Raw genomic sequence first — 111,808 nt, forward strand, 5'->3', positions numbered from 1 at the left:
GTTCACGCGTCTTGCCATCGGCGTGAGCGGCGGACATGCCGACCAGGGTAGCGGTAACCATAAGTGCGGTTGCTAGGGCTTTCATTGAGATGACTCCATCCTAAACGTTGCACATCGTCTTGCGCCGGGTTGGCGGCATTCGATATGACAATTTGATTGCTGGGACGAAGTATCTGGTTATTAAGCCCTAGTAAAAACCCTTAATTTGGTGAACATATTTGCACGGATGGGACAATTGCAAGTCGTATCCGTGCGGGACACGGTAGGTGAACCTGCTCGCCAGACTGATGCACCATGCGCGCTGGCGTTGACTTCATTCAGTTCTTCATTCAGTTTCGCGCAAGCTAGGTAACGCAATCTGAACGCAGCGCCGATGGAACTGTTGTGCAATCCGGAGAAATAGACATTTCTACTGGCGGGACAATAATTCCATTTATCATACGAATCTGCCAGAAATGGAAATTTGAGTCTCGAGGGCATTCATGGACATCCAGCTTAACGACATCGCGCTATTCGTCGAGGTCGCCAAGCGCAAGAACTTCAGCCACGCCGCCGAAGCCCTGAATATCCCGACTTCCACGCTGTCGCGCCGGGTCAGCGAACTCGAACGCAGCGTCGGCATGCGGCTGCTCAATCGCAGCACCCGCAAGATCGACCTGACCGAAGCGGGCGCAATCTACTTTGAACGCTGCCGGCACATCGTCGAAGAGGCGCGCATCGCGCACGATCAGTTGCTGGACATGGCAGTGCAGCCCAAGGGGCGCCTGCGGATCTCGCTGCCCACCAGCCTTGCGCAGTTGTTCCTGCCCGCCGTGATCCGCGAGTTCCGCGAACAGCATCCCGATATCGAGTGCGACTTCGACTTGAGCATGCGCCCGATCGATCCCATCAGCAATCCGTTCGACCTGATCCTGCGCTTTGGGCAGCAGCCCGATTCCAGCCTCATCTCGCGCAAGATCGTGCTGATGGCGCACCAGCTCTATGCGTCGCCCGAATACCTGGCGCGCCATGGAGAACCGCGTGTGCCGGCAGACCTGACGCACCACGAATGCCTGCGCCCGACCATGCGCGAGGAGTCGTCCTTCTGGATGCTCCATTCGGGCGACAAGGTGGAACGCGTTCAGGTGTCTGGTCGCCTGTCGGCCAATAACGTGGGGATGCTGGGGCGATTGGCCGGCCAGGGGTTGGGCATCACGCCGCTGCTGGTGTTTGATGCGATGGAGCGCGCCATCAAGCAGACGGGCCTGGTGCGCGTATTGCCGGAATGGAGTCTGACTCCCCTTCCCTTGTTTGCGCTGCTGCCTTCGCGCATGCTGCCCGCCAAGACGAAGGCGTTCCTGGACTTCATCCAGCCCCGCTTGTCGGAGGCGTAACTAGCAAACGGTGCTGAAGGACGGTGCAGAAGGGCAGCACCGAAGGACGGCGCCGAGCTGCGGCGCCATCACGACGACACGGACTACGGCGTCGTGTCCGCGCCGTACTGACAGACCGTGTAAAGCGGCGTGCCGGTCGCGGCCACCTTGGCCGAGCCGCCCAGATCCGGCAGGTCGATGATGGCGGCGGCTTCCACCACGTTGGCGCCCAGGCGCTGCAGCAGCTTGATGGCCGCGAGCATGGTGCCCCCGGTGGCGATCAGATCGTCCACCAGCAGGACGCGCTGGCCCGTGCGGACCGAATCGGTATGCATCTCGACGGCGGCATTGCCGTATTCCAGCGAATATTCCTCGGCCACCGTGCGATAGGGCAGCTTGCCCTTCTTGCGCACGGGCACGAACCCCAGGTTCAGTTCATAAGCCAGCACGCTGCCCACGATGAAACCGCGCGCGTCCACGCCCGCCACCAGATCCAGGCGCTGGCGCATGTAGCGATAGACGAAGAGATCGATCAGGACACGGAACGCACGAGGGTCCTGCAGCACCGGCGTGATGTCGCGGAACGTGACACCGGGTTGGGGCCAGTCCGGAACGCTGCGGATGGTGCGCCGGATGAACTCGGCGTTGTCGGTCTGCATGGAATCGGCCCTGAAGAATTGAAGCAAGGCGAACTATAACCGCGCCGCTGCGCTTAAGCCAGGATTGCCGCGCGCGATGACATGTCATGCAATTGCCCATCGCGCAACACATGGCAACGATGCACCGCACCCTCGGGCAATGCCGCATGCGTGGCCAGCACCACGGTGCGCCCGCGTACCGCCTGTGCCAGATCCGCGAAGAACGCGGTTTCGGCCGCGGCGTCCAATCCCGCGGTCGGTTCGTCCAGCACGATGACGGCGGCAGGCGCCAGCAAGGCTCTGGCCAGACACAGGCGCCGTGCCTGCCCGGCCGACAGTTGCGAACCCGTCTCGCCGGCCCACGTGTCCAGGCCATCGGGCAGGCCGCGCACGAAATCGCCAAGCCGTGCCGCATCCAGGGCGCGCCACAACGCGGCATCGTCGGCATCGGGATAGCCGATCAACAGATTGGTGCGAAGCGTACCCAGAAACACCGGCGCGTCCTGCGACAGCAGGACGATCCGCCGATGCCAGTCCGCCTGTGCGCATTCGCGCGCATCGCGACCGCCGAACCGGACCTGCCCGCCCTGCGGATCCTCGAGCCTGAGGATCAGATGCAGCAGCGTGGACTTGCCCGCGCCGCTTGCGCCCACGATCGCCACGCGTTCGCCCGGCTCGATCCGCAGGTTGACGTCCTGCAGCACCGGCGCACTGTCGCCTGCTGCGCGGGCCGGGTACGCAAAGCGCACACCCGCCAGCTCCAACGCACCGTTTGTGGGCAGCGGGCGCGGCATCGCCGGATCCTGCATGTCGGGTTCGCTTTGCGTGATCTCGCGGATGCGCGCCGCCGCCGACATCGCGGAACCCATCCGGGATGCGCCCCGCATGATCGGGCCGGCAACCTCGAAGATGCCGATGACGGCCAGCAGCAGACCGGCCAGGAGAGGGCCTTCGATCTGTCCCGACTCAAGCCCGGCCAGACCGAACCACAGCAGCGCCAACACCGCCACACCTGCGGCCACCTGCAGGAACCATTGTCCGCGCACCGCCACCCGTGCCTGGCTGCGTCGCGCCAGAGCGCTTGCCTCGCACAGACGCTCGAAGTGCGCCAGCGTCTGCTCCTGCGCATGCAGGGCAACCATGTCCGCGTGCCCCTCCACGGCGTCCAGCGTGGCCGCGCGCAATCCTGCCGCACTTTCCTGCGCCGACACGCCCGGTTTGCGCGCCGCGCGCAATAGCCACAAGGGCACCACCACGCACGCGGTCAACAGGGCCAATGCAAAAATCAGCGCCGCGGCCGGTACCCATTGCCCCAGCACGGCGGTGAGCACCGCCCCGGCAAGTATTGCGGTGGCCAGCGGCGCCAGCACAAACAGAAATACCGTATCCAGCGCATCGACGTCGTTCGTCATGCGGGCGACCAGATCGCCGCTGCGATAACGCGAAAGCTGGCGCGGCGTCAGCCGGGTCAGCGCCGCAAACACCATGGCGCGCAGGTCCGCCAGCAGACGCAAGGTGGCGGCATGCCCGACCACGCGGTCGGCGTAGCGCGACACGATGCGCAGGAACGACAGCCCGCGCACCAGCGCGGAGGGCGCGAACAGGTTGAATACGCTGCCGGCGCCGGCCAGGAACGCGCCGGTCAGAAACCACCCCGATACGCCCAGCAACCCGACGCCGGCCGCGACGGTCGCCAGCGCACAGAACAATGCGAGTAAAAGCCCGCCTTTGCGGCGCGCGTACAAGGGCAGGAGCAACAACAGATTCTTCATGCGTCTTTCACCGTGCCGTTGGCGACATGCGCCACCCGGCCAAATCGCGCGGCCACCGCAGGCGAATGCGTCGCCAGCACCAGGGTGCGGCCAGCGGAGAACTGCAGGATCTCGTCCAGCACCCGAGCCTGCGTCGCTTCATCCAGATGCGCGGTAGGTTCGTCCAGCAGGATCAGGCCAGGGTCCCGCAGGAACAGACGGGCCAGCGCCACGCGCTGCGCCTGTCCGCCGGACAAGCCATGGCCGCGGTTGCCCAGCGCGGTGTCCAGGCCGTGCGGCAGGTCTTGCGTGAATTCCAGCATGCAGGCGCGGCGCGCGGCGTCCTGCACCTGTGCATCCGTGGCACCGGGCTGGCCCAGCCGGATGTTGTCGGCGATCGATCCGGCCAGCAACTGCGGCCGCTGGCCGATCAGCGCCACGCGTTGACGCAAGGCGGCTTCATCCCATTGCGCCAGCGGCAAGCCATCGATGCGGATTTCGCCACTGGCCGGCCGCAGACGGGCGACGGCCTCGATGAGCGTGGATTTGCCGACGCCGCTCGGTCCCATCAGCGCCACGTGCTCACCCGGCGCCAGGACCAGGGCAGCATTTGCGAGCACCGGCTGGCCACGGCCCGGCGCCTCGGCGCGCAGACCTTCCACGGTAACCACCGCGCCCTTGCCCGCATGCGCGGGTTGGCCGCGCAGTGCGGACGTGTCTTCGGCATCGGCTTGCGGCAGGCCATCGAACAGGACGGCGATCTGCGTCACGGCAGCCAGCGCCGTCGCGCGGTCGTGATAGTGGGCGGCAAACTGGCGCAGCGGCGCATAGACCTCGGGCGCCATCAACAGGCAGAACAGTCCGGCCTGCAGCGTCAGCGGGGACCAGCGAACGTCCAGGAATCCCAGGTAAGTCAGGCCGATGTACACCGCAACACCCGCCACGCCCAGCGCGGCGAAGAATTCCAGTACGGCCGACGACAGGAACGCGATGCGCAGCACCGACATCGTCCGCTGGCGCAGCGCATCGCTGGCCGCCACGACGGACTGCGCCTCGGCCTGCGCGCGCCCATACAGTTTCAGGGTGGACAGCCCGCGCAGGCGGTCCGCGAAAAAGCCCGACAGGCGGGCGAAGGCACGCAGGTGACGGCGGCTGGCGCCTTGCGCCCCCCACCCCACCAGCGCCATGAACAGCGGAATGAGCGGCGCGGTAATCAACAGCACCAGACCGGCGATCACATCCACCGGCAACAGAACCACCGAGAAGGCCACCGGCAGCATTGCCGCCGCGGCCATCGCGGGCAGGTACTTGGCAAAGAAGCCATCCAGCGCCTCTACCTGGTCGACCACGGCGCTCGCCAGTTCACCCGACGCCTTGCCGCGGCTCCAGTAAGGGCCCTTCTGCACCAGGCGTTGGAACAGGGACTGGCGCACGTGGCGCTTGATGCGTTCGGACGCATCCGCGCCAGCGCGCTCGCCCGCCCACGTAATGCATGCGCGCACCAGCATCAACCCTGCGATGGCGGCGATGCCGCCAATCAGTTCATGCCGGGGCACATGTCCCACGATGGCCGAATCGAGCACCCTGGCCAGCAGCCAGGCCTGCACGACCAGGAAAGCGCCGCTCACCAGCGGCGCGGCGGCCGCCAGCATCAGCGGAAACCGTGCCGACCGGGCCAGTCCCATCAGCCACCGCGACTGCTCGCGCGGCGGCTTCTGCAGGGACGCCGACGGGTCGTGCTCGAGGCTGCTTGCGCCGCCGCTCACTCGACGTCGCGGCTGGCGCGCGGGTCATGGGTCTGACCTTCGCGCAGCTCGAACCACATCGCATTGAGAATGGCGAATGCGCACGCCAGGCCAAGGCCGAGAATCCACGAGAAATACCACATGGACGGGGCTCCTTTATCAGTACGAGTTGGGCGTGCCGCCCACCGAATCATGGGTGACCTTGCCGCGCATGACGCGGTACACCCAGCCGGTGTAGACGGTCACGATCGGCAGGAAGATGGCCACGGCAATCACCATGATCCACAGCGTCAGGTGGCTGGACGAGCCGTCCCAGATGGTCAGGCCGGCCTTCGGATTGGTCGAGGACGGCATGATGAACGGAAAGAGCGAGAAGCCCACCGTCAGGATCACGCCGGCGATCGATGCCGAGGACGACAGGAATGCCAGCATGTTGGCGCGCACGGTCAGCAGCAGCGCCGCCAGCACCGCGCCCGCCACGCCCAGCGCGGGCGCGATCCACATCCACGGCCACTTCGCGTAATTGGCCATCCAGGCGCCGGTCTGCACCGACACGGTCTTGAGCATCGGATCGGACGGCGCGGACATATCGACCGCGCTGGTGATTGCATGACCCGGCACGCCGCCCGCGACCCAGAAGCCGCCGGCCACGAACAGCACCGCCGTCAGCACCGCGCACAGACGGCCCCAGTTGCGAGCGCGCGAGGACACGGGGTCATCCGTGCGCCAGGCCAGCAGCACCGCGCCGTGCATGGCCAGCATCACCACGCTTAGCACGCCCGCAAGCAGGGCGAACGGCATGAACAGCTGGAAGAAGTGCCCTTCGTAGATCGGGCGCAGCGTCACGGCGTCGAACGTGAACGGCACGCCCAGCACGATGTTGCCCATCGCCACGCCGAACACCAGCGATGCCACGACGCCCGAGAAGCACAGCACGGCGTCCCAGCGATTGCGCCAGCGCGTGCCTTCCATCTTGCTGCGGTACTTGAAGCCCACCGGCCGCAGGATCAGCGCCAGCAGGACCAGCATCATCGCCAGATAAAAGCCGGAGAACGATGCGGCATAGAGCAAGGGCCACGCGGCAAAGATGGCGCCGCCCGCCGTGATGAGCCAGACCTGATTGCCTTCCCAGACCGGTCCCACCACGTTGATGACGATGCGGCGCTCGGCGTCGGTCTTGGCGACCACCGGCAACAGCGCCGCCACGCCCAGGTCAAAGCCGTCCATGACGGCAAAGCCGATGAGTAAGGCGCCCAGCAGCACCCACCACACCACGCGCAGCGTGCCGTAGTCAAAAGGAATTAGGGTATCCATTTGCGTTTCTCCCCTCAGGCGCGCACGGCGGCGTGGACGGGATCGGCGGCGGCATCACCCGGCGCCGGCCCGTCGGATTTCGGTCCGGCCTTGATGGCGTGCAGCATGACCTTCACGCCGATGATGAGCAGGATCGTGTACAGCACCAGGAAGATCGACAGGCTGATGACGAGGTCGGTCATGGTCAGACCCGACGCCGCGTAGTACGTGGGCAGCACGCCTTCGATCACCCAGGGCTGGCGGCCGTACTCGGCGACGAACCAGCCGCTTTCGATCGCGACCCACGGCAGCGGCAGGCTCCACAACGCCACCTTGAGCAGCGCCGGACGCTTGTCCAGGCGGCCGCGCGAGGCAAGCCAGAACGCCACGCCGAAGAACAGGATCAGGTACATGCCCACCGCGACCATGATGCGGAACGCCCAGAACAGCGGCGCCACCGTCGGCACGGTATCGATCGCGGCCTGCTTGATGTCCGCCTCGGTGACCTTGCTGACGTCTGGTTGATAGCGCTTGACCAGCAGCGCATAGCCCAGGTCCGGCCAGGTCTTGTCGAACACCATGCGGGCATCGACGTCCTTGGGATTGGCGCGGATCTTCTGCAAGGCCTCATACGCCACGAGGCCGTCGCGGATGCGGTTCTCGGCGCGCAGGATCAGGTCGTTGATGCCCAGCAGCGGCGTGGTCAGCGACCGCGTGCCGATGATGCCCATGACATAGGGAATCTCGATCGCGAAATCGTTGCGGCGCTCGGCCTGGTTCGGGATGGCGAACAGGTTGAACGAAGCAGGCGCGGGCTCGGTGTGCCACATGGACTCCATGGCCGCGATCTTCATCTTCTGGTGTTCGGTGGTGAGATAGCCGCTTTCGTCGCCCAGCACGACCACCGACAGTGCGCCGGCCAGGCCGAAGCTGGCAGCTACCGCCATCGAGCGCTTGGCCAGGTCGATATGACGGCCGCGCAGCAGATACCACGCGCTGATCGACATGACGAACATGGCGCCCGCCACGTACCCGGCGCTGACGGTATGCACGAACTTGGCTTGCGCGACCGGGTTGAAGATGACCGCGGCGAAGTCGGTCATTTCCATGCGCATCGTGTCCGGATTGAAGACCGCGCCGACCGGGTTCTGCATCCAGCCGTTGGCGATCAGGATCCACAGGGCCGAGAAGTTCGTGCCGAAGGCCACCAGCCAGGTCACGGCCAGGTGGCTGACCTTGGACATGCGGTTCCAGCCGAAGAAGAACAGGCCGACGAAGGTGGCTTCCAGGAAGAACGCCATCAGCCCTTCAAGCGCCAGCGGCGCGCCGAAGACGTCGCCCACGTAGTGGCTGTAGTAGGACCAGTTCATGCCGAACTGGAACTCCATCACCACGCCCGTGGCCACGCCCAGCGCGAAGTTGATGCCGAACAGCGTGCCCCAGAACATCGTCATCTTCTTCCAGATGGCGCGTCCGGTCATGACGTACACGCTTTCCATGATGGCCAGCATGAACGACAGGCCAAGGGTGAGCGGGACAAAGATGAAATGGTAGAGCGCAGTCGCGGCGAACTGGAACCGCGAGAGATTCACGACATCGAGATCAATCATGAGGCTGCTCCCAAGGCGTCGACGCGCTGCGGCAACCGGCATGGTTCCCAGGCCGTCTACCGCGCCATGTTAGGGGCGTTGCATACAACTTCATAGAGGTTTCCTGAAAAATCGGGGCGTGATGGGTCAGCCCTTGCCCCGCAATTTGCCGGCGAATCCCAACACCTTCTGAACCTTGGAACCAAGTTTCATGAGGCTTTGGAGGGTTTCGGGCGGCAGCCGTTGAACCTCATCGAACCACCCCGTGGATAGTTCGATGAGCTCCAGCATTTCGGTCATTCGTTGTTGCGCGTAGGCCTCGTCCGCGCCGGACGGCGACTCCAGCAGCGTGTCGCGCAGGAGCGTGAGGGTGGGATCGACTTCGCGCTTGCGCTTTTCTTCCATGAGGATGCGGAAGATTTCCCAGACATCCTTGGGAGTCTCGAAGTAGTCGCGGCGGTCGCCCACCTGATGGATCAGCTTGACCAGGCGCCAGGACTGCAGCTCTTTCAGGCCCAGGCTGACGTTCGAGCGCGAAAAGCCCAGGGCTTCGGCGATGTCGTCGGCATTGAGCGGCTGCGGCGCGAGAAAAAGCAGGGCATAGATCTGGCCGACCGTGCGATTCACGCCCCAGCGGCTGCCCATTTCACCGAAGTGCAGGACAAAACGTTCAATCTGGGGGGAAAGCGCCATGAGGATCAGCCGGTAACACAACGACGCGCTGCACGACATATGCAGTTACGTTGATTTCAGAAATTTCTGAAATTATCGAACAAACGATGAGAAAGCGCAAACCACACTTGCCGCAGGGGCAAGGGCGCAAACCCACGTCATTCAGAGGACGCGCAGGGCAAATTAGCTGCCGAACGTGACAGCCATACAACACATGGCGGGCGGCGGCGGACAACAAAAAAGCCACCGGCCGGGTGGCGGGTGGCTTTCTTCGGGGGAAAAAGCGGCGGGAACGGCGGGCGCTATTCCGTTAGCAACGTTGGGGCGAAGCGGTCAGCCGGCCTTGACGGTCACGGCGGCCGACACGCGCTTGGCCTTGGCGCGGGCGGCGGCAACGTCCTCGGCCACGGCCAGCCCCACGCCCATGCGGCGCTTGACGAAGGATTCGGGCTTGCCGAAGAGTCGGATGTCCGTGCCGGGCTCGGCCAGCGCCTCGGCCACGCCGTGGAAAGTCACGGCCTTGGCTTCCACGCCGCCATAGATGACGCTGCTGGCGCCCGGCTGGCGCAAGCTGGGGTCGACAGGCAGCCCCAGGAGCGCGCGGGCGTGCAGTTCGAATTCGTTCTGCACCTGCGTAATCATGGTGACCATCCCGGTGTCGTGCGGACGCGGACTGACTTCCGAGAACCAGACCTGATCGCCCGCCACGAAGAGCTCGACGCCGAAGATACCCAGCCCGCCCAGTTCGGACGTGACGGCCAGCGCGATGTCGCGGGCGCGCTGGAGCGCCGCGGGCGACATGGGGTGCGGCTGCCAGCTTTCGACGTAGTCGCCGTCGACCTGCTTGTGGCCGATGGGCTCGCAGTACCGGGTCTCGACCTGGCCGTCGGCGCCGCGGGCACGCACGGTCAGAAGCGTGATTTCGTAGTCGAAGCGGATGAACCCCTCGACGATGGCGCGGCCGCCCCCGACCCGGCCCCCTTCCTGGGCATAGCGCCAGGCGGAAGCGACGTCGTCGGCGCTCTTGATGACCGACTGGCCCTTGCCCGAGGACGACATGACCGGCTTGATGACGCACGGATAGCCGATGCCCCCGTCGATGGCCTGGCGCAGTTCTTCCTCGGTGTCGACGAAGCTGTACGGCGAGGTGGGCAAACCCAGGGTCTCGGCCGCCAGGCGGCGGATACCCTCGCGATTCATGGTGAGCTGGGCCGCGCGGGCCGTCGGGGTGACCCGCGCCACGCCGGCCGCTTCCAGTTCCACCAGCAGGCTGGTGGCAATGGCCTCGATTTCGGGGACAATAACGTGCGGCTGCTCCTGCTCGATGACCTGCCGCAGGGCTTGCGGGTCTGTCATCGAGACCACATGCGCCCGGTGCGCCACCTGATGGCCCGGGGCGTCCGCATACCGATCCACCGCAATGACTTCGACGCCCAGACGCTGCAGGGCGATGATGACCTCTTTGCCCAGCTCACCGGAACCCAGCAGCATGACGCGGGTGGCCAAGGGGGACAGTGGCGTGCCAAGGACGGGACTGGAAATGCTGGACATGGAGCGGGCCTGGAAGGAAAGTTTGAAAGCCGTTGAAAGACTCGCCAGCATGCCATACGCCCCTGCGCGGGGCAAACTAGCATACTGCGATTAAAATCCGCCCATGACCGACCATCCCACCTCATCGTCCGGCACCGCGCTGGCATCCGCGCGCAGAACGCTACAGATCGAAAGCCAGGGCCTGCTGGACCTGTCCGCCCGGCTGGATGACAGCTTCACGCGGGTCGTCGACCTGCTGCTTGCCTGCCGCGGCCGAGTGGTCGTCAGCGGCATCGGAAAAACGGGACACATTGCCCGCAAGATCGCCGCGACGCTGGCCTCGACCGGCACGCCTGCCTTCTTCGTGCATGCCGCCGAGGCCGTCCATGGTGACCTGGGCATGATCACCCGCGACGACGTCCTCATCGCCATATCCTATTCGGGCTCGGGCGAGGAACTGCTGACCATCCTCCCCGTGGTGCGCCGCATGGGCGCCGGCCTGGTGGCGATCACCGGCAACCCGCAATCCGAACTGGCCCGCCAGGCCGACATCCACCTGGATGCCAGCGTGGCGCAAGAGGCCTGCCCGCTGAACCTGGCGCCCACCGCCAGCACCACGGCCGCGCTGGCACTGGGCGATGCCCTGGCCGTCGCCTGCCTGGAAGCGCGCGGATTCGGGCCGCAGGATTTTGCCCGCTCGCATCCGGGCGGCGCGCTGGGCCGCCGGCTGCTCACCCATGTGCGCGACGTCATGCGCGAGGGAACGGCCCTGCCCATCGTCACTGCGGGCACCTCGGTGTCGCAGGCCCTGGAGGTCATGTCGGCCAAGGGCATGGGCATGACGGTCGTGACCGACACGCAGCACCGCCCGCTGGGCATCTTTACTGACGGCGACTTGCGCCGTCTCATCGCGCGGCACGGCGACATCCGCAGCCTGACCGTCGAGGCCGGGATGACGCGATCGCCGCGCAGCATCAACCCTGAGGCGCTGGCCGTCGAGGCCGCCCGGCAGATGGACGAACAACGGCTCAATCACATGCTGGTGATGGACAATGACGGCGCGCTGGTCGGCGCATTGCACATGCACGATCTGATGGCCGCTAAAGTGGTATGACTATGAACCTCTCTGCTTCCCTGAATCACCCGGCCGAAGCGCTGGTGCTTGCCCGTATCCCCGCCATCGTGCGCGAACGCGCCGCGGCTGTGCGCCTGATGGTCTTCGACGTGGACGGCGTGCTGACCGACGGCAGCCTTTATTACGGCGAAGGCGGCGAACTGCAAAAGCGCTTCCATGCGCTGGACGGCCACGGGCTGCGGCTGCTGATGGAAGGCGGACTGAAAGTCGCGCTGATCACGGGCCGTTCCGGCCCCATCGTCGCGCGCCGCGCGGCCGAACTCGGTATCGCCGAAGTCATCCAGGGCGTACGCGACAAGGGCGCCGCCCTGACCGAACTTGCGCAGCGCTGCGGTGTCCAACTGAATCAAACCGGCTACATGGGCGATGACATCATCGACCTGCCGGCCTTGCAGCGCGCGGGCTTTGCCGCCAGCGTGCCCAACGCCCCCGGCTACGTCAGCCAGGCCGCGCATTGGGTTTCGACCCTGCCCGGCGGAAGCGGGGCCGTGCGCGAATGCTGCGATCTCCTGTTGGCCTCGCAAGGCCGCCTGGGCGCCTTCCTGGCTGCGCCGGGCCTGCTTGGCCCCGGGGCAATCCAGTGATTCCGCCCGTAACGAATACGCCCTCGCGGCGCACCCGATGAAAGAACGCTTTCCCTCACTGATCGCGCTGTTCCTGCTGCTGGTGCTGGTCACCAGTTCTTGGTGGGCGGCCGATTACGCGCAACGCGCCATCCAGGTGGACCCGCCGCGCCGCGTCACCCATGAAATGGACGCGTGGTCGCGCAATTTCGTGATGTTGCGCACAGATCCCACGGGCAAGCCCATCAACCGCCTGGAAGGCGAGTACATGGAACACTTCCCCGACGACGACTCGTATCACGTCACGGCGCCCCGCGCCGTGGGCCAGCGCGAGACCAATCCGATCACGGTGGCGGTGTCCAAGACGGCCGTGATGGAACAAGGCGGCAAGCGCATCGTCATGCAGGGCGATGCCCATGTGCTGCGGCAGCCGGACCCCGAGAACGACATGCTGGACGTGCGCAGCCAGCAGCTCATCATCCTGCCCGATGAAGACGTGGTCTTCACCGACCTGCCTGCCACGGTCCTCAAGGGCCGCTCGCGCATGCAGGGCACGGGCATGCACTACAACAACAAGACTCGCCAATTGCAGGTTTCGGCATCGACCGACGTGGAAATTGCCGGTTCGGAAGGCAGACAGCAACGCCGCACCGAAATTCCAGCCAACAACACTGACCAGAAAAAACCATGACCGACCTTCGGACCCTCCTCGCCCCGACGACCCGCCTGATGGGCGCCGTGCTGTTGACGGCCTGCGCGCTTGCGCCGGCCCACGCGGCGGAACCGAAAGCGGCCGCGCCGGCCGAAGAGCCCAGCACGCTGATCCTGTCGGACACGCTGCACTACGACGACGTGAAGAAGCAAAGCGTGTTCACCGGCAACGTCAACATGACGCGCGGCCTGATGACGCTGACCTCCGACACCTTGCAGATGAACGAGGATGCCAAGGGCAACCAGTACGGTACGGCCACGGCCAACAAGGGCAAGGTCGTCACCATCCGCCAGGAACGCCCCGAAAACTTCGAACTCATCGAAGGCAAGGGCCTGCGCGCCGAATACGACGGCACCAATAGCACGTTCGACCTGATCGGCCAGGCCATCGTGACCCGCTACGTCTGTGGGAAACCGTTCGATACCATTCGCGGCGACCGGGTACGCTACAACGAGAAGTCCGGCACTTACGAAGCGCAAGGCGGCCCGAACTCCGCCGCAGCCGGTGGACGCGTGCGTTCCTTGGCCGAACCGCGCGCCAAGCTGGACGCCGCCGTCGCCGAATGCCGCAAGCAGCAGGCAGCCAAGAAAGGGCGCTGAAGCGCTTCTCCCGCAACACCAATCGCAGCCACGATGAATCAACCTTCAGTGCCGACCCCCGTGACCTCCGCCCCTTCGGGCGTCAAGCAGGGCAGCCTGCGCGCAACCGGACTGCGCAAGACCTACAACGGCCGCACCGTCGTGCAGGACGTGTCCCTGTCAGTGGTCAGCGGCGAAGTCGTCGGCCTGCTGGGCCCCAATGGCGCAGGCAAGACCACCAGCTTCTACATGATCGTCGGCCTGGTGCCGGCGGACGCCGGTCGCATTGAAATCGACGGCTCCGTCATCACCGCGATGCCCATCCACAAGCGCGCGCGTATGGGCCTGTCGTACCTGCCGCAGGACGCCTCCGTGTTCCGCCGCCTGACGGTGGAGCAGAACATCCGCGCGGTGCTTGAACTGCAAGTGGGTGCGGATGGCCGTCCGCTGTCGACCCCCAAGATCAACGAACAGATGGAATCGCTGCTCGAAGAACTGCAGATCGGGCACATCCGCAGCAACGCCGCCATCTCGCTGTCGGGCGGTGAACGCCGCCGCGTGGAAATCGCACGCGCGCTGGCCACCAGTCCGCGTTTCATCCTGCTGGACGAACCGTTCGCCGGCGTGGATCCCATTGCGGTCATCGAAATCCAGCGCATCGTGCGCTTCCTGAAGGGCCGGGGGATCGGCGTGCTGATCACCGACCACAACGTGCGGGAAACCCTGGGCATCTGCGACCGCGCCTACATCATCAGCGAAGGCAAGGTGCTGACCGACGGCCACCCCGACGAAATCGTGGGCGACCCCGCTGTTCGCCGGGTGTACCTGGGCGAACACTTCCGTATGTAACCACTGCCTGAAAGACCCCGTAACGCATAAAAATAGACCGCCATACGCCCTCGGGCTCAGCCATAAAAATGCCATGAAGTTGCGGTAGGTCAGCTTGTTTTATCGGCCCGAGTCTATACACTAGAGCTAAACGAACCCTGCTTATTGAAGGAGAACGCCTACGACCCCACCGCGCCTTTTGCGCAATTTTTTCCTCTTTTAGAAGGAGAGCACACTATGAACCTGAGCATCTGCGGTCGTCACCTCGACGTCACCCCGGCCATCCGGGAATATGTCATGAACAAATTGGCGCGAGTGCTGCGGCATTTCGATCACGTCATCGATACCCAGGTCATGCTCTCAGTAGAGCCCCTGCGGCATAGAGCCGAAATCACCATGCGTCTGAGCGGCAAGGACATTCATTGTGAAGCAACCGATGAAAACCTCTATGCAGCCATAGACCTTCTTGCTGACAAAGTCGACCGTCAGGTCATCAAGCACAAGGACAAGGTAAGGAGTCATTCAGCAGAGTCCGTGAAGCGGCAAGCGGCGACACTCTCGCCACCCCAGCAGTAACGCGCTTCATGACCGCTCACCTGAGCGACTAGCAGTACAGCGATCCCCGGATCCTGCCTAAGTCCCGGTGTCCCGCTAGACCTTGCGTCCAGCCGGGGCATCGGCAAACTCCCCTCCTGCACTACCCAATCCCTCTTGTTTCATCCGCTGCCGCCTGACGGCCTCTTCGCGTTTTCCCTGGCTTTGTCCGATACGTGCCTCTGCGGGAACCCTCCGAGGCCCAGGAATGTCCACAAGGTATCGCGATCAGACTATGCTGTCGCTCTTGTGGTCCCGCTGGCATCTCGGTCTTCCGAGGCCCGGGTCGGTTGATTGTTGCAGTGCGTCATATAACCCTATAATGCCCCGATGAATCATTTGTCGCGCATCCTCCCCGCCGGCAACGTCGTGCTCGATATGCTCGCCACGAGCAAGAAACGTGCGTTCGAACAGGCCGGTCTGCTTTTTGAAAACAACAACGGCTTGGCACGCGCCCTCGTGTTCGACAGCCTTTTTGCCCGCGAGCGCCTGGGGTCCACTGCCCTGGGTCAGGGCGTGGCCGTACCGCATGGCCGTGTGAAGGGTCTGGAGCAGGCACTGGCGGCGTTCATCCGCCTTGCCCAGCCCATCACCTTCGACGCGCCCGACGGACAGCCCGTGTCGATGCTGCTGTGCCTGCTGGTGCCTGAAAACGCCACGCAGCAGCACCTGGACATCCTGGCCGAACTTGCCCAGCTGATGTCCAACAAGGCATTGCGCGAGGCCCTGGCCACCGAGCCCGATCCGGCCATCGTCCACAAAATGCTCACGACCGGCCAACTCTGATCCCACGCGGAATCGCTGCCATGCTCACGGTGCAGGAACTCGTCGACGACAACGCCGACAAAATCCCCTTTAACTGGATCTCGGGCCAGGGCGCCGCAGACCGCGCGATTCCCGACGACGGCATGGCAGCCGCCGACCTCGTCGGCCACTTGAACCTGATCCACCCGTCGCGCATCCAGGTGTTCGGCCAGGAAGAGCTGGCGTACTACACGCGATTCGACCTGCGCCGCCGCATGCATCACATGGACGAGCTGCTGATCGGCGGCGTGCCGGCGATTCTGCTGGCCGATGGCCTGACGCCGCCGCAAGATCTGGTCGACCAGTGCGACCAGCACCAGGTGCCGCTGCTGTCCACGCCGGTGGCCGCCGCGCAGCTCATCGACCTGTTGCGCATCTATCTCGGCAAGAAGCTCGCGCCCACCACCACGGTGCACGGCGTGTTCCTCGACGTGCTGGGACTGGGCGTGCTGATCACCGGCGAATCGGGTCTGGGCAAGAGCGAACTGGCCCTTGAACTGATTTCGCGCGGCCACGGGCTGGTCGCCGATGACGCGGTCGAGTTCTCGCGCACCGCGCCCAACATGATCGAAGGCCACTGTCCGCAACTGCTGCAGAACCTGCTCGAAGTCCGCGGCCTGGGCCTGCTCGACATCCGCACGATCTTTGGCGAAACGTCGGTGCGCCGCAAGATGCGGCTCAAGCTCATCGTGCACCTGGTGCGCGCCACGGCGCAGGACAAGTTCGAGCGCCTGCCGCTGCAGGACATCACCCAGGACATGCTGGGACTGCCCGTGCGCAAGGTGATGCTGCAAGTGGCCGCGGGCCGCAACCTGGCCGTGCTGGTCGAGGCGGCGGTGCGCAACACTATCCTCAAACTGCGCGGCATCGACACGCTGGGCGAGTTCATGGAACGCCAGGCCATGGCGATCCTCCAAAGCAGCAAATGAGCCCGCAACGTCGCCCTGCGGCATCGTGAGCCTTTACGAAACCCTGGCCGACGAGATCGCCGCGTCGATTGCAAGCGGCGTCCTGCGTGCCGGCGACAAGCTGCCTTCGGTGCGCGACGCGTGCGCCGCGCGCAGCGTCAGCCCTTCCACCGTCTTCCAAGCCTATTACCTGCTAGAAGCGCGCGGCCTGATTCGCGCGCAGCCGCGCTCGGGCTACTACGTCAACGCCCCCGCCGAATCGCTGCCGCCCGAACCGGGCACCTCGTGTCCCGACGGCGAGTCCACCGAACTGGCGATCAGCGAGCGGATATTCGACATCCTCGGCTCGGTGCGCAACCGTGACGTTACGCCGCTCGGTTCGGCCTTCCCCTCTCCGCTTCTGTTTCCGTTGCCGCGATTGGCGCAGGCCATGGCCGCGCATCTGAAGCGCCAGGATCCGCGCGACACCGTCGAAGACCTGGCGCCCGGCAATCCGCGCCTGCGCCGGCAGATCGCGCTGCGCTACCTGATCGGCGGCATCAACCTGCCTGCCACCGATATCGTCGTCACCAACGGCGCCCTGGAGGCGTTGAACCTCTGTCTGCAAGCGGTCACGCAGCCGGGCGACACCGTCATGGTCGAGGCGCCCACCTTTTACGGTGCGCTGCAGGCGCTGGAACGACTTGGCTTGAAAGCGCTGGAAGTCCCTACCCATCCGCGCACGGGCATCGACCTGGACGCGATGCAGGCTGCCATCCTGCGTCACGCACCGCGCGCCTGCTGGCTGATGACGCAATTCCAGAATCCGCTGGGCTGCCTGATGCCCGACGACCGAAAGCGGCAACTGGTCGAACTGCTTGCGCGGCACGACATTCCGCTGATCGAAGACGACGTCTATGGCGAGCTGTACTTCGGCACGACGCGGCCCGTGCCCGCAAAGGCGTACGACACGCGCGGACTGGTGCTGCATTGCTCGTCGTTTTCGAAATGCCTGGCGCCCGGCTATCGCATCGGGTGGGCCAGCGCCGGACGCTATGCCCAGCAGGTGCAGCGCCTGAAATTGTCATCGACACTGTCGGCATCGGGCCCCGCGCAAGGCGCGATTGCCGAATACCTGGAGCAAGGCGGCTACGACCGCCACCTGCGTCGCCTGCGCCAGACCTTGCAGGCGCAGCAGGAGCGCATGGCCGACGCCATCGCACAGGCCTTTCCCGCCGGCACGCGCGTGACGCGGCCACAGGGCGGATTCTTCCTGTGGCTGGAACTGCCCGCCGCCGTGGATGCGTTGTCGCTGCACCGCCAGGCGCTGGCGCGCGGCATTAGCGTGGCGCCTGGCCCGATCTTCTCGGCCAGCGGCCAGTTTGGAAGCGCGCTGCGTCTGAACTACGGACATCCCTGGGAAGCCGGCATCGAGGCCGCGATCCGCACGCTGGGCGATCTGGCGCACGAAGCCTGCCGCGCGGCGACCGCCGCACGCTAGCGCGCCTGTCCGGCCGCGCGCGGGACATCCGCCCGCGGCCTTCATCAGCGCTAATTCAACGTCGACGACGCCCGCGCGCGCTTGACCTCCAGCGCGCTGACCCCGCCCGCCTCGTTGCCCCAGCTATTGCGGATGTACGTCACGAGCATCGCAATGTCGTTGTCGTTCAGCACCTGGCCAAATGGCGGCATGCCGTGAGGACGCGGGTTTGCTGCAGTGGCGGGCGCGTACCCGCCGTCCAGCACCATGCGGATGGCATTGACGGGCGACGGCGCAGTCACCGTCGGATTGCCGGCCAGCGCGGGCCACGCCGTGCCGCTGCCCTTGCCGTCCGCCTGGTGGCATTTCGCGCATTGCTGGCTGTACAGCTTGCCGCCCAGCTCCATGGCCGCAGGCGCAGGCGCGGCGGCACGCGCATCGGTTGCGGGCGGCGTGGCGGGCAGCGATTTCAGATACACGCCGATGGCCAGCGCGTCATCCTCTGTCAGGTGCTGCGTGCTTCCCAGCACGACTTCCGCCATCGGCCCGCTAACCGTCGAATGCGCCGCAATGCCGGTCTTGAGCAGCGTGGCGATGTCCTGCGCCGACCAGCGCCCCATGCCGGTCTGCATGTCGTTCGTCAGCGGCGGCGCGTACCAGTCCAGCACGGGAATCACGCCACCGGCCAGCGCGTCGCCGCTGCGCGTGGCGCCCAGGCTGTTGCGCGGTGTGTGGCAGGCCGCGCAATGGCCCAGCCCTTCGACCAGATAGCGGCCGCGATTCCATTGGACCGATTGACCGGGATCGGCGTCTTGCACTCCCGGCTTGAAATACAACGCGCGCCATGCCGCCAGCAGCATCCGCTGGTCGTACGGAAAGGCCATCTCGGGCGGTCGGTTGGCCTGCCTGACGGGCGAAATGCTGCGCAGATAGGCATACAGCGCATCCGAATCGCTGCGCGTGACGCGTGTGTATTCGGTGTAGGGGAACGCCGGATACAGCAGCGTGCCGTCCTTCGACTTGCCGTTGTGCAGCGCCCGCCAGAAGTCGTCGGCCGTCCAGGCGCCAATGCCGGTCTCCGCGTCGGGCGTGATGTTCGGGCCGTACACCGTGCCGAACGGCGTAGGCACAGGCGTGCCGCCGGCAAACGCCTTGCCCCCTCGGCTGGTGTGGCAGGCCATGCAGTTGCCAGCCAGCGCCAAGTAGCGGCCACGCTCGATCTGCGCCGCGCCGTCGGCGGCCGCCACGGCGGGGCCGGTGCTGGCATCGTCACGCGTGCCGAGCCAATACAACGTGCCTGCGGCCACTACGACCACCAGCAGCAGAACAACCAGGATTCTTTTCATCAGCGTCATTCGCGGCCCCGTTCAGCGTTGCGTCTGGCTGCCGCATTCCGCGGGGAGCCGGACCGAATTCGCGGCGTCGGGCACGTAGGGCTCGACGACGGGCTGCGACGACAGCCACGCCGCCAGGGCGCCGATGTCGTTGGGGGTGAGCTTGTTGGAGATGTCGGCCATGCAATCCGGCGCGGCGGCGCGGCGCAGGCCGTTCTTCCAGCCGCCGATCTGCGCGCCGATGTAGTCGCGCGGCAGACCCAGCAGGCCTGGGATCGCGGGCAGCATGCCGGACAGGGCCGCGCCGTGACAGGAGGCACAGGCCGGCAGACCGCGCGCCGCATCGCCCTCCTTGGCAAGCCGGCGACCGGCCTCCAGCGTGGCGGCGGACACGTCCGCGCGAACAGGCGCCGGATACGGCACATGCTGCTCGGAAAAGTACGCGGCCATCTCGCGCAGGTAGTCGTCGGGCAAGCCGGCCAGCAGGTGCGTCATGGGCCGGTACTGCCGCCGCCCGTCGCGAAAGTTCAGAAGCTGGTGATAGAGGTAGTCCTGCGGCTTGCCGGCCAGCCGCGGATAGTAGCCGTCGGCGCCCGCCCGGCCCTGTGCGCCGTGACAGGCGGTACAGGCCGCGACCCGGGCCGCCATGGTGTCGGGCTGCAGCGTAGGCGGCGCCGTCTGCTGCGCCAGGGTCGGCGCGGACATAAACACAACAGCCGCAGCCGCCAAAGCGCTGCGGAAGGCCCAAAACCGCGGCAGTGAAACACTACAAGAGGAAATGAGGGCTAACATCTAGGTCAAATTCCAACCCCCCGAATCGTGATGGCGGGGCGCGTAAAAGTGGAACTGCGATGGAACTGCGGCGTCTGCGGCCCCTAGCTTACGTCAGGGCATGCAGCGGGGAACAGGCGCAGATCCTGAGTTTATGGCCATATCAGATGCTATCCCGCCGGCATCGTCCTGGAAAAGCGTGCCACAATCATGTCCATGTTGAAAGTCGTCCTCGTCACCGGCATTTCCGGTTCCGGCAAATCCGTCGCGCTGCGCATGCTCGAGGACGCGAGCTACACCTGTGTCGACAATCTTCCCGTCCGTTTCCTGACCGAATTCATTGCGCAGGCGCGCGATGACGGCATGGAACGCGTCGCCGTCGCAATCGACGTGCGCTCACCCGGTGAACTGGCCGAGCTGCCCGACGTGGTCACCGCGCTGCGCGCCATGGGCACCAGCCTGCGCGTGGTCTTCCTGGATGCCAATACGGCCACCCTGGTGCAGCGCTATTCCGAATCGCGCCGCCGCCATCCGCTGACCGACCGCCTGCAACGCGGCGGCACGGCGCCGTCGCTGACCGAATGCATCGCGCTGGAAAGAGAGCTGCTGGCGCCGCTGCGCGAGCAGGAACACGTCATCGACACGTCAGAACTGACGCCCGGCCAGCTTCGTGCCTGGATCCGCGACCTGATCAAGGCGGACCGCGCGCCGCTGGTGCTGACGTTCGAATCCTTCGCCTACAAGCGCGGCGTGCCGGGCGACGCGGACCTGGTGTTCGACGTGCGCTGCTTGCCCAATCCCCATTACGACCGCAACCTGCGTCCGCTGACCGGCCGCGACGAACCCGTGGCCACGTGGCTCGCCGGGTACGAGCAGGTGGGCCTGATGATCGACGACATCGCGGGCTTCCTGAAACGCTGGCTGCCGCTGTACACGCAGGACACCCGCAACTATCTGACCGTGGCCATCGGCTGCACCGGCGGCCAGCACCGTTCGGTGTATGTCGTGGAGCAACTGGCGCTGCGCTTTGCCGACCACGACCCGCTGCTGGTGCGCCACCGCACGCAACTGCCCGACGAAACCGCATGACGCTTTCCCGCCCGCTACATTTCCTTTTCATGCTGCTGCTGGCGATCGCCGTGGCAGGCTGCTCCACCAGCGGCGGACGCAAGAAGGGCGGCTACTACAAGGACGACGGGCCGGACGCCAATCCGCCGTCGAACCTGGACCAGATCCCCGACGCGGTGCCCAAGCTGGAACCTTACGCCAGCGGCGCGAACCGGCCCTATGTCGTGTTCGGCCAGCGCTACGTACCCGACACCAGCGGCCAGGCCTACAAGAAGCGCGGCATCGCCTCGTGGTACGGCAAGAAATTCCATGGCAACTCCACGTCGATCGGCGAGACCTACGACATGTATGCCATGACCGCCGCGCACACGACGCTGCCGATCCCCAGCTACGCGCGGGTGACCAGCATGGTCAACGGCAAGACGATCATCGTGCGGGTGAACGACCGCGGCCCCTTCCATAGCGACCGCATCATGGACTTGTCCTACGTCGCGGCCTACAAGCTGGGCATCATCGGCCCGGGCAGCGGACAAGTGGTCGTGGAAGCCATCCAGCCCGAAGAGATCCGTCGTCTGGCCTCGCAAGGCGCGCCTGCGGCCCCCGCGCCGGAACCGGAATCGGCCACGGGCTCCACGCCGGTCATGGCGCCGGTGACGTCCACCCCCGTGCCGTTGGCGCCCGAGCCCCTGGCGCCTGCCGCGCCCAGCCCCGCCCCGATGCGTCCGGCTGCCGGCGCCGCCACGGGCAGCGTCTACCTGCAGGTGGGCGCGTTCAGCCAGCCCGGCAACGCGCAGTCGCTGGTCAGCCGCATCAATACGCAGCTCGGCGCCGAAGGCGCGCCGCCGGCGTCGGTGGAACAGGCCAATAATCTGTACCGCGTGCGGATCGGTCCGTATCCCGATCGCCAAAGCGCGCTCAATGCCGTGCCGCTGGTGTCCGACCGGATCGGCATCCTGCCGACGATCGCGTCGCAGTAAGCGGAACGACGGCTACCAGGGCAGCTCTGCCTGCCCGTCGCACACCCGGCGCGCGTGCGCGCTGCGGCTCACATAGCGGTTGCCTTCATGCGCCAGCAGCGCCTGCTTGCGTGGCAATCCACCGCCAAAGCCCGTCAGCGAGGTGTCCGCGCCGATCACGCGGTGACAAGGAATGATGATGCTGATGGGATTGCGGCCGACCGCGCCGCCGACTGCCTGCGCGCCCTTGGGCCGGTTCACCGTGCGGGCCAGTTCGCCGTAGCTGGTGAGCGTGCCGAATTCCAGCGCGCACAGCGCATGCCAGACCTGGTGCTGAAAGGTCGTCCCCACCGGGTCGAGCGTCACGTCGAACAGGCGGCGCTCGCCGGCAAACCATTCGTCAAGTTCGCGCCGCGCCTGCTCCAGGAACGGATCGCTATCGGTCAGCGTCCATCCATCCGGCGACGGCAGCAGCGCCTGATCGGTGAACCACGCGCCGCGCAATCCCTTCGGGCTGGCCACCAGGCGCAGATCACCGAGCGGCGTGGGCATGTCGCGATAGGTCAGCCGCTCTTGCGGGTCGGCAGGCTTGTTGGACACGACGGTCGAATACACCATGGCTTACTCCTGCCCCTTCTTGCGGGTCAGGGCCCGGTTGTAGAGCACGTCGCGCGGCTGGCCGGTGACTTTGGCCGCGACCCGCGCGGCGTCGCGCACGGACAGCGACTCCAGCAAGGCGTCCAGCAGGACGTCGTGGGCGGGATCGACGTCGTCAGACTCAGGCGCGTCCGCCTCGGCATGGACGATCAGCACGAACTCGCCCTGCTCGCGATGCGCATCGGCGGCCAGCCATGCCGCGGCCTCGCCCAGCTTGACGGTGCCGATCTCTTCGAAGCGTTTGGTCAGTTCGCGCGCGACGGTCAGTTCACGTTCCGGACCGCAGACCTCGAGCAGGTCCGCAAAGGTGGCCGCCAGCCGGTGCGGCGATTCGAACATCACGACGGGCGCAGGCAACGCGCACCATTGGCGCAGCCAGCGCTGCCGGGCCACTGCCTTGGACGGCGCAAAGCCCGCGAAGGCGTAGGCAGGATTCTCGTCCGTGGTGACACCGCTGCCCATGAGGGCGGCGATCACGGCGCTGGGGCCGGGTACAGGCACCACCGCATAGCCGGCGGCGCGCACGGCGCGGACCACGCGGGCGCCGGGGTCGCTGACCGCGGGCGCGCCGGCATCGGACACCAAGGCCACGCGCTGGCCTTGCGCCAGTCGCTCGCAAATGGCTTGCGCCGCGGCGGCCTCGTTGTGGCGATGCGCCGCCATGAGCGGCGTGCTGACGCCCCAGGCATCCAGCAGCGTGCGGCTGGCGCGCGTGTCCTCGGCAGCGATCACATCAGCCCGTTGCAGGGCGTGCCAGGCGCGCAGGCCCAGATCGCCGAGATTGCCGATGGGCGTGGCCACGACATACAGCGTCGAGGCGGGCCAATGCTGGCCCGCCACGCGTTCCGACACGCGGGACCAGGCATCGCCGGCAATGGGAGGTGAGACGTTTTGATTCATTGCTGCCTGCTGACACGAAAAACCATGTCAGTGTAGCCGCCTATGCCCGCTGCTTTCGGAATCCCATGACGGACGACACCCTGCGCCTGGCCTGCGAACTTGCGCTGGCGGCACGCCGCCGCGCCGCAAAACGCCGGCGGCGCACCGGGCGCACGCCTGCCGACCGCCCGCCCCCGCGCCGCTCGCCCACCCAGCGGCGCGGCGACCATCATGAAGCGGCGGCGTTGCGCCTGCTGGCGGCCCAGGGTCTGACGCTGCTGGCGCGCAACCTGGCCTGCCGCGCCGGGGAAATCGACCTCGTCATGCGCGAGGGCGACACGCTGGTCTTCGTCGAGGTCCGGGCGCGCGCCGCCAGCCGCTTCGGCGGCGCCGCCGCCAGCATCGGCCCCGAAAAACAGACGCGCCTTGCCCGCGCGGCGGCGTATTGGCTGCCCGAACTGGCCCGCCGGCACTGGGGCGGCCTGGTCCCGCCCGCCCGCTTCGACGCCGTGGTTTTCGACAGCGGCGACCCCGCCTGGCTGCGCGGCGCATTCTGGCTGCCATGACCCGGCAAGTCTGGCGTGACATCCCCCCTCGCCCACGTTGCGCATGGACAGAACCGCGGCCTTGCCCCGTGAGATAATCGCGCCCATGGATATGACCTCTCGTATGACGTCGCACTTTCGCGACGCCATGGCCGCTCACGAACAAAGCATGAACGTCCTGGCCGAACCGCTGGCCGTGGCCGTGGACGTGCTGTTCGGCGCCCTGGCGAACAACGGCAAGATTCTGGCTTGCGGCAATGGCGGCTCGGCTGCCGACGCGCAGCATTTCATCGCGGAACTGGTGGGCCGCTTCGAACGCGAACGCCTGCCGCTCGCGGGCATTGCGCTCAACACCGACACCTCGATTCTCACGGCAGTCGGCAACGACTACGGCTTTGACGAAATCTACGAACGGCAGGTCAACGCCTTCGGACAGGCCGGCGACGTGCTCGTGGCCATCTCGACCAGCGGCAATTCGCCCAACGTGGTCCGCGCCATGGAAGCCGCCAGCGCGCGCGAGATGCACGTCCTGGCCCTGACCGGCAAGGGCGGCGGCGTCATGGGGGAACTCATTACCCCGATGGACGTCCATCTATGTGTTCCCAGCGATCGCACCATGCGCATCCAGGAAGTCCATATTCTGCTGCTGCACGCGCTGTGCGACGGCATCGACGCTCTTCTGCTTGGAGACACCGAATGATTCTTGACGTCCGACCCGCAGTCCGCCCGCTGATGCTTGCCGCCGCGCTATCGACCGCGGCGCTTTCGCTGACGGCCTGCGCGCCCTTGATCGTGGGCGGCGCCGCCGCCACCACGGCGGTCGTGGTCACCGACCGCCGCACGTCCGGCGTCCAGCTCGAAGACCAGAACATGGCGTTCAAGGCGCAGAGCCAGATCGCCCAGAAGCTGGGCGACACGGCCCGCGTCAACGCCATGGCCTACGGCGGCCACCTGCTGCTGACCGGCGACGTGCCCTCCGAAGAAGCCAAGAACCAGGCCACGGCCATCGCGCAAAGCGTCGAAAACGTGAAGCAGGTCATCAACCAGCTCAACGTCGGCCCCATCGCCTCGTTCGGCCAGCGCTCCAACGACACCTGGCTGACCTCCAAGGTCAAGACCGCGCTGCTCAACACCAAGTACGTGCCCTCGGGCACCATCGCGGTCACCACCGATCGCGGCGTCGTCTACCTGATGGGCAAAGTCACCCAGGCAGAAGGCGAATACGCCGCCAATGCCACCGCCGATGTCGGCGGCGTGACCAAAGTCGTCAAGCTCTTTGAAATCATCAGCCGCGAAGAAGCCATCCGTCTGTCTGGCAGCGGCTCCAAACCCGCCACCACCGAAAGCAAGGCGCCCATCGAAACCGGAACCGGTCCGGCCACCGACAACGCGGCTGGCACCGGCGGCACGAGCAGCGGCGTTGAAGCAATGCCCATCAAATGAAAAAAGCCATCGTAGCCCTCGCAGTTCTCGTGGCGGTCGGCATCGGCGCCTGGTTCGCCATGCGCCCGGCCCAGACCGCCCCCGACGTCACCTTCACCACGCTGGAAGGCAAGACCTTCTCCATGCAGGACCTGCGAGGCAAGGTCGTGCTGGTCAAATTCTGGGCAACCAGCTGTGTGACTTGCGTGAAGCAGATGCCCGACACCATCTCCGCCTACAACGAGTATGCGGACAAGGGATATGAAGCCATCGCGGTCGCCATGAACTACGACCCGCCAAACTTCGTGCTCAACTTCGCCGAAACCCGCAAGCTGCCGTTCCCGGTCGCGCTGGACACCAAGGGCGAGATCGCGCGCGCCTTCGGCGACATCCGCCTGACGCCCACGGCGTTCCTCATCGACAAAGAGGGACATATCATCAAGCGGTACCTGGGCGAATACGACAAGGCCGAGTTCCACGCCACCGTCGAAAAGGCCCTGGCCGCCGGCTGATCCGCCGCATCGGCGCAGCCCCAAGGAATCGCCCGCTGCAAGCGGGCGATTTTTTTTTGGGCTTGAAGAAGGCTGAAGGTGTCTGACACCCATCGGGCAAGATCGCCCAATGGATGAACCGCCACAAGGGTGTCTGGCACCTTCCAATAAAAAGCCGCCCGTTGTTGAACGGGCGGCCAGTTTCTTACATGAAGCGCACGGATCGCAGGGTGCGGGCGGTTGCAGCCGCCCGCGCGCCGCGCATCAGAAGGCGGGAACCACTGCGCCCTTGTACTTTTCCTGGATGAAGGTCTTGACCTCCGGCGAGTGCAGCGCGTCGACCAGCTTCTTGATGCCGGGCGCGTCCTTGTTGTCGCTGCGGGTGACCAGCACGTTGGCGTACGGCGAATCGGCGCCTTCGATGAACAGGGCATCCTTGGTCGGCACCAGACTGGCTTCCAGCGCGTAGTTGGTGTTGATCAGCGCCAGATCCACGTCGTCCAGCGCGCGCGGCAGCATGGCGGCTTCGAGTTCGCGGAACTTCAGCTTCTTGGGGTTCTCGACGACATCGGCGGCGGTCGCCAGGATGTTGGCCGGATCCTTGAGTTTGATGACGCCCTGCTTCTGCAGCAGCACCAGGGCGCGGCCGCCGTTGGACGGGTCATTGGGGATGGCGACCGTGGCGCCGTCCTTCAGGTCGGACAGGCTCTTGATCTTCTTGGAATAGCCGCCGAAGGGCTCGACGTGGACCAGCGCCACCGGCACGAGCGTCGCCTTGCGATCCTTGTTGAAGCTTTCCAGGTACGGCTTGTGCTGGAAGAAGTTGGCGTCCAGTTGCTTGTCCGCCAGTTGCAGGTTGGGCTGCACGTAGTCGCTGAACACCTTGATGTCGAGCTCCACGCCTTCCTTGGCCAGCTTGGGCTTGACCACTTCCAGGATCTCGGCGTGCGGCACCTGCGTGGCGCCCACGACCACCTTTTCGGCGTGAGCCGCGTTGGCGGCAACCAGGAGGACCGACGCCGCCAGGGCGGAACGGACGAAGTTCAAACGCATGTGTTGCCTCTTTTATGGTGAAAACCGGGATCGATGTCCCGCAGGTTCGGGCAGGCCCCCTTTTGCGGGGCGTGCCGTTGTGAAAACGCCCCCAATTTACCTGAATGCCGGTTATTTGTCGGGCATATGAACATGGGTTTGCAGCATAAGAAACCTGTGGGGACTACAATCCGTCGTATGCTTGCGCTAGGCGCGTTCCAACCGCGTTCTTGTGCAGGCATTTTTTTAACGCACATCAACTTTTTTGTTATTTATCTGCCGACTTAGCTGCCATGACCGACACCCCCGACCCTGCTGCCGTTTCGTCTCCCGCCGTCAAAGCCGCCGTGCTGTCCGAGGCTCTGCCGTATATCCGACGATTTCACGGCAAGACCATCGTGGTCAAGTACGGCGGCAACGCCATGACGGAAGAGCGATTGCAGCGCAGCTTCGCGCACGATGTCGTGCTGCTCAAGCTGGTGGGTCTGAACCCGGTGGTGGTCCACGGTGGTGGTCCGCAGATCGATGACGCCCTGCGCCGCATCGGCAAGCAAGGCACCTTCATCCAGGGCATGCGCGTCACCGACGCCGAGACCATGGAAGTCGTGGAATGGGTGCTGGGCGGCCAGGTCCAGCAGGACATCGTCATGATGATCAACGAGGTCGGCGGCAAGGCCGTCGGCCTGACCGGCAAAGACGGTGGTCTGATCCAGGCCCAGAAGAAGCTGATGGCCAACAAGGACAACCCGTCCGAGCCCATCGACATCGGTTTCGTCGGCGACATCACGATGGTCGAGCCGGCCGTCGTGAAGGCGCTGCAGGACGACCAGTTCATCCCCGTCATTTCGCCCATCGGCTATGGCGAGGACGGCACGGCCTACAACATCAATGCCGACGTCGTCGCCGGCAAGATGGCCGAAGTGCTGGGCGCCGAAAAGCTGCTCATGCTGACCAACACTCCGGGCGTACTGGACAAGGGCGGCAAGCTGCTGCGCAGCCTGTCGGCCCAGACTATCGACGAGCTCTTTGCCGATGGCACGATCTCCGGCGGCATGCTGCCCAAGATCTCGTCCGCGCTGGACGCCGCCAAGAACGGCGTCAATTCGGTGCACATCGTCGACGGCCGCGTGCCGCACTGCCTGCTGCTCGAAATCCTGACCGACCAGGGCGTCGGCACGATGATCAGCTCGCACTGATGACGCACACCCCCGCAGCACGGCGCGCCGCGCGATCGTCATGATGCAAGTGCGACGCCAGTTGCTGCGGCCCGCGGTGCGGATGCGCCGCTCCCGCGGGATTGCCACAGGCGCGCCCGAGCGCCTGTGGCTGTTCGATCTGGACAATACGCTCCACGACACCTCGCACGCCATCTTCTCCAAGATCGACCACGGCATGACCATGGCGGTGGCCGAGGCGCTAAACGTGGACGTGGATGCCGCCAACCTCGTGCGCAAGCAGTACTGGAAACGCTACGGCGCCACCATGATCGGCATGGTGCGCCACCACGGCGTCGACGCCCACGAATTCCTGCATCGCAGCCACGACTTCGACGTCGCGCCGTTGATGCGCTCGGAAAAGGCGCTTGCCTACAAGCTGCGCCGCCTGCCCGGGCGCAAGGTCCTGCTGACCAACGCGCCGCTCCACTATGCGCGCTCCGTCCTGTCGCAACTGGGCATACTGCGCCAGTTCGACAGCCTGTGGGCCATCGAGCACATGCGGTTGCATGGCGAGTTCCGGCCCAAGCCCTCCGCGGCGCTGCTGCGCTACGTGCTGGCGCGCGAAGGCGTTCCCGCCCACCGCGCCGTGCTGGTCGAAGACACGCTGGCCAACCTGCGGGGCGCCCGTCTGGCCGGCCTGAAGACGGTCCACGTGTATCACCCCGGCACGCCCTTCGGCCGCGGACGCTCGCACCGCCCGGCCTACGTCGACTTGCGGGTAAACTGCGTCAGTGATTTATTGTTACGCCGACGCCCCCTGCGGGGCTGACGGCTCGCAGCATCCCCTCCACCCGTCATCCTGCGCGAAGCAGTCCCTCCCATGGCGAGCAAACCCGGCGAGCGCAAGACCCAGATTCTGCAGACTCTGGCCGAAATGCTGGAACAGCCGCACGCGTCCCGCATCACCACGGCCGCTCTGGCCGCGCGTCTGGAGGTCTCCGAAGCCGCCCTCTACCGGCACTTCGCAAGCAAGGCGCAGATGTTCGAAGGACTGATCGAGTTCATCGAAACCAGCATCTTCACGCTGGTGAACCAGATCGCCACCGCCGAGCCCTACGGATTGCCTCAAGCCCACAAGACGGTCTCCATGCTGCTGACGTTCTCGGAGCGCAACAAGGGCATGACCCGCGTGCTGACCGGCGATGCACTGGTCACGGAAGACAACCGGCTGCAGGAGCGTATCAACCACATCAACGACCGCATCGAGGCGTCGTTGAAGCAATCGCTGCGCATCGCCATCACCGACGGCGGCCTGCCGCAGGAAGCCAACATTGCCGCGCATGCCAGCCTGCTGACGCATTTGGTGCTGGGCCGCTGGCTGCGCTACGCGCAAAGCGGATGGCGCGTCACGCCCACGCTGCATCTGGACGAACAGCTGCGCCTGGCCTTGGGCTGATGCGCCCGAATTAGCGCCATTTCACGTACCAATCCCGGTTCTTTTCGTGGGTCGACCGCACGCATCGTGATCCGATTGGTTCGCGCCGATGCAACACTCACATGCTTGCCCCGCGCGGGGGGCGACGAGCATAATGCCCAGGACGAGTTTTCCACAAGCGCTGTTCTCCACCTTCTTGACGTTCATCAATACGGGTTTTCCACAATGCCGTCACGATCATCCTGTAGCGTCGACACACCGATTTGATTGACCCCGTGCTCGCGGGCGGTGTTTCGTCAGTTTGACCTCAACCGGAGAAGGATATGGCCGCGGAAACCGCAGTCCCCGCCTCGCAAGCCCCCAAGAAAACCAAGATTCCAATCGGGCTCATCGCCGGCATCCTCGTGATGATCGGCGTTTTAATGATGCCCCTGCCCGCGGACCTGCCCGTTGCAGGCCACCGCATGCTGGCAATCCTCGCGTTCGCCGTGGTCGTGTGGATCACCGAAGCCGTGTCGTATGAAGCCAGCGCGATCATGATCACGACGCTGATGGCTTTCCTTCTGGGCACCGCGCCCACCATCAAAGACCCCAACGTTCTCTACGGCACGTCCGCCGCCATCAGCATGGCGCTGACGGGCTTTGCGAACTCGGCGCTGGCGCTCGTCACCGGCGCCTTGTTCATTGCCGCCGCCATGACATTCACCGGACTGGACCGGCGCATCGCGCTGGTAACACTGTCCAAGGTTGGCACCAGCACGCGCCGCATCCTCATCGGATGTATCGCCGTGACGATCGTGCTGAGCCTGGTCGTGCCCAGCGCCACCGCGCGCAGCGCCGCCGTGGTGCCGATCATGATGGGCGTCATCGCTGCCTTCGGCGTGGACAAGCGCTCGAACATCGCGGCCGGCATCATGATCATCGTGGCCCAGGCCACCAGCATCTGGAACGTCGGCATCCAGACCGCCGCCGCGCAGAACCTGCTGACGGTCGGCTTCATGGAAAAGATGCTGGGCGAACGCGTGGCGTGGTCGGACTGGCTGATCGCCGGCGCCCCCTGGTCGCTGATCATGTCGGCCGTGCTGATCGTCATCGTGCTCAAGCTGCTGCCGCCTGAAAGCAACAGCATCGCCGGCGGCAAGGAAGCCGTCGAGAAATCGCTGCTCGACCTGGGTCCCATGACCGGTGCGCAAAAGCGCCTGATGGCCGTGTCGGTCATGCTGCTGCTGTTCTGGTCCACCGAAGGCAAGCTGCACAAGTTCGACACCACCTCGACCACCTACTTCGGCCTCGTGCTGCTGATGCTGCCGCGCTTTGGCGTGATGACGTGGAAAGACGTGCAATCGCGTATCCCATGGGGCACGGTGATCGTGTTCGGCGTGGGCATCAGCCTGGGCACGGCGCTGCTCACGACGCAGGCTGGCCAGTGGCTGGGCAACCAGGTGGTGCTGCACACCGGCCTGGACCATCTTGGCCCGCTCGCCATCTTCGCCATCCTGGCGGCCTTCCTGATCGTCATCCACCTGGGCTTTGCCAGCGCCACCGCGCTGACCTCGGCCATGCTGCCCATCCTGATCTCGGTGCTGGCAACGCTGCCGGGCGACTTCAGCCGCCTGGGCATGACGATGCTGCTGGGCTTCGTGGTCAGCTACGGCTTCATCCTGCCCATCAACGCACCGCAGAACATGGTGTGCCTGGGCACCGAGACCTTCAACGCCAAGCAGTTCGCCAAGGTCGGCATCATTGTGACCATCGTCGGCTACCTGCTGATGCTGCTGATGGGCATGACGTACTGGCGCTGGCTGGGCTGGCTGTAAGGAGTCGTCATGAAAATCACGCTAGCCCAAGCCAACGAATACGGCCGCCGGGTGCTGATGGCACAAGGCGTGCCGGAAGACATCGCCCGCGACGTGGCCGAGCATCTGGTGGAATCCGACCGTGTCGGCTACACAAGCCACGGCCTGTCGATCCTGACGAATTACCGCCGCGTGCTGTCCGAGGGCCTGGCTCAGCCCGACGGCCGCCCCGAACTCCTCAACGACCGCGGCGCCATGCTGGCCTACGATGGCCACCACGGACTGGGTCAATACGTGGGCAAGGTGGTCATCGAAAAGGCGATCGAGCGCACGCAGGAACACGGCCAGTGCATTCTAACCCTGCGCCACAGCCATCACCTTGGCCGCATGGGCCATTTCGGTGAAATGGTGGCGGCCAAGGGGCTGATCCTGCTGGCCTTCACCAACGTGATCAACCGCTCGCCCACCGTCGCCCCGTTCGGCGGCGCGCAAGCGTGCCTGACCACGAATCCGCTGTGCTTCGCAGGCCCGTTGCCTGGGGGGCGCCCGCCGTTCATTGTGGACATGGCGACCAGCTCGATCGCGGTGAACAAGGCGCGCGTGCTGGCTGCCAAGGGTGAACAGGCGCCGCCAGGGGCGCTGATCGATGCAGAGGGTAATCCGACGACTGACCCGGGTGCGCTCTTTACCGATCCTCCCGGCGCGTTGTTGCCATTCGGCGGCCACAAAGGTTACGCACTGGGGCTGGTGGCCGAACTGCTCGCGGGTGTGCTGTCCGGCGGCGGCACGATCCAGCCTGAACATCCGCGCATCGGGGTGGCGACCAACAACATGTTCGCGCTGCTGCTGGATCCGCAGGTGGACTTCAATACTGACTGGCGGTCGATGGAAGTCGGCGCGTTCATCGACTACCTGCATGCGTGCAAGCCGCAGCCTGGGGTTGAGTCGGTGCAGTATCCGGGTGAATACGAAGCTCGGAATCGGGCGGTCAATGCGGATTCGGTGGAATTTGATAGCCGGATCTGGGATGGGTTGACGAAGTTGGCCGTGGAGCTTGGGGTGCCTGACGCGTTGCCTTAGGGTGCTTTGGATGGCGGTGGTTAGGCTGGCATCGAGTCAGGTTCTTTAGACGCCCGCCGCAGCGGGGGCTTGGGTGCGCGGGGCTACGATTGCGGTCCGGAGCCTTCGCTCCGGACTGCCCCGTCCTCAACCTCGTCCGCCTTCGGCTCCCTTCGGTTTCCGTCGGGCGCATCTACACGCCCCGCGCACCCAAGCCCCCGCTACGTCGTGCTCCAGTTGCTTCAGCTTTGCCGGCGGCGGGGCGAGTTGGGTTCTTTAGGTTCTTGCCCACGGCGGGGGAGAGAGAAAGATCTTGCGGGGCCCGCCCCCGGCCGGCCGCGCGGGCGGCCTTTGGGGGCTTACGCGGCGTCTTGCGTCGTGGCGATGACGCTTCGCGTGTGGCTGCTTCTGCGCTAGGTGTCTGACACCAGCAAACCAGCAAATTCGTAAGACCGAATGAGGTGTCTGACACCCTGATGATGCGGTTCGATTCTTGGCGCTCTAGTAGGTGTCTGACACCCTTACGAGGCGGCTTACGCGCCGAGATCGTGTCCACGGGTGTCTGACACCGGCAGAAGAATGAAAGCCGTCGCACATTTCGGTGCCCAAACCCAACAGCGAAGCGAGCCCGGCTCGCCATTAATCGTCACTTGAACTCAAGTATCCGATGGGCGGCGCGCGTACGGGTCGGGAAGCTGTGGCAGGCGGTCGACGCGCGCCGCCCATCACCGCCCCTCCCCCTTGTTCGTGATGCCATCAGCACACCAACTTCCGCCAGCGCGAAGCGCACCCCGCCACGACGACCCACCGCCACGATGCCGATTGCCGCCGCCCGGGCGGCAGCAATTCGGCGGCCCCGCAGATCTCCTACCCTGACCACAGGTCTTGCAGCGCCCCATACCAAAGACCCTGGCAGCACGGCGTCGCGGTCACCGTGGGCGCGAGCGCCGTCGATGCGCCCGAGGGAATCTGAAGGGAAGGCCGAAGGCCTGGACGAAGATGACGAAGGGGCAGTCCGGAGCGAAGGCTCCGGACCGCAATCGTGGGCGATCGTGCCCACGGTGACCGCGGCGTCGGGCGACCTACAAAGAACTTCTTGGCGCCAAGATCACCGACCTACGAAGCGCCCCAGGCAACAGGAGCCAACAAATGCAGGAGATAAAAACTACGCAGCGACCAAGGAATTCGATCAGCAAACCACCATCAAGTCTTCACAGACCGATGCCGACTAATACTCATCATGATCCCAAACGCAATCCCCATCGTGAACAACGCCGTCCCCCCATAACTCATGAACGGCAACGGCACCCCCACCACGGGCAATATCCCCGTCACCATGCCTACGTTCACGAACACGTAGATGAACAGCATCATCGTCAGCGCCCCCGCCAGCAGCCGGCCGAATTGCGACGCAGCCCGGGATGCGATCGTCAGACCGCGCGCCATCATCAGGCCGTACAGCACCAGGATTGCAATGCCGCCGTACAAGCCGAATTCCTCGGCGTACACGGCAAAGATGAAGTCAGTCGTGCGTTCCGGGATGAAGTCCAGGTGCGTCTGCGTTCCCTTCATGTAGCCCTTGCCGTAGACGCCGCCCGAGCCCACTGCGATCATTGACTGGATCGTGTGAAAGCCCTTGCCCAGCGGATCGGAGCTGGGATTGAGCAGTGTGCAGACCCGGTGCTTCTGGTATTCATGCAGCACCACCCAGTCCACGTCCGGCTCGCAGAGCTGATCTTCGTAATAGACCAGTGTGCCGATGGCAATAACGCCGGCCAGCATGACCGGCACCAGCAGTTTGAACGACAGTCCCGCGAAATAGATCACGAAAAAGCCCGCGCCGAACACCAGCAGCGCCGTGCCCAGGTCGGGCTGCAGCACGATCAGGCCAAATGGTGCGGCCAGCATCGCGGCGGCGGCGAGGAAGTCGCGCACGCGGACCGCGCCTTCGTGGCGCTGGAAATACCAGGCCAGCATCATCGGCACCGCGATCTTCATCATCTCGGACGGCTGGATGCGGGTCACGCCCAGGTTCAGCCAGCGGGTTGCGCCCTTGCTGGTTTCGCCGAAGAACTCGACGCCCAGCAGCAGCACCACGCCCACCACATAGAACGGCAACGCCAGCTTCATCAGCAGCTTTGGCGGAATCAGCGCCATTGTCCACATCGCAAAGAACGCGATGATGAAGTTGCGCGACTGTTCCGCGAAGCGCCAATCCGTGCCACCGACGGCCGAGTGCATCACCGTCAGGCCCAGCGCCGCGAACATCATCAGGATCGCGAGCAGCGGCCAGTCGAAGGCCGTGAATACGCGCAGCAGAATCAGGCCAAGACGTTTCATTGTTGGCGCACCAGGTCGGAGGCGATGTCATCGACGGTCGCCATGGTGTCGGCGGGTTGGGGACGCGCGATCTTGTCCTGGCGATCCTTGGCCAGCCAGTAATCGAAGACCTTGCGCGCGACCGGGGCCGCCACGCTGGCGCCCCAGCCGGCGTTTTCGACGATCAGCGCCACGGCGATGCGCGGTTGTTCGAGCGGCGCGAAGCCCATGAACAGCGCGTGATCGCGCAGGCGTTCGTCGATCGCGCTGGCCCGGTAGTGGCCGCCACGCAGACTGAACACCTGCGCCGTGCCAGTCTTGCCGGCCGCCTGGTACGGCGTGTTGGCGAACGCGCGCCGCGCCGTGCCGGCGCGCACCACGTCGGCCATGGCGTTCTTGATGACGTCCACGTTGGCCTGCTTGAGGGGTATGCGGTAGTCCGGCGGTGCCTCGGTGGGCTTGGCCACGCCCGAGCGCGAATCGCGTACCGCGTGCACCAGGTGCGGGCGGCGGTACAGGCCGTTGTTGGCCAGCGTGGACGTGCCCTGCGCCAATTGCAGCAGCGTAAAGGCGTTGTAGCCCTGACCCACCGCCACGGAAATCGTTTCGCCCGCGTACCAGCGCTGGCGCTCCTTGTCCTTGTAGGCCGAGCGCTTCCAGTCGGTGGACGGCAGCACGCCGCGTTTCTCGCCTTCCAGGTCGATGCCGGTGATCTGGCCGAACCCGAACTGCTTGGTGAAATCGTGCAGGGCGTTCACGCCGATTTCAGGGCCGAGCGAATAGAAATAAGTGTCGGACGACACGACGATGGCCTTGTGCATGTCCGTCATGCCGTAGGCCGCGCCGCCCGCGTTGCGGAACTTCTGTCCGCCGAATTCGTAATAGCCCGGGTCCGAAACCCGGTCGGTCGCGCGGCGTTTGCCCAGTTCCAGCGCGGCCAGCGCCACGAAAGGCTTGTAAGTGGAGCCGATGGGATACGTGCCGTACAGGGGACGGTTGATAAGCGGATGGTCCGGCGATTCGTTCAGCATGCGCCAGTTGTCGACGTCGATGCCATCCACGAACAGGTTCGGGTCGAACGACGGCTGCGACACGAATGCCAGGACCTCGCCCGTGTCCGGGTCGATGGCGACGAGGGCGCCGCGCTGGCCCTCGAAGGCCTCTTCGGCCACCTTCTGCAGGCCCATGTCGATGGACAGCATGATGTCCGAGCCCGGCACCGGATCGATGCGGCGCAGCGTGCGCATGGGCCGGCCGCCGGCGGTGACCTCGACTTCTTCGAGGCCCGTGCGGCCGTGCAGCTGCTCTTCCCAGGTCTTTTCGATGCCCTTCTTGCCGATGACCTCGGTGCCGCGGTAGTTGCCGAGCTGCCCGGCTCGGTCCAGCTCTTCGATGTCGTTGTCGGCGATGCGGCCGATGTAGCCGACCACGTGCGCGGCCGACACGCCCTGCGGGTACTCGCGCACCCAGCGGGCGCGCAGTTCCACACCCGGGAACTGGAAGGCGTGCGCGGCAAACCACGCGGCTTCGGTTTCGTTGAGGTTATTGCGCAGTTGCAGGCTGGCGTAGCGGCTGGATTCGGCCGCGCGGCGCTTGAAGCGGCGCTGGTCGGACGGGCTGATGTAGACGACTTCGGTCAGGCGCTCGAAGAGTTCGTTCATGTTGCCCGCGTGGGCCGGCACGACTTCTAGCGTGTAGGTGCGGTAATTGCGGGCCAGGACTTCGCCGTTGCGATCCAGGATCTCGCCGCGGCGCGGCGGAATCGGCACGACCGCGATGCGGTTGCGGTCGGCGCGTTCGGACAGGCCCTCGTAGCGGTCGACCTGCAGATACCAGAAACGGCCCACCAGCACGCCGAAGCAGACCAGGGCGAAGGCGCCGCCCACCCAGGCGCGCAGGCGAAAGCGCTGCTTCTGCTGCTGGCCGGTTTTCTTGAATTCAAACATGACGCAACGCCGCCGTCAGGCGGATGAGGATTCGGCGTCGTCGACACCGCGTTGCGGCAGGTGCAGCACCCAACCCGCCAGCGGCCACAACGCAGCCGTCAGCAGCACGCTGATGCCCCAGTCCCAGCCCGGCCATTTTCCGGCCAGCCACGCGTGGATGATCTGGGTGACGAAGCGCGCAATGAAGAACACAGGCAGCATGTGCATCGCCTGGCTCCAGAGGTCGAACCGTTGCAGCCGGCGATGCAGGACCACCGCGCCGTAGGCAACGAGCGTGTACGACAGCGCGTGCTCACCCAAGAGACCGGCGTCGTGCACGTCCATCAGCACGCCGAAGAAGAAAGCCGTGAACAGACCCACGCGGCGCGGCTCGTGCACGCACCAGAAAGCGATGATGAGCAGCAGCACGTCGGGCGCGCCCTGCCACAGACGCCACGGCAGCAGCGACACCAGCCAGGCGAGCAGGACGGTGCCCCACACGAAGAAGGCATGCGCGGGACCCGACAGCCGGTCGGGATGCACGTTGCTGGGCGTGCCAAGGCGGCGCGGGGACTGCCCCGCAGCGTGTTGGTTAGTCCGATCCACCGGAATCGACCTCCTGACGGTTGGACTCGGCGCGATCCACATCCACCTGCAGAACCAGGAAATGGCGATAGCGTTCGGGATGGGCCAGCGGTTCACATACGGCGCGCGCGAAACCGGAGGCGGTATCGCGTTCCACCGAGGTCACCTTGGCCACGGGCAGGCCGGCGGGAAAGAGGCCGCCGACGCCGCTGGTGACAATAGTATCGCCTTCCTTGATGTCGGCATTGGCCGCCAGGTAACGCACTTCCATCTTGCCGGGCGAGTTGCCGCCGAACGCAATCAGACGAAGTCCGTTGCGCAGGAGTTGCACGGGGATGGAAACCTGCTCGTCGGTGACGAGCGCCGCCTCGGCGGTCATGGGCGTCACGCGGACGATCTGGCCAACCACACCGCCTTCGTCGATGACGGGCATGCCGGGCGCCAAGCCAGCCTTGCTGCCCTTGTTGAAGACCAGGCGCTGCGTGAACGCGTTGGTGGGTTCGTACATGACTTCAACGACCACGGCGGACTGCGCCACGGTGTCGGTCACGCCAAGCAGGCGGCGAAGCTGGGAGTTTTCGGCGGCAAGCTGCGCCGCGTGGGATGCGACTTGGGCGAGTTCGATGCGCTGACGCTGCAAGGCTTCGTTTTCGCTGCGGATGAGGTTGGCCGCATTAACCCATTCGTTGACTTGCTGGACGAGATCGCGCGGCGCCATGACGGCACGCTGGAACGGATAAAGCCCTACGGCAATCGCGCGGCGCGCCGGTTCCAGCATGCGCCATTGGGAATCCATGACGATCAGGGCCAGAGCAAGGACGACCAGAACGACCAGCCGCACCTCTGCCGGTGGGCCGCGCCTGAATAGGGGGGGAGTCCCTTGTCGTTGCATGAATCTCAGCCCGGGCGCCCGCGTCCGAGGCCCCCGCAGCGGCCGGAGCCAGAAAAAAGCGGGGCTCCGGGCTGGCGGGCAATATTAGTCGTTGATGAAGATGGCGCCCAGTTTCTCAAGGTGTTCCAGCGCCTCGCCGCAACCGCGCACGACGCAGGTCAGGGGATCGTCGGCCACCACGACCGGCAGGCCGGTTTCTTCTTGCAGCAGGCGGTCCAGGTCACGCAGGAGCGCGCCTCCACCAGTCAGGGCGATGCCCTTGTCGGTGATGTCGGCGCCCAGTTCGGGCGGCGTCTGTTCGAGCGCGATCTTGACGGCGGAAACGATCTGGTTGAGCGGATCGGTCAGCGATTCGAGGATCTCGTTGGACGAGACCGTGAAGCTGCGCGGCACGCCTTCGGCCAGATTGCGGCCCTTGACTTCGATTTCGCGGACTTCGGAACCCGGGAATGCCGAGCCGATTTCCTTCTTGATAAGTTCGGCCGTGGGTTCGCCGATCAGCATGCCGTAGTTGCGGCGGATGTAGTTGACGATGGCTTCGTCGAACTTGTCGCCGCCGACGCGCACGGAACCCTTGTAGACCATGCCGCCCAGCGAGATGACGGCCACTTCGGTGGTGCCGCCGCCGATGTCGACGACCATCGAGCCGCTGGCGTCGGACACGGCCAGGCCGGCGCCGATGGCGGCGGCCATGGGTTCTTCGATCAGGAACACGTGGGAAGCGCCGGCGCCGAGCGCCGATTCACGGATGGCGCGGCGTTCAACCTGGGTGGAGCCGCAGGGCACGCAGACGATGATCCGCGGGCTGGGCGCCAGCATGTTGCGGGGGTGCACCATGCGGATGAACTGCTTGAGCATCTGTTCGGTGACCGTGAAGTCGGCAATCACGCCGTCTTTCATGGGCCGAATGGCCTCGATGTTGCCGGGAACGCGACCGAGCATCTGCTTGGCTTCGTGCCCGACGGCCTGAATGATCTTCTTGCCGTGGGGGCCGCCTTCATGACGGATTGCGACCACGGAAGGCTCATCGAGAACGATGCCCTTGCCGCGGACGTAAATCAGCGTATTGGCGGTACCTAGGTCAATCGCCATATCGCTGGAAAAATAACTGCGCAGGAATCCGAACATGGGAGCTCAGCTAAATTCTGGGGGGAATTGGGGTCAAGCCGCGGGGCGTTTGGCCCGTGAAACAACGGGTCCGCCTGTCATCACGGCGATTAAACCGTGAATCATAACTTATAATTTCCCCGGAAATAGCGCATAAATGCAGGCTATTCAAGCTTTGTAACGGGTTTGGCGTATGCATACTGCCCACTCCCGCCCCGCGGCCTTCGCTTACCGATTTTTGCAATCCCCCATGGCGCTCAACGACAAAGATGTGGCCCGCATTGCCCGGCTGGCCAGAATCGAACTGACCCCCGACCAGCGCACCGTCGCGCAGGCCGAACTCAACGGCATCCTCCACCTGATCGAACGGCTTCAGTCCGTCGATACCCAAGGCGTCGAACCCCTGGCTCATCCCCTGTCCGCGCACGAGGACATCGTATTGCGCCTGCGTGAAGACGCCGTGACCGAAGCCGGATCGGAAGCCCGCCGCCAGGAACTGCTGGCCAACGCGCCCGATGCCCAGGACGGCCTGTTCCTGGTTCCCAAGGTCCTGGATTAAGTCATGACGAAACCTGCCCTGCATACCCAATTCGAGGGGATCGCCGCGTTGCGCGCGGCCCTCGCGCAACGCGAAGTCAGCGCGGTAGACCTGGCGCAAAGCGCCCTCTCGGCCGCCGAAGCGGCCAGCGGCCTGAATTCCTTTTTACATATTGACGCCGAATTGACGCTGGCCCAGGCCCGCGCGGCCGACGCTGCACTGGCAGCCGGCACCGCGGGTCCGCTGGCCGGCATCCCGATCGCCCACAAGGACGCGTTCGTGACGCGCGGCTGGCGCACTACCGCGGGCAGCAAGATGCTCGACGGTTACGTCAGCCCGTTCGACGCGACCGTCGTGGAACGCCTGGGCGCGGCCGGCGCGGTGTCGCTGGGCAAGCTGAACTGCGACGAATTTGCCATGGGCTCTGGCAACGAGAACTCGGCATACGGCGCCGTGAAGAACCCCTGGGATCACGCCGCCGTACCCGGCGGCTCGTCGGGCGGTTCGGCCGCCGCCGTGGCCGCCCGCCTGGTCGCCGCCGCCACCGGCACCGACACCGGTGGCTCGGTCCGCCAACCCGCCGCGCTGTGCGGTGTCAGCGGCATCAAGCCCACTTACGGCACCGTGTCGCGTTACGGCATGGTGGCCTTCGGCTCCAGCCTGGACCAGGCCGGCCCGCTGGCCCCCAGCAGCCGCGACCTGCTTGAAATCCTGGATGTCATCAGCGGCTTCGATCCGCGCGACGCCACCAGCCTCGAAAAATGCGATGGCGCGGTCAACGAACCCGGCCGCGTGCGCCGCGACTTCGACGCCGCGCAGGCCCGTTTCGACGCCGCCGGCAGCCAGCCGCTCAAAGGCCTGCGCATCGGTGTGCCCGAAGAGTATTTCGGCGCCGGCCTGGCCCCCGATGTGGCCGCCGCCGTGCAGGCCGCGCTTGAGCAATTCGAGGCGCTGGGCGCCGTGCGCGTGCCCGTCTCGCTGCCGCGCACCGAGCTGGCCATTCCGGCGTATTACGTCATCGCCCCCGCCGAAGCGTCCAGCAATCTGGCCCGCTACGACGGCGTGCGCTACGGCCACCGCGCCAAGCAGTATGGCGACCTGAACGAGATGATCAGCCGCTCGCGCGCCGAAGGCTTCGGCGACGAGGTCAAGCGCCGCATCCTGATCGGCACCTACGTGCTGTCCCACGGCTATTACGACGCCTACTACCTGCAGGCGCAGCGCCTGCGCCGCCTGATCGCGCAGGACTTCCAGCGCGCCTATGCCGATCAGTGCGACGTCATCATGGGACCGGTGACGCCGTCGGTCGCCAAGAACATCGGCGACAACCGCGACGACCCGACCGCCGACTGGCTGGCCGACGTCTACACGCTGGGCGTCAGCCTGGCGGGCCTGCCCGCCATGTCGATCCCCTGCGGCTTCGGCGGCGAGAACCAAAATCGCCCCATCGGCCTGCAGATCATCGGCAACTACTTCGACGAAGGCCGCCTGCTGGCCATCGCCGACCGCTACCAACACGTGACGGACTGGCATCAGCGTGCCCCTGTCCAGCAAGGCTGAGAACATGAACTGGGAAATCGTCATCGGCCTGGAAACGCACACGCAGCTTTCCACGGACTCCAAGATCTTTTCGGGCAGCAGCACGCAATTCGGCGCCGCACCCAACACGCAGGCGAACGAGGTTGACCTCGCCCTGCCGGGCAGCCTGCCGGTCATGAACCGCGGCGCGGCCGAACGCGCCATCCGCTTCGGCCTGGCCGTGGGCGCCAAGATCGCCCCGCGCTCGGTTTTTGCGCGCAAGAATTACTTCTACCCTGACCTGCCCAAGGGCTACCAGATCAGCCAGTACGAGCTGCCGGTGGTGGTGGGCGGCTCGCTGTCGTTCTTCGTCGGCGAAGAAGAAAAGACCGTCAACCTGACGCGCGCCCACCTTGAAGAAGACGCCGGCAAGTCCCTGCACGACGACTTCAACCTGGGCAATGGCAGCCCGGCCAGCGGCATCGACCTGAACCGCGCCGGCACCCCGCTGCTGGAAATCGTGACCGAGCCCGAAATGCGCTCGGCTGCCGAGGCCGTGGCCTACGCGCGCGCGCTGCACAGCCTGGTCGTGTGGCTCGGCATTTGCGACGGAAACATGCAGGAAGGCTCCTTCCGCTGCGATGCCAACGTGTCGGTCCGCCCGGTAGGCCAGAAGGAATTCGGCACCCGCACCGAGATCAAGAACGTCAACTCGTTCCGCTTCCTGGAACGCGCCATCACCTACGAAGCGCGCCGCCAGATCGAGCTGATCGAGGACGGTGGCACCGTGGTCCAGGAGACGCGCCTGTACGACGCCGACCGCGACGAAACGCGCAGCATGCGCAGCAAGGAAGACGCGCACGACTACCGCTACTTCCCCGATCCCGACCTGCCCACGCTGGTGATCTCCAGCGCGTGGGTGGACGAGGTCCGCGCCGCCATGCCCGAACTGCCGGCCGCCCAGCGAGCCCGCTTCGAAACGGAATACGGCCTGCCCGCGTACGACGCCGCGCAACTGACCATCAGCCGCGATCTGGCCGCGTACTTCCAGGCGGTCGCCAACGCGCTGCCGGCCGGCCAGGCCAAGCTCGCGTCCAACTGGGTCATGGGCGAAGTCGCCGCCGTGCTCAACAAGGAAGAAAAGACCATTGCCGAATCGCCCGTCGCGGCGCCGGCGCTGGCGGCCCTGATCGGCCGCATCATCGACGGCACGATCTCCAACAAGATCGCCCGTGAAGTCTTCGGCGCCATGTGGGCCGGCGAAAATGGCGGCGATGCCGACGCCATCATCGAATCGCGCGGCCTGAAGCAGATCAGCGACACGGGCGCCATCGGCGCGATGATCGACGAGGTGCTGGCCGCCAACCCGGCCATCGTCGAGGAGTACCGCGCCGGCAAGCAGAAGGCGTTCAACTCCCTGGTCGGCCAGATCATGAAGGCCGCCCGCGGCAAGGCCAATCCGCAGCAGGTGAACGATCTGCTGAAGCAGAAGCTGGATAGTTGATGGACCGCCGGTTCTCCTCGCGGAAAACCGGCGCAATATCAGACTGAATCGGGGGCCGCGGCATATTGCCGCGGCCTTTTGTTTGGCCAAGAATGATCTGGTCGATTTCGCCGGAGGCTTGGTCATGAACTACACCGAGGTCAGCAGCAACGACTTGCTGCACCGATTCACCGATTACCTGCAGGCCCTCAGCCAGGGGCAGCACTTCATCATCGCTGTCGACGGCGTTCGCCGCGCAAGGCTGACGCCCGTCCTGCCCGACACCTCGCTGAACGCGCACGATGCACTGGAAGCCATGAAGCGCCTCCACACCGCGGCTCCGGTCTCCCACGACATCATCCGCGCGTGGATTGAAGAAGGTCGGGAATGAACACCATCCGTCTGGTGCCGGACGCGTCGGTCGCCCTTGCCTGGCTGCTGTACCGCGTGGATGTCCACGAATCGCTGCTTGCCCAGCATCTGCTCGACGTCGCGCACGGCTCGCAAAACACCGTGCCTCACATCTGGCGCGTGGAAGTTGCCAATGGCGTTTTGCGTGCAGAGCGCAGCCAGCGCATTTCGCGGGCCCAGGTCGCTGCGTTCAATCAGCTTCTCGACAACCTGCCCATCGCCGCCGACAACGACGATGCGGCTTCCAGCATCGCGCGCACCTGCCAGCTTGCCCGCGCCCATGGGTTGACTGCCTACGACGCCAGTTATCTCGAACTCTCGCTGCGGCAGCGCGCGTGCCTGGCCACCTTTGACCGCAAGCTGGCGGACGCGGCGCGGGCCAGCGGCGTCACCGTGTTCGGGCAACCGCACGGCGTCGCCGAACCCGTTGCGCCCTATCTGTGGCAATGACGTTTTGGCAATTGCATCTTTGCAATGACAAAGGGCGGCCCATGGCCGCCCTTTGTCATTGCTTTCAGCAACGAGACCCTTACTTCACCCCGTACTTCGTCCGATACGCCAGCACGGCATCCCGGTTCTCCGCAAACGACGCATCATCCTGCAGCAGGGCCAGGATGTCGGTCAGCGAGGCAATCGCCACCACGGGGATGCCGTAGGTCTTGGCCACGTCCTGCACGGCCGAATGCGGCGACAGGGCGTCGTCCGGGCCGGCGCGCTCCATGCGGTCCATCGCGATCAGCACGGCGGCCGGTTCGGCGCCGGCGGCGCGGATGATTTCCACGGACTCGCGCACCGACGTGCCGGCCGTGATGACGTCGTCAATGATGACGACCTTGCCTTTGAGCGGAGCGCCGACCAGCGTGCCGCCTTCGCCGTGATCCTTGGCTTCCTTGCGGTTGTAGGCGAACGGCACGTCGCTGCGGCCCTGCATGTCCGGGTGGCCGGCCAGCGCCACGGCGGTGGCGGTGGACAGCGGGATGCCCTTGTACGCGGGGCCGAACAGCATGTCGAATTCGACGCCGGAATCCAGCAGCGCCTGTGCGTAGAACTGCGCCAGCTTGCCGACCGAGCGGCCATTGTTGAACAGGCCTGCGTTGAAGAAATAGGGGCTGATGCGGCCCGACTTGACCTTGAAGCTGCCAAAGCGCAGAACGCCCTCGTTCAAGGCGAAACGGACGAAATCCAGGGCGGTGACGGAGGACGGGGCGGCGGGCATGCAGGGTGATCCGGTAGGTGGCAGACCCCGCATTTTATCCGCTGTCGGGGCTGTTCCAGGTGGCCGCGGCGGAGTCGGTTAAATTCCTGGCATTGTCCGCCCCCCCCTGCGGCCGCATTACAGGAGTTTCGCTTTGCTGCGCATCACGTCGATCAACCTCAATGGCATCCGGTCCGCCTTCAAAAAGGGCCTGCAACCGTGGATGGAAAAGCACGCCGCCGACGTGCTGTGCCTGCAGGAAATCAAGGTATCCCACGAGGACCTGACCGACGAACTGCGCCATCCGCCCGGCTACACCGGCCACTTCCACCACGCCGTGAAAAAGGGCTACAGCGGCGTGGGCATCTACCTGCGAGATGCCGCCGAGCGCGTGAACAACGGCTTTGATTGTGAAGAGTTCGATAGCGAAGGCCGCATCATCCGCGCCGACTGGAAAGATCTGTCGGTCATCAGCGCCTACCTGCCATCTGGCTCCAGTGGCGACGAACGTCAGCAGGCGAAGTACCGCTTCCTGGACAGTTTCGGCCCGTGGATCGATGCCCTGATGCACGAGCACAAGACGACCGGCCGTGAATTCGTCATTTGCGGCGACTGGAACATCGCGCACAAGGAAATCGACCTGAAGAACTGGAAGGGCAACATGAAGAATTCGGGCTTTCTGCCCGAAGAGCGCGCGTGGCTGACGGACGTCTTCGACAAGCGCGGCTTTGTGGACGTATTCCGCACCATCGACGACCGCCCCGACCAGTACACCTGGTGGAGCAATCGCGGCCAGGCCTGGGCCAAGAACGTCGGGTGGCGCATCGACTACCAGATCGCGACCCCCGGCATCGCGGCCAAGGCGCGCAGCGTCGCCATCTACAAGGACGAACGCTTCTCGGATCACGCGCCGTTGACGGTCGATTACGACTTCACTTTGCGCGCGTGATTTTTCTCAAAATAAATATAGGGACGCATTAAGGGCGCCAAGCGGGCGGCGGCGTCTTTGCGACGCTGCCGGATGCCCCGCAGCGGCGTATCAGAAGGCGCCCTGCCCTATGCCGCATCGGCGAAATTAAACGGGGACACGTCAAAAATCCCTGAATTTTCAAGCTCCCCCGTTTGATCAGCCCGGTTTCCATCCACAGGCGATCAACACTTCGCTTTTATACGTCCCCGTTTACTGTCTGGAAAAATCTGTTTGTTATCAAGGTGATGGCGCAGTTTTTCGCTTTGCGCAGGGCAACATTTTGCCCCTACAATCCCCGCACCATACAGGTGCAGCCATGCACCAAAACAAACTGATCGCGCCCCAATTTGGCGCAATTTCCGCACCTATTCGAAGCACCCCCGAGGAGATCATGGTGAAAGTGCAGAGTCTGGACGACTTCCTGCGTGGCGTCGCCGCGCGCGACCCGCAGCAACCCGAGTTCATGCAAGCCGTCCAGGAGGTGATGCTCAGCTTGTGGCCCTTCGTCGAGAAGCATCCCCACTACGCCGAGCACGCTCTGCTGGAACGCCTGGTCGAACCGGAACGCGTCATCCAGTTCCGCATCTGCTGGACCGACGATCAGGGCCGCGCCCAGGTCAACCGCGGCTTCCGCATCCAGCACAGCTCCGCAATCGGGCCTTTTAAGGGCGGCATGCGCTTTCACCCGTCGGTGAACCTGTCGATCCTGAAATTCCTCGCCTTCGAACAGACCCTGAAGAATTCGCTGACCACGCTGCCCATGGGCGGCGGCAAGGGCGGTTCCGACTTCGATCCCAAGGGCAAGTCCGACGCCGAAGTCATGCGCTTCTGCCAGGCGCTGATGATCGAGTTGTATCGCCACCTGGGTCCGGACACCGACGTGCCCGCCGGCGATATCGGCGTGGGCGCGCGTGAAGTCGGCTTCATGGCCGGCATGATGAAAAAGCTGTCCAACTCGACCGCCAGCGTCTTCACCGGCAAGGGCCTGACCTTCGGCGGCAGCCTGATCCGCCCCGAAGCCACCGGCTACGGCACCGTCTACTTCGCCGAAGAAATGCTCAAGCGCGTCGGCAAGTCCTTCGACGGCATGCGCGTGTCCGTGTCGGGCTCTGGCAACGTGGCGCAGTACGCCATCGAGAAGGCCATGGCGCTGGGCGCGCGCGTCATCACCGTGTCGGATTCGAACGGCACCGTGGTCGACGAAGCCGGCTTCAACCACGAGAAGCTTGTGGCGCTGATGCACATCAAGAACGACCTGCGCGGCCGCCTGGACTCCTACGCCCGCCAGTTCGGCCTGCAGTACGAAGCCGGCAAGCGCCCGTGGCACGTGCCCGTCGACGTCGCCCTGCCCTGCGCCACGCAGAATGAGCTGGAGCTGTCGGACGCCCAGACGCTGATCAAGAATGGCGTGCTGGCGGTTGCCGAAGGCGCCAACATGCCTGCCACGCTGGACGCCGCCAAGGCCTTCATCGCCGCGCGCGTGCTGTACGCGCCGGGCAAGGCCAGCAACGCCGGCGGCGTCGCCGTGTCGGGCCTGGAAATGGCCCAGAACTCGGCCCGCCTGTCGTGGACCCGCGAGGAAGTGGACACCCGCCTGCATGCCATCATGCGCGACATCCACGAAAACTGCGTGCGCCACGGCCATTCGGAGCGCGAGTACGTGAACTACCTGGACGGCGCCAACATTGCCGGCTTCGTCAAGGTCGCGGACGCCATGCGTCAGCAAGGGCTGTATTGATCGCCGCCCGCTGAAGCCCGCGCGACAACGCGCGGGCCCGGCATGCAAAAGGCCGACTCGGATGAGTCGGCCTTTTGCATTGCGGCGATGGCGGGCCGCGAATGGGGCCGCGGATTGGCCCACGCCTGCGCCGCTAAAAAAGCGCGCAGCCTGGCGGGGTGGCGCAAAGATCAGTGCTTCATCGCGCCGTGATCGTGGCTCATGCCGGGATTATGCGAAGCCGGCTTGACCTTGAATTCCACCGCCACTTCGCCTGCCTTTTCAAACTTGAGCGTGGCGGGCACGGTGGCGCCATCCTTGAACGGCGCCTTCAGCTTGATGAACATGACGTGATAGCCGCCCGGGCTGAGCTTGACCTCGGTGTCGGCGGGCAGCGCGATGCCGCCTTCGACCTGACGCATCTTGGAGACGCCGTTTTCGGTCTGCACGGTGTGCAGTTCGACGCGTTCGGCGGCATCCGACGAGACCGACAGCAGACGGTCCGGCGCCTTGGCATCGTTGTCGATATCCATGTACCCCGCACCGTTGGCCTGTCCGGGCGCCGAGGCGCGGACCCAGAGATCGTCGACTTCGACCTGGCCGACCTTGTAGTCCTTGGCCCACGCCGAACCGGCGGTGCACAGGCCGATCGCGGCAACAACGGCAAACTTGCGGATGTTCATGGGTGTCCTCCTGAGACGTTAGCGGCGCCTGACCAGGCTGCGGGCGGCTGACAGCACCGAGTCGGTCAAGGCTTCCATGGCCTCGGAGTTTACCCGCCAATGCTGCCAGTAGAGCGGCACGTCCTCCCACGCCCGGCCGCGCAGCAAAACGAGTTGACCGGCATCAAGATGTTCCTGCACGAGCGGCAGCGGGTTCATGGTCCAGCCCAGTCCGCCCAGCGTGGCCTGCACGAAGGCGCGCGTGGACGGCACCCACCAGACCGGCGGCTCCCACGGCGCGGGGTCGGCGATCTTGTGCGCAAAGCGCGCCTGCAGCGCGTCCTTGCGGTTGAAGACCAGAACGGGCGCCTGAGCCAGCGTCTGCGCGTTGACGCCCGAGGCGAAGTAGCGCTTGTGAAAGTCCGGCGTGCACGTGGCCACGTAGCGCATGCTGCCCAACGCGTGGATGCGGCAGCCCTGCACCGGATCGGCCAGCGTGGTCACGGCGCCCAGCACGGAGCCGTTGCGCAGCAGCGCGGCCGTGTGATCCTGGTCTTCGGACAGCATGTCCAGCGTGGCGCGGGTGCGCGCCGCGAACTGCAGGGCGGCGTCGACGAACCAGGTTTCCAGGCTGTCGTGGTTGACCGCGATGGGGATGCTGGCGTGGGGCACGTCGTCGTCGGCGACGCCCAGCCGGTTCAGCGCGTCGTGTTCCAGCAAGGCGGTCTGCTCGGCCAGTTGCACCAGCACCTGTCCGTCTGCCGTGGCGGCGGCCGGCACCGTGCGTTGGACCAGCAGTCGGCCCATCCGGTCTTCCAGCGCCTTGATCCGTTGCGACACCGCCGACGGCGTGACGCTGAGCGACAGCGCCGCGCGCTCGAAACTCCCTTCGCGCACCACTGCGGCCAGGGCGCGCAGGTTGCCGTGATCGATTTTCATGGGATTAGAAATACTTAATATAGTGAAGGAAAATTAGCTGTATTTCATATATATGGCAAGGGAAAATGGCGCATTGCCGATCGCTCTCAGCATTCGGCCACCCATCAAAGCGCCGCTACAGGCGTTGCAGTCACAGGTATTTTTTCCATGTTTGCCACCTTGTCATCCCCCGCCTTTCTTACCGCCTGGGCCAGCGGCACGGCCACGGGCCTGGGCCTCTTTGCCGTCGTGGGCGCGCAAAGCGCGTTCATCCTGCGCCAGGGCCTCATGCGCGCGCATCTCTTGAGCGTCGTCGCCATCTGCGCGCTGATCGACGCGGTCTTCATCTTTGCCAGCGTGTCCGGCCTGCAGGCGCTGACCGCGTGGTTCCCCTGGCTGACGACCGCCGTGCTGTGGTTCGGCGTGGCGTTCCTGACCTGGTACGCCGCGCAATCCGCGCGCCGCGCCTGGACCGCCACGGGGGGTCTGGCCGCCGCCCGCGACGTGGTGCCGTCGCGCCGCGCCGCCATGCTGGGCGCGCTGGGATTTTCGCTGCTCAACCCGCACTTCTGGCTGGACATGGTGGTGGTCGGCTCGCTGGCGCACGGCTTCGAAGACGCCCGCATGGCCTTCGCCGCCGGCGCTTTCACCGCCAGCCTGCTGTGGCTGGCGGTACTGGGCATCGGATCGCGGCTCTTTGCACCCTTCTTTGCCAGCGCGTCGGCCTGGCGCGCGCTGGACGGCATCATCGCCGTGGTCATGGCTGGTTTGGCGATCAGCCTGGCGCTGAAGGGCGTCTGACACCGATGCTGCACGGCGTGCCCGCGCCCGCACTTTTATAATCGGCGCCTCACCACTTTCTGTCGGGCGCCGGGCCGGCCCGCCAACGCGCCATGCGTGGACCTTCGCCTTCCAAAGACGTGCGCCTGCCGCCGCTTGCCGCCATCCAGGCGTTCGAAGCGGCCGCGCGGCTGGGTTCCTTCGAGCGTGCGAGCGAAGAACTCTTCGTCACCGCCAGCGCCATCGGCAAGCGCATCGCCTCGCTGGAAACCCTGCTGGACGTCACGCTGTTCATTCGAAGCAGCCGCGGCGCGACGCTGAGCGCCGCCGGACGCGAGTACCTGGAACAGGTGCGCACGGCGCTCGATCTGCTGTCCGACGCCTCGCTGCACAAGCGCAACGAACCCAAGCTGGAAACGCTGCGCGTCGTGTCCACGCCGACATTCGCCCGGCAGGTGCTGATTCCGGCCCTGCCCGGTTTCACGGCGGCAAACCCCGGCGTCGAACTTGAAATCATGCTGTCCATTCCCTATCTGGACATCATGCCCCCCAACGCCGACGTCTGGATCCGCTTTGGCAGCGGCAAATATCCCGGCCTTCATGCGCATCCGCTCACGCAAGATCCGGTGTTCGCGGTGTGCGCACCGAGTTATCAAGCGGCGCGCGGCCCGTTCAAGCGGCCCGCCGATCTGGCGCGCGCCGACCTGTTGCGTTGCCCGATGGAACCCTGGCGTCCGTGGCTGGCAGCGGCTGGCCTGGACTGGCCCGAGCCGTCGCGCGGCGTGTGGCTGGTAGACCTGGGCATGATGCTCGCTGCGGCGCGCGCCGGCCAGGGCGTGGCGCTGACTCGCCGATCGCTGGCCGCCGAGTGGCTGGACGAAGGCAAGCTCGTTCGCGTGCTGGATGTGGAGATCCCCGGCGAGTCGCAGTACTACCTGTGCACCGAAGCCACACGCACACCGGGCGGCGCGGCCCAGGCGTTTTCCCTATGGCTCGCCGAGGTCTGCAAACGCGCAGCCCAATGGCCATGCGGGCCGCAGGCCGGTCAGGAATAAATTTCCAGTTATCTGCGGAATGAATTTCCGCACGACGCCGCACCCTGATCGCTAGGATGCGGCCAGCGTGACTGCGCCCGTCCCGGAGACACGCTGTGTGGACAAGCGGAAGCGGACGCAGTGCGAACGCAACACCGACGCACGCCCATCTCACCGCCCATTCCACTCACAGCATTCAGCAAGCTGAAAGGAACCTTGCATCCGCACTAGGTATTTACGCGGAAAAGCACCGCCGGGTCAGATTCGCGTAAGCGATTAAGCAGACAGTCACGACACGCAACAAAGGAGCGCGCCAACAAAACACCATCCGCCGATTGGCGCCGGCACACGGCTTTCCACGCAGTTCACCCAATTACAACGGAGACATCCATGGATTTTCGTTTGAAGCTGCTTGCAGGAACCCTTGCATTTGCCGTATCGGCCGCGTCCCACGCCGCCGACCCCATCAAGATCGGCGTGGCCGGCCCCTACACGGGCGGCTCGTCCTCCATGGGCGTCAGCATGCGCGACGGCGTTCGCCTTGCCATTGAAGAGATCAACAAGAACGGCGGCGTGATGGGCCGCCAGCTCGTCGCGGTCGAACGCGATGACGAAGCCAAGAACGAGCGCGGCGTACAGATCGCGCAGGAACTGATCAACAAGGAACAGGTGACCGCCACCGTCGGCTACATCAACACCGGCGTCGCATTGGCCTCCCAACGTTTCTACCAGGACGCCAAGATCCCGGTGTTCAACAACGTGGCCACCGGCAGCGTGATCACGCATCAGTTCAAGGCGCCGGAATACCCCGACAACTACGTGTTCCGCAATGCGGCCCACGACAGCATCCAGGCCCCGATGATCGTGGAAGAAGCGATCACGCGCCGCGGCTTCAAGAAGGTCGCGATCCTGGCCGACTCCACCAACTACGGCCAGCTCGGCCGCGAGGACCTGGAAAAGGCCCTGGACGCCAAGGGCATCAAGCCGGTCGCCGTCGAGAAGTTCAACATCAAGGACGTCGACATGACGGCCCAGCTGCTCAAGGCCAAGGCCGCGGGCGCTGAAGCCGTGCTGACCTACGGTATCGGCCCGGAGCTGGCCCAGGTCGCCAACGGCATGACCAAGCTGGGCTGGAAGGTGCCGATCATCGGCAGCTGGACGCTGTCCATGGCCAACTACATCGACAACTCCGGCGCCAACGGTGAAGGCGCGCGCATGCCGCAGACCTTCATCCAGGACCCGGACACGCCCAAGCGCAAGGCGTTCATCGACGCCTACCTGGCCAAGTTCAAGCCCAAGAACAACCGCATCGATTCGCGGTGTCGGCGGCGCAGGGCTATGACTCCATCTTCCTCTTGGCCGCGGCCATCAAGCAGGCGAACTCGACCGACGGTCCCAAGGTGCGCGAAGCACTGGAAAACCTGCAGACCCCGGTCGAGGGCGTGGTGATGACCTACAACAAGCCCTTCTCGCACGACAACCACGACGCGATCACCGCGAAGGAAGTGGTCATCGGCGAGGTCAAGGGCGGCCGGGTCATCAAGGCCAACTAAATCCCGACAAGCAGGAAGGCGGCGGCTGCCCGGCCGCCGCCGCCCGCGCCTGAAGCTTCGGGCGCGGGGCATGCAGCCGCCTGAAAACAGCGTTCTGCCCAAGGGGGTTGGGACGGAACACAGCGCCTCAAGACACACACCATGATTCTTCTACAGCTCATCTATAGCGGTATCGCGCTAGGCATGATCTATGCGGTCATTGCGTTCGGCTACCAGCTCACCTTCGCCACATCGGGCACCTTGAACTTCGGCCAGGGCGAAGCCCTGATGCTGGGTGCGCTCGTCGGCCTCACGCTCGTCGGACTGGGCGTGAACTACTGGGTCATGATTCCCATCGTCTGCATCTTCGGCTTCGCGCAGGGCGCGCTGGTCGAACGCGTGGGCGTGCGGCCCGCCATCAAGACGCGATCGGAATTCGGCTGGATCATGGCCACCATTGCGCTGGGCATCATCTTCAAGAACGTGGCCGAAAACATCTGGGGCCGCGACGACCTGCGCTTTCCCTCGCCGCTGCCCGAGGCGCCGATTCAGGTGCTGGGCGCCAACGTGCTGCCGATGGAGCTGCTGGTGGTGTTCGGCGCGCTGGGCATGATGATTCTGGTGGAAATCTTCAACCGCAAATCCATCTACGGCAAAGCCTTCGTCGCCACGTCCAACGACCGCGACGCGGCCGGCCTGATGGGCATCAACACCGGCATGGTCATCACGTTCTCGTACGCACTGTCGTCGCTGACTGCGGCGTTTGCCGGCGTACTGGTCGCGCCGCTGACGCTGACGGGCGCCACGATGGGCGCCGTGCTGGGCCTGAAGGCATTTGCCGTCGCGATCATTGGCGGCCTGTCCAGCGGGATGGGCGTCGTGGTGGGCGGGCTGATCCTGGGGATCGCCGAAACGACCACCGGTTTCTATCTATCAACGGGATACAAAGACGTGCCGGGATTGGTATTGCTGCTGCTCGTTCTGACCTTCAAGCCCGCCGGCCTGTTCGGCAAGACCGCGATCAAGAAGGTGTAAGCGATGAAACCCCTGCATCTTCTCCTATCCATCGTGGCCGTGGCCTGCCTGGCCGCCGTGCCGCTGGGCGTGACCAACACGTATTACCTGCACTTGATTGAAACCATCATGATCTATTCGATCCTGCTGTTCGGGCTCGATATCGTGGTGGGCTACACCGGCCAGGTGTCGCTGGGCCACGCCGGCTTGTTCGGCATCGGCTCGTACGTCGCCGGCGTGCTGGTCTTTCACCTGCAGATTCCCATCTGGCTGACGCTGCCCGCCGCCATCGTCATCGCCGCCGCCTTTGGCGCAGTGCTGGCGCTGCCGGCGCTGCGCGTCACCGGCCCCTATCTGGCGATGGTGACGCTGGCCTTCGGCACGATCATCCAGATCCTGATCAACGAGATGACCTTCCTGACCGAAGGCCCGCTGGGCATCAAGGTCACCAAGCCGTCCATCGCCGGCCACGTGCTGACCAAGGCCGAGTACTTCTGGCTGGTCGCCGCGCTGCTGGTGATCTCACTGATCGTGGTGCACCGGATCTTGAAGTCGCACCTGGGCCGCTCTTTCGAAGCCTTGCGCGACAGCCCCATCGCATCCGACTGCATGGGCGTGTCGGTGTACCGGCACAAGGTGATCGCCTTCGTCATCAGCGCCGGCTTTGCCGGCCTGGCGGGCGCGCTGTACTCGTATTCGGAACAGTACATTTCGCCGAATACGTACAACTTCGAACTGACGATCCTGTTCCTGCTGGCCATCATCATGGGCGGCCGCAAGAGCCGCACCGGCGCGCTGCTGGGCGCCTCGATCATCGTGCTGCTGCCCAAGATGCTCGACGACATCGGCACCTTCCGCCTGATCGCGCTAGCGGTGGCGATCCTGGTGACGGTGGGCAGCGTCGTGGCCATCTCCAAGGGCCGCACCGAGCCGCGCAAGGTCGCGGTGCCGGTAATCGGCACGATCGTGCTGGCCATCTTCTCGTACTGGCTGGACGCCGTCACCGACTGGCGCCTGACCATTTTCGGCGCGATGATCCTGTTCGTCGTGTACTACCTGCCCGACGGCATCGTGGGCTTCGTTCGCAACCTGTTCTTCTCGACGCGGCGCGCGGCGCTGGCGGTGAAGAAGGACCTGGTGAAGGAACAGGATGCGGTGCCGGACGCCGTCGCGGGCAAGGGCGAGACCCTGCTGGCGGCCAAGAATGTGCTGATGCAGTTCGGCGGCCTGAAAGCCCTGAACGAGGTGGACCTGACCGTCAAGCGCGGCACCATCCACGGGCTCATCGGACCCAACGGTTCCGGCAAGAGCACGATGATGAACGTGCTGACCGGCATCTACGTGCCCACGGCCGGCGCGGTGGAGTTCGGGGGCAAGTCGCTCGTCGGCCTTCCGCCCGCGGACATCGCCGAAGCCGGCATCGCGCGCACGTTCCAGAACGTGCAACTCTTCGGCGAAATGACCGCGCTGGAGAACGTGCTGGTGGGCCTGCATCACACCTTCACGACGGGTCTGGCGGGCATTGCGCTGCGCACGCCCAAGTGGAAGACCGAGGAACAGGGCGCACGGGCACGGGCCATGGCGCTGCTGGAATTCGTCGGCCTGGAATCGCTGGCCAGCGAAGAAGCGCGCAACCTGCCCTACGGCAAGCAGCGCCTCCTGGAGATCGCCCGCGCACTGGCGCTGGATCCGCAACTGCTGCTGCTGGACGAACCGGCGGCAGGCCTGACGGCGCCTGACATCGTGGAACTGCTGGCGATCATCCGCAAGGTGCGCGACCACGGCATCACGCTGATCCTCATCGAGCACCACATGGACGTGGTGATGGGGGTGTGCGACACGGTGTCGGTGCTGGACTTCGGCCAGAAGATCGCCGAGGGCCTGCCTAATGAAGTGCAAAGCAACGCCAAGGTGATCGAGGCGTATCTGGGCGGCGCGCCCGCCTGACGCCAAGGGGACAAGAAGATGCTATCGATCAAGAATCTGGAAGCAGGCTACGGGAAGGTGAAGGTGCTGCACGGCATCAGCATGGAGGTGCCCAAAGCCAAGGTGGTGACGCTGATCGGCTCGAACGGGGCTGGCAAGACGACGACGATGCGGGCGCTGTCGGGGATGATCCGGCCGACTGCGGGGGAGATCACGCTGGGTAGCAAGCGGATTGATGGGATGGAGTCACATCGCATCGCGCGGCTAGGGCTGGCGCATTCGCCGGAGGGGCGCCGGGTGTTTCCTACGCTGTCAGTGACCGACAATCTGCTGCTGGGTGCGTTTCCGCGTCTGACGGGTAGCCGGCCTAAGGGTGACGTTCAAGCTGATCTGGGGCGGGCGATGGATCTGTTCCCGCGCTTGAAGGAACGGCGGGATCAGCTGGCTGGGACGCTTTCGGGCGGTGAGCAGCAGATGCTGGCCATGGCGCGCGCGGTGATGCTGAATCCGGAATTGGTGCTGCTGGACGAGCCTTCGATGGGACTGGCGCCGATTCTGGTTGAAGAGGTGTTCCGGATCATTGCGCGGCTCAAGGAAGAAGGCGTGACGATGCTGCTGGTGGAGCAGTTCGCGGCGGCGGCGTTGAATGTGGCGGATTATGGGTATGTGCTGGAAAACGGGCGGATTTCTGTGCATGGGAGTGCGGAGAAGTTGAAGCATGATCCGGCTGTGGTTGCGGCTTATTTGGGTGGGGGGCATTGAACGGTGTAGTGGCAGTTAGGCTGGCGGTTTGTGGCGGATGGGGTTGTTGTTGGCTGCATGTGTAGAGTTGAGTTCTTAAGACGCCCGCCGCAGCGGGGGCCTGGGTGCGCGGGGCTACGATTGCGGTCCGGAGCCTTCGCTCCGGACTGCCCCTTCGTCATCTTCGTCCGCCTTCGGCTCCCTTCAGATTCCCTCGGGCGCATCTACACGCCCCGCGCACCCAGGCCCCCGCTGCGACGGGCTCCAGTTGATTCAGCTTTACCGGTGGTGGGGCGAGTTGGGTTCTTTAGGTTCTTGCCCACGGTGGGGGGAGAGAGAAAGATCTTGCGGGGCCCGCCCGCGGCGGCCGCGCGGGCGGCCTTCGGGGGCTTACGCGGCGTCTCGCGTCGGGGCGATGACGCTTCGCGTGTGGCTGCGGTGTGGTCCGGTTCTTGCCTATGTCAACGTTGGGTGTCTGACACTGACGAGCTTCATTCGCAAGCCGCTCTCCGCAAGCGCGCAAGCGCACGCCGCACCGACGACCCACGGCTCCGATGCCGATTGCCGCCGCCCGGGCGGCAGCAATTCGGCGGCCCCGCAGATCTCCTGCCCTGAACACAGGTCTTGAAGCGCCGCATACCAAAGACCCTCGTAGCACGGCGTCGCGGTCACCGTGGGCGCGAGCGCCGTCGATGCGCCCGAGGGAATCTGAAGGAAAGGCCGAAGGCCTGGACGAAGATGACGACGGGGAAGTCCGGAGCGAAGGCTCCGGGCCGCAATCGTGGGCGATCGTGCCCACGGTGACCGCGGCGTCGGGCGACCTACGAAGAACCTCGTGGCAGACCGACATCGAACCTACGAAGACCCTAGTGGCACAAAGAACGTCGCCCTGAAGGACTCAAATCACAGCTCGATGATTGTCAATTCGCAGAACGCTGCACCATAAAAAATGGGCCTATGCAGGCAACCGATCAACTCGGTCATCCCCTGCAAGGCCCACTTCGCCGTCACATCAACCTAAATGCGACGTCACCCTCAAACGATCGTCAACGTCACATCAATGTTGCCGCGCGTTGCGTTCGAGTACGGACACACGATGTGTGCGGCCGCGACCAGCTTTTCGGCTTCTGCGCGGTCCAAGCCCGGCAGCGAAATCTTCAGTTCTGCTTCGATGCCGAAACCCGTCGGAATCGCGCCGATGCCGACGATGCCATTCACCGACACGTCCGCCGGGATCGCGATCTTGTCGCGGTTGGCGACGAACTTCATGGCGCCCAGGAAGCAGGCCGAGTAGCCGACGGCGAACAGTTGTTCGGGGTTCGTGCCTGCTGCGCCGGCGCCGCCCAGTTCGCGGGGGGTGGTCAGCTTGACGTCAAGGTTGCCGTCGTCGCTGACGCCACGGCCTTCACGGCCTCCGGTGGCGGTGGCGTTGGCGCGGTAGAGGACTTTTTCGATCGACATGGTGTGGTTCCTTTGAATGAAAGTTTGTACTGCTTGCCTTGCGGGACCCTTCCCGTGTTGGCGGTCAACGATGAACTTGCGACTTGCTTAAGACTTTAAATAGTGAACAACAATATCGTGCGCTATTTATAAAACCGGATGATGACAAACACCATCCAAAACTTCAAAGACTTCCGGCCAGCTTCTCCCGCAGCGCGTGCAGCATCTTCGTCATGCCCTGCGCTTCGTCCAGCGAACACTGCGCTGCCGCGCCAACCGCGTGCGGCACCGCTTCGGCCTTTTCGCGCAGATCGCGGCCCTGTTTCGTCAGGCCCACGATCACCTGGCGTTCGTCGGTCACGGCGCGCTTGCGCGTCACCAGGCCCGCGGCCTCCAGGCGTTTAAGCAGCGGCGTCAGCGTGGCCGAATCCAGAAACAGGCGGCTGCCGATATCCGTCACCGTAATTTCGTCGCCTTCCCACAGCACCAGCATCACCAGGTATTGCGGGTACGTCAGGTCCAGCCCGCTCAGCAGTTTGCGGTACACCTTGTTCATCGCCAGCGAGGTCGAGTACAAGGCGAAGCACAACTGGCTGTCCAGCAGCAGCGGATTGAATGCGGCTTTGGTCTTGTTTCTGGATTTCATGGTGCGATATTAAATAGCGCGCGATTTATCGTCAACACTTTTTTTAAGTCCTGATGACGATTACGCCGCCTGCTCCGCTTCCACCGCGCCGCGGTCCGAGCCGTATTGCTTCAGCCCGTCCAGGTCCAGCACCCGAACCGCCCCGTATTCCACGTTCAGCAGCCCCGCCTCCTCCAGCTTGCGCAGCGCCTGGTTCGCACGCTGGCGTGACACCCGGGCCAGATAGCCGACTTCTTCTTGTGTAATCGTCAGTCGCATCCCCATGCCCGGATACAGCAAAGGGTTGAAGAGCTCGGCCAGACAGCGGGCCACGCGCGCATCGGGATCGAGCAGACGGTCGTACTCCGCCTTGCCGATGAACTGCGCCACGCGCTCGTTCAGTTGATGCAGCAGGTACCGGTTGAACGGAATACTGGTATCCAGCAACCAGTCGAACGTCGTGCCCGGCAGGCGCGCCACCACCGAATCGCGCAGCGCCACGATGTCGTACTTGCGGACCTCGCGTTTCAGCAGCGAGCCCTCGCCGATCCAGCCCCCGGCGGGCACGCCCGTCAGCGATGCGACCTTGCCTTCCGAATTGCCCACCGACACCTTCACCAGTCCCGCCAGTACGCCGATCCAAGCCTGGGCGAGTTCGCCTTTGCGCTCTATGATCGATCCGGCAACGACCTGCTGCACGGAAAGGTCCCGCTCCACGCGCGCTTGCTGTTCGGCGTTGAGCACGCGGAACCAGGCGGCGGCGAGTTGCAGGGAGTCGGATAGCTGCATCGGGAATACCCTAAAAGGTCCTTGAATGTCGCGATGGTGACAGTTGGTAGCAACCCAACCTTATACCTTAACTCCTGCCGTAAATCTAAAACCAACTGGTCAAGCACACCGCCGCAACCGCCGCTTCCATTGCAGGCACTGCGCGCGATGCGCCCAAACCGGAGGAGACAACGTGGCACATTCATCGCCCGCATCTGCACAGGTGCCGGCGGCGCCGGACACCTTTCCGGCGCTGCTGCTCGCGCATGCCAACGTTCGTGGGTCGCGGCCCGCGATACGAGAGAAAGACCTGGGGATCTGGCAAACCCTGACCTGGTCCGAAGTGGCGGAGCATGTCCGTCACGTCGCGCAGGGTCTTGCATCGCTCGGCATTCAGCCCGGCATGCACGTCGCCGTCATCGGTGAAAACCGCCCGCGTCTCTACATGGCCATGATGGCCGCGCAATCGCTCGGCGCCATCCCTGTTCCGCTCTATCAGGACGCGGTCGCGCAGGAAATGGTTTACGTGCTGCAGGATGCGGAGATCAGCGTTGCGATCGTCGAGGACCAGGAGCAGGTCGACAAAATGATCGAAGTGCGCGAACAGTGCCCGGCGCTCAAGCATGTCGTGTTCGACGACCCGCGCGGCCTGCGCCATTACGCCGATCCCATGCTGCTGTCGTATGAGCAACTGGAAGCGCTGGGCAGCGAATATGCCGCCAAGCATCCCGACTTCTACGCGCGCGCCGTCGCTGCCGTGCAGCCGCACGACGCCGCGGCCATGTTCTATACGTCCGGCACGACGGGCAAGCCCAAGGGCGTGGTGCTGACGCACCATGCGCTCATCGACCGCGCGCGCGCCGTGTCGGAAATGGAAAAGCTGACCGACCAGGAAGACGTGCTGGCGTACCTGCCGCCCGCCTGGATCGGCCAGAACATGTTCTCGTACACGCAGCTGCTGGTCACGGGCTTCACGGTGAATCATCCCGAGTCGCCCGACACTGTGTCCATCGACATGCGCGACATCGGCCCCACCTATTACTTCGCGCCGCCGCGCGTGCTGGAAGGCCTGCTGACGCACGTGATGATCCGCATGGAAGATGCGGGTTATCTCAAGCGCAAGCTGTTCGCGGCGTGCATGAAGCTGGCGCGCCGCGTTGGCACGAAGATCCTGGACGGTGAATCCGTCAACGCCTGGGACCGCATGCGCTACGCGGTGGGCAACGTGCTGATCTACGGTCCGCTGCGCAACGCGCTGGGCATGAGCCGCGTGCGCGTGGCGTACACGGCCGGCGAAGCCATCGGTCCGGACCTCTTTGTGTTCTACCGCTCCATCGGCATCAACCTGAAGCAGCTGTACGGCTCCACCGAAACCTCGGTGTTCGTCTGCGTGCAGCCCGATGGCCAGGTTCGCGACGACACCGTCGGACCGCCGGTGGCGGGCGTGGAGATTCGCGTGGCCGACAACGGCGAGATCCTGGTCAAGAGCCCGGGGCTCTTCAAGGAGTACTACCGCAATCCCGACGCCACGGCCGAGGCGCGCAGCGCCGACGGCTGGTTCCACACGGGCGACGCCGGCTATCTGGATACCGACGGGCAGCTCAAGATCATCGATCGTGCCAAGGACGTGGGCAAGCTGGCCAACGGCAGCCTGTTTGCGCCGAAGTACATCGAGAACAAGCTCAAGTTCTTCCAGCACATCAAGGAAGCGGTGGCGTTCGGCGCTAACCGCGAAGACGTGTGCGCGTTCATCAACATCGACCTGGAAGCCGTGGGCAACTGGGCTGAACGCCGTGGCCTGCCCTATGCCGGCTACACCGACCTGGCGGGCAAGGACGAGGTCTATCAGCTGATCGCCGAGTGCGTGGAGCAGGTCAACGCGGATCTCGCGACCGACCCCAAGCTGGCGGCGTCGCAGGTCAGCCGTTTCCTGATCCTGCACAAGGAACTGGACCCGGACGACGACGAGCTGACCCGCACGCGCAAGGTGCGCCGCGCCTTCATCGCGCAGAAGTACGGCGTACTGATCGACGCGCTCTTTGGCGGCAAGCAGTCGCAATTCATCGAGACCGAAGTGAAATTCGAAGACGGACGCACCGGCAAGATTTCGGCGGATCTGCGGATCCATCCGGTCAAGACGTTTCCCGCCATCACCGCCCGAGCCGCGTAAAGAATATGAGCACTAACGACCGCGACCAGCGTATCGGCGATGTCATGCTGGACATGCAGAACATCTCCCTGTCTTTCGGCGGCGTGAAGGCGCTGACCGATATTTCCTTCAACGTGCGCGAGCACGAGATCCGCGCCATCATCGGACCCAACGGCGCGGGCAAGAGCTCGATGCTCAATGTCATCAACGGCGTTTACACGCCGCAGCAAGGCGGCATCGCGTTCCGCGGCGAGCGGTTTTCGCGGATGAACCCGCGCCGCGCCGCCGAAATGGGGATTGCGCGCACGTTCCAGAACCTGGCGCTGTTCAAGGGCATGAGCGTGCTGGACAACATCATGACCGGCCGCAACCTGCGCATGAAGAGCGGCCTGCTGGCGCAGGCGTTCCGCCTGGGGCCGGCCGAGCGCGAAGAGATGCAGCACCGCGAGTTTGTCGAGAACATCATCGACTTCCTGGAAATCCAGGCCTATCGCAAGACGCCGGTGGGCCGTCTGCCTTACGGCCTGCAAAAGCGCGTCGACCTGGGCCGCGCGCTGGCGATGGAGCCGCGTCTGTTGCTGCTGGACGAGCCGATGGCCGGGATGAACATCGAGGAAAAGCAGGACATGAGCCGCTTCATCCTGGACGTGAACGATGAGTTCGGCACGACCATCGTGCTGATCGAGCACGACATGGGCGTGGTCATGGACATCTCGGATCGCGTCGTGGTGCTGGACTACGGCAAGAAGATCGGCGACGGCAAACCCGACGAAGTTCGGGCGAATGAAGACGTCATCCGCGCCTATCTCGGCGTGTCGCACTAAGCCGGACAACCAAGGCGGAAAGACATGGGATTTTTTCTAGAGACCTTATTCGGCGGCCTGATGAGCGGCATGTTGTACGCGCTGATCGGCCTGGGCTTCGTGCTGATCTTCAAGGCGTCCGGCGTCTTCAACTTCGCACAGGGCGCGATGGTGCTGGTGGCGGCGCTGTCTATGGCGCGCTTCTCGGAATGGCTGCCGCGCTGGCTGGGCTTTGACAACATGATCCTGGCCAACGTGCTGGCGTTCATCGTCAGCGCCATCGTGATGTTCCTGCTGGCGGTGGCGATCGAACGCTTCGTGCTGCGGCACCTGGTCAACCAGGAAGCCACGACACTGTTGATGGCCACGCTGGGCATCAGCTATTTCCTGGACGGCCTCGGCCAGATCACGTTCGGCAGCTCGGTGTACTCCATCAACGTCGGCATGCCCAAGGATCCGCTGATGATCCTGGACTCGGTGTTCGAAGGGGGGCTGCTCATCAACCTTGAAGACCTGACCGCGGCGGTCATCGCCGCGCTGCTGGTGGCGACGCTGGCGCTGTTCTTCCAGTACACCTCGACGGGCCGCGCGCTGCGTGCCGTGGCCGACGACCACCAGGCCGCGCAGTCGATCGGCATTCCGCTGAACCGCATCTGGGTGATCGTGTGGAGCGTGGCCGGGCTGGTGGCGCTGGTGGCGGGGATCATCTGGGGATCGAAGTTCGGCGTGCAGTTCACGCTGTCCACCGCCGCGCTGCGCGCGCTGCCGGTGGTGATCCTGGGCGGTTTGACGTCGGTGCCTGGCGCCATTCTGGGCGGCCTCATCATCGGCGTGGGGGAAAAGCTGTCCGAGGTCTATCTGGGGTCGCTGGTGGGAGGCGGCATCGAAATCTGGTTCGCCTACGTGCTGGCGCTGGTGTTCCTGCTGTTCCGTCCGCAAGGGCTGTTCGGCGAGAAGATCATCGACCGCGTCTAAGCCTGCGTCACCGAGGATAAAAAATGTTCTATCGCGAAAACGGCCAATTCAAGACCAGCTATCGCGCTGACCAGCAGATCTTCCCGATCCGCCAGGACCGCGTCTTCATCTGGCTGCTGATGGCGGTGGCGTTCATCGTCGTTCCGGCCATGGCCAGCGACTACCTGCTGCGCGCCATCCTGATTCCGTTCCTGATCCTGGCGCTGGCCGCCGTGGGCCTGAACATCCTGGTCGGGTACTGCGGACAGATCTCGCTGGGCACAGGCGCCTTCATGGCGGTGGGTGCGTATGCGGCCTGGAACTTCGGCGTGCGCTTTCCCGGCATGCCGCTCGTGGTGCAAATCTTGTTGGGCGGCTGCTTTGCCACCATCGTCGGCGTGATCTTCGGCATCCCCAGTTTGCGCATCCGCGGCCTGTATCTGGCGGTGGCAACGCTGGCGGCGCAGTTCTTCGTGGACTGGGCGTTCCTGCGCATCCCCTTCTTCACCAACTATTCGTCCTCGGGCAGCGTGTCGGTGCCGCCGCTCACGGCCTTTGGCCTGCCGGTGCAAAGCGCCATGGAGAAGTACCTGTTCGTGCTGATCCTGGTTGTCATCTTCAGCCTGCTGGCCAAGAACCTGGTGCGCGGCGCCATCGGCCGCCAGTGGATGGCGATCCGCGACATGGACGTGGCGGCATCGGTCATCGGCATCCGGCCCATGTACGCCAAGCTGACGGCGTTCGCGGTCAGTTCGTTCATCGTGGGCGTGGCCGGCGCGCTGTGGGGTTATATCCACCTGGGCTCCTGGGAGCCGCTGGCGTTCGACCTGGGCCGTTCGTTCCAGCTGCTGTTCATGGTCATCATCGGCGGGCTGGGCTCGATCATCGGCAGCTTCTTCGGCGCGGCGTTCATCGTGCTGGTGCCCGTGGCACTGGCGAACATCCCGCACATGCTGGGTCTGCCGCTGTCGGTGGACACCGCCGCGCACATCGAGCACATGGTGTTCGGCGCGCTGATCGTGTTCTTCCTGATCGCCGAGCCGCACGGCCTGGCGCGGCTGTGGAGCATCGGCAAGGAGAAGCTGCGGATCTGGCCGTTCCCCCACTGATCTTTTTCGTTTTGATTTCCGCGGGTCCGACGCGGCACGACCGCGCTGGACCACCGCCCCGAATACCCGGCTCAAGACCGGGCCAATCCCGGTGTCCCAGGGTTGAACCGACCCAAGCACCACGCAGGAGGTAAATGGAGATGAAGCGTCTTAACCTGAAGTTGGCGGCAGCCTTGATGGCCGCAGCCGGCGCCGCAGGCGCCGTGGCCACGCCGGCAATGGCGGCCGAAGAGCAGTTCGTTCCGTTGCTGGTGTATCGCACGGGATCGTTCGCGCCGCTGGGCATTCCCTGGGCCGACGGCAAGCTGGATTACCTGAAGCTCGTCAACGAACGCGATGGCGGCGTGAACGGCGTCAAGATCACGTACGAAGAATGCGAGACCGCCTACGCCACGGACCGCGGCGTGGAGTGCTACGAGCGCCTGAAGGGCAAGGGTACGGGCGCGTCGGGCTTCGATACCCAGTCCACCGGCATCACCTTCGCGGTCAGCGACAAGGCGATCATCGACAAGGTGCCCGTGGAAACCATGGGCTACGGCCTGTCGCAATCGGTGGACGGCAGCGTGTTCGAGTGGAACTTCCCGCTCCTGGGCACGTACTGGACTGCCGCCGACGTGATGATCCAGGACATCGCCAAGAAAGAAGGCGGCATGGACAAGCTCAAGGGCAAGAAGATCGCCCTGGTCTACCACGACTCGCCGTACGGCAAGGAGCCGATCCCGCTCTTGCAGAAGCGCGCGGCCAAGGAAGGCTTTGAGCTGCTGCTGTATCCGGTGACGGCGCCGGGCGTGGAGCAGAAGTCCACCTGGCTGCAGATCCGCCAAGCGCGTCCGAATTATGTGCTGCTGTGGAGCGCGGGCATCATGACGCCCACCGCCATCCGCGAAGCGCAGGCCAGCGGCTATCCGCGCGACAAGATGTACGCGATCTGGTGGGCAGGGTCGGAAGGCGACGTGAAGGACCTGGGCGATGTCGCCAAGGGCTACAACGCCATCACCATCCACAACAGCGGCGCCGACAGCGACAAGGTCTATGACGATCTGAAGAAGTACGTCTACGACAAGGGCCAGGGCGCGGACAAAACCGGCAAGACCACACTGGGCACCATCGCCCACACGCGCGGCATGATGATCTCGATGCTGCAGGTGGAAGCGATCCGCGCCGCGCAGGAGAAGTACGGCAAGGGCAAGGCGCTGACGCCCGAGCAGGTGCGCTGGGGCTTCGAGAACCTGGACCTGACCCAGGAAAAGCTCGACAAGCTGGGCTTTGGCCAGATCATGCGTCCGGTCAAGACCTCGTGCGCCAACCACAAGGGCGACGACTGGGCCCGCATCGTGCAGTGGGACGGCTCCAAGTTCAAGGTCGTTTCCGACTGGTATCAGGCCGACAAGGCGATCCTGGACCCGATGGTCAAGGAATCGGCGGCCAAGTACGCCAAGGAAAAGAACATCACGCCGCGCAAGTGCGAGTGATGCTTCTGGAGCACCCGCGGCCCCGCGCCGCGGGTGCGCAACGCAAGTTGATATGAACCGGCGGCCGGCTTTCCGGCCGGCCGCCGCCACGCCGCAGGAAGGTTTATGAACGACGCCAATATTGCCGCCGCCGACGCCCCCCAGGTGCTGCTCGATGTGAACGGCATCGAGGTGATCTACAACCACGTGATCCTGGTGCTCAAGGGCGTGTCCCTGCAGGTGCCGGAAGGCAGGATCGTGGCGCTGCTGGGCGCAAACGGCGCCGGCAAGACCACGACGCTGCGCGCGATCTCGAACCTGCTCAAGGGCGAGCGCGGCGACGTCACGAAGGGCCACATCCAGTACCGCGGCCAGCGTATCGAACGCCTGACGCCCGCCGAACTGGTCAAGCGCGGCGTCGTGCAGGTGATGGAAGGCCGGCATTGCTTTGCCCACCTCACCATCGAGGAAAACCTGCTGACCGGCGCCTATACGCGCAGCATGAGCCGGGGCGACACCGCCGCCGCGCTGGAGCGGGTCTACCAGTATTTCCCGCGCCTGAAACAGCGCCGCACCAGCCAGTCCGGCTACACCTCGGGCGGCGAGCAGCAGATGACCGCGATCGGCCGCGCGCTGATGGCCAACCCCAACATGATCCTGCTCGATGAGCCGTCGATGGGTCTGGCGCCGCAGATCGTCGAAGAGATCTTCGAGATCGTGCGCGACCTGAACCAGCGCGAGCGCGTGAGCTTCCTGCTTGCCGAGCAGAACACCAACATCGCGCTGCGCTACGCCGATTACGGCTACATCCTGGAAAACGGGCGCGTGATGATGGACGGCGCGGCCGCCGACTTGGCGCAGAACGAGGACGTAAAGGAGTTCTACCTGGGCATTTCCAGCGGCGAACGCAAGAGTTTCCGAGACAACAAGTTCTACCGCCGCCGCAAACGCTGGCTGGCCTGATTCCCGACGCGGGCAAGCCAGCGCTTGCCGCATGGCGCCGGCAACGGCGCCGCCAACCGGCACACGAGAAGGTGCGATTCCATGTCCGAGTTTTTCGATGACCGCGAAACCCGCGCGCCCGAGCAACGCGAGCGCGATCTGATGGCCGCCCTGCCTGGGGCGATTGCGCGGGCCATCGCGCGCGCGCCGGCCATTGCCGAGCAACTGCGCGGCGTGGACCCCGCCACGATCACCTCGCGCGAGGCGCTGGCCCGGCTGCCGGTCCTGCGCAAGCATGAACTGCTGGAACGCCAGCAGCATAGCCGCGACGACGGCGCGCGGCCCGCCGGTCCCGAGAAAGCCTTCGGCGGGTTCTCGGCCATCGGTTGGGGCGAAGCGATGCGCGTGTTCGCCTCGCCCGGCCCGATCTACGAACCGGAGAGCGCGCGGTCGGATTACTGGCGCTTCGCGCGCGCCCTGTACGCGGCGGGCTTTCGCGCCGGCGAACTGGCCTACAACTGCTTTTCGTACCACTTCACGCCGGCCGGCTCGATGATGGAAACGGCCGCCCACGCCGTGGGCTGCACCGTGTTTCCCGGCGGCACCGGGCAGACCGAGCAGCAGGTTCGCGCGATTCAGGACCTGGCGCCCAGCGGCTACACCGGCACGCCGAGCTTCCTGAAGATCATTCTTGAGAAATCAGACGAACTGGGCGTGAAGCTCGATTCGCTGCGGCGCGCACTGGTCTCCGGCGAAGCCTTTCCGCCGTCGCTGCGCGACTGGCTGGCGGCGCGCGGCATCGACGGCTACCAGGCCTACGGCAGCGCCGACCTGGGCATGATCGCGTTCGAGACGCCCGCCCGCGAAGGACTTGTGGTGGGCGAGGACATCATTGTCGAGATCGTGCGTCCCGGCACCGGCGAACCCGTGCCGGCAGGCGAAGTCGGCGAGGTCGTGGTGACCACGCTGAATCCGGATTACCCGCTGGTGCGATTTGGCACCGGCGATCTGTCGGCGGTGATGTCCGGCATCTCGCCGTGCGGACGCACCAACACACGCATCAAGGGCTGGATGGGACGCGCCGACCAGACCACCAAGGTGCGCGGCATGTTCGTGCATCCGTCGCAGGTGGCGGACGTGGCGCGGCGGCACCCGGAGATCCTGCGCGCGCGGCTGGTCATCAGCGGCAGCACAGGGTCGGACCGCATGGTGCTGAAGGTGGAGTCGCGCGAGCAGAACGACGTGCTGGCCCGCCGGATCGCCGATTCGGCGCGAGACGTGACGAAGTTGCGGGCCGATGTCGAATGGGTGGCGGAGGGCGGCCTACCGAACGACGGCAAGGTCATCGACGACATCCGGACGTACGAATAGGCGATTCGACGCGAGGGCGAGCGCGAGGGCAAGCGCGAGGGCAGGCGCGCGGGCAAGCGGCCGCTACGCGCGCGGTCCGGTTGCGTCGCCGTCGCGACGCCCAGCCCGCGTGATGTACGCGTGGATGCCCATGCCAGCGAGCATCGCCCCCGCAAACACCGCTGCGTCGCCGATGCCGGCCGCGGCAGCGACGAGCGCCGGGCCGGGGCAGAAGCCCGCCAGCCCCCACCCCACGCCAAACGCCAGGCTGCCGGCGGCCAGACGCGCGTCGAGCCGGGTGGCTTGCGGCCAGCGCATGGGCTCGCCGGACAAGCTGGCCCGGCGACGCCGCAACAGCGCATAACCGACACTGGTCGCCAGCACGGCGCCGCCCATCACGAATGCCAGGGTAGGATTCCACAACCCGGCCAGATCCAGAAAGCCCAGCACACGCGCCGGGTCCGCCAAGCCCGATATGAGCAGGCCCAGTCCGAAGACGAGCCCGGCGGCGAAGGCGTAGAGCGCGGCCATGATCAGACGCCCGCCACGTGCCGCAGCACGTAGACCGTGGCAAAACCCGCGGTCATGAAGATCAGCGTCGCCACGAGCGACCGGCGCGAGCCGCGCGACAGGCCGCACACGCCGTGTCCGCTGGTGCACCCAGACGCATAGCGCGTGCCGATGCCGACCAGCAGGCCGGCGACGATAAGGCGCGGCGTGCTGGCCTCCACCGTGATGGAAGGCAATTCGGAAAAGAGGCGGAACAGCCAGGGCGCGGCGCACAGCCCCAGCAGGAAGGCGATGCGCCAGCCCCCGCCGCGCTCGGGCGCCAGCAGTCCGCCCACGATGCCGCTGATGCCCGCGATGCGTCCCGCGCCCAGCATCAGCAGCACCGCGCCGGCGCCGATCAGCAGGCCGCCCGCCGTGCCGGCGGCCGGGGTGAAGGCGGACCAGTCCACGTTCACTTGAGTGACTCCATAGCGCGTCCGCAGTACAAACTGGATAGCGTTTTCATCACCTGGCTGACCTCGAAGCTGGCCATCTGGTAATAGACGTATTTGCCCTCGCGCCGCGTCGCGACCAGACCCTCGTCGCGCAGCACACCCAGCTGTTGCGAGAGCGTCGGCTGGCGGATGCCGGTCAGCGATTCCAGCTCGCCGACGTTGCGTTCATTCTGGACCAGCTGACACAAGAGCAGCAAGCGGTCTTCGTTGGCCAGCGCCTTAAGCAGCGCGCAGGCCTGGGTGGCGGACTCGCGCAGGACGGCGACTTCGCAATCGGTAAGGGGAGCGTTCATGACGAGGTGTCGGACACGTGGGGGATAGCGGCGTCATTATATTTATGAATAAACTATGCGCAAATATTATTTATTTTCGTAAATTGACCTGATCGGGCCGCCCGTGCGGCCTTCACGCGAGCCCTCATGACCCCGCACATCCAGGCCTTCTTCGACACCGTTACTGCGACCATCACCTACGTCGTCCACGAACCCGCGCCCGGCGGCGCGTGCGCCATCATCGATTCGGTGCTGGACTACGATCCCAAGTCCGGCCGCAGCAGCACCGCCAGCGCCGATCGCGTGGCCGATTACGTGCGCGAACGCAGCCTGCGGACCGTCTGGCTGCTGGAAACCCATGCCCACGCCGATCATCTGTCGGCGGCGCCCTACCTGCAACGGCAACTCGGCGGCGTGATCGCCATCGGCCAGAGCATCCGCACCGTGCAGGGCGTCTTCAAGACCATCCTGAACCTGGAACCGGAATTCCAGCTCGACGGCTCGCAGTTCGGCCACCTGTTCGCCGACGGCGAGACCTTTCAGATCGGTTCGCTGACCGCCACGGCCATCCACGTGCCCGGCCATACGCCGGCCGACATGGCCTATCTGATCGGCGATGCGGCATTCGTGGGCGACACGCTTTTCATGCCGGACGTGGGCACGGCGCGCTGCGATTTTCCCGGTGGCGACGCGCATCTGCTGTACCAGTCGATCCAACGGCTGCTGAGCCTGCCAGACGACACGCGGCTCTACATGTGCCACGACTATCCGCCCGCGGGCCGCGAGGCCGCCTGGCAAACCACCGTGGCCGAACAGCGCCGCGGCAACATCCACGTGCGCGACGGCATTACCGAGGACGAATTCGTCGCCATGCGCACGCGGCGCGATGCCACGCTGTCGATGCCCACGCTGATCCTGCCGGCGATTCAGGTGAACATCCGCGCGGGCCACTTCCCGCCCCCCGAAGACAACGGCGTGCGCTATCTCAAGATTCCCGTCAACGCGCTCTGACCCCCGGCCGCGGCGCACTTGCGCCGCGCGGCCTTATCCCGCAAGATCGCCCGATCGCAGCCACCCGATCCGACGCGCATCCATGTTTGCCGAAGCCGAAGCCGACCCCATCCTGTCCAAAGACGAATTCAAGGCGCTCGAAACGCGGCTGCGGGTCGCGTTGCTCAATGCGCAGTACGAACGGCTGCGGCAGGCCGACAAGACGCTTCTGATCGTCGTGGCCGGCATCGATGGCGCCGGCAAGGGTGCGACGATCAACCTGCTGAACGAATGGATGGACCCGCGCCACATCCGCACGCTGGCCTACGGGCCGCGCGAAGGCGACGAGCTCGAGCGCCCGCCGTTGTGGCGCTACTGGCGCGATCTGCCGCCCAAGGGCAGCACGGGCATCGTGTTCGGGTCCTGGTATACGCCGCTCGTCATTGAAGCCGTGCGCAAGAAGCCCAACGCGGACGCGATCGAGGCGCACTCGGCGGCGATCATGCGCTTTGAGACCATGCTGGCCGCCGAAGGCGTGCAGATCATCAAGCTGTGGTTCCACCTGTCCGCCAAGGCACAGAAGACGCGTGCGCAGCGCCTGCTGGCCAACCCCGATACGGCCTGGCAGGTCAGTCCGGTCGACATGAAGGTCAACAAGCGGTTTGACCGCATCCGGGCCGGCGCCCAAGTCGTCCTCAATCACACGGACTGCGGCCATGCGCCGTGGGTGGTGATTCCCAGCGCCGACGAAAACATGCGCGCCGCCCGCACGGCCGAGGCGGTGCTCGGCGCGCTGCGCCGGCGTGGGGTGCCCCGCCTGCCGCCCGCTTTCGTGGCGCACTCCAGCACGACGCGCATCGTGGACCGGCTGGGCAAGCTGGACTACGACGCCAAGGTGGACAAGGAAGACTACGAGACCGAACTCGGCCTGCTGCAAGGCCGGCTGGCGCGCGCCGCCCGGTCCGACAAGTTCAGGAATCGCTCCCTGATCCTGGTGTTCGAGGGGCAGGACGCCGCCGGCAAGGGTGGCGCCATCCGCCGCGTCACACACGCGCTGGATATCCGGCAAGTCGACATCACGCCGATATCCGCGCCCACGACCGAAGAGTTGGCCCGGCCCTATCTGTGGCGTTTCTGGCGCTGCATTCCCAGCCATGGCCGCATCGGCATCTTCGACCGCTCGTGGTACGGCCGCGTGCTGGTCGAGCGCGTCGAAAAGCTGATACCGCCCGCCCGGTGGCGCCGCGCGTATGCCGAGATCAACGACTTCGAAGAACAGCTTGCCGCCAGCGGCGCGCTGGTGCTGAAGTTCTGGCTGGCCGTCACGCCCGACGAGCAGCTCAAGCGTTTTCACGAGCGCGAGAAATCGCCGTTCAAAAACTTCAAGATCACGCCCGACGACTGGCGCAACCGCGACAAGTGGAAAGAATACGCAGCGGCAGCCAACGAGATGATGACGCGCACCGACGTGGCCCACGCGCCGTGGCATCTGGTGTCGGCCAACGACAAGCGTTACGCTCGCCTGCAGGTGCTGCGGCATATCGTCGACGCCATGGAAACCCAACTCTGAAGACCCCAGGAGGCCTTGCGCCATGAGTACCGCAGAAATCCGTCCCATCGTCGCCACCGACTTCGACGCCTGGCTGCCCCTGTGGAAGGGCTACCAGGACTTCTACCGCGTCAGCATCGACGACGCCGTCACGCGCAACACCTGGGCGCGCTTCCTGGACCCCGCCGAGCCCATGCACGCGGCGCTGGTCTATGAAAGCGGCCGCGCTGTCGGCATGGTGCACTGGATCTTCCATCGCTCCACCTGGACCGCCGGCGACTACTGCTACCTGCAGGACCTTTATGTGGACCAGGACGCGCGCGGCACGGGCGCGGGCCGCAAGTTGATCGAACACGTCTACGCCGAAGCCGCCGCGGCCAACTGCGCTCGCGTCTATTGGCTGACACACGAAACCAACGCGACCGCCATGCAGCTCTACGACCGGATTGCCGACCGTTCCGGCTTCATCCAGTACCGCAAGGTGATGGCTTGAGCGCGCGCGATCCCAACTGTCCGCTGTGCCAGGAAGACGGCGGCACGCTGCTGTGGCGCGGGCCGCACCTGCGCATCATCGAGGTCGACGACGCCGACTATCCGGGCTTCACGCGCGTGATCTGGAACGGTCACCTGGCCGAGATGACCAGCTTGTCCACGCATGGCCGCGACCTGCTGATGCGGGCGGTGTATGTGGTGGAGGAAACGCAGCAGGCGATCCTGACGCCGGACAAGATCAACCTGGCGTCGCTGGGCAACATGGTGCCGCACCTGCATTGGCACGTGATCCCGCGCTGGCGCGGCGACCGGCATTTTCCGGATCCGATCTGGGCGGCGCCGCGCATCGCGCCGGGCGCTGAGCCGGATTCCTGGAAGGACCGGCAGGCGCAGGTGCAAGCGCTGCTGCCTCGCTACCGCGACCGGCTGGTGGAAGCCATGAATGCGTTGCTATGGCATTGAGCCTGCGTGGGCGTTGAGGCTGTCAGGGCAATGAGCCGCCAGGCGCCACGGCTGCAGGCCCGCGCCGCTCCCCCAGCCAGCGTGCGTACGCCGATTCGACCAACTGCGCGGTGCGATCCGCGCTGAACAGACCCTGCCCGCGGATGAATTCGCGGCCCGCCTCGCCCATGCGGCGTCTGCGTTCGGGATCGGCCAGCAGGCTTTCCAGCGCCGCGGCCAGCGCAGCCGGGTCTCGCGGCGGCACCAGTAGCCCGGTCACGCCGGCCTGCATGGTTTCCGGCACGCCGCCCACGTCGGTGCCGATCACCGGCACCCCCATGGCGGCCGCCTCGACGAACGCCGTGCCAAAGGCTTCGCGGTGGGTCGGCAACGCAAACACGTCGAACGCCTGCAATACGTTGCCGATGTCATGACGCCGGCCCAGGAAGTGCACGCGCGATGCGAGGCCCAGGGATTGCACCTGCGCCTTCAGGCGCTCGAACACCGGCATGCCATCTCCGGCCAGCACCAGGTGGGCATGCGGAAACGTGGCCAGAACCTGGTGGAAGGCGTCGATCAGGTCCGCGTGCCCCTTTTCCGCACGCATCACGGCCACGCAACCCACCACGAGCGCGTCGTCAGGTAGCCCGAGTTCTTGCCGGACAGAGCCCTGGCCTTCGCTTTCGGGCAGGACGATCGGGGAATGGATGGTGGCGATGGACTGGGGCGCCGCGCCGCCATCCAGCAGCTGGCGGTGCACGTGCCGGCTCACCGCGATGACGCGGTGGGCCAGCCACGTGTAGGCGTATAGCGAGTTGATCGGCTTGGCCAGGTGGCGGGTGCGCACAATGAGCGGCGTGCGCGCCAGGCGCGCGCCCATCGCGGCCCGCACCGTGTCGCTGCGGCTGTGGGTGTTGACTACGTCGAACCGGCCACGAGCCGCCACGCGCCGCACGAATGCCACGCTGCGCATGAAATTCACAGGGCCGTCCATGTTGATGGTGTGCACGGTGAACCCGGCGTCGCGCAGGCGCTGCGTCAGTTCGGCGTGCGGCTGGCACACGGCTTCCAGGTGATGGCCGCGCTCGCGCATGGCGACCATCTCCTTATAGATGCAGAATTCCTGTCCGCCGAACGCCGTAGCCGCCTCCGTATGCAGAATGCGCAGGCGGCCGGTGGTAACGGGCGAGGGATGCAGGTCTGAAGGGTTGCGTGGCGGCATGACGGCAAAGGGCGCCAGGCGGCCTGGCGAAGCCACGACAGAATCGTGGGTTCAAAAAAGGCCGACGGTGTCGGCCTGTAATAGGGTTGTTACATAGAGGTTAAGTGAATGTAATCGACAAACCGCTGGCGCGACAAGCCTGTCGGATTCGCGGTGTTGCGCGCCGCCGGTGCGCAGCGTCAAACTTCCAGTACGCCGTGATCCGGCGCGTCGTGGGCGTTGCAGTAGACTGGCCGCACCGTCAGTTGCAGGAGCCGGCATGAAATCGTCCAACATCATCGTGCAGCGTGTCTATGAAGGCACCGGTCCGGAAGGTCACTACCTTGCCCTGGTCGACCGCATGTGGCCACGCGGGCTGCGCCGCGCAGACCTTGACCTGGACGAATGGGCCCGCGACATCGCCCCCAGCGCCGAACTGTGCAAATGGTTCAGCCACATCGAGGACCGCTGGGATGACTTCCGCGCCAAGTATCTGGCTGAACTCGCCACCCCAGCGCAGCAATCGCGCATGGCGGCGTTGCTGGACGCGGCGGGGGATCGCCCCCTGACCTTGCTTTTCGGCGCGCGCAATACCGAGCACAACCAGGCGGTGGTGTTGCGCGACGCGCTTCTCGACTACGCCCGACATCACCGCAAACGCGCAGCCTGAACCAGCCGTCCCCGCGCCGCGATCCGCCTGCGCTTCCGCCTTTACCCCCTTTACCCTTATGCCCCACCGATGGCGCGCGCCCTGCGCGCCCGAGCCTATCCCAGAGGAATTCCATGTCTTTCAGTTCCGATGCCTGGACCCGCAACGCCGCGCTCTATGAGAAGACGCGCGACATGCCGTTCAACCGCGAGTTGGCCAGCGGCCAGCTCGCCGAGGACGCGTTCAAGCACTACATGATCCAGGACGCGCACTATCTGGTGGCGTTCGGACGCGCGCTCGCCATCGCCGCCGCCAAGGCCGGCGATGCCGATGGCGTGGTGCAGTTTGCCGAGGCCGCCAAGGGCGCCGTCGTCGCCGAGCGCAGCCTGCACGCCGGGTTCATGCAGCAGTTCGGCATCGACGCCGCTACCTTCGAAGCCACGCCGCTGACGCCGGCGAGCCATCACTACACCAGCTTCCTGATTGCCACCGCCTGGAGCGCGCCCTATCCGGTCGTCCTGGCCGCCCTGCTGCCCTGCTTCTGGATCTACGCCGAAGTCGGGCGCGACATCCACGCACGCGCCGTGCGGCCCAATCCCTACGCGGCCTGGATCGACACCTACGCCGGCGACGATTTCCACGCGCTGGTCCGCGCCGTGATTGCCACCGTAGATCGTGCGGCGGATACGGCGTCGCCGCAGACCCTGGCCGCGATGCACCAGGCCTACACGCACGCCGCCCAGCTTGAATGGATGTTCTGGGATTCGGCGCACCGTCAGGCTGGCTGGCCAGTCTGATTGGGAAGGCGGTCTGATCGCACAAGCGGGCCAATCCGGCTGACCGGGCTGTGCCAAAATCGCGCCCATGCCGATCGACAACCGCCTCACATCCAACGCCCTGGCCGCCCAGGCCGCGCAACTGCCTGCCGCGTGGCAGGCCGCCCTGTCCGCCGACCCTGCCGTCGCCGCCGCGCTGGCTGCCGCCACCGCCCATGTGGAGGCGCGCCTCGCACAAGGCGCCGTGGTGTACCCCGCCACGCCCTTCCGCGCGCTGCATGGCCTGGCGCCGTCGGACGTGCGCGTCGTGATCCTGGGCCAGGATCCCTACCATGGCCCCGGCCAGGCGCAGGGCCTGGCGTTTTCGGTGCCGGACGATTGCAAGCGCCCGCCCAGCCTGCGCAACATCTTCAACGAGATTGCGCGCGACTATCCGGCGCTGAGCGTCCCGGCGGGCAACGATCTGAGCCCCTGGGCCGACCAAGGTGTGCTGCTGCTCAATACGGCGCTCACGGTCGAAGACGGCCAGCCCGCCTCGCACGCGAAGCGCGGCTGGGAAACGGTGACGGATGCGCTGATCGCGCACGTGGCGCGCGATCCCTCGCCCAAGGTCTTCATGCTGTGGGGCGCCCACGCGCAGGCCAAGCGGCTGTTGCTTCCGCCCGACAGTGGTCATCTCGTCCTGATGTCCAACCATCCGTCTCCGCTATCCGCCCGCCGGCCGCCCGTGCCCTTCCTCGGATGCGGCCATTTCCGGGCCACCAACACCTGGCTGCAGGACCAAGGGAAAAACCCTATTGATTGGGGACTGGACAAAAAAATAATTCCATTGCAGGGTGAATTCGGGTTATGATCGCCGCACTGCACAAAACGAGTTCGGCATTTACCGCCTTGATTTAGCGGAATTTTTTGCAGACTGCCGGGAAGCCTATCCCCGGCCTCATGCCGAACTATCATCGATTCCTGACCCCTTTCCTTTCGCCCTGCGTTCCATCAGTACAAGAGAACGCGCCACGCGCATGGTTGATCCGGTCGGCACGATGCTCCATCAACCGTCGCCTGGATCCGGCCGCCTAATCCCCTGGCCCGACCAAGCACTGCGTCGCATTGATTGCGGCAAGGGAAAGTAATGTCTTTCGATACCCTGGGTCTCGCGCCCGCCCTGTTGTCGGCCGTTCAAGAAGCTGGCTTCACCACCCCCACCTCCGTTCAAGCCGCCGCCATTCCGCAAGCATTGGCCGGCCATGACCTGATGGTGTCCTCGCAGACCGGCAGCGGCAAGACCGCCGCCTTCATGCTGCCCGCCCTGCACCGCATCGCCCAGATGCCCGCCAACAAGGGCGTCGGCGTGCAAGTGCTGGTGCTGACCCCGACCCGCGAACTGGCCCTGCAAGTCACGGAAGCCACCGCCACCTACGGCCGCAAGCTGGCCGACCTGCGCACCGCGACCGTCGTGGGCGGCATGCCCTACGGCGCGCAACTGAAGGCGCTGTCGCGCCGCGTTGACGTGCTCGTCGCCACCCCGGGCCGCCTGATCGACCACCTGCAATCGGGCCGCGTCAAGCTGAACACCGTGCACACGCTGGTGCTGGACGAAGCCGATCGCATGCTGGACATGGGCTTCATTGAAGATATCGAGACCATCGTCGAGCGCCTGCCCGAAGGCCGCCAGACGCTGCTGTTCTCGGCCACGCTGGACGGCACCGTCGCCAAGCTGGCCTCGCGCATGATGCGCGAGCCGCAGCGCATCGAGATCGCCGGCGCCAAGGAAAAGCACACCAACATCACGCAAAGCCTGCTGTACGCGGACGATGCCAGCCACAAGATGCAACTGCTGGATCACGTGCTGCGCGACGCCTCGCTGGATCAAGCCATCGTCTTCACGTCGACCAAGCGCGGCGCGGACGATCTGGCCGACCGCCTGGCCGACCAAGGCTTTGCCGCCGCTGCCCTGCACGGCGACATGAACCAGCGCCAACGCACCCGCACGCTGTCGCAACTGCAGCGCGGCCAACTGCGCATCCTGGTCGCCACCGACGTGGCAGCCCGCGGCATCGACGTGCAAGGCATCAGCCACGCCGTCAACTTCGACCTGCCGATGCAAGCCGAAGACTACGTGCACCGTATCGGCCGCACGGGCCGCGCCGGCCGCAACGGTCTGGCCTTCACGCTGGCCACGCACTCCGAGCGCCACAAGGTCCGCCGCATCGAGCACTACATCGGCCAGTCCATCACCCCTGAAGTGATTGCCGGTCTGGAACCCAAGCGCACCCCGCGTCCGTCCACCGGCGGCGGCGGCGGTGGCAAGCCGTTTGGCAAGCCTTTCGGCAAGCGTCCCGGCGGTTTCGGCGGTTCGCGCCATTCGGGCGGCTTTGCAGGTAACCGCGACGGCGCGCCGCGCGATGGCGCACCGCGTGAAGGCCGTTCGTTCGGCGGCCCGCGTGGCGAGTTCAAGCCGCGCGACGGCGGCTACCAAGGCAACCGTTCGTTCGACGACCGCCCGTTTGGCGACCGCCCGCAGCGTTCCTTCGGTGACCGTCCCAGCTTCGGCGATCGTCCCCAGCGCGAAGGCGGCTACCAGGGCAATCGTCCCTTCGGCGACCGTCCTCAGCGTGAAGGCGGCTTCCGCGGCGGCGACCGCGATTCGCGTCCCAGCTTCGGCGACCGTCCCAGCTATGGCGACCGTCCGCAGCGCGATGCCCGCCCGTTCAGCGAGCGTGCCCCGCGTGAAGGCGGCTTCCGTGGTGGCGATCGCGACGCGCGCCCCAGCTTTGGCGACCGTCCCAGCTTCGGCGACCGTCCGCAGCGCGAAGGCGGCTTCCGCGGCGGAGACCGCCCCGAAGGCGGTTTCCGTGGCAAGCCCTCGTTCGACAAGCGTCCTGGCGCCCCCGCCAAGCGCTTCGGCAAGTCGAACGATCGCCGCGGCTGATCCCCACGCCTGATTCAAAAAAGCCCCGCGGCCATGCCGTGGGGTTTTTTTTTGGGAAAATGCCGGTTTACCCACGTCTCTGCCGCCCATGCAACGCCCCGCCCCCGCCAATCTGCCCCCCCTTTCCCCCGCCGCACGTGAGCACAGCGACGCTACCGCAGCCCACCTGCGCGCCGCGATCGCGTCCAACGGCGGCTGGCTGCCGTTCGATCACTGGATGGCGGAAGCCTTGTATGCCCCCGGGCTGGGCTATTACGCGGCAGGCAACGTCAAGCTTGCCGATGCAGACGACGGCGGCAAGACGCCAGCCGGCGACTTCGTGACCGCACCACAGCTCACGCCGCTGTTTGCGCGCACGCTCGCGCGCCAGGCGGCCGAGGTGCTGCGCCAGACCGGCACGCACGACGTGCTGGAGTTCGGCGCCGGCACCGGCGCGCTGGCCGAAGGCGTGATGCATGAACTGGATGCGCTGGGCCTGGCCGACACGCGCTACTGGATCCTGGAAGTGTCGGCGGACCTGCGCGCCCGCCAGGCCGAACGGCTGGCGCCTTTCGGCGACAGGGTGCAGTGGCTGGATGCGCTACCGAATACGTTTTCGGGCTGCGTGCTGGCCAACGAGGTGCTGGACGCGATGCCCGTGTCGCTCTTTGCCTGGAGCGAAGCGGGTCAGGTGCAGGAACGCGGCGTGACGGTGGATGCGAACGGCGGGTTCGCGTGGGAAGATCGGCCGGCCCCGGCGGCCCTGGCCACCGCCGTTGCGGCGCGCATGCCCGCGCTGCCCGGCTATGTGTCCGAAATCAATCTGCAGGGCGAGGCGTGGATCGCCGCGATGGGCAGTTGGCTCGAGCGCGGCGCGGCCTTGCTGGTGGACTATGGCTTTCCGCGCAGCGAGTACTACCATCCGCAGCGCGCGGGCGGCACGCTGATGTGCCACCTGCGCCACCATGCGCATGGCGACCCCTTCACCGCGCCGGGCCTGCAGGACATCACTGCGCACGTGGACTTCACCGCGATGGCGGAAGCCGCCCTTGAGGCGGGCATGCAGGTGCTGGGCTACACCTCGCAAGCCCGCTTTCTGATGAACGCCGGATTGATGGATCTGCTGGCCGGGCTGGACCCGTCCGATGCGCAGGCCTACGCGCAGGCGGTCGCGCCCGTGCAGAAGCTGCTGTCGGAGGCCGAGATGGGCGAGTTGTTCAAGGTGCTGGCCGTCGGCCGCGGCATGACGGCGCCGTTGTCCGGGTTTTCACGCGGCGACCGGCTGGGCAAGCTGTAAGCGACGAGTAGTGGCCGACTGCGCTGAGCGGCTGCGGCGAGTAACTGCGGCGAATAACTGTGACGAGTAACTGCGGCAAGCGGCTGCGATGTGCAATTGCGGCAAGCGCCGCAGCGGCCGGCCGAATCAGCCCGCCTGCAGATTCACCAAACGCGCCAATCGCGCCTGGCGCACGCTTTCCTTGATGCGCGCCGGCTCGCCCGCGCACGCCTTCGCGATGGCGCCCGCATCCACGCCGCGCACCGCCGCCACCCGTTCCTGCCAGGCGGGCATATCCACCGCGCGCAACACGGCCGCGGCATCCAGCAATTCAAAAAAGCGTTCCGGTTTGCGCAAGGCATCGGCGCGCTCCATCAGCGCAAGTTGCGCATCGGCGCCGTCCGGCATGCCGTCCAAAGCATCGAGCGCGTCCAGCACATCAGGCAGCAACCGCGCATAGTCGTTGCATTCCGTGGGCACGCGCATCCGGCGGCCAAGCGCCTCGCGATCGGGCGTCAGGCGGCACATCAGTGCGTAGCGGCTTGCCAGCGGCAAGCCCTGCTGCGCGGCGCGGTCGACCTGCGGCCCCACTTCCTCCACGCCCTGCAGCTCGGGCATCACGCGCGCCATCGCGCCGGATTCGGCTAGCACGCCCAGCATGCGCGAAGGCGTTTGCGCCATCAGGCCGCGCGACAGTTCCTTCCAGACGCGCTCGGCCACCAGCGCATCGGCCTCGCCAGCCGCCACCATGCGCCGGCACAGCGTCATCGTTTCCGGCGCCACGCTGAAATCGCCAAAGCGCGCCGCAAAGCGGGCGAGGCGCAGGATGCGCACGGGGTCTTCCTCGAACGCCTCGCCCACGTGCCGAAAGACTCGGGCGCGCAGGTCGTCGGCGCCGTTCAGCGGGTCGACGAGCTGTCCGTTCTCGTCCTGCGCAATCGCGTTGACCGTGAGGTCGCGGCGGCGCAGGTCTTCCTCCAGCGTGACGTCCGTGCCCGTATAAAAAGTGAAGCCCTTGTAGCCCCGCCCCGACTTGCGTTCGGTGCGCGCCAGCGCGTATTCCTCTTTCGTGCGGGGATGCAGGAAGACGGGAAAATCGCCGCCGACCGGAATGAAGCCGCGGCGCGTCATGTCCTCGGGCGTGGCGCCCACCACGACCCAATCGTGATCGCCAGCCGGCAGGCCCAGCAGCGCGTCGCGCACGGCGCCGCCGACGATGTAGGCGCGCAGGCCCTCGGTGGCCGGGTCCCGCGTCATTGCGCCGCGGCGGTTTCAGTGCCGACCGGCACGATGTTGCCCAGGCGTTCCTTCAGCGATTGCGGCTGGCCGGTGAACATCGCCGCGTAGTACGTGGCGTTGGACATCACGTTCTTGACGTACGTGCGCGTTTCGGTGAAGGGGATGGTCTCGGCAAAGATGGCGCCTTCAACCGGATGCGTGAACGTCGAGCGCCAGTTGCGCGGCCGGCCCGGACCGGCGTTGTAACCTGCGCTGGCCAGCATCTGCGAACCGTTCAGGTCGCGCAGCACGATGTTCAGGTAGTTGGTGCCCAGTTCGGTATTGGTGTCGAAATCATTGACGCTGCCAGGGGTGAAGTCGCTCATGCCGATCTTGCCGGCGACCCACTTGGCCGTGGCGGGCATGAGCTGCATCAGGCCCGAGGCGCCCACATGCGAGCGCGCATCCATGATGAAGCGCGATTCCTGGCGGATCAGCCCGTACACCCACGCCGGATCGAGCGCGATGGCGTTGGCCTTGGCGGTGACTCGGCCCTCGAACGGCGCGATGAAGCGCTGGCTGAAGTCGAATTCCTTTTCCGTGCGGTCCGACGTGTTGACCACGCGGTCGTAGATGTTTTCGGCGCGGGCCAGTTCGGCGGCCGCCATAAGCTGACGGTCGTTCATGCCGCGCAGCGTGAAATTCCATTCAGGCACGGCCTCGGCACGCCAGCCCAGACGGAACAGCAGCACGGCGCGCTGCAGGCCCGGATTGGCGCGCGCCTCGGCGATCTCGCGGTCGCTGATGGGCGCCGGACGCGGCGGCACGTTGATGCGCCGGCCCAGTTCTTCGGCCGCGAGCTGGCCGTAGAAATCGAAGCGGTCGGAGATGCTGGCATAGGCGGCCTGGGCCTTTTCCTTGTGGCCCTGCGCGGCCTGGCCGCGGGCCTTCCAGTACACCCACGCGGTCTCGGCCTGCTGCGAGGCCGGCATCTCGTCGATGGATTCGATGACCCACTTCCAGTCGATCTTGGGCTGGCGCAGCGCCGCGCGCACCTTCCAGGCGGCGTTGTATTCCGTCATGCGGATATGGCCGGCCTCGCGGTACCAGTCGTTGGCCCGGCTGTCCAAGCCCAGCGCCGCGGCCAGCGCGTACTGCCCCCGCACCCAGGCCAGGTTCTGCTTGGACATCGACTTGGCCCATTCGCGGCGCAGATAGGAATCGGCGACGCCGACGTCCGACCGCGCCAGGCGGGCCAGCGCGATCGTGACCAGTTCCTTTTCGTTGCGGCCCACCGGCATGCGGTCCTGGCGCGTGAGCCACTTCATGGGGTCCTTCATCAGGACGTCGTAGGTCTTCACGTCGCGCGGCTCGAACATGTACTGCACGAACTTGCGCGCGTCGGTGGTCTTGTTGGCCTCGATGGCGTCGCGCAGCTGCGGTTCAAGCTGCTCCCAGCCCAGGATGCCGTCGGCCACGAGCTGGTCGTACAGCGCCCAGCACGCGCTGCCGGGCGCGAAGACGGCCATCGCCTGCGCGGCGGTGGCGCGCTGGCCGGTCATGTGCTTGGCGTCAAGAATGGCGCATTCGATCTGCGCGTTGCTGTTCTTCACGGGCGCCAGCTTGCGCACGGTTTCGAAGTCGCCGCTGCGCGCGGCAGCCAGCAGCCAGTCGCCGCGCAGGCGGTCGGCCAGGTAGGCGTCGCCATTGCTGTTGATGAACTGCTGCAGGGCCGCGACGGGACGGCCCGAGGCGGGCGGCGTCCAGAGCTGGTAGCGCAGCAGCCAGTACTCGGGGTACATGCCCAGCGGATCGCCCTTGGCCTGCGGCACGAGCACGCCCAGAACGGACCACTGCTTGCGGCTCATGGCCTCGCGGGCGGCGACCACGGCGGCCAGCGCGGGGGTTTCGGCAGTAGGCGGCAGGCCCGCCAGCGCCACGGGCGGCACCGCGATCATCGGCTGGGCGGCCTGCACGGCGGGCTGGGGCTGAGGATTGACGGCGGCGCTGCGCTGCTGCGCATCAACGGGCGCACAGGCGGCGGTGAACAGCGCCACCAGCGGGAGAAAGCGGTGCAACCCGCGGTACAGCCCGGAGCGGGCGTCGGCGGCTTGGGACGAGGATTTCTGATACCGTGGTGGCTGCTGGGCGCCTGTCTCTCGACGCACCCGCATGCTGAGCCTACGCAAGTTCGTCTTCAGCATGTTTGCCTTCATCTTCAACCCCCCGGTTACAGCCACAGCATGACTACGCAAAATACTCAAGAGGATACCGCAGTCCAGGAGCGCACGCGATTGCGAAAATTGCGTGCAGACCTGCCGGAAGACCAGCGCAGCCGGGGCGCTTTGCTCATGCGCGCGCGCCTGTTCACGTGGCTGAACGTCGCCCGCGACCAGGCCGTGCAGGCGGGCAATCCGGCCCCCACAACCGTCGCCGCGTTCTGGCCCATGGCCGACGAACCCGATCTGCGCCCTCTGCTGACGCAATGGAGCGAGGCCGGCATGACCGTCGCCCTGCCCGTGGTGCGCGAGCGCAACGCGCCGCTCGCGTTCCTGCCCTGGACGCCCGAGGCCGAGCTGCGCGCCGGCCCCTACGGCATCCAGGAGCCAGTGGCCGGTCCCGAACTGCTGCCTGATGTCGTTCTGGTGCCCACCCTCGGTTACACGGAACAGGGCGATCGCCTGGGCTACGGCGGCGGCTACTACGACCGCACGCTCGCCGCCCTGCGCGAACGCGGCCACGCGTTCACCGCCATCGGCATCGCCTGGAGCTGCGGTGAGCTGGAGCCGGGATACGTCCCCGCCGCGCATGACGTCCGCCTGGACGCGGTGCTGACCCAGGACGGCTGGGTGCCGCACGCCCCGCTCGAGGAAGGCAAGACAGGCGGATCGGTCCTGCATTCGTATCGGATGAACTGACACGCCGGTCTGCGGTGCAACCAACGCACCCGTGCGATGCCCCCACTGACGCACCCGTCGGCGCACCCGTCGGCGCACCCGGCGACGCACCAGCCTGACGCATCAGCAGCTTCGCGAGGGCGCACCAGCGTGGTGCGCCTTCCAACGCCCCCGCGCCCGCCGTGGCGCGGCCTGTCCCCCGATCTCCGCGTCGTCCGCCGTGGGGATGGCAATTCCCCCGTCCGCAGCGCATATTGACTCCGTGGCGCCCGCCTGCCGCCAAACCTGGCATGCGGGTTGCTTGTAGATATGCATCTGCACCGGAGGAGCCATGATGGACAGACCCGCCCGCCCATCCGCCTATGACGAAATGCGCGACGGCGAAAACCGCATTCGCGCCCACTATCAGGCATTCGAGCGCTGGCACAACGAGCAGTCGGCCGAGGCCATGTCCGTGCGCCGGCTCGAGGCCGACCTGAGCTTTCGCCGCGTCGGCATCACGTTCTCGGTGGCGGGCGACGCCGCCGGCACCGAGCGCCTCATCCCTTTCGACCTGATCCCCCGCATCATCCCCGCCGACGAATGGCAGCTCCTGGAGGCGGGCCTGAAGCAACGCGTGCGTGCGCTGAACCTGTTCATCCGCGACATCTATCACGGGCACGACATCGTGCGCGCCGGCATCGTGCCGGCCGAGCAGGTCTTCCTGAACGCGCAATACCGCCCCGAGATGCAGGACGTCGACGTGGCCGAGGACATCTACTGCCACATCGCTGGCGTGGACATCGTGCGGGCGGGCGCCGGCGAGTTCTATGTGCTGGAGGACAACCTGCGCGTGCCGTCGGGCGTGTCGTACATGCTGGAGAACCGCAAGATGTCGATGCGGCTGATGCCGGACGCCTTCGGCCGCATCAAGGTCGAGCCGGTGGCCCACTACCCCGACCTGCTGCTGGACAACCTGCGCGAGGTCGCGCCGCACGGCGGCGACGACCCCACCGTGGTGGTGCTGACGCCGGGCATGTACAACTCGGCGTACTTCGAGCACGCGTTCCTGGCGCAGCAGATGGGCGTGGAACTGGTCGAAGGCCAGGACCTGTTCGTCGAACAGAACACCGTCTACATGCGCACCACGCGTGGGCCGCGCAAGGTGGACGTCATCTACCGCCGCCTGGACGACGATTTTCTGGATCCGCTGGCGTTTCGCGCCGATTCCGCGCTGGGCGTGCCGGGCCTCTTGTCGGTGTATCGCGCCGGCCGCGTCACGCTGGCCAACGCCATCGGCACCGGCATCGCCGACGACAAATCCACGTACCTGTACGTGCCCGACATGATCCGCTTCTACCTGGGCGAAGAACCCATCCTGTCGAATGTGCCCACCTGGCGCTGCGGCCGGCCGGACGAGCTGTCGCACGTGCTGGCCAACATGCACGAACTGGTGGTCAAGGAAGTGCACGGCGCGGGCGGCTACGGCATGCTGGTCGGGCCGTCCGCCTCGCGCGCCGACGTGGACGCGTTCAGGGACCGCGTACGCGCCAACCCCGGCAACTACATCGCGCAGCCCACGCTGGCGCTGTCGACCACGCCGACCTACGTGGAATCAGGCGTCGCGCCGCGCCACGTGGACCTGCGTCCGTACGTGCTGTGCGGCAAGGAGATCCGCACCGTGCCGGGCGGCCTGTGCCGCGTGGCGCTGACCGAGGGCTCGCTGGTGGTCAACAGCAGCCAGGGCGGCGGCACGAAGGACACCTGGGTGCTGGAGGACTGACCATGCTGAGCCGAACCGCCGACAACCTGTTCTGGATGTGCCGCTACACCGAGCGCGCCGAAAACACCGCCCGCATGCTGGACGTGAACCTGCAGATGTCGCTGCTGCCGCAGGACACGCACACGCGCGAAGGCTCGTGGCTGGGCGTGCTGCGCATTTCCGAGCTGCAGGGCCTGTACCAAAGCAAATACGCCTCCATATCGCCGCACGACGTGCTGCAGTACATGGTGCGCGATCCGGAAAATCCGTCATCGATCTATGCCTGCATGCGCGCCGCTCGCGAAAACGCGCGCGCGGTGCGCGGCAGCCTGACGACCGAAGTCTGGGAAACCTACAACACCACCTGGCTTGAACTCCTCAAGCACCTGCACACCGGCCTGCTGGAGCGCAATCCGGGCGAGTTCTTCGAGTGGGTGAAGTTCCGCTCGCATCTGGCGCGCGGCGTCACGATCGCCACCATGCTGGAGGACGAGGCGCTGTACTTCATGCGCATCGGCATGCATCTGGAGCGCGCCGACAACACCGCCCGCATGCTGGACGTGAAGTTCCATGAACGCGGCGGCGCGGGCGCGCAGGACGGCCGGGCGGAACCGGCCGGCGCGGCCGCCGTGCAAAGCGAGTTCTACCGCTGGTCGGCGCTGCTCAGTTCCGTGTCCGGCCTGGAGATCTACCGCAAGGTGTACCGTGATGTCATCACGCCCGACCGCGTGGCCGAACTGCTGATCCTGCATGGCGACATGCCGCGATCGCTGCTGGCCGCGATGCGGGCGGTGGCCGGCGACCTGGCGCGCGTTTCGAATCAGCGCTCCACGGAAACCGAGCGCCGCGCGGGCATGCTATGTGCGGAGCTGCAGTACGGGCGCGTCGAAGACATACTGGCGAGCGGACTGCACCGCTACCTGGATCGCTTCCTGGACCGCATCAACGACCTGGGCAACCGGATCAGCCAGGACTTCCTGGTGCCGCTGTCGGCCTAACACGGGAGAGGCAATGAAGCAGATCATCACGCACGTCACCCATTACCGCTACACGGCGCCGGTCAACTACAGCATCCAGACCCTGCGCCTGACGCCGCGCGACGACGAGCACCAGCGCGTGCTGCGCTGGCACATCGAGGCCCCCGGCGAACTGGACAAGCAGGTCGACGCCTACGGCAACATCACGCATACCCTGACGCTGAACCAGCCGCACAGCGACATCGAACTGCGCGTCTCCGGCCAGGTGCTGGTGGCGCCGCTGACGCGCGGCGTGCTGGGCAGCGAGGACAGCCGCCTGCCGGTGCACGCCTATTGCGTGCCGACGCGGCTGACGCAGGCGGATGAAACGATTCTGGCCTTTGCGCGCGCGGTGCTGCCGAATGGACTGTCGACGTCGGACGACATCCTGAAACTGGCGGCGGCGATCCACGGACGCGTGGCCTACGTGCCCGGCACCACGGACGTGACGACCGCCGCCGATCAGGTGCTGGCCCTGGGCCTTGGCGTGTGCCAGGACCACGCCCACCTCTTCCTGGCCTGCGTGCGCGGCCTGGCGGTGCCGGCGCGGTACGTCAGCGGTTACCTGTACACCACCGCCGAGCATGCGGCCAGCCATGCATGGGCGGACGTCTGGCTGCCCGACGTGGGCTGGACCAGCGTGGACATCACCAACAACCAGTTCGCCTCGGAGTGCCATTGCCGGCTGGCGGTGGGCCGGGACTACGACTCGGCCTCGCCTGTGCGCGGCGTGCGCACCGGCGGCGGCGAGGAATCGATGGAGATCAGCGTCCAGGTCCAGGCCGGCGCGCAGCAGTAGCCGGCAGCAATAAGCCGCCGCAGTATGCCGTTACATCCGCCCCGCCGCGCCGCAATACAATGCGTGGTGGTTTTTCCCTCTTTCCGATCATGACCTACTGCGTAGCCGCCCGCCTCGACGCCGGCCTGGTGTTTCTCTCCGACTCGCGCACCAATGCGGGCGTCGACCAGATCAGCGTCTTTCGCAAAATGACCGTTTTCGAACTGCCGGGCGAGCGCGTCATGGTCCTGATGACCTCCGGCAATCTGGCGGTCAGCCAGGCCGTGCTGAACGTGCTGACCCGTCAGCGCGAAGAAGGCGCCGACACCCTCTGGAACGCGCCCGACATGTTCGCGGCCACGCGGCTGGTGGGCGCGGCGGTGCGCGAGGTCTACCGCAGCGAGGCCGCCGCCCTGCACGAGCAGGGCGTGGATTTCAACGTCAGCATGATCTTCGGCGGCCAGATCGGCACCGAACAATGCCGCCTGTTCCAGGTGTATTCGGCGGGCAACTTCATCGAGGCCGGCCAGGAGTGCCCGTATTTCCAGATCGGCGAGGCCAAGTACGGCAAGCCCATCCTGGATCGCGTGCTGCAGCCGGACACCTCGCTGGACGAGGCCGCCAAGTGCGCGCTGATCTCCATGGATTCCACGCTGCGCTCCAATATCTCGGTCGGCGTGCCACTGGACCTGCTTGTGTATAGCGCCAACTCGTTGCGCGTGACGCACTTTGCCAGCATCGACGAACACAACGAATACTTCCGCATGATCCGCGGCACCTGGGGTGAACGCCTGCGCCAGGTCTTTGCGGAAATCCCGGATCCGTCGTGGACCAATCCCGACGCCCCCGGCTCACTGGTGCCGCCGTCGCGCGTGCACCAGCCGCTGCGCATGGAGCCCGTCAACACCGCCCACGCCCCCTACGTGACGCCGCAGGTGCTGGCCGAAGAGCCGGGCAAGGACCAGCCCAACTGAAAGGCGGTTCAGGCGCCGCGCGGGGCGCCTCCCTCACATCAGCGCCGCTCGAACTTCGGCGCGCGCTTTTCTTCAAACGCCTTGCGGCCTTCCTTGGCGTCGGCGGTGGCAAAGCAGATCGCCTGCAGATCGCGCTCGTATTCCACGGCCTTCTCCAGCGGCATCGACAGCGCGGCGCGCAGATTGACGCGGGCCGTCTCGGCGGCGATGGGCGCGCGCGAGGCGATGGTGGCGGCAAGCGCCTGCGCGCGCTCGCGCAGTTGTTCTTGCGGCACCACCTCGCTCACCAGGCCCCAGGCCAGCGCCTGCTCGGCGCGGATGGGGTCGCCGGTCAGCACCATCAGTGCGGCGTTGCTCGGGCCGATGGCATGGACAAGCTGCGCCGTCATGCCGCCGCCGCCGATCCAGCCCAGCTTGATCTCTGGCGCGCCCAGGCGCGCGTTGTCGGCGGCGATGCGGATATCGCAGGCCAATGCCATCTCAAGGCCGCCGCCGAAGGTGTAGCCGTTGATCGCGGCCACCGTGGGCTTTTTCAACATGCGCACGCAGTCGCAGTAGTCGAGCCGGTTGCGAAAATCCCAGGGCGTCGCGTAGCGGTCCAGCTCGGTGATGTCCGAGCCGGCGCAGAAGGCCTTGGGACCCGCACCGGTCAAGATCACCGCGCGCACCTGCGCGTCGGTATTGCATTGCTCCACCGCCGCGATCAGCAAATCGGCCATCTCGGGCGTCATCGCGTTCAGCTTCTCTGGGCGGTTGAGTTCGATGATGGCGACATGGCCATCGATACTGAGATTGACGAGTGCGCTCACGTCGACATCCTTATTGCGGAGTGCTTGGGGTGGCGGCCAGGCTGGCCTCGAAACGCTCGGTCAGGCCGCGCGCCAATGCATGGGACGATGCGCGGGCGGCGACGCCATCGCGCAGGAACTGCGAGGCCTCGCTCTGAAAGGCGATGTAGCCGTCGTGCCGCGGCCGGATCGAGGCCGCTTCCAGCGTGCGGGCCGTGTTGGCGTAGAAGTTGCCGCTCGCCGCATTCACGTTTGCATCGGCCCAGCTGCCGCGATGGCTGGGCTGTCCGTCATGCTGCGGGATGAAGCGGCTTTGGGTCTCCGCTGCCAGCAACCACAACAGATGCGCGCGTAGCTCTGGTCCCACGATGCAGCGCCGCGATATCGCAATGCCGGTGCCGCCGAGGATCGACCCGGGCCGGCCAGCGTCGGCCTGGGGCGCGTCACGGAACGTGAGCGGCTTGGCGACGGCGGCGGTGGCGTAATTCACATAGCCATAGACCAGCGGGCAGAGCGTGATGTCGTCGCGCGCGCTCATGTGACCCAGCAAGGCGATCGGGTTGTACGCCAGGGCGTGCGCGGGCGTGCGCCGCGCCAGCTCAGTGAGCACATCGCACGCGCCGGCGAGCGTCGCTTCGTCGTGCCAGGCGCCGTGCGGCCGCAGGTCGGTGTCGGGCGCGATGGCGGCGGCGATCGACAGCAGCGACAGAAATGGATGCGGTCCCCCCCAGCTGAGCGCGACCGAGCCACTGCGTTGCGACAGCGTCAGCACCTCATGCCATGTGCGCGGCGCGGGGCCGTCGAGCCGATCCACGCGCGTGGCCATCACCTGCGTCGCAGCGTCCAGCGGCAGCGCCCATTGGCGGTCGGCCATGCGATAGCTGTCGTACGACAGTCCGATGCTGTCGCGTGCGATCCGCGCCAGCTCGTCGGGCGCGAACACGGTGTCCAGCGGCTGCAGGCAATCGTGCGCCAGGGCTTCGCCCAGATGCGGATGATCCAGCACCACCAGGTCATAGCGGGCGCAGAGCTCGGCAATCGGCGCCGACTCGAACCCCTCGAGCGACTGCTTGTCCCAGTGCACCAGCGGCGTGTGGGCGGTCGCCGCGTGCAGCGCATTGAAGCCGCGCGGGTGATCCCAGGTCAGGCCACGATAGGGTAGCTGGCTCATTCCGAGGCTCCACGCAACACCGCGCCCGAGGCCGCATGTGCGGCGATCTCGTTGTCGCTGAAGCCAAAATCACGCAGCACTTCGTCGGTGTGCTGACCGGTGAGCGGCGCACCGCGCACCACCTGGCTCGGCGTCTTGGAAAAACGGATCGGAAAGCCTGGCGTCTTGATCCGGCCTTCGGTCGGATGGTCGTATTCGACGAACGTGCCGTTGTGCGCGATCTGCGGATCTTCGACCAGATCGGCATAGCCATACACGGGGCTGCACCAGATGCCGGCGGCATCCAGTTTGGCGAACCAGTCGGCGGTCGAAGCCTTGGCCAGCGTATCGCGCACCAGCGCGTAGATCTCGTCACGCTTTTCCCAACCGTCGCGCTCGGTATACGCCGCCAGGCGCGGCTCTTCGGTCACGCGCGCCAGCACCTTCATGTCGGGCATGGCCAGCGCCAGATAGCCGTCAGTCGTCGCGAAGGTGCCATAGGGCGCGCGGATGTACACGTGGGCATGCGGCTCGGCGCTGCGCACCTGCGGCTTGTGCCCCACGGTAAACACCGAGAGCTCCTGCATCTGGATCGTGGTGATCGCATCCAGCATGTTGACCTCGACCTTCTGGCCCTCGCCGGTGCGCTCGCGGTGCAGCAGCGCGGCCAGCACGCCTTCGAAGGCGCAGTACGCGGTGACGGCGTCGACCACATACTGGCCCGCCGCACGCGGCGCTTCGCCGGCCCGGCCCGACGACAGCATCGCGCCAGACATCGCCTGCAACAGCAGATCCTGCCCGGGGCGCGTGGCATAGGGGCCGTCTTCGCCGAAGCCCGACATCGATACATAAATCAGGCGCGGGTTCAGGGCCGACAGGGTCTCGTAATCCACGCCCAGGCGGCCGGCCACACCAGGCCGATAGTTCTGGATGAACACATCGGCCTGCGCCGCGAGCTTCTGGATGATCTCCTTGCCGCCGGCGCTCTTCAGATCGATCGCCAGCGAGCGCTTGTTGCGGTTCAGCGAAAGAAACGACACGTTGATCTTGTTGCCCGTGATGCCGCCGGCGGGCGCGTGCCGCTGCCATTCGCCGGTGGGCGGCTCAATCTTGATCACGTCGGCGCCCAGGTCGCCCAGGCGCTGCGCCGCGAACGGGCCCGCCATGGCGATGGAGCAGTCCAGAACCTTGTAGCCAGAAAGAATGCTCATTGCTTCTACCCTTTGCGTGGCGCCGATGCGCCTCAGTGCATGACCCAGCCGCCGTCCACCGCCAGCGTCTGTCCGGAAATGAAACCCGCCTCGTCCGAGGCCAGGAACAAGATGGCCGCGGCGATGTCGCCGGCGTGCCCGCGGCGCTTGACCGATTGGCGTTCGAGCACCATGCGGTTGTAGCCCTCGGGATCGGGATGGATCTTCTCGGCGTCGGTCGGAAAGGCGCCCGGCGAAATGGCGTTGACCGTGATGCCCCACTTGCCGAACTCGCGGGCGAAGGCGCGTGTGGCCCCCACCATCGCGCCCTTGGACTGCACGTAGGGCAGCAGGTTTTCCCAACCGCCCGATAGGGTGATCGACGAGATGTTGATCACGCGGCCCCACTGCTGTTCGCGCATGCCCGGCAGTGCCGCGCGCACGATCTGCACGGCGGCCTCCACGTTGACACGGTGTACGCGCGCCAGCTCGGCATCGCTGTATTCCTCGAACGGGCGCGACGGATAGATGGCCGCGTTGTTGATGACGACGTCGATCGTGCCCTCGGCCGTCAGCCGCTCAAGGTGCGATTGCAGCGCGCTGGCGTCGGCAAGGTCGGCCTGCAGGATCTGAAGCTGGCCGGCCAACTGTGCCGGCACGGTGCTGCGCAAGCGATCGATATGCCCGGCGTGGTTGTCCAGCGCAATCACACGTGCGCCCGCTTCCAGCAGCGCAATCGTGGTGTCCACGCCAAAGCCGCCCGCGGCGCCCGTGTACAGCACGCGGCGGCCTTGCAACGAGAAGCGCGCGCTCATGTGCGCCCCGCGATGGGCGCAAAGCGTCCCGACAACGGCGGATAGTCGGTCTCGGGCTGCACCGCGATTGCGCGGATACGAGCCTCGCAGGCCGCGATGTCGGCGGCCGAGCCCAGCACGCTGAATGTGGTGTCGTAGCGGCGCTCGTCGCCATGCTCGAGCCAGATGAGCTCGTTGCGCTCGCGCGCCGCGCCCTGCCCCAGCACATGGTTGGTGGAGGGCTCGATGCCCATTGCATACTGGCCGGATTGCAGGTTCTGCCATTGGTACTGGCAGGGGAATTGATGCTTGTAGGTGCTGACCTGCATGCCCAGGCCCAACGCATCGTTCACCAGGGCGACCGGCACGCTGCCGTCGGCCGCGGCCGCCATCTCGTGCTGCCACACCTGCTCATGAAAGCCCAGCTGCGGCGCCGGCATGCGGCGGTAGCCCACGCCCTGCTTGCGGTAGTCCTGCTCGTGCGCGGCCCACACCACCTCGCGGATCGGCGCCAGATAGCGCGAGTCTGCATCCAGAACCGGATAGCCCAGGTTGATGTGATAGCAGAGCATGTGCGGCGTGCGGTAGAAGCCGCGATTCACGACACGGTCCGACAGCTTGATGTCGTTGGTGCCCACCTCGATCTCGATGCGGCGGTGCAGCTCGAGATGCTCGCCGAACACCGTGCCCTGGCTCACCACGCCTTCGGCCCACAGCACGCAGCGATCGCCATCCCAGCGTTCGCCGTAACCGGTCAGCCGCGCGGGAATGGTGCCGACGCGGCCATGGATGGATTGCTTGGCCGTCTTGCGCGGGCCGTACACATAGTTGTCGGCCGGTGCGTCGTACATGAACAGGATGTGATCCAGCCCGCAGGTGATCATGAGCCCCGAGAACGACCGCATCCAGCCCAGTCCGCCCTCGCCTTCGTAGTCGTGCAGCCCGGGGTGGCGAAAGCCCGACGGCGATTGCCATCCCATGGCCATACCGCGATATTCGCAGTCGGCGATGTCCATCGCCCGATCCACCAGCACCGTAAAACGCAGGCCCGTGCCGCTGCGGAACTCCAGCATGCGGATACCGCGCTCCAGCCCGTCGTCCAGCGTCATCAGGCGTACGCCGGCAAACTGCGCAAGCTGTCCGGTGCGCGCCTCTACGTCGCGGCGCGTCATCCAGGTTCCGTAAATGTCAGGCATGAGTTCTCCCTGGCGGATGCGCGGGCGCGCGTCCACCGGTGTCGGTGTTCGGAATCGTGTTCAGGAGGCGCGCCGCGGGCGCTGTTCGTTGATGGCTTCGCGGCGCGCCGGTACTGATTGGGGCGCCGGCCTACAGACCGTTCGCGCGCAGCCGCTCGTCGAGGAATTGCTTGGCGCGCGGCACGTCGTCTTCGGTCAGGTGTTCGATGATGATGGGAATGTTGGGGTGCTTCTTGGCCAGGCGCTGCAGGTACAGGTCGTAATTGAGCGCGCCCAGGCCCGGCGCCGGCAACTCGATCTCCCCTACCCCACGGAACGTATGGCTTTCCGCCGCGCTGTCGTCACCGATGTCGCTGTGTTTTTCCGACTTGTCATCGCCCGAACGCTTCACGTCCTTGGCATGCGCGATGCAGATCTTGTCGGAGAGCGCGTCAAACACCTGATTGAGCGTGCGGTCCATCTGGTCGATGTTGTGCGCTTCGAAGAAGTTCGTCGGGTCCATCAGAAGGCCCAGGCCCGGGTGGTCTACTTCGGCGAACATGCGCAGCGTTTCCTCGACCGACCCCACCACGTTGTTCACGTAGGTCTCCAGCAGGAACACCGCCCCATGGTCGTAGGCATGCTGCGACAGCTCGGCGATCACCGCGCGGCACTGGTCCCAGCCTTCCTCGGTCTTGTTCTTGGGGTGATGCACCCAGTCGCTTTCGGTGTCGAACGTGCCGGTTTCCGAGATCACGTAAGGCGAGCCCAACTGGCGTGCGTGCGTGAGGATCTCTTTCAGATAACCGTTGCGGCGTTGGCGCTCGGCGGGATCGGGATGCACGATGTTGGTGTAGGCCGAGATGCAGGACACCGGCAGGTTGTAGTTGCGGAAGGTGTCGCGGATCTGCGTGCATTTCTGCGCGGTCAGTTGCCCCGGGCCCAGCTCCATGTCCTTGAAATGCAGGTCCAGCTGCACGGTGTTGAAGCCGTGCGAGCGGATCACCTTGGCGGTGCGCTCCAGCTCATAGGGAAAGTAGCCCGAGAAGATTCCGGTCTGGATCATGATGGTTGTCTCCGTCTGTTTTTCTGTCTGGTTATTCAACAGCCGGCAGCCGTACCGTGCGGCCTTCGGCGATGGACGTGTACGCGGCCTCGACCAGCGCCATCGTGCGTACGTTGTCGGTCACGCTCAACGCAGGCTCGGTGCCGCTGGCCAGCGCGTACTGCAACTGCTCCATCACGCCGATGAAGGCATGCGGAAACCACATCGTGTCCCACGTGGGCGTCACCCAACGCCCGTCGGTATGGCCATTGGCCGCGCGCGAGGCGTAGCTCAGGGTCGACGGCTCGCCGGTGGGCCAGCCGATGGTGCCGCGCGCGACGCCCTCGGTGCCTTCCACGCGCCAGCGGATGTGCTGGTCGTCGGGGTATCCCTCGGCCCGCGGACCCGACCACACGTCTTCGAGCGACAGCGCGAGCAGGCCGTTGCCAAAGCGCAGCGTGGTGCTCACCAGCCCATCCTGATGCGCGAACTCGGTGCGCGGATCGGGACGGGTGATGCTGGTGATCTCGGTGGGCTCGCCAAACAGATAGCGCAGGGCATCGAGGTGATGCACGCTCATGTTCGAGAGCGTCAGACGGTCGTAGTCGCGCAGAAAGTCCTGCCAGTGCGGGATTGCGTGCATGTCGATCTGCGCGAACACCGGCGTGCCCAGCACGCCCTGGTCGAGCAGCTGCTTGAGCGTGCGCATCGACTGGTCGTAGCGCATGTTCTGGTTCACCGACAGGATCTTGCCGGCGGCCCGGGCCTCGTCGCGCAAGGCGCGGGCTTCATCCAGCGACAGCGCGAGGGGCTTCTGCGCCAGCACGCCGCGCACGTGCGGGGCTCGCAATGCAGCGCGGATCAGCGCGGGCTGCTGGTCGGGCGGATACGCGATGTCCACGATCTCGATCTGCGGATCCGCGATCAGGGCCAGGGGGTCGTCATGCACACACGGGATGCCATAGCGTTCAGCAACCGCGGCCGCTTTGCTGCGGGTGCGTGACGCGATCGCCGCCACGGTGAAGCCGGCCTGCTGATAGGCCGCCAGATGGCACTCGGCCATGATCATGCCGGCGCCGATACAGCCGATGCGAAAGCGCCGTTCGCGGACGGGGGGGTCGGGCACCAAGGTAGGGTTCGACATGTGCTCCTCCTGCCGGCCTGGTATGCACTGTCGACTGCCTGGCATCCTGCCGTGCTGTGTTTGATGTACTGAGCCGCGATATTCACATCAAAACAATCAGGGGTAAAGACGGTCGGCGCTCATAGGGCTGCGGCGTTACCTTTTTGATCTCGAATGATTGCAAATGATGGCTTATGATGGCCGCGCTGCCATCGTCCTGATGGTGTATTGAGAGCCTGATCCGCCATGCGCCCCACCATTTCCCTCATTGCCCGTGAAGCCGGCATGTCCACCGCCACGGTGGACCGGGTCCTGAACGACCGGGACGGCGTGCGCGGCAAGACGCGCGACCGCGTGTTGGCGATTGCCAATCGCCTGGGCTACTTCGTTCCGGGCGCCGAGTCCGCCAGTCAGGACGTGCGGGTCGATTTCGTCTTGCCCGCCGGCACCAACAGTTTCATGACCGCGCTGGGCCGGCACCTGCTCGAAGAAGCCGCCGCGCGCCCCGACGTGCAGGCCCGCCTGCATCTGATCGAGGGATTCGACGCCAACAAGCTCGCGAAAAAACTCTACGAGCTGCGCGAGCAGACGCAGGCGGTTGGCCTGGTCGGGCTGGACCATCCTCAGGTGCGCGACGCCATCATGGCGCTGCGCGACAGCGGCGTGCACGTGAGCACCCTGGTGTCGGACATTCCGATCTCGGCGCGTTTGGGGTACGTGGGCATCGACAACCGCGCCGCAGGCCGCCTGGCCGCGCTGTTGCTGGGCCGATTTCTGCCGCAGCACACCGAACGCAAGGTCGCGGTGTTCGTGGGGTCATTGGCCTATCGCGGCCACGAAGAGCGCGAGATGGGCTTTCGCTCGCTGCTGAGCGAAGAGTTTCCACACCTGCGCATCGCCCACACGCTCGAGATCGGCGACGACCGCGACCGCGCCTTTGCCGTCACGCAGGATCTGCTGCGCACAGACCCGCCGCACGCGATCTACAACATCGGCGCGGGCAATCAGGGCATCGCGCGGGCGCTGAAGGAGGCGCGGCCGGCTGAGGCGTGGGCGGCCGACGCGTGGCCGGACGCGGCCCGGCCGATCGCGGCCCGGCCGAACGCGGCGTCCTCCGCCCCTCGCATCGTCTTCGTCGGCCACGACCTCACCGAAGCCACGCGCCGCCTCCTGCTTGATCGCACGATGGACGCCGTGATCGACCAGAACCCGCGCGTCGAGGCACGGGAGATCGTGAAGCTGCTGGTGGCGGCCGTGAAGGGCGCACCGGAACCCAGCTACCTGCCGCGGCTGCAGGTGATCTTCAGGGAAAACATACCGGAGCCGTGATGGCCCGGCGCGGGCCCGGTCTGGAACCCGTGCGCGCCGTTCGCACCAGCCCGGGCCCAGGCAAGATCCAGCCCCTCCGAGGCACTACACGCACGCTTTTTAGCGCTTCTGCCGGCAAGTCCACGTAAACCCTCCTTTCCGCACGCCGAAGCCCGGCTTGCGAAACCGCGAATTCCCAACCTCGCCCTTGTCGCGCCACACTGCCGATGCCTGCCCGCCATGCGCGGCATCGCGGGCCAAGAGACTACAAGGAGCGAGACATGTCCCACCGTTACGCGCGCGCCCTCAAGCGTGCAGCCTGGCCCATGCTGGCCCTGTCGTGCCTGGCCTTTGGCAATGCCGGCGCGCAGGGAACCTACCCGAATCACCCGATTTCGCTGGTCGTGCCGTTTGCCGCGGGCGGTCCCACCGACGTTGTGGCCCGCAGCCTGGGCGCCTCCATGGCCAAGACGCTGGGCCAGAGCGTCGTCATCGAAAACCGCACCGGCGCGGGCGGCACGCTGGCCTCGCAACACGTGGCGCGCGCCGCACCCGACGGCTACACCTTCCTGATCCACCACAACGGCATGGCGACGGCTCCGGCGCTGTACCGCAAGCTGTCGTTCAATCCGCTGACCGACTTCTCGTATGTCGGCCAGGTCGCCGACGTGCCGATGACCCTGCTGGGCCGAAAGGACCTGCCGGCCGACGGCATGGCCAACTTCATCAAGTACGCCAAGGAAAACGGCAACAAGATCAACCTGGCCAACGCCGGCTTGGGCGCCGTGTCGCAGCTGTGCGGCATGCTGCTGCAGGAGTCGCTGGGCGTGCAGTTCACGACGGTCCCCTACGCGGGCACCGCGCCGGCCATGACCGCGCTGCTGGGCGGACAGGTGGACGTGCTGTGCGACCAGACAACGCAGACCATCCCGCAGATCAAGGCCGAACGCGTCAAGCTGTATGGCGTCACCACGCTGGACCGCATCAAGGCGCTCCCGGACGCCCCCACGCTGAAGGAAGGCGGCCTGAAGGACTTCGAGGTGAAGGTGTGGCACGGCGTCTATGCGCCGAAGGGAACCCCGCCCGAGGCGATCAACAAGTTCAACGCCGCGCTGCGCACCGCGCTGAAGGACCCGGCATTCACGCAAAAGATGGCCGAACTGGGCGCCGAAATCGTGCCCGAGGCCAAGCAGACGCCCGAGGGTCTGCAGACGTGGCTGAAGTCTGAAGTAGACAAGTGGGGCGGGGTGATTCGGAAGGCGGGTGTGTACGCGGATTGATGCGTGCGGCGCCCGTTCAGGCGCCGCGATTATCAGACGCACCCGTGCGCCACCAGAAACTCATGATCAGCCCGATTTTTGCCAGCAGGAAAGCGTTGGCGTAAATCGGGCCCTTCTCTGAACTTCGTTCAGAGTCGATTAGGGGTGGGTCCCCGCTCCATGATGAGGATGAAGCCAGGCACGAGAATCCAGGCCCATGACGCCCTCGCTTGCAAGTGCTTTACGGTTCATGGCGGTCGTCGCTGACGCCAATGGCCGGCGATTGGATTTCGTCGAAGCCGCACAACTGGTCAATGTCCGCGGGGAACGGCGTGTAGGGCACGTTGTACTGAATGAACGCCTCCACGCTATCGGGAAAAGCGTTGATCAAGAGCCAGCCGAGCCAAAGCGGGATAGTGATCGGCGCTTTCAACATGCCGTAGGGCTTGGCCAACCTGCGGCGCAATCCGGCATACCAGTCTCGGTAAGGTTGAAGGGTTTCCTGTCTGCGGGTTAGGCGAGGAGGCAACGGCGCGGGTTCTGGCAAGCCCTCAGGGCCGTGGGCCACAAAAGCTTGAAGATAAGCCCACAGCGACTTGGCTGATCGGTCTCCGTCAAACAAACCGAGGTTGCCGCATGCAGCACAGATCTCGGTCGGTGGGTTCATCGCGTGGTCGATTCCGATCAAATAAAGCGGGTGTCTGCTGGCGTAGCCGCTTGGCGAAACAGTTGGGATATAGCCGGCTAAAGCCTCAAGTCGATCCCAGTCCAAGACGTGAAGACGCTTTTCCCTTGGATAGATGAAATAGAGTTTGCGAGTGCCGCGATGGATGCGAATGAAAGCGCCGCGACTTTTGTGCGCACCCCCTGCCAAGTAAAAAATAGAGGCTAGAACGGTCAGGGCGGGAAGCCATGCAAATATGGCTACCAGCGTTTCCCTGTCTAAGTTGTCAACGCCGATTCCTAGTACTGCAGCAACGGAAGTGGTAACGCTGATTGTGATGGACATGCCTATAGAGCCTGCCGCACCGCGCTGGACATAATTGGCGTATGTTTCGAGCTCAACGCACGAGTTGCTGACGCGTCGAACTCCATCTGGCTCTGGCGTATCGGTCGTCGACGAACCTCTGGAGAGGGACGTTCCACCGATACGAATGCTCTTTGGGAGGCGTTTAACATCCCGATTCATTTAGCACGCAGAAGGTTTGGATTTGGACGAGCAAAAGGCCTCCATGAAGAACGGAGCTCAGGCCGCTACCTTTTTTGACCGCTACACGGCTTGTTATGTGTTCCGGTGACACGACCGACGGCCGCGCCCTGCTCATCGAAGCCGCACAACTCGTCTATCTCCTTGGGGAACTGCGCGTACGGCACGTTGTATTGAACAAACGCTTCCACGCTGTCCGGGATAGCGTTGATCAATAGCCAGCCAAGCCAAAGCGGGATAGTGATCGGCGCTTTCAGCATGCCGTGGGGCTTGGCGAGTCTGCGGCGCAATCCTGCATACCAGTCTCGGTACGGTTGGAGGGCTTCCCCTTTGCGGCTTAGTCGAGGAGGTAGCGGTGCGGGTTCGGGCAAGCCTTCGGGACCGTGGGTCATGAAGGCTTGAAGATAGGCCCACAGCGCCTTGGCCGATCGGTCACCGACAGCAACTCCAAGGTTTCCACATGCCACACAGATTTCGGTGGGTGGGGTCATGGCTAAATCCACGCCTAACAGGTACAGCGGATGTCTGGACGTATTGATGGTGCCCGAAAATATCGGTATGTAGCCGGCCAGAGCGTCGACGTGAGCCCAATCGATAACGTGAAGTCGTTTATCTCTGGGAAAGACGTAATACAGCTTCTGTGTACGTCTATTAATCCGAACATAAGCGCCACGGGTTCGATGCGACCCGCTGGCAAAGTAAATCAGTGTCGTGATTGCAGGCAATGCCGGCGCGGCCATGATAATCGAAAGGTAACTCTCGAGATTCGAATTCTCCTCGTTCAGAATAGCCAGCATCAGGATGACCCCCGCTATCGCTACCACCACACCGAGCCCGATATGTCTGGCGGCCCCACTTTGCGTAAAGTTTGCGTATGTTTCGAGCTCGACGCATCGTTCATTGACGCGCCTAACCCCGTCCGGCTGAGGGTGCTCTCCCGTGGGCCGGCGGTGGTACAAAGGCGTACCGCCGAACCGGAGACTTCTTGGCAGGCGTTTGGTGTCAGACATTACTTTGGCCTCCGGACCGGTTCGAGTAAGGGTGAACTGATCGGGTCAGACAGCCATCCGCCCGAGGAGAACTGTAACGGCTCTGGCGCGTACGGTTGCCGCAATGCTATGTCAGGGCGCGACTCAGGGTCCGGGAAATAGAGATACTCGAGTTCCACCTTGGCATCTTCATGCATTTGGATTGACCAGCCGCATTCACTTCCTCTAGCGCCCAAGCGCGTAACCAGGCACTCATGGCGGTAATCGACGGGAGTTGTGCCGGGAGCGTACGCGATCGGCCCTTCTACCTGAGCAAGCCGGCTTCCGTTTAAGGTGAAAGCCAATTTTGTCTGGAATTTTTCTCCCGGAATGTCGTTGGTTTCAGGCAATTGGCAACTGATGCGAAGCTGGCCTACGGAATAGCCGGATGCCTTATCCCACTCCGCCGATAATCGTGGTCGGTAGAGCAACCCATGGACTGCATCCAGTTCCTCTTGATTGGAGTAACGTGGGCTGTTGACGCCCCAGGCGCTATGTTTGAGCCATATTTCAACGGGTCCATGCGCCGTCATAATTACTCCAACTGACAACGCCAAGCCACCGAGAACCGCTCCAGCGGCGACAATAGCCCAGCCCCCAGGCGTAAGCCCGAGAACCAGAATAGGCGCACCTGATGCAATGGAAGCGGCTGCCGCCACTCCCCCAGCCCCCATGGCAAGTGCCAGCGTCCCCGCTGCCAGAGCTGACCCAAATAATATTTTTCCTTGTTCTGGATTACTCTCGCCAATTGCCTTAATCGCTCTGACTACATCTGCTAAGGCCGCAATGCCTGCTCCCGCAGCGCCGAAAACGGCAACGCCGAATTTGGCAGAAACAATTCTTGCACTATTTGCCAAAATAACGTTTCCGCGCTTTTCAAAAATAATTACCGCAATGGCAGAGCGGCTTTCGATTCCAGCACCAATCAAAGTATATAAAGCACCTATCAGCGATATAGCACCCGCGGCCTTTGAAGTAGACGAATTCAGCGACTTCAACGAATCCCTCATCCCCTTGATTGCTAGAAGCCCGCCTAGCCCTGTAAATAGATGCCCGCCGGGACCCTGAACACGATTCAGCATATTTACAAACGGGTTTCCTTTCATCTGAACAGGCCTAGGCGGCGGCAACATTGACCCGTTTGCTATTGCTGCGTCGATCTCGCGGTACGTGGTTTCATCCACCTTCACCCAGTCATAGACTGACGTCCTATTACCCGAATCTGCATGATTGATCTTCGGATTTGGCATCTTCCACCCACGCAATTCGTCTTTCCCAAGTGTTTGATACCCTCGGAGCTCATACGCGGCTCGCTGCAAATCCTCCAGGCCGATGTCATAGCGGACAATGGTGAAGCCGGCCCTGACCTCCATCACATGCCGCAGACGTGGCATCAGTACATCTGCTACTTTGGATTCCGGCACCGCCTGCAGCAGCCCGACTAGCGCGTTGGAGGCCGCAGTTAGTTTGTGCTCCTCCAGAAATTTGTCTGTAACGCTGAAAACATTCTTGGCAATCTCACCCGAGCTCGACTTCAGACGGGCAAGAAGCAGTTCGCTGCCATTTGCAAGCGCGAGCCAATAAGGGCTTTTGTCGACGGGCAAACTGATCAAATCGTTCAAAACCTGTATTCCATCTTTGGAATGCACCAGCCCGCCAATGCACTGAAGAACCGCGTTCTCATAGTCATGTGCGTTGTGAATGACGCTGCGGTCAAAGCAGTGCAGCGCCTTGCCCAATAGCCGCGATGGATCGATAAGACGAACCCACGCAAGCGAGTCCATTACCGCTGCTGCAATAGTGCTGTCGAACGCTTTGATTTCCTTGGCGTAACCGTCCGGAAATAACATTGCGCCGGCGTAATTCACCAGGTTTTTCTGCTTCGCTATCGAATGGCCCAGCTCCGGATTTTTACCCGCCTGCTTCTTCATCCCCTCGAAGTAATCGCGGATAAACGTTGCGCTTTGCAGCTTGTGCGCGTTTCGGCCGGCATATTCCGTCTTGAGCGTGACGGCACGGGTGACCAGGTAATGAAGCTCGCTGGCAATCCCGATCGGGTCCTGCAATGGCACCACCAGAGGTGTGAAATCCTTGCGCGGCAACAATGCGATATACATATTGCCGAGTATGTTGTGGTGGCTTGGCGCCTTTTCTGAGAATTGGATTTCGCTCCATGCGAAACGCTTTGGCGCACCGTGTCCGGATGGCGAGACGAGTTCCGGCGCGGCCTGACCCAGCAGCGTCGCGTCGAAGATGTGTTCCTGATAGGGATTGCCGGCAGGCCTGCATTGCGTGCTCAACGCATCGCGAAGACCGCCCTCGTTGGTCTCGATGGCCCAGAGCTTGCGATGGGACAACAGCGTGTCACTCACCAGGATGTGGACAGTTTCGGCAGTATTCGCATCTGGCGCGAAAAGATATGTTTGGGCGCCGACCGTATCGGGGCGGCTTAGCCTGCCCGGCGTCGCATCCTGGTCGTCGTCATAACTCCACCAGATGCGGGCGAACTTGACGTCATCAGTGACTTGGTAGTGCTGCGTCCACATCCGCCCATTCTCGAAATAGCAGAGGTAGACGTAGGTGCCCGGGCGCAATGTCCGCAAACCGTACGCTTTGCCCGCCGTGAGTGCGGGATAGCCATCGCTATTTAGGCGGGGAAACACTTCCTTGTCCCACGCGTAATCGGCAATGCCATACCGCAACGGATATAGGGGCACGCCGCGTTCGCAGGGCGGTGGAGAGATGGCTTTGCCAAGGCGTTTCTCGTTCGGGCGGATGGCGCCCAGTGCCTTTTTGAAGTTCACGTGACAGGCTTCCTTTACTAAGCCGCGAGCGCCGAGAGTCGTGCTTCGGCATCCATCAATCGCTGCTTTCCGGCAATGTGCCGTTCGCTCAGGATGTCCCGGAGCACGCTATCCTTCGCGAAAAAATCTTGTGGATAGCGAAACCGCAGATCGACGTAGTGGCGAACATCCCGCTCCAGGGTGAGCGCAAGCTGATCAGCGGCCTCGCGAACGAACAGGTCGGTGCGCCGCCACAAGGCCGGTTCATGCTCGGGGTCGTCGTACGCTGGCGTTTGTCGACGAATGCTGCGCACGCAGTCGCGCACGAACCACGCGAGGCTGGCCTGATCGAGTGAGGCCTCGTCGGCTTTTGTCAGGGCGATGGGCTCGTCCAGCGCAGGTGCGGCGTGTCCCTCTACGGGAGAGTCGGCACCTAACCATTCGCCCTGATGCTCATCGCCCGCATACCAGATGAAGCGTTGGATGGGACCGAACAGCCTGCACAGGGAATGCGCCGTCAAGCCTTCGCAGAACTCTTCGAGCACCCGCGTGCCATTAAGGCTGAACCTGATGGGGAATCCGTCAGTGCCCGTCAGTTGATGCAACTGTTGCAGATGTGCGACGAGGAGGTCGATATCGTCGGGGGCCGCCAGGATGATTCCTGCTTGCTGGGGGAGCCAATGTTCAACGGCGTGGTTGAACAAGGCCTTGTCGAGCGGTACCAGCAGGGGTCCGTGTCGATAGCCTGGATTCCGGTATTCCCGAGGCGTGTCGCGCCAGACCCAGCGATATTCGAAACCACTCTTGATTTGCAGAAGGTCGCTTTCGAGCGTGTCGCTGTGCGCACCTTCCAGAAGAAGCCAGGGGCGAGATCCGCGTTCAAGCGTGGCCCAATCCGGGCATGGCAATGCATTTACCACCCGACGTGTCCATCGGGACGCCTCGGCGATCAAGTCAGTCGCTGCACCCGCCATGTGCGTGTCACTCGTCAGTTGAACGATAAGTCGTTCAATCTAAGGCGGGGCCGTCCCCTTGGACATATGAATAGTTCGAAAGCTCTGAAGACCAGGTCTGATTGGTCAGAGGGTTGGGACCGGTTAACAAATCGCCGCTCGTTGGCGAGCTTGCCGACGAACCGCTTCCCAAAAAAGAAAAATCCCCACTCAGCGTATAGCTTCGTGGGGATTGGGCTAACCGTCTCATGAATTCCGACGGAACCGCCGGCCTTATCGCAAGGGCGGCGGGCGGCAAGCCTGGAGCCGCGCGCAGCTGACGGCTTATACCGTCAGTTCCTTCCAGATCGCCAGCGGCGCTTCGGAACTGTTCAGCGTGTAGAAATGCACGCCAGGCGCGCCGTTGTCCAGCAGGGTCTGGCACAGCTCGGTCACCACATCCACGCCAAACGCGCGGATGGAGGCCTTGTCGTCGCCGAATTCGGCCAGGCGCAGGCGGATCCAGCGCGGCACTTCTGCGCCGCACATTTCCGAGAACCGCAGCAGCTGCGTGTGGTTCGTGATGGGCATGATGCCCGGCACGATCGGCACGTTCACGCCCTTGGCGCGGGCGCGGTCGACGAAGTCGAAATAGGCGTCGGCGTTGAAGAAATACTGCGTGATGGCGGCATCGGCGCCGGCCTTCACCTTGGTCACGAAATGGTCCAGGTCGGCCGAAGGATTGGCGGCCTGGGGGTGCATTTCGGGATAGGCGGCCACTTCGATGTGGAACCAGTCGCCGGTTTCCTCGCGGATGAACGACACCAGTTCATTGGCGTAGCGCAGTTCGCCCGCGTCGCCGCCCATGCCCGACGGCAGGTCGCCGCGCAGGGCCACCACGCGCCGCACGCCCTCGTTCTGGTAGGCCTGCAGGATGTCGCGCAGATCCTGGCGCGACGCGCCCACGCACGACAAGTGCGGCGCCGCAGCGCAGCCCAGATTGCGCAGCGTGCGCACCGCGTCGGCCGTGCCGGCGCGCGTGGAACCGCCCGCGCCGAACGTCACGCTGACGTACTTGGGCTGGATGGCCAGCATCTGCTTGGCCGCACGCACCAGCCGCTCCTGGCCGGCCAGATCACGCGGAGGAAAGAATTCCAGACTAAAAGCAGGAGAGTTCGATTCGGACATATCAATCTTTTTATGGCGCCAAGCGCCGCTTAGGGCAGGTGCGGCCCCCGCGGGGTGCCGCGGATCCGGGCTCCGCCGGTCCGCAGGCACGCCCCTGGGGGAAGCGCGCAGCGCTCGGGGGGGCCCTCTACCTCTACGGGATCAGCTTGGTCAGGAGACCGGAGATGATGCTGTAAAGGATGGCGCCGCCCACGGCCCACCAGAACCCGTTGACCTGGAAGCCCTTGAGCACGGAGCCCACGAACCAGAACAACAAGGCGTTGATGACGATGAGGAAGAGCCCAAGGGTAACGATCGTGATGGGCAGCGTCAGCAGCACCAGGACCGGCTTGACCAGCATGTTCACCAGACCCAGCACCAGCGCGGCGATCAGCGCCGAACCGAAACTGGCCACCGTGATGCCGGGCAGCAGGTAGGCAACGGCCAGCAAGGCCACTGCGTTCAGGATCCAGACGAGTATCAGTGTCACCATGTTCGAACTCCTGTATTGACGCTCCGCGGACCCGTCGGCGCCGGGCGGCGACGGGCGTGACCCGCAGACCGGAAAACCCGCGCCGACATGGCGCGGAATTTTCCTATTGTGCTACATCCATCAATAGCGGTAGTGGTTGGGCTTGTAGGGGCCTTCGACCGGCACGCTGATGTAGTCGGCTTGGTCCTTGCGCAGGGTCGTCAGCTTGACACCCAGCTTCTTCAGATGCAGGCGGGCGACCTTCTCGTCCAGGTGCTTGGGCAGCACGTAGACTTCGCCGGACTTGTAGGCGTCGTTGCGCGTGAACAGTTCGATCTGGGCGATCGTCTGGTTGGCGAACGAGGACGACATCACGAACGAGGGGTGGCCGGTGGCGCAGCCCAGGTTCACGAGACGGCCCTGCGCCAGCAGGATGATGCGCTTGCCGTCCGGGAAGATGACGTGGTCGACTTGCGGCTTGATCTCTTCCCACTGGCAGTCGGCCAGGGCAGCGACGTCGATTTCGTTGTCGAAGTGGCCGATGTTGCAGACGATGGCCTGGTCCTTCATCGCGTTCATGTGCTCACGCGTGATCACATGGTAGTTGCCGGTGGCGGTGACGAAGATGTCGCCGTGGGCGGCAGCTTCTTCCATCGTGACGACCTTGAAGCCTTCCATGGCGGCCTGCAGGGCGCAGATCGGGTCGATTTCGGTAACCCACACTTGCGCGCGCAGCGCGACCAGCGCCTGGGCGCAGCCCTTGCCCACGTCGCCGTAGCCGGCCACAACCGCGATCTTGCCGGCGACCATGACGTCGGTGGCGCGCTTGATGCCGTCAACCAGCGATTCGCGGCAGCCGTACAGGTTGTCGAACTTGGACTTGGTGACCGAGTCGTTGACGTTGATGGCGGCAAAGGCCAGCTCGCCCTTTTGCGACATCTGGTACAGGCGATGCACGCCGGTGGTGGTTTCTTCGGTCACGCCCTTGATCAGCGCCAGGCGGGTCGAGTACCACTTGGGATCGCGCTTCAGGGTTTCCTTGATGGCGGCGAACAGGATGCGCTCTTCGTCGCTGCCCGGGTTGGCCAGCACCGAGATGTCCTTTTCAGCCTTGGTGCCCAGATGCAGCATCAACGTGGCGTCGCCGCCGTCGTCGAGGATCATGTTGGCGTTCTGGCCATTGGGCCATTCGAAGATCTTGTGGGTGTACTGCCAGTACTCTTCCAGCGTCTCGCCCTTGACGGCGAAGACCGGGGTGCCGGACGCGGCGATGGCGGCGGCGGCGTGGTCCTGCGTGGAGAAGATGTTGCACGAAGCCCAGCGCACTTCGGCGCCCAGCGCCACCAGCGTTTCGATCAGCACGCCGGTCTGGATGGTCATGTGCAGGCTGCCGGCGATGCGCGCGCCCTTGAGCGGCTGCGATGCGGCGAATTCCTCGCGGATGGCCATCAGGCCGGGCATTTCGGTTTCGGCGATGGCCAGTTCGCGGCGGCCCCAGCCGGCCAGCGACATGTCGGCGACGAGGTAGTCGGAAAAGGATTTATCAGTCACAGCGTTCATGGTGTGTAGGCTCCACGTGAAATACGAACGGCGCACGAGATGGCCGGACAACGCGAATACACCACGACAGTCGAGTGCTCGCCTTTCCCGCCATACGCGACAAAGGTGAGCGCCGTTGCTGTAGCGACGCGCGGGGCGCGGCGCTTGAACAAGGATTCCTGAGCCTGGCGAGCCGGGGTCCGCATGGGTAAGACACATGGGGGACCGCAGGGTCGTCGCAACGCTCCTCAGGATTGCCGGGCATTGTACAAGGTTGGCGCGCCGCGCGGCTAGCAAATCCGCGCGGCGCGTGTGTTTCAGGTGGTGGTCGCCCAGTCGGTGGCTGCCCCACGCGAATCACCCTGGGTCAGCGGCACCAGTGCGTCCAGCAGGTCCGAAGCGACCGAATCCCAGCTGCGGGTCAGCGCCCGCGCGCGCACCGCGTCCCGGTGCAGCGGCAGCGCGGCCAGACAGGCCCGCTTCAGATCGTCGTCCAGCCGGCCCGTCACGCCCTCCTCGACCACAGCAAGCGGCGCCTCGCTGCGAAAGGCCGCCACCGGCGTGCCGCAGGCCATGGCCTCCAGCATCACCAGCCCGAAGGTGTCGGTCAGGCTGGGAAATACGAACACGTCGGCCGCCGCGTAAAAGCCGGGCAGCGCACCGTCCTGCTGCATGCCCAGGAAGACCGCGTCCGGAAAACGCTTCTTCAGGCGGGCCTCGTCAGGTCCTGCGCCCACCACCACCTTGCTGCCCGGCAGATCCAGGGACAGGAAGGCATCCAGGTTCTTTTCCTTGGCCACGCGGCCCACGCTCAGCCAGACCGGCCGGGGCAGGTCCTGGAACGCCTGGCTGGCCGAGGGCTGGAACTTGCGCGGATCGACCCCGCGCGACCAGACGCGCAGATTCGTCAGGCCCCGTCGCACCAGGATGTCGCGCACCGTGGGCGTGGGTACCAGCACGCATTGCGACGGCCGGTGGAACCAGCGCAGGTAGCGCCACGGCAGCGCGGCAGGAATGCCCATGCGCGCCTGCAGGTAGTCCGGAAACATGGTGTGGAACGACGTGGTGAAGCGCCATCCCCGCCGCATCGCCATGCGCCGGGCGGCCAGACCCAGCGGCCCTTCCGTGGCGATGTGCAGCGCGTCGGGGATGGTGTCGCCCAGGATGCGGCGCAGTTGCCGGCCGGGTTGCAGGCACAGCCGCAGATCGGGTTCGGAGGGCGCGGGGATGGTTCGGCTGCCCTCGGGGCTGACCACGATCAGCTCGTGGCCCCAGTCGCTGAGGATCTGCCGCATGGTCGACCAGGTGCGGACGACGCCGTTGACTTGCGGATGCCAGGCATCCGTGACGAGAACGATGCGCATGATGGAGCCGGAAGTGGGCAATGGCGCTATTCAGCCTGCGCCATGTGACAAGCCCAAGACGGGGACGCAAGCGCGCGGCTTCGCGTCTTTAACGTGGCTTCAATGTGGAGGGCGGCGCGGTCATGCCCAGGCGCGGCGGCGCGTCTGTGCGCAGCGCGTCAGTTGTTGCGCCGCGGATACCCTTGCGATTTGATGCGGATCCAGACTTCGCGCTTTTCTTCTTCCGACATGAACACCCAGTTGGCGACTTCCATGGCGGTGCGGCCGCAGCCCCGGCAGATGTCGTCGAACAGCGTGGAGCACACCGCCACGCAGGGTGAATCCGACGCTTTGAAGGCGCGCTGGGCGTCCTCGGCGTCGGGCAATTCGGAAAGATCGGCGAAGTAACGATTCATGGGCCGAAGGTTAACACCAGGGGTGCGTCCCTTATTGGATAGCCCTATCGCCTGCCGAGGCTTGATTGACAGGCGGTGCGCCCCCGCCCCTTCATCGCCAGCCGAAGAAACTCCTGGCTTCGGCCAGCACCGCGTCCGGCGTTTCCTCGGCCAGATAGTGCGCGCCGGGCAGCGGGCCACCGGTCACGTCGTCGGCCACCGCGCGCCACAGGGCCAGCACATCGAAGTTTCGGCCCACGGCGCCGCGCTCGCCCCACATCGCGCGCACCGGCATGCGCAGGCGCTCGCCCGCCGCGCGGCCGGCCTTGTCGTGGTCCAGGTCGATCGTGGCGGACGCGCGGTAGTCTTCGCAAATGCCGGTTGCCCAGCCGGGTTGGCGCGCGGCGCGTTCGTATTCGGCCATGGCCTCAGCCGAAAAATGCGCCAGTCCGCCCGGCCGACCGCCCATCACGGACCGCAGATAGAAGACGGGATCGTGCTCGATCATCGTTTCCGGCGCCGGCGCCGGCTGGATCAGCCAGAACCAGTGGAAATAGGCCTGCGCAAAGGCGCGCGTCGTGCCTTCATACATATCCAGCGTGGGCGCGATGTCCAGCAGCATCATGCGCGAGACGGCCTCGGGGTGGTCCAGCGCCAGCCGGTGCGCGACGCGCGCGCCGCGGTCATGCGCCAGGATCTCGAAATGGTCATGGCCCAGACCGCGCATCAGCGCCACCATGTCTGCCGCCATGGTGCGCTTCGAATGCGCGGCGTGATCGGCACTGGCAGCGGGCTTCTCGCTGTCGCCATAGCCGCGCAGGTCGGCAGCCACGCAGGTCCGATGACGCGTCAGTTCGGGCCAGACGCGGTGCCAGATGGCGTGGGTCTGCGGATGGCCGTGCAACAGCAAGAGGGGCGGACCCGAGCCGCCGATGCGCGCGGCGATCTCCACGCCGTTGGCCCGAAAGCGCCGCACCGGCAGGTCGAAAAAGGCGGTCATCTGCGTCATCTCCTTTTGTTGTCGCGCACGTCACGCGCTAGGCGGCGTCCAGCCGGTCGCGCACCTGACGCGCCACGTCCTTCATCCACGGAAAGCGCGCCCAATGGCGGGCTTCAAAACGCTCGACCTCGGGCAGTTGCTGCAGCGTTGCACCCACCATGTCCTGTCCTTGCGCGAACATGTGCCGATGCCGCGCCGGCAGGTCAAAGTGTGCGGTCCAGCCGTCGGCCGCGCGCACCTGCCCGGCCATCACGTCGATGCTGACGCGGTTTGCGCCGACCGCCGCCGTATTGGACACCTTCGAGAGCAAGGCGTCGACCTCGGCCGGTGGCAACGTCACCAGGAGGAGGCCGTTGTTGAGCGCGTTGAAGTAGAAGATTTCGCCGAAGCTGGACGCGATCACCGCCCGGATGCCGAACTGCTGCAAGCCCCAGACGGCGTGCTCGCGGCTGGAACCGCAGCCAAAATTGGGACCTGCCACCAAGATGCTGGCGCCCGCGTACGCAGGCTGGTTCAGCACGCAGTCCGGACGCGGCGCGCCCGCTTCGTCAAAGCGCAGGTCGTACAGCAGGCCCTTGTCCAACCCGGCCTTGTCGATGATGCGCAGGAACTGCTTGGGCATGATCTGGTCGGTGTCCAGATTGGAATACGGCAGCGGCGCGGCCACGCCTTCGGTCATGGCATTCATTTGGCGTCTCCCCAGGTGCGCACGTCGACGATACGGCCCGCCAGCGCAGCCGCTGCGGCCATTGCGGGACTCATCAGGTGCGTGCGCCCTGCCCGCCCCTGGCGTCCCTCGAAATTGCGGTTCGTGGTGGACGCGCAGCGCTCACCGGGGCGCAGCACGTCGTCGTTCATGGCCAGGCACATCGAGCAGCCGGGCTGGCGCCATTCGAAGCCGGCCGCGATCAGGTCGGCGGCCAGCCCTTCGGCTTCAGCCTGCGCGCGCACTGCGCCAGAACCGGGCACCACCATCGCCCGCACCCCCGCCGCCACCTTTTTGCCGCGCGCCAGATCGGCCACGACACGCAGGTCTTCGATGCGGCCGTTGGTACAGGAACCGATGAAGACGCGGTCGATCGGCACGCCCGCGATGGGCGCGCCCGCGGCCAGGCCGATGTAGTCCATGGCTTTTTCCAGCGCCAGCCGGGCCAGCGCGTCGGGCTCGTCCCGCGGATCCGGCACGGCGCCATCGACCGGCATTGCCTGATCGGGGCTCGTTCCCCACGTCACAAACGGCGCGATGCGGCCCGCGTCGAACGCGTGTTCCACATCGAAGCGCGCGTCGTCGTCCGAGCGCAGCGTGGCCCACCAGGCGCGCGCGTCGTCCAGCATGGCGCCGCGCAGCTGCGGCGCGTGCGCCGTGACGTAGGCGTCGGTGACGGCGTCCGGCGCGATCAGCGCGGCGCGCGCGCCGGCTTCGACCGTCATGTTGCACAGGGTCATGCGCGCTTCGGCCGACAGCGCAGCCACCGCCTCGCCGCAGAACTCCACGGCATGACCGCGCGCGCCCTGCGCGCCGATGCGATGCACGATGTAGATCACCAGATCCTTGGCCGACACATGCGCCGGCAGCGCGCCGTCGATGCGGATCCGCATGTTGCGCGCCACGCGGTACACCAGCGTCTGCGTAGCCAGAATGTGCTCGACCTCGCTGGTGCCGATGCCAAAGCCCAGCGCGCCCAACGCGCCGTACGTGGTGGTGTGGCTGTCGCCGCACAGCACCACCATGCCGGGCAGGATCATGCCGTGTTCCGGCGCGATGACGTGCTCGATGCCTTGCAGCGGATCGGTCGTGTCAAAGAGCGCGATGCGCTGCGTATCGCAATTGCGCTTCAGGTTCAGCGCCTGCCGCGACGACGCATCGTCCGCAATTACGCGCAGCGCGGAAGGCACAGGATGCGTGGGGATGATGTGGTCCACCACCGCCATCTGCTGGCCCGGGCGCAATACGTCGCGGCCCCGCGCGGCCAGGCCGCTGAAGGCCTGCGGACTGGTGTACTCGTTCATGATGTGCAGGTCGACGTAAAGCAGCACGTGCTCCGCGTCGATCCGGGCCACCTCATGGCTAGCCACCAGTTTGTCGTAAAGCGTCATGCCGGGCATGTCTGTGCTTCCTTGCTTGAAAGAGGCGCCCGCGGTGCGCGCGGGCGGGTATTGCGGCCGGCGGTATTGCCGCCGGCTATTGCGGGTGCATCCTGCGCGTTCAGTTCGCCTCGATGCCGGCTTCCTTGACGATGCCGGACCAGCGCGTCATTTCGGCAGCCACCATCGCGTCGGTCTTGTCCGGCGTGGTGATCAGCGGTTCAAACCCCTC

At 65.3% G+C, this 111,808-nt stretch carries 107 protein-coding genes, 1 pseudogene and 1 riboswitch (2 of these 109 running past the window's edge); of the genes and pseudogenes, 57 read left to right on the forward strand and 51 right to left on the reverse strand.

What is annotated here, in order from left to right:
• Nucleotides 1-85: the start of a DUF4148 domain-containing protein gene (locus tag MHZ91_RS09680; RefSeq protein WP_105241081.1), read on the reverse strand. It extends 296 nt beyond the left edge of the window; the window shows 85 of its 381 coding nt (coding positions 1-85); its start codon is at nucleotides 83-85; its stop codon lies off the left edge, out of view.
• A 397-nt stretch (nucleotides 86-482) separates the two neighbouring features.
• On the opposite strand from MHZ91_RS09680, the gene MHZ91_RS09685 reads away from it, so the two are divergent.
• Entirely contained in the window at nucleotides 483-1,373 is an 891-nt protein-coding gene (locus MHZ91_RS09685; RefSeq protein ID WP_175138999.1) for a LysR family transcriptional regulator, read from the forward strand.
• Between the two features lie 83 nt (nucleotides 1,374-1,456).
• Here MHZ91_RS09685 and MHZ91_RS09690 read toward each other — a convergent pair whose 3' ends face one another.
• The 8 genes from MHZ91_RS09690 to purT all read right to left on the reverse strand — a co-directional run bounded on the left by MHZ91_RS09690 (nucleotide 1,457) and on the right by purT (nucleotide 10,591).
• Nucleotides 1,457-2,011 carry an adenine phosphoribosyltransferase gene (locus tag MHZ91_RS09690; protein WP_056319625.1) on the reverse strand — a complete coding sequence of 185 codons (555 nt, stop codon included), beginning with the start codon at nucleotides 2,009-2,011 and terminating at the stop codon, nucleotides 1,457-1,459.
• 53 nt (nucleotides 2,012-2,064) lie between these two features.
• The gene (cydC, locus tag MHZ91_RS09695) at nucleotides 2,065-3,762 is read right to left on the reverse strand and encodes a thiol reductant ABC exporter subunit CydC (protein WP_239213452.1); all 1,698 of its coding nucleotides are present in this window, start codon (nucleotides 3,760-3,762) and stop codon (nucleotides 2,065-2,067) included.
• Nucleotides 3,759-5,507: a thiol reductant ABC exporter subunit CydD gene (gene cydD / locus MHZ91_RS09700; protein ID WP_370647796.1), complete on the reverse strand. Its 1,749-nt coding sequence runs from the start codon at nucleotides 5,505-5,507 to the stop codon at nucleotides 3,759-3,761. Before cydD ends, cydC begins: the two co-directional genes overlap by 4 nt.
• A complete protein-coding gene (gene cydX / locus MHZ91_RS09705; RefSeq protein ID WP_056319618.1) occupies nucleotides 5,504-5,629 on the reverse strand; it encodes a cytochrome bd-I oxidase subunit CydX in 126 nt (41 codons plus the stop codon). Before cydX ends, cydD begins: the two co-directional genes overlap by 4 nt.
• A gap of 16 nt (nucleotides 5,630-5,645) precedes the next feature.
• Nucleotides 5,646-6,800, reverse strand: coding sequence for a cytochrome d ubiquinol oxidase subunit II (cydB, locus tag MHZ91_RS09710; protein WP_239213454.1), 1,155 nt, complete (start codon nucleotides 6,798-6,800; stop codon nucleotides 5,646-5,648).
• Nucleotides 6,801-6,814: 14 nt separating this feature from the next.
• On the reverse strand, nucleotides 6,815-8,389 hold the full coding sequence (locus tag MHZ91_RS09715; RefSeq protein ID WP_218342599.1) for a cytochrome ubiquinol oxidase subunit I: 1,575 nt from the start codon (nucleotides 8,387-8,389) through the stop codon (nucleotides 6,815-6,817).
• A gap of 126 nt (nucleotides 8,390-8,515) precedes the next feature.
• The gene (locus MHZ91_RS09720; protein WP_175122040.1) at nucleotides 8,516-9,061 is read right to left on the reverse strand and encodes a GbsR/MarR family transcriptional regulator; all 546 of its coding nucleotides are present in this window, start codon (nucleotides 9,059-9,061) and stop codon (nucleotides 8,516-8,518) included.
• Between the two features lie 312 nt (nucleotides 9,062-9,373).
• Complete coding sequence (purT, locus tag MHZ91_RS09725; protein ID WP_175122039.1) at nucleotides 9,374-10,591, reverse strand: formate-dependent phosphoribosylglycinamide formyltransferase; 1,218 nt, start codon at nucleotides 10,589-10,591, stop codon at nucleotides 9,374-9,376.
• Between the two features lie 103 nt (nucleotides 10,592-10,694).
• On the opposite strand from purT, the gene MHZ91_RS09730 reads away from it, so the two are divergent.
• The 9 genes from MHZ91_RS09730 (at nucleotide 10,695) to MHZ91_RS09770 (ending at nucleotide 18,172) form a co-directional block, all read left to right on the forward strand.
• Complete coding sequence (locus tag MHZ91_RS09730; protein ID WP_175122038.1) at nucleotides 10,695-11,684, forward strand: SIS domain-containing protein; 990 nt, start codon at nucleotides 10,695-10,697, stop codon at nucleotides 11,682-11,684.
• Nucleotides 11,681-12,289, forward strand: coding sequence for an HAD family hydrolase (locus MHZ91_RS09735; protein ID WP_191578447.1), 609 nt, complete (start codon nucleotides 11,681-11,683; stop codon nucleotides 12,287-12,289). The genes MHZ91_RS09730 and MHZ91_RS09735 overlap by 4 nt, the downstream gene beginning before the upstream one ends.
• Nucleotides 12,290-12,326: 37 nt before the next feature.
• On the forward strand, nucleotides 12,327-12,959 hold the full coding sequence (gene lptC, locus MHZ91_RS09740; RefSeq protein ID WP_175122036.1) for an LPS export ABC transporter periplasmic protein LptC: 633 nt from the start codon (nucleotides 12,327-12,329) through the stop codon (nucleotides 12,957-12,959).
• Nucleotides 12,956-13,579, forward strand: coding sequence for a lipopolysaccharide transport periplasmic protein LptA (lptA, locus tag MHZ91_RS09745; protein WP_218342596.1), 624 nt, complete (start codon nucleotides 12,956-12,958; stop codon nucleotides 13,577-13,579). The genes lptC and lptA overlap by 4 nt, the downstream gene beginning before the upstream one ends.
• A gap of 33 nt (nucleotides 13,580-13,612) precedes the next feature.
• Nucleotides 13,613-14,407 carry an LPS export ABC transporter ATP-binding protein gene (gene lptB / locus MHZ91_RS09750; RefSeq protein WP_169271627.1) on the forward strand — a complete coding sequence of 265 codons (795 nt, stop codon included), beginning with the start codon at nucleotides 13,613-13,615 and terminating at the stop codon, nucleotides 14,405-14,407.
• Nucleotides 14,408-14,623: 216 nt separating this feature from the next.
• A complete protein-coding gene (gene hpf / locus MHZ91_RS09755) occupies nucleotides 14,624-14,962 on the forward strand; it encodes a ribosome hibernation-promoting factor, HPF/YfiA family (RefSeq protein ID WP_056319592.1) in 339 nt (112 codons plus the stop codon).
• Between the two features lie 348 nt (nucleotides 14,963-15,310).
• Nucleotides 15,311-15,766 carry a PTS sugar transporter subunit IIA gene (locus MHZ91_RS09760; RefSeq protein WP_175122034.1) on the forward strand — a complete coding sequence of 152 codons (456 nt, stop codon included), beginning with the start codon at nucleotides 15,311-15,313 and terminating at the stop codon, nucleotides 15,764-15,766.
• Between the two features lie 20 nt (nucleotides 15,767-15,786).
• Entirely contained in the window at nucleotides 15,787-16,713 is a 927-nt protein-coding gene (hprK, locus tag MHZ91_RS09765; protein WP_006216298.1) for an HPr(Ser) kinase/phosphatase, read from the forward strand.
• Nucleotides 16,714-16,738: 25 nt separating this feature from the next.
• The gene (locus tag MHZ91_RS09770) at nucleotides 16,739-18,172 is read left to right on the forward strand and encodes a PLP-dependent aminotransferase family protein (RefSeq protein ID WP_239213456.1); all 1,434 of its coding nucleotides are present in this window, start codon (nucleotides 16,739-16,741) and stop codon (nucleotides 18,170-18,172) included.
• Nucleotides 18,173-18,222: 50 nt separating this feature from the next.
• Here the strand turns inward: MHZ91_RS09770 and MHZ91_RS09775 are convergent, their stop codons facing one another.
• A complete protein-coding gene (locus MHZ91_RS09775; RefSeq protein WP_239213458.1) occupies nucleotides 18,223-19,506 on the reverse strand; it encodes a cytochrome c in 1,284 nt (427 codons plus the stop codon).
• A 12-nt stretch (nucleotides 19,507-19,518) separates the two neighbouring features.
• Nucleotides 19,519-20,277 carry a c-type cytochrome gene (locus MHZ91_RS09780; RefSeq protein WP_218342592.1) on the reverse strand — a complete coding sequence of 253 codons (759 nt, stop codon included), beginning with the start codon at nucleotides 20,275-20,277 and terminating at the stop codon, nucleotides 19,519-19,521.
• A gap of 195 nt (nucleotides 20,278-20,472) precedes the next feature.
• Between MHZ91_RS09780 and rapZ the strand changes: the two genes are divergently transcribed.
• Both rapZ and MHZ91_RS09790 read left to right on the forward strand, forming a co-directional pair.
• Nucleotides 20,473-21,345 carry an RNase adapter RapZ gene (gene rapZ, locus MHZ91_RS09785; RefSeq protein ID WP_056566400.1) on the forward strand — a complete coding sequence of 291 codons (873 nt, stop codon included), beginning with the start codon at nucleotides 20,473-20,475 and terminating at the stop codon, nucleotides 21,343-21,345.
• Complete coding sequence (locus tag MHZ91_RS09790; protein ID WP_239213460.1) at nucleotides 21,342-22,301, forward strand: septal ring lytic transglycosylase RlpA family protein; 960 nt, start codon at nucleotides 21,342-21,344, stop codon at nucleotides 22,299-22,301. The genes rapZ and MHZ91_RS09790 overlap by 4 nt, the downstream gene beginning before the upstream one ends.
• Before the next feature lie 12 nt (nucleotides 22,302-22,313).
• On the opposite strand, the gene MHZ91_RS09795 is transcribed toward MHZ91_RS09790, so the two are convergent.
• Nucleotides 22,314-22,898, reverse strand: a complete 585-nt coding sequence (locus tag MHZ91_RS09795; RefSeq protein WP_239213462.1) for a methylated-DNA--[protein]-cysteine S-methyltransferase — start codon at nucleotides 22,896-22,898, stop codon at nucleotides 22,314-22,316.
• 3 nt (nucleotides 22,899-22,901) lie between these two features.
• Nucleotides 22,902-23,837, reverse strand: a complete 936-nt coding sequence (rsmI, locus tag MHZ91_RS09800) for a 16S rRNA (cytidine(1402)-2'-O)-methyltransferase (protein WP_191578455.1) — start codon at nucleotides 23,835-23,837, stop codon at nucleotides 22,902-22,904.
• A 65-nt stretch (nucleotides 23,838-23,902) separates the two neighbouring features.
• Here rsmI and MHZ91_RS09805 point away from each other — a divergent pair, with 65 nt between their 5' ends.
• The 4 genes from MHZ91_RS09805 to MHZ91_RS09820 all read left to right on the forward strand — a co-directional run bounded on the left by MHZ91_RS09805 (nucleotide 23,903) and on the right by MHZ91_RS09820 (nucleotide 26,295).
• Nucleotides 23,903-24,382 (forward strand): YraN family protein, encoded by a 480-nt coding sequence (locus MHZ91_RS09805; RefSeq protein ID WP_175138987.1) that lies wholly within the window; start codon nucleotides 23,903-23,905, stop codon nucleotides 24,380-24,382.
• Between the two features lie 85 nt (nucleotides 24,383-24,467).
• Complete coding sequence (locus tag MHZ91_RS09810; protein ID WP_175122026.1) at nucleotides 24,468-25,061, forward strand: phosphoheptose isomerase; 594 nt, start codon at nucleotides 24,468-24,470, stop codon at nucleotides 25,059-25,061.
• The gene (locus MHZ91_RS09815) at nucleotides 25,058-25,804 is read left to right on the forward strand and encodes a BON domain-containing protein (protein ID WP_191578456.1); all 747 of its coding nucleotides are present in this window, start codon (nucleotides 25,058-25,060) and stop codon (nucleotides 25,802-25,804) included. Before MHZ91_RS09810 ends, MHZ91_RS09815 begins: the two co-directional genes overlap by 4 nt.
• Nucleotides 25,801-26,295, forward strand: coding sequence for a peroxiredoxin (locus tag MHZ91_RS09820; RefSeq protein WP_056560300.1), 495 nt, complete (start codon nucleotides 25,801-25,803; stop codon nucleotides 26,293-26,295). Before MHZ91_RS09815 ends, MHZ91_RS09820 begins: the two co-directional genes overlap by 4 nt.
• Nucleotides 26,296-26,538: 243 nt before the next feature.
• On the opposite strand, the gene MHZ91_RS09825 is transcribed toward MHZ91_RS09820, so the two are convergent.
• A complete protein-coding gene (locus tag MHZ91_RS09825; protein WP_239213464.1) occupies nucleotides 26,539-27,327 on the reverse strand; it encodes a MetQ/NlpA family ABC transporter substrate-binding protein in 789 nt (262 codons plus the stop codon).
• Nucleotides 27,328-27,599: 272 nt separating this feature from the next.
• Here MHZ91_RS09825 and argB point away from each other — a divergent pair, with 272 nt between their 5' ends.
• The 5 genes from argB (at nucleotide 27,600) to MHZ91_RS09850 (ending at nucleotide 32,774) form a co-directional block, all read left to right on the forward strand.
• Nucleotides 27,600-28,502, forward strand: coding sequence for an acetylglutamate kinase (argB, locus tag MHZ91_RS09830; protein ID WP_013396740.1), 903 nt, complete (start codon nucleotides 27,600-27,602; stop codon nucleotides 28,500-28,502).
• A gap of 43 nt (nucleotides 28,503-28,545) precedes the next feature.
• Entirely contained in the window at nucleotides 28,546-29,292 is a 747-nt protein-coding gene (locus MHZ91_RS09835; RefSeq protein WP_239213527.1) for a pyrimidine 5'-nucleotidase, read from the forward strand.
• Nucleotides 29,293-29,343: 51 nt separating this feature from the next.
• A complete protein-coding gene (gene slmA, locus MHZ91_RS09840; RefSeq protein ID WP_175138985.1) occupies nucleotides 29,344-29,919 on the forward strand; it encodes a nucleoid occlusion factor SlmA in 576 nt (191 codons plus the stop codon).
• Nucleotides 29,920-30,221: 302 nt separating this feature from the next.
• Nucleotides 30,222-31,715, forward strand: coding sequence for a DASS family sodium-coupled anion symporter (locus MHZ91_RS09845; RefSeq protein ID WP_175122023.1), 1,494 nt, complete (start codon nucleotides 30,222-30,224; stop codon nucleotides 31,713-31,715).
• 9 nt (nucleotides 31,716-31,724) lie between these two features.
• The gene (locus MHZ91_RS09850) at nucleotides 31,725-32,774 is read left to right on the forward strand and encodes an Ldh family oxidoreductase (protein WP_239213466.1); all 1,050 of its coding nucleotides are present in this window, start codon (nucleotides 31,725-31,727) and stop codon (nucleotides 32,772-32,774) included.
• A 1,182-nt stretch (nucleotides 32,775-33,956) separates the two neighbouring features.
• Here the strand turns inward: MHZ91_RS09850 and rodA are convergent.
• The 5 genes from rodA to MHZ91_RS09875 form a co-directional block, all read right to left on the reverse strand.
• Complete coding sequence (gene rodA / locus MHZ91_RS09855) at nucleotides 33,957-35,093, reverse strand: rod shape-determining protein RodA (RefSeq protein ID WP_056560313.1); 1,137 nt, start codon at nucleotides 35,091-35,093, stop codon at nucleotides 33,957-33,959.
• On the reverse strand, nucleotides 35,090-37,018 hold the full coding sequence (mrdA, locus tag MHZ91_RS09860; protein WP_175124993.1) for a penicillin-binding protein 2: 1,929 nt from the start codon (nucleotides 37,016-37,018) through the stop codon (nucleotides 35,090-35,092). Before mrdA ends, rodA begins: the two co-directional genes overlap by 4 nt.
• A gap of 15 nt (nucleotides 37,019-37,033) precedes the next feature.
• Nucleotides 37,034-37,540, reverse strand: coding sequence for a rod shape-determining protein MreD (gene mreD, locus MHZ91_RS09865; RefSeq protein ID WP_175125001.1), 507 nt, complete (start codon nucleotides 37,538-37,540; stop codon nucleotides 37,034-37,036).
• A gap of 49 nt (nucleotides 37,541-37,589) precedes the next feature.
• Nucleotides 37,590-38,474 carry a rod shape-determining protein MreC gene (mreC, locus tag MHZ91_RS09870; RefSeq protein WP_056560320.1) on the reverse strand — a complete coding sequence of 295 codons (885 nt, stop codon included), beginning with the start codon at nucleotides 38,472-38,474 and terminating at the stop codon, nucleotides 37,590-37,592.
• Nucleotides 38,475-38,558: 84 nt separating this feature from the next.
• Nucleotides 38,559-39,602, reverse strand: a complete 1,044-nt coding sequence (locus MHZ91_RS09875; protein WP_006216320.1) for a rod shape-determining protein — start codon at nucleotides 39,600-39,602, stop codon at nucleotides 38,559-38,561.
• 229 nt (nucleotides 39,603-39,831) lie between these two features.
• Here MHZ91_RS09875 and gatC point away from each other — a divergent pair, with 229 nt between their 5' ends.
• The 5 genes from gatC to MHZ91_RS09900 all read left to right on the forward strand — a co-directional run bounded on the left by gatC (nucleotide 39,832) and on the right by MHZ91_RS09900 (nucleotide 43,981).
• Nucleotides 39,832-40,140: an Asp-tRNA(Asn)/Glu-tRNA(Gln) amidotransferase subunit GatC gene (gene gatC, locus MHZ91_RS09880; protein ID WP_175124992.1), complete on the forward strand. Its 309-nt coding sequence runs from the start codon at nucleotides 39,832-39,834 to the stop codon at nucleotides 40,138-40,140.
• A gap of 3 nt (nucleotides 40,141-40,143) precedes the next feature.
• Nucleotides 40,144-41,679, forward strand: coding sequence for an Asp-tRNA(Asn)/Glu-tRNA(Gln) amidotransferase subunit GatA (gatA, locus tag MHZ91_RS09885; protein ID WP_239213468.1), 1,536 nt, complete (start codon nucleotides 40,144-40,146; stop codon nucleotides 41,677-41,679).
• A 4-nt stretch (nucleotides 41,680-41,683) separates the two neighbouring features.
• Nucleotides 41,684-43,141, forward strand: coding sequence for an Asp-tRNA(Asn)/Glu-tRNA(Gln) amidotransferase subunit GatB (gene gatB / locus MHZ91_RS09890; protein WP_175124990.1), 1,458 nt, complete (start codon nucleotides 41,684-41,686; stop codon nucleotides 43,139-43,141).
• A 124-nt stretch (nucleotides 43,142-43,265) separates the two neighbouring features.
• Nucleotides 43,266-43,511: a hypothetical protein gene (locus MHZ91_RS09895; RefSeq protein WP_175124989.1), complete on the forward strand. Its 246-nt coding sequence runs from the start codon at nucleotides 43,266-43,268 to the stop codon at nucleotides 43,509-43,511.
• Complete coding sequence (locus MHZ91_RS09900; RefSeq protein ID WP_175139639.1) at nucleotides 43,508-43,981, forward strand: type II toxin-antitoxin system VapC family toxin; 474 nt, start codon at nucleotides 43,508-43,510, stop codon at nucleotides 43,979-43,981. Before MHZ91_RS09895 ends, MHZ91_RS09900 begins: the two co-directional genes overlap by 4 nt.
• Before the next feature lie 79 nt (nucleotides 43,982-44,060).
• Here MHZ91_RS09900 and pyrE read toward each other — a convergent pair whose 3' ends face one another.
• Nucleotides 44,061-44,747: an orotate phosphoribosyltransferase gene (pyrE, locus tag MHZ91_RS09905; RefSeq protein ID WP_175124987.1), complete on the reverse strand. Its 687-nt coding sequence runs from the start codon at nucleotides 44,745-44,747 to the stop codon at nucleotides 44,061-44,063.
• Between the two features lie 133 nt (nucleotides 44,748-44,880).
• Here pyrE and MHZ91_RS09910 point away from each other — a divergent pair, with 133 nt between their 5' ends.
• Nucleotides 44,881-45,675 (forward strand): exodeoxyribonuclease III, encoded by a 795-nt coding sequence (locus tag MHZ91_RS09910; protein WP_175124986.1) that lies wholly within the window; start codon nucleotides 44,881-44,883, stop codon nucleotides 45,673-45,675.
• A gap of 412 nt (nucleotides 45,676-46,087) precedes the next feature.
• Nucleotides 46,088-47,434 (forward strand): NADP-specific glutamate dehydrogenase, encoded by a 1,347-nt coding sequence (gene gdhA / locus MHZ91_RS09915; RefSeq protein WP_239213470.1) that lies wholly within the window; start codon nucleotides 46,088-46,090, stop codon nucleotides 47,432-47,434.
• Between the two features lie 170 nt (nucleotides 47,435-47,604).
• On the opposite strand, the gene MHZ91_RS09920 is transcribed toward gdhA, so the two are convergent.
• Both MHZ91_RS09920 and MHZ91_RS09925 read right to left on the reverse strand, forming a co-directional pair.
• Complete coding sequence (locus MHZ91_RS09920) at nucleotides 47,605-48,096, reverse strand: copper chaperone PCu(A)C (protein ID WP_175124985.1); 492 nt, start codon at nucleotides 48,094-48,096, stop codon at nucleotides 47,605-47,607.
• A gap of 18 nt (nucleotides 48,097-48,114) precedes the next feature.
• Complete coding sequence (locus tag MHZ91_RS09925) at nucleotides 48,115-49,014, reverse strand: LysR family transcriptional regulator ArgP (RefSeq protein WP_056560345.1); 900 nt, start codon at nucleotides 49,012-49,014, stop codon at nucleotides 48,115-48,117.
• A gap of 147 nt (nucleotides 49,015-49,161) precedes the next feature.
• On the opposite strand from MHZ91_RS09925, the gene MHZ91_RS09930 reads away from it, so the two are divergent.
• From MHZ91_RS09930 to MHZ91_RS09955, 6 genes and pseudogenes are all read left to right on the forward strand, one after another.
• On the forward strand, nucleotides 49,162-49,794 hold the full coding sequence (locus MHZ91_RS09930) for a LysE/ArgO family amino acid transporter (RefSeq protein WP_175124984.1): 633 nt from the start codon (nucleotides 49,162-49,164) through the stop codon (nucleotides 49,792-49,794).
• A gap of 92 nt (nucleotides 49,795-49,886) precedes the next feature.
• Nucleotides 49,887-50,828: a LysR substrate-binding domain-containing protein gene (locus MHZ91_RS09935; RefSeq protein ID WP_175186163.1), complete on the forward strand. Its 942-nt coding sequence runs from the start codon at nucleotides 49,887-49,889 to the stop codon at nucleotides 50,826-50,828.
• A gap of 369 nt (nucleotides 50,829-51,197) precedes the next feature.
• A pseudogene (locus tag MHZ91_RS09940) lies at nucleotides 51,198-52,360 on the forward strand (ABC transporter substrate-binding protein).
• Between the two features lie 141 nt (nucleotides 52,361-52,501).
• Complete coding sequence (locus MHZ91_RS09945; RefSeq protein ID WP_006216335.1) at nucleotides 52,502-53,374, forward strand: branched-chain amino acid ABC transporter permease; 873 nt, start codon at nucleotides 52,502-52,504, stop codon at nucleotides 53,372-53,374.
• 3 nt (nucleotides 53,375-53,377) lie between these two features.
• Nucleotides 53,378-55,300, forward strand: coding sequence for a branched-chain amino acid ABC transporter ATP-binding protein/permease (locus MHZ91_RS09950; protein WP_175139640.1), 1,923 nt, complete (start codon nucleotides 53,378-53,380; stop codon nucleotides 55,298-55,300).
• 18 nt (nucleotides 55,301-55,318) lie between these two features.
• Nucleotides 55,319-56,041, forward strand: coding sequence for an ABC transporter ATP-binding protein (locus tag MHZ91_RS09955; RefSeq protein ID WP_056560356.1), 723 nt, complete (start codon nucleotides 55,319-55,321; stop codon nucleotides 56,039-56,041).
• A 1,014-nt stretch (nucleotides 56,042-57,055) separates the two neighbouring features.
• On the opposite strand, the gene MHZ91_RS09960 is transcribed toward MHZ91_RS09955, so the two are convergent.
• The 3 genes from MHZ91_RS09960 to MHZ91_RS09970 all read right to left on the reverse strand — a co-directional run bounded on the left by MHZ91_RS09960 (nucleotide 57,056) and on the right by MHZ91_RS09970 (nucleotide 58,874).
• The gene (locus MHZ91_RS09960; protein ID WP_056560358.1) at nucleotides 57,056-57,481 is read right to left on the reverse strand and encodes an organic hydroperoxide resistance protein; all 426 of its coding nucleotides are present in this window, start codon (nucleotides 57,479-57,481) and stop codon (nucleotides 57,056-57,058) included.
• 163 nt (nucleotides 57,482-57,644) lie between these two features.
• Nucleotides 57,645-58,106, reverse strand: a complete 462-nt coding sequence (locus tag MHZ91_RS09965; protein WP_175124979.1) for a MarR family winged helix-turn-helix transcriptional regulator — start codon at nucleotides 58,104-58,106, stop codon at nucleotides 57,645-57,647.
• Nucleotides 58,107-58,166: 60 nt separating this feature from the next.
• Nucleotides 58,167-58,874 carry a Crp/Fnr family transcriptional regulator gene (locus tag MHZ91_RS09970; RefSeq protein WP_175124978.1) on the reverse strand — a complete coding sequence of 236 codons (708 nt, stop codon included), beginning with the start codon at nucleotides 58,872-58,874 and terminating at the stop codon, nucleotides 58,167-58,169.
• A 172-nt stretch (nucleotides 58,875-59,046) separates the two neighbouring features.
• Here MHZ91_RS09970 and MHZ91_RS09975 point away from each other — a divergent pair, with 172 nt between their 5' ends.
• From MHZ91_RS09975 to MHZ91_RS10005, 7 genes are all read left to right on the forward strand, one after another.
• Nucleotides 59,047-61,023: a long-chain fatty acid--CoA ligase gene (locus MHZ91_RS09975; RefSeq protein WP_175136808.1), complete on the forward strand. Its 1,977-nt coding sequence runs from the start codon at nucleotides 59,047-59,049 to the stop codon at nucleotides 61,021-61,023.
• Nucleotides 61,024-61,028: 5 nt separating this feature from the next.
• Nucleotides 61,029-61,826, forward strand: a complete 798-nt coding sequence (locus MHZ91_RS09980) for an ABC transporter ATP-binding protein (protein ID WP_175124976.1) — start codon at nucleotides 61,029-61,031, stop codon at nucleotides 61,824-61,826.
• Nucleotides 61,827-61,850: 24 nt separating this feature from the next.
• On the forward strand, nucleotides 61,851-62,780 hold the full coding sequence (locus MHZ91_RS09985) for a branched-chain amino acid ABC transporter permease (RefSeq protein ID WP_063955103.1): 930 nt from the start codon (nucleotides 61,851-61,853) through the stop codon (nucleotides 62,778-62,780).
• 23 nt (nucleotides 62,781-62,803) lie between these two features.
• A complete protein-coding gene (locus MHZ91_RS09990) occupies nucleotides 62,804-63,868 on the forward strand; it encodes a branched-chain amino acid ABC transporter permease (RefSeq protein ID WP_218342582.1) in 1,065 nt (354 codons plus the stop codon).
• 134 nt (nucleotides 63,869-64,002) lie between these two features.
• Nucleotides 64,003-65,340 (forward strand): ABC transporter substrate-binding protein, encoded by a 1,338-nt coding sequence (locus tag MHZ91_RS09995; protein ID WP_239213472.1) that lies wholly within the window; start codon nucleotides 64,003-64,005, stop codon nucleotides 65,338-65,340.
• 105 nt (nucleotides 65,341-65,445) lie between these two features.
• Nucleotides 65,446-66,282: an ABC transporter ATP-binding protein gene (locus MHZ91_RS10000; RefSeq protein WP_239213474.1), complete on the forward strand. Its 837-nt coding sequence runs from the start codon at nucleotides 65,446-65,448 to the stop codon at nucleotides 66,280-66,282.
• Between the two features lie 81 nt (nucleotides 66,283-66,363).
• Nucleotides 66,364-67,632 carry a phenylacetate--CoA ligase family protein gene (locus MHZ91_RS10005; RefSeq protein WP_239213476.1) on the forward strand — a complete coding sequence of 423 codons (1,269 nt, stop codon included), beginning with the start codon at nucleotides 66,364-66,366 and terminating at the stop codon, nucleotides 67,630-67,632.
• 63 nt (nucleotides 67,633-67,695) lie between these two features.
• Here MHZ91_RS10005 and MHZ91_RS10010 read toward each other — a convergent pair whose 3' ends face one another.
• The 3 genes from MHZ91_RS10010 to MHZ91_RS10020 are packed head-to-tail and all read right to left on the reverse strand — an operon-like array spanning nucleotide 67,696 to nucleotide 68,908.
• Nucleotides 67,696-68,142, reverse strand: coding sequence for a DUF6691 family protein (locus MHZ91_RS10010; protein WP_239213478.1), 447 nt, complete (start codon nucleotides 68,140-68,142; stop codon nucleotides 67,696-67,698).
• A gap of 2 nt (nucleotides 68,143-68,144) precedes the next feature.
• Entirely contained in the window at nucleotides 68,145-68,576 is a 432-nt protein-coding gene (locus tag MHZ91_RS10015; protein WP_239213480.1) for a YeeE/YedE family protein, read from the reverse strand.
• Nucleotides 68,573-68,908, reverse strand: coding sequence for a helix-turn-helix transcriptional regulator (locus MHZ91_RS10020; RefSeq protein WP_175124970.1), 336 nt, complete (start codon nucleotides 68,906-68,908; stop codon nucleotides 68,573-68,575). The genes MHZ91_RS10015 and MHZ91_RS10020 overlap by 4 nt, the downstream gene beginning before the upstream one ends.
• 126 nt (nucleotides 68,909-69,034) lie before the next feature.
• On the opposite strand from MHZ91_RS10020, the gene MHZ91_RS10025 reads away from it, so the two are divergent.
• From MHZ91_RS10025 to MHZ91_RS10040, 4 genes are all read left to right on the forward strand, one after another.
• Nucleotides 69,035-69,898 (forward strand): MBL fold metallo-hydrolase, encoded by an 864-nt coding sequence (locus MHZ91_RS10025; protein WP_239213482.1) that lies wholly within the window; start codon nucleotides 69,035-69,037, stop codon nucleotides 69,896-69,898.
• Between the two features lie 82 nt (nucleotides 69,899-69,980).
• Complete coding sequence (gene pap, locus MHZ91_RS10030; RefSeq protein ID WP_239213484.1) at nucleotides 69,981-71,447, forward strand: polyphosphate:AMP phosphotransferase; 1,467 nt, start codon at nucleotides 69,981-69,983, stop codon at nucleotides 71,445-71,447.
• Nucleotides 71,448-71,469: 22 nt separating this feature from the next.
• Nucleotides 71,470-71,919 carry a GNAT family N-acetyltransferase gene (locus MHZ91_RS10035; RefSeq protein WP_105241129.1) on the forward strand — a complete coding sequence of 150 codons (450 nt, stop codon included), beginning with the start codon at nucleotides 71,470-71,472 and terminating at the stop codon, nucleotides 71,917-71,919.
• Nucleotides 71,916-72,380 (forward strand): HIT family protein, encoded by a 465-nt coding sequence (locus tag MHZ91_RS10040; protein WP_175124967.1) that lies wholly within the window; start codon nucleotides 71,916-71,918, stop codon nucleotides 72,378-72,380. The genes MHZ91_RS10035 and MHZ91_RS10040 overlap by 4 nt, the downstream gene beginning before the upstream one ends.
• 22 nt (nucleotides 72,381-72,402) lie before the next feature.
• Here the strand turns inward: MHZ91_RS10040 and MHZ91_RS10045 are convergent, their stop codons facing one another.
• The gene (locus tag MHZ91_RS10045) at nucleotides 72,403-73,581 is read right to left on the reverse strand and encodes a glycosyltransferase (RefSeq protein ID WP_239213529.1); all 1,179 of its coding nucleotides are present in this window, start codon (nucleotides 73,579-73,581) and stop codon (nucleotides 72,403-72,405) included.
• Nucleotides 73,582-73,840: 259 nt separating this feature from the next.
• On the opposite strand from MHZ91_RS10045, the gene MHZ91_RS10050 reads away from it, so the two are divergent.
• The 5 genes from MHZ91_RS10050 (at nucleotide 73,841) to MHZ91_RS10070 (ending at nucleotide 79,190) form a co-directional block, all read left to right on the forward strand.
• Nucleotides 73,841-74,230: a DUF488 domain-containing protein gene (locus MHZ91_RS10050; protein ID WP_239213486.1), complete on the forward strand. Its 390-nt coding sequence runs from the start codon at nucleotides 73,841-73,843 to the stop codon at nucleotides 74,228-74,230.
• Nucleotides 74,231-74,343: 113 nt separating this feature from the next.
• Complete coding sequence (tenA, locus tag MHZ91_RS10055) at nucleotides 74,344-75,006, forward strand: thiaminase II (RefSeq protein WP_239213488.1); 663 nt, start codon at nucleotides 74,344-74,346, stop codon at nucleotides 75,004-75,006.
• A gap of 67 nt (nucleotides 75,007-75,073) precedes the next feature.
• Nucleotides 75,074-75,838: a uracil-DNA glycosylase gene (locus MHZ91_RS10060; RefSeq protein ID WP_175136816.1), complete on the forward strand. Its 765-nt coding sequence runs from the start codon at nucleotides 75,074-75,076 to the stop codon at nucleotides 75,836-75,838.
• Between the two features lie 276 nt (nucleotides 75,839-76,114).
• A complete protein-coding gene (locus MHZ91_RS10065; protein WP_239213490.1) occupies nucleotides 76,115-77,914 on the forward strand; it encodes a DEAD/DEAH box helicase in 1,800 nt (599 codons plus the stop codon).
• Nucleotides 77,915-78,002: 88 nt separating this feature from the next.
• Nucleotides 78,003-79,190, forward strand: a complete 1,188-nt coding sequence (locus MHZ91_RS10070) for a class I SAM-dependent methyltransferase (RefSeq protein WP_239213491.1) — start codon at nucleotides 78,003-78,005, stop codon at nucleotides 79,188-79,190.
• A 126-nt stretch (nucleotides 79,191-79,316) separates the two neighbouring features.
• Here MHZ91_RS10070 and MHZ91_RS10075 read toward each other — a convergent pair whose 3' ends face one another.
• Complete coding sequence (locus MHZ91_RS10075; protein ID WP_239213493.1) at nucleotides 79,317-80,426, reverse strand: CCA tRNA nucleotidyltransferase; 1,110 nt, start codon at nucleotides 80,424-80,426, stop codon at nucleotides 79,317-79,319.
• Entirely contained in the window at nucleotides 80,423-82,561 is a 2,139-nt protein-coding gene (locus MHZ91_RS10080; RefSeq protein ID WP_370647797.1) for a transglycosylase SLT domain-containing protein, read from the reverse strand. The genes MHZ91_RS10075 and MHZ91_RS10080 overlap by 4 nt, the downstream gene beginning before the upstream one ends.
• A 69-nt stretch (nucleotides 82,562-82,630) precedes the next feature.
• On the opposite strand from MHZ91_RS10080, the gene MHZ91_RS10085 reads away from it, so the two are divergent.
• From MHZ91_RS10085 to MHZ91_RS10105, 5 genes are all read left to right on the forward strand, one after another.
• The gene (locus MHZ91_RS10085; RefSeq protein WP_175186170.1) at nucleotides 82,631-83,305 is read left to right on the forward strand and encodes a 5-formyltetrahydrofolate cyclo-ligase; all 675 of its coding nucleotides are present in this window, start codon (nucleotides 82,631-82,633) and stop codon (nucleotides 83,303-83,305) included.
• 310 nt (nucleotides 83,306-83,615) lie between these two features.
• Complete coding sequence (locus MHZ91_RS10090; RefSeq protein ID WP_239213494.1) at nucleotides 83,616-85,046, forward strand: circularly permuted type 2 ATP-grasp protein; 1,431 nt, start codon at nucleotides 83,616-83,618, stop codon at nucleotides 85,044-85,046.
• Nucleotides 85,047-85,048: 2 nt separating this feature from the next.
• Complete coding sequence (locus MHZ91_RS10095; RefSeq protein WP_239213495.1) at nucleotides 85,049-86,023, forward strand: alpha-E domain-containing protein; 975 nt, start codon at nucleotides 85,049-85,051, stop codon at nucleotides 86,021-86,023.
• Nucleotides 86,024-86,036: 13 nt separating this feature from the next.
• Entirely contained in the window at nucleotides 86,037-86,840 is an 804-nt protein-coding gene (locus MHZ91_RS10100; protein WP_175136823.1) for a transglutaminase family protein, read from the forward strand.
• Between the two features lie 89 nt (nucleotides 86,841-86,929).
• The gene (locus MHZ91_RS10105; protein WP_175136824.1) at nucleotides 86,930-87,793 is read left to right on the forward strand and encodes a proteasome-type protease; all 864 of its coding nucleotides are present in this window, start codon (nucleotides 86,930-86,932) and stop codon (nucleotides 87,791-87,793) included.
• A 38-nt stretch (nucleotides 87,794-87,831) separates the two neighbouring features.
• Here MHZ91_RS10105 and MHZ91_RS10110 read toward each other — a convergent pair whose 3' ends face one another.
• The 7 genes from MHZ91_RS10110 to MHZ91_RS10140 all read right to left on the reverse strand — a co-directional run bounded on the left by MHZ91_RS10110 (nucleotide 87,832) and on the right by MHZ91_RS10140 (nucleotide 95,079).
• Nucleotides 87,832-88,602, reverse strand: a complete 771-nt coding sequence (locus MHZ91_RS10110; RefSeq protein WP_128829573.1) for an enoyl-CoA hydratase/isomerase family protein — start codon at nucleotides 88,600-88,602, stop codon at nucleotides 87,832-87,834.
• A gap of 10 nt (nucleotides 88,603-88,612) precedes the next feature.
• Entirely contained in the window at nucleotides 88,613-89,752 is a 1,140-nt protein-coding gene (locus tag MHZ91_RS10115; RefSeq protein ID WP_239213496.1) for a hypothetical protein, read from the reverse strand.
• The gene (locus MHZ91_RS10120) at nucleotides 89,749-90,942 is read right to left on the reverse strand and encodes a CaiB/BaiF CoA-transferase family protein (protein ID WP_175136830.1); all 1,194 of its coding nucleotides are present in this window, start codon (nucleotides 90,940-90,942) and stop codon (nucleotides 89,749-89,751) included. The genes MHZ91_RS10115 and MHZ91_RS10120 overlap by 4 nt, the downstream gene beginning before the upstream one ends.
• 32 nt (nucleotides 90,943-90,974) lie before the next feature.
• Entirely contained in the window at nucleotides 90,975-91,736 is a 762-nt protein-coding gene (locus MHZ91_RS10125; RefSeq protein ID WP_175124947.1) for an SDR family NAD(P)-dependent oxidoreductase, read from the reverse strand.
• The gene (locus MHZ91_RS10130) at nucleotides 91,733-92,911 is read right to left on the reverse strand and encodes an aldose 1-epimerase family protein (RefSeq protein WP_175136831.1); all 1,179 of its coding nucleotides are present in this window, start codon (nucleotides 92,909-92,911) and stop codon (nucleotides 91,733-91,735) included. The genes MHZ91_RS10125 and MHZ91_RS10130 overlap by 4 nt, the downstream gene beginning before the upstream one ends.
• A 130-nt stretch (nucleotides 92,912-93,041) precedes the next feature.
• Entirely contained in the window at nucleotides 93,042-93,956 is a 915-nt protein-coding gene (locus MHZ91_RS10135; RefSeq protein ID WP_175124945.1) for a sugar phosphate isomerase/epimerase, read from the reverse strand.
• Nucleotides 93,957-93,987: 31 nt separating this feature from the next.
• Nucleotides 93,988-95,079 carry a Gfo/Idh/MocA family protein gene (locus tag MHZ91_RS10140; protein ID WP_239213497.1) on the reverse strand — a complete coding sequence of 364 codons (1,092 nt, stop codon included), beginning with the start codon at nucleotides 95,077-95,079 and terminating at the stop codon, nucleotides 93,988-93,990.
• 225 nt (nucleotides 95,080-95,304) lie between these two features.
• Here MHZ91_RS10140 and MHZ91_RS10145 point away from each other — a divergent pair, with 225 nt between their 5' ends.
• A complete protein-coding gene (locus MHZ91_RS10145; RefSeq protein WP_239213498.1) occupies nucleotides 95,305-96,387 on the forward strand; it encodes a LacI family DNA-binding transcriptional regulator in 1,083 nt (360 codons plus the stop codon).
• A gap of 260 nt (nucleotides 96,388-96,647) precedes the next feature.
• Nucleotides 96,648-97,646, forward strand: coding sequence for a tripartite tricarboxylate transporter substrate-binding protein (locus MHZ91_RS10150; protein ID WP_239213499.1), 999 nt, complete (start codon nucleotides 96,648-96,650; stop codon nucleotides 97,644-97,646).
• Nucleotides 97,647-97,866: 220 nt separating this feature from the next.
• Here the strand turns inward: MHZ91_RS10150 and MHZ91_RS10155 are convergent, their stop codons facing one another.
• The 13 genes from MHZ91_RS10155 to MHZ91_RS10215 all read right to left on the reverse strand — a co-directional run.
• Nucleotides 97,867-98,634 (reverse strand): DUF6708 domain-containing protein, encoded by a 768-nt coding sequence (locus MHZ91_RS10155; RefSeq protein ID WP_239213500.1) that lies wholly within the window; start codon nucleotides 98,632-98,634, stop codon nucleotides 97,867-97,869.
• A gap of 245 nt (nucleotides 98,635-98,879) precedes the next feature.
• On the reverse strand, nucleotides 98,880-99,842 hold the full coding sequence (locus tag MHZ91_RS10160; RefSeq protein WP_239213501.1) for a DUF6708 domain-containing protein: 963 nt from the start codon (nucleotides 99,840-99,842) through the stop codon (nucleotides 98,880-98,882).
• On the reverse strand, nucleotides 99,842-102,664 hold the full coding sequence (locus tag MHZ91_RS10165) for a toxin VasX (RefSeq protein ID WP_239213502.1): 2,823 nt from the start codon (nucleotides 102,662-102,664) through the stop codon (nucleotides 99,842-99,844). The genes MHZ91_RS10160 and MHZ91_RS10165 overlap by 1 nt, the downstream gene beginning before the upstream one ends.
• Before the next feature lie 17 nt (nucleotides 102,665-102,681).
• A complete protein-coding gene (locus tag MHZ91_RS10170; protein WP_239213504.1) occupies nucleotides 102,682-103,596 on the reverse strand; it encodes a DUF4123 domain-containing protein in 915 nt (304 codons plus the stop codon).
• 324 nt (nucleotides 103,597-103,920) lie between these two features.
• A complete protein-coding gene (gene metF / locus MHZ91_RS10175) occupies nucleotides 103,921-104,763 on the reverse strand; it encodes a methylenetetrahydrofolate reductase [NAD(P)H] (protein WP_239213505.1) in 843 nt (280 codons plus the stop codon).
• Between the two features lie 133 nt (nucleotides 104,764-104,896).
• Nucleotides 104,897-105,232, reverse strand: coding sequence for a phage holin family protein (locus MHZ91_RS10180; RefSeq protein WP_056327402.1), 336 nt, complete (start codon nucleotides 105,230-105,232; stop codon nucleotides 104,897-104,899).
• Nucleotides 105,233-105,355: 123 nt separating this feature from the next.
• The gene (ahcY, locus tag MHZ91_RS10185) at nucleotides 105,356-106,774 is read right to left on the reverse strand and encodes an adenosylhomocysteinase (protein ID WP_175124937.1); all 1,419 of its coding nucleotides are present in this window, start codon (nucleotides 106,772-106,774) and stop codon (nucleotides 105,356-105,358) included.
• A gap of 100 nt (nucleotides 106,775-106,874) precedes the next feature.
• Nucleotides 106,875-107,009, reverse strand: a riboswitch (S-adenosyl-L-homocysteine riboswitch).
• A 61-nt stretch (nucleotides 107,010-107,070) separates the two neighbouring features.
• Nucleotides 107,071-108,117, reverse strand: a complete 1,047-nt coding sequence (locus MHZ91_RS10190) for a glycosyltransferase family 1 protein (RefSeq protein WP_239213506.1) — start codon at nucleotides 108,115-108,117, stop codon at nucleotides 107,071-107,073.
• 158 nt (nucleotides 108,118-108,275) lie between these two features.
• Nucleotides 108,276-108,512 carry a DUF1289 domain-containing protein gene (locus tag MHZ91_RS10195; protein WP_175124935.1) on the reverse strand — a complete coding sequence of 79 codons (237 nt, stop codon included), beginning with the start codon at nucleotides 108,510-108,512 and terminating at the stop codon, nucleotides 108,276-108,278.
• A 91-nt stretch (nucleotides 108,513-108,603) separates the two neighbouring features.
• Nucleotides 108,604-109,491: an alpha/beta fold hydrolase gene (locus MHZ91_RS10200; protein WP_239213507.1), complete on the reverse strand. Its 888-nt coding sequence runs from the start codon at nucleotides 109,489-109,491 to the stop codon at nucleotides 108,604-108,606.
• 37 nt (nucleotides 109,492-109,528) lie between these two features.
• Nucleotides 109,529-110,179, reverse strand: a complete 651-nt coding sequence (gene leuD / locus MHZ91_RS10205; RefSeq protein WP_239213508.1) for a 3-isopropylmalate dehydratase small subunit — start codon at nucleotides 110,177-110,179, stop codon at nucleotides 109,529-109,531.
• Nucleotides 110,176-111,597 (reverse strand): 3-isopropylmalate dehydratase large subunit, encoded by a 1,422-nt coding sequence (gene leuC / locus MHZ91_RS10210; RefSeq protein WP_175136842.1) that lies wholly within the window; start codon nucleotides 111,595-111,597, stop codon nucleotides 110,176-110,178. Before leuC ends, leuD begins: the two co-directional genes overlap by 4 nt.
• A 100-nt stretch (nucleotides 111,598-111,697) precedes the next feature.
• Nucleotides 111,698-111,808: the final stretch of a tripartite tricarboxylate transporter substrate binding protein gene (locus MHZ91_RS10215; RefSeq protein ID WP_239213509.1), read on the reverse strand. Its footprint extends 870 nt past the window's final position; only the last 111 of its 981 coding nucleotides appear in the window; its start codon lies beyond the right edge, outside the window; the stop codon is at nucleotides 111,698-111,700.

The organism is Achromobacter sp. ACRQX, assembly GCF_022346505.1.
GTDB classification, from domain to species: domain Bacteria; phylum Pseudomonadota; class Gammaproteobacteria; order Burkholderiales; family Burkholderiaceae_B; genus Achromobacter; species Achromobacter animicus.

Bases quoted from the DNA above. Each gene is read 5' to 3' on its own strand.
- MHZ91_RS10010 (WP_239213478.1), bottom strand. From the start codon at position 68,142: ATGGCCGCGCTCTACGCCTTCGCCGCCGGGCTCGTCTTCGGACTGGGC.
- MHZ91_RS10035 (WP_105241129.1), top strand. From the start codon at position 71,470: ATGAGTACCGCAGAAATCCGTCCCATCGTCGCCACCGACTTCGACGCC.
- MHZ91_RS10080 (WP_370647797.1), bottom strand. From the start codon at position 82,561: ATGCGGGTGCGTCGAGAGACAGGCGCCCAGCAGCCACCACGGTATCAG.
- MHZ91_RS10155 (WP_239213500.1), bottom strand. From the start codon at position 98,634: ATGTCCATCACAATCAGCGTTACCACTTCCGTTGCTGCAGTACTAGGA.
- MHZ91_RS09685 (WP_175138999.1), top strand. From the start codon at position 483: ATGGACATCCAGCTTAACGACATCGCGCTATTCGTCGAGGTCGCCAAG.
- MHZ91_RS09960 (WP_056560358.1), bottom strand. From the start codon at position 57,481: ATGTCGATCGAAAAAGTCCTCTACCGCGCCAACGCCACCGCCACCGGA.
- MHZ91_RS09970 (WP_175124978.1), bottom strand. From the start codon at position 58,874: ATGCAGCTATCCGACTCCCTGCAACTCGCCGCCGCCTGGTTCCGCGTG.
- MHZ91_RS09810 (WP_175122026.1), top strand. From the start codon at position 24,468: ATGGATATGACCTCTCGTATGACGTCGCACTTTCGCGACGCCATGGCC.
- MHZ91_RS10105 (WP_175136824.1), top strand. From the start codon at position 86,930: ATGACCTACTGCGTAGCCGCCCGCCTCGACGCCGGCCTGGTGTTTCTC.
- MHZ91_RS09775 (WP_239213458.1), bottom strand. From the start codon at position 19,506: ATGACGCTGATGAAAAGAATCCTGGTTGTTCTGCTGCTGGTGGTCGTA.
- MHZ91_RS10140 (WP_239213497.1), bottom strand. From the start codon at position 95,079: ATGTCGAACCCTACCTTGGTGCCCGACCCCCCCGTCCGCGAACGGCGC.
- MHZ91_RS09805 (WP_175138987.1), top strand. From the start codon at position 23,903: ATGACGGACGACACCCTGCGCCTGGCCTGCGAACTTGCGCTGGCGGCA.
- gatB (WP_175124990.1), top strand. From the start codon at position 41,684: ATGAACTGGGAAATCGTCATCGGCCTGGAAACGCACACGCAGCTTTCC.
- rsmI (WP_191578455.1), bottom strand. From the start codon at position 23,837: ATGAATCAAAACGTCTCACCTCCCATTGCCGGCGATGCCTGGTCCCGC.
- MHZ91_RS10160 (WP_239213501.1), bottom strand. From the start codon at position 99,842: ATGTCTGACACCAAACGCCTGCCAAGAAGTCTCCGGTTCGGCGGTACG.
- MHZ91_RS09720 (WP_175122040.1), bottom strand. From the start codon at position 9,061: ATGGCGCTTTCCCCCCAGATTGAACGTTTTGTCCTGCACTTCGGTGAA.
- ahcY (WP_175124937.1), bottom strand. From the start codon at position 106,774: ATGAACGCTGTGACTGATAAATCCTTTTCCGACTACCTCGTCGCCGAC.
- MHZ91_RS10150 (WP_239213499.1), top strand. From the start codon at position 96,648: ATGTCCCACCGTTACGCGCGCGCCCTCAAGCGTGCAGCCTGGCCCATG.
- MHZ91_RS09795 (WP_239213462.1), bottom strand. From the start codon at position 22,898: ATGGTGTATTCGACCGTCGTGTCCAACAAGCCTGCCGACCCGCAAGAG.
- pyrE (WP_175124987.1), bottom strand. From the start codon at position 44,747: ATGCCCGCCGCCCCGTCCTCCGTCACCGCCCTGGATTTCGTCCGTTTC.
- MHZ91_RS09900 (WP_175139639.1), top strand. From the start codon at position 43,508: ATGAACACCATCCGTCTGGTGCCGGACGCGTCGGTCGCCCTTGCCTGG.
- gdhA (WP_239213470.1), top strand. From the start codon at position 46,088: ATGGTGAAAGTGCAGAGTCTGGACGACTTCCTGCGTGGCGTCGCCGCG.
- cydC (WP_239213452.1), bottom strand. From the start codon at position 3,762: ATGAAGAATCTGTTGTTGCTCCTGCCCTTGTACGCGCGCCGCAAAGGC.
- MHZ91_RS09715 (WP_218342599.1), bottom strand. From the start codon at position 8,389: ATGATTGATCTCGATGTCGTGAATCTCTCGCGGTTCCAGTTCGCCGCG.
- cydX (WP_056319618.1), bottom strand. From the start codon at position 5,629: ATGTGGTATTTCTCGTGGATTCTCGGCCTTGGCCTGGCGTGCGCATTC.
- lptB (WP_169271627.1), top strand. From the start codon at position 13,613: ATGAATCAACCTTCAGTGCCGACCCCCGTGACCTCCGCCCCTTCGGGC.
- MHZ91_RS09825 (WP_239213464.1), bottom strand. From the start codon at position 27,327: ATGCGTTTGAACTTCGTCCGTTCCGCCCTGGCGGCGTCGGTCCTCCTG.
- MHZ91_RS10115 (WP_239213496.1), bottom strand. From the start codon at position 89,752: ATGAGCCAGCTACCCTATCGTGGCCTGACCTGGGATCACCCGCGCGGC.
- MHZ91_RS10005 (WP_239213476.1), top strand. From the start codon at position 66,364: ATGTCCGAGTTTTTCGATGACCGCGAAACCCGCGCGCCCGAGCAACGC.
- MHZ91_RS09935 (WP_175186163.1), top strand. From the start codon at position 49,887: ATGCGTGGACCTTCGCCTTCCAAAGACGTGCGCCTGCCGCCGCTTGCC.
- lptC (WP_175122036.1), top strand. From the start codon at position 12,327: ATGAAAGAACGCTTTCCCTCACTGATCGCGCTGTTCCTGCTGCTGGTG.
- argB (WP_013396740.1), top strand. From the start codon at position 27,600: ATGACCGACACCCCCGACCCTGCTGCCGTTTCGTCTCCCGCCGTCAAA.
- gatC (WP_175124992.1), top strand. From the start codon at position 39,832: ATGGCGCTCAACGACAAAGATGTGGCCCGCATTGCCCGGCTGGCCAGA.
- MHZ91_RS09845 (WP_175122023.1), top strand. From the start codon at position 30,222: ATGGCCGCGGAAACCGCAGTCCCCGCCTCGCAAGCCCCCAAGAAAACC.
- MHZ91_RS09920 (WP_175124985.1), bottom strand. From the start codon at position 48,096: ATGAACATCCGCAAGTTTGCCGTTGTTGCCGCGATCGGCCTGTGCACC.
- MHZ91_RS09850 (WP_239213466.1), top strand. From the start codon at position 31,725: ATGAAAATCACGCTAGCCCAAGCCAACGAATACGGCCGCCGGGTGCTG.
- MHZ91_RS09835 (WP_239213527.1), top strand. From the start codon at position 28,546: ATGCAAGTGCGACGCCAGTTGCTGCGGCCCGCGGTGCGGATGCGCCGC.
- leuD (WP_239213508.1), bottom strand. From the start codon at position 110,179: ATGAATGCCATGACCGAAGGCGTGGCCGCGCCGCTGCCGTATTCCAAT.
- MHZ91_RS10100 (WP_175136823.1), top strand. From the start codon at position 86,037: ATGAAGCAGATCATCACGCACGTCACCCATTACCGCTACACGGCGCCG.
- lptA (WP_218342596.1), top strand. From the start codon at position 12,956: ATGACCGACCTTCGGACCCTCCTCGCCCCGACGACCCGCCTGATGGGC.
- MHZ91_RS10050 (WP_239213486.1), top strand. From the start codon at position 73,841: ATGAAATCGTCCAACATCATCGTGCAGCGTGTCTATGAAGGCACCGGT.
- MHZ91_RS09875 (WP_006216320.1), bottom strand. From the start codon at position 39,602: ATGTTCGGATTCCTGCGCAGTTATTTTTCCAGCGATATGGCGATTGAC.
- MHZ91_RS10130 (WP_175136831.1), bottom strand. From the start codon at position 92,911: ATGCCTGACATTTACGGAACCTGGATGACGCGCCGCGACGTAGAGGCG.
- rapZ (WP_056566400.1), top strand. From the start codon at position 20,473: ATGTTGAAAGTCGTCCTCGTCACCGGCATTTCCGGTTCCGGCAAATCC.
- gatA (WP_239213468.1), top strand. From the start codon at position 40,144: ATGACGAAACCTGCCCTGCATACCCAATTCGAGGGGATCGCCGCGTTG.
- hprK (WP_006216298.1), top strand. From the start codon at position 15,787: ATGCTCACGGTGCAGGAACTCGTCGACGACAACGCCGACAAAATCCCC.
- MHZ91_RS10065 (WP_239213490.1), top strand. From the start codon at position 76,115: ATGTCTTTCGATACCCTGGGTCTCGCGCCCGCCCTGTTGTCGGCCGTT.
- MHZ91_RS10075 (WP_239213493.1), bottom strand. From the start codon at position 80,426: ATGACGCGGGACCCGGCCACCGAGGGCCTGCGCGCCTACATCGTCGGC.
- MHZ91_RS09945 (WP_006216335.1), top strand. From the start codon at position 52,502: ATGATTCTTCTACAGCTCATCTATAGCGGTATCGCGCTAGGCATGATC.
- metF (WP_239213505.1), bottom strand. From the start codon at position 104,763: ATGTCCGAATCGAACTCTCCTGCTTTTAGTCTGGAATTCTTTCCTCCG.
- MHZ91_RS10135 (WP_175124945.1), bottom strand. From the start codon at position 93,956: ATGATCCAGACCGGAATCTTCTCGGGCTACTTTCCCTATGAGCTGGAG.
- mrdA (WP_175124993.1), bottom strand. From the start codon at position 37,018: ATGTTTGAATTCAAGAAAACCGGCCAGCAGCAGAAGCAGCGCTTTCGC.
- MHZ91_RS09895 (WP_175124989.1), top strand. From the start codon at position 43,266: ATGAACTACACCGAGGTCAGCAGCAACGACTTGCTGCACCGATTCACC.
- MHZ91_RS09820 (WP_056560300.1), top strand. From the start codon at position 25,801: ATGAAAAAAGCCATCGTAGCCCTCGCAGTTCTCGTGGCGGTCGGCATC.
- MHZ91_RS09950 (WP_175139640.1), top strand. From the start codon at position 53,378: ATGAAACCCCTGCATCTTCTCCTATCCATCGTGGCCGTGGCCTGCCTG.
- MHZ91_RS10000 (WP_239213474.1), top strand. From the start codon at position 65,446: ATGAACGACGCCAATATTGCCGCCGCCGACGCCCCCCAGGTGCTGCTC.
- MHZ91_RS09995 (WP_239213472.1), top strand. From the start codon at position 64,003: ATGGAGATGAAGCGTCTTAACCTGAAGTTGGCGGCAGCCTTGATGGCC.
- MHZ91_RS10070 (WP_239213491.1), top strand. From the start codon at position 78,003: ATGCAACGCCCCGCCCCCGCCAATCTGCCCCCCCTTTCCCCCGCCGCA.
- MHZ91_RS09930 (WP_175124984.1), top strand. From the start codon at position 49,162: ATGTTTGCCACCTTGTCATCCCCCGCCTTTCTTACCGCCTGGGCCAGC.
- MHZ91_RS10200 (WP_239213507.1), bottom strand. From the start codon at position 109,491: ATGACCGCCTTTTTCGACCTGCCGGTGCGGCGCTTTCGGGCCAACGGC.
- MHZ91_RS09990 (WP_218342582.1), top strand. From the start codon at position 62,804: ATGTTCTATCGCGAAAACGGCCAATTCAAGACCAGCTATCGCGCTGAC.
- cydB (WP_239213454.1), bottom strand. From the start codon at position 6,800: ATGGATACCCTAATTCCTTTTGACTACGGCACGCTGCGCGTGGTGTGG.
- MHZ91_RS10045 (WP_239213529.1), bottom strand. From the start codon at position 73,581: ATGCCGCCACGCAACCCTTCAGACCTGCATCCCTCGCCCGTTACCACC.
- MHZ91_RS09925 (WP_056560345.1), bottom strand. From the start codon at position 49,014: ATGAAAATCGATCACGGCAACCTGCGCGCCCTGGCCGCAGTGGTGCGC.
- MHZ91_RS09985 (WP_063955103.1), top strand. From the start codon at position 61,851: ATGGGATTTTTTCTAGAGACCTTATTCGGCGGCCTGATGAGCGGCATG.
- pap (WP_239213484.1), top strand. From the start codon at position 69,981: ATGTTTGCCGAAGCCGAAGCCGACCCCATCCTGTCCAAAGACGAATTC.
- MHZ91_RS09955 (WP_056560356.1), top strand. From the start codon at position 55,319: ATGCTATCGATCAAGAATCTGGAAGCAGGCTACGGGAAGGTGAAGGTG.
- tenA (WP_239213488.1), top strand. From the start codon at position 74,344: ATGTCTTTCAGTTCCGATGCCTGGACCCGCAACGCCGCGCTCTATGAG.
- hpf (WP_056319592.1), top strand. From the start codon at position 14,624: ATGAACCTGAGCATCTGCGGTCGTCACCTCGACGTCACCCCGGCCATC.
- MHZ91_RS10060 (WP_175136816.1), top strand. From the start codon at position 75,074: ATGCCGATCGACAACCGCCTCACATCCAACGCCCTGGCCGCCCAGGCC.
- MHZ91_RS10195 (WP_175124935.1), bottom strand. From the start codon at position 108,512: ATGAATCGTTACTTCGCCGATCTTTCCGAATTGCCCGACGCCGAGGAC.
- MHZ91_RS09735 (WP_191578447.1), top strand. From the start codon at position 11,681: ATGACTATGAACCTCTCTGCTTCCCTGAATCACCCGGCCGAAGCGCTG.
- rodA (WP_056560313.1), bottom strand. From the start codon at position 35,093: ATGAAACGTCTTGGCCTGATTCTGCTGCGCGTATTCACGGCCTTCGAC.
- MHZ91_RS09980 (WP_175124976.1), top strand. From the start codon at position 61,029: ATGAGCACTAACGACCGCGACCAGCGTATCGGCGATGTCATGCTGGAC.
- MHZ91_RS10190 (WP_239213506.1), bottom strand. From the start codon at position 108,117: ATGCGCATCGTTCTCGTCACGGATGCCTGGCATCCGCAAGTCAACGGC.
- MHZ91_RS09815 (WP_191578456.1), top strand. From the start codon at position 25,058: ATGATTCTTGACGTCCGACCCGCAGTCCGCCCGCTGATGCTTGCCGCC.
- MHZ91_RS09730 (WP_175122038.1), top strand. From the start codon at position 10,695: ATGACCGACCATCCCACCTCATCGTCCGGCACCGCGCTGGCATCCGCG.
- MHZ91_RS10020 (WP_175124970.1), bottom strand. From the start codon at position 68,908: ATGAACGCTCCCCTTACCGATTGCGAAGTCGCCGTCCTGCGCGAGTCC.
- MHZ91_RS10090 (WP_239213494.1), top strand. From the start codon at position 83,616: ATGATGGACAGACCCGCCCGCCCATCCGCCTATGACGAAATGCGCGAC.
- MHZ91_RS10120 (WP_175136830.1), bottom strand. From the start codon at position 90,942: ATGAGCATTCTTTCTGGCTACAAGGTTCTGGACTGCTCCATCGCCATG.
- slmA (WP_175138985.1), top strand. From the start codon at position 29,344: ATGGCGAGCAAACCCGGCGAGCGCAAGACCCAGATTCTGCAGACTCTG.
- MHZ91_RS10095 (WP_239213495.1), top strand. From the start codon at position 85,049: ATGCTGAGCCGAACCGCCGACAACCTGTTCTGGATGTGCCGCTACACC.
- MHZ91_RS09690 (WP_056319625.1), bottom strand. From the start codon at position 2,011: ATGCAGACCGACAACGCCGAGTTCATCCGGCGCACCATCCGCAGCGTT.
- MHZ91_RS09760 (WP_175122034.1), top strand. From the start codon at position 15,311: ATGAATCATTTGTCGCGCATCCTCCCCGCCGGCAACGTCGTGCTCGAT.
- MHZ91_RS10145 (WP_239213498.1), top strand. From the start codon at position 95,305: ATGCGCCCCACCATTTCCCTCATTGCCCGTGAAGCCGGCATGTCCACC.
- MHZ91_RS10085 (WP_175186170.1), top strand. From the start codon at position 82,631: ATGACTACGCAAAATACTCAAGAGGATACCGCAGTCCAGGAGCGCACG.
- leuC (WP_175136842.1), bottom strand. From the start codon at position 111,597: ATGCCCGGCATGACGCTTTACGACAAACTGGTGGCTAGCCATGAGGTG.
- MHZ91_RS09790 (WP_239213460.1), top strand. From the start codon at position 21,342: ATGACGCTTTCCCGCCCGCTACATTTCCTTTTCATGCTGCTGCTGGCG.
- MHZ91_RS09780 (WP_218342592.1), bottom strand. From the start codon at position 20,277: ATGTTAGCCCTCATTTCCTCTTGTAGTGTTTCACTGCCGCGGTTTTGG.
- purT (WP_175122039.1), bottom strand. From the start codon at position 10,591: ATGTCCAGCATTTCCAGTCCCGTCCTTGGCACGCCACTGTCCCCCTTG.
- mreC (WP_056560320.1), bottom strand. From the start codon at position 38,474: ATGCAACGACAAGGGACTCCCCCCCTATTCAGGCGCGGCCCACCGGCA.
- MHZ91_RS09965 (WP_175124979.1), bottom strand. From the start codon at position 58,106: ATGAAATCCAGAAACAAGACCAAAGCCGCATTCAATCCGCTGCTGCTG.
- MHZ91_RS10125 (WP_175124947.1), bottom strand. From the start codon at position 91,736: ATGAGCGCGCGCTTCTCGTTGCAAGGCCGCCGCGTGCTGTACACGGGC.
- MHZ91_RS10025 (WP_239213482.1), top strand. From the start codon at position 69,035: ATGACCCCGCACATCCAGGCCTTCTTCGACACCGTTACTGCGACCATC.